This is a genomic window from Paraburkholderia sp. GAS42, from assembly GCF_050436565.1.
In the GTDB taxonomy this organism is placed as follows: domain Bacteria; phylum Pseudomonadota; class Gammaproteobacteria; order Burkholderiales; family Burkholderiaceae; genus Paraburkholderia.
Genome location: NZ_JBNDML010000008.1, coordinates 113,262 through 228,604 on the forward strand (window position 1 = coordinate 113,262; position 115,343 = coordinate 228,604).

A 115,343-nucleotide genomic window follows, 5' to 3' on the forward strand; every position below is an offset into this window, starting at 1 on the left:
TATCGCCGCACCGCGCCCCGCTGCGTTAGGACAATCGACCGCGTGCAGTTCGACATCGAGCGCGTCGGCCAGCATCTGACGCCAGCGCGCATCGACGGAACCGCCGCCCGCCAGCCTGAGCGACGTGACCTCGGCGCCGCTGCGACGGATCGCGTCGAGCCCGGCGCGCAGCGAAAACGCGACGCCTTCGAATGCAGCACGCATCATCGTGCCACGCGTGTGACCGAGCGCGAGGCCTAGCCAGCCGCCGCGCGCCGACGGATTGAGCCACGGCGAACGCTCGCCGGTGAGATACGGAAGGAAGGTGAGCCCGGGCGCAGCCTCATCGGCGAAGGCATCGCGATAGGCGTCCGGCCATTCGTACGACAGCCAGCCGCGCACGGCTTCGAGCGCGACGCCGACGTTCTGCATCGCCGCCATCCGGTACCAGTGATCGGTCGCCGCGCGATAGCAATGCAGACCGCGCGATGCGCTGGGCTCGTCCGTCGCGAGGACGACGATCTGGCCGCCACTGCCCGTGGTGAGCAGCGCGTCGCCATCGTTTGCAAGGCCGCTGCCGAACGCGGCGCACGGCGTATCGGCCGCGCCCGTCGCAAGCGTAATGCCCGCGCGCAAACCCAGCGCGCGCGCTGCCGCTTCGGATAGCACACCGCCCGCCGCATACGAAGGCGCAAGCGGCGCGAACCATTCGTGCGGCACGCCGAGCCGCTCGAGCAGCGCGTGATCCCACTCGCCGGCTGGATCGGCAAGCGCGGTCGCACATGCATCGGACGGATCGGTGACGACCGCGCCACCCAGCGCGACGCGCAGCCAGTCCTTCGGTTGCAATGCCCAGCGCGTGGATTCCGCCGTGCGCGGCTCGTTCAGCATGATCCAGCGCAGCAACGGCCCAGCCATGCCAGGCGCAACGGGATTGGGTTGCGGCTCCGGCCACGCGTCCAGCAGCGACAGCGCACGCGTATCGGGCCACAGCATCGCGGAGCGCACCGCGCGACCCTGCGCGTCGGTGAGCACGACGCCGTGCATCTGCCCGGAAAAGCCGATCGCCCGAACGTCGTCGCGCTCGTCGGCGGGCAGTTTGGCTGCGGCTTCGCAGAGCGCGCGCCACCACGTATCGACGGAGATTTCGGCCCAGCCCGGATGCGGCGTCGCGATTGCGTACGCGACGCTCGCTGTCGCACGCTCGTGCCCCTCCTCATCGACGGTCGAAAGTTTCAGTGAGCCTGTGCCGAGGTCGATGCCGAAAAAACGCATGGGCGAGGAATATGAAAAAGATGGAGAAATTGACGCGAAAGCGAGCTGCGTTCAACGCGCCGCAGTCGGGACATAAAAAGCGCAAATCGCGGGTTAACCCCGCCACGCGGACGAGCGCGTCGAAACGACACTATGCGCTGCGCCGAATACGTCTCATCGATTTTCACACATATCGCGTCGTATGCGCCTCGCCGGCCGCATTCGCGTTGCACACCGCCTCACGGGCCTCAGCGCCGGATTGGCTCGCCCGCGTATTTCGGACGGCTTTCAAACGCGCGTCCGGCATATGATCGCCGCGAAGCCCGGAATAGGCCACAGCGGTCTTGTTGCATCTTTTCATTCCCCCTACCTTGGAGTCATCCCGAAAACGAGATGTGGAGAGAGACAAAATGCAATCGAACACGGTTCACCCGTGCGACGAGCGGCTGCCCGCCGGCCAGTTGCTCACGTTAGGTATTCAGCATGTGCTCGTCATGTACGCCGGGGCGGTTGCCGTCCCGCTAATCGTCGGCAGCGCGCTCAAGCTTCCGAAAGAGCAGATCGCGTTTTTGATCAGCGCCGACCTCTTCTCATGTGGTATCGCGACACTGATCCAGACGCTCGGCCTGTGGATCTTCGGCATCCGTCTGCCAGTCATCATGGGTTGCACGTTCGCAGCCGTCGGCCCGATGGTCGCCATCGGCACCAATCCGTCGCTCGGTATTCTCGATATCTTCGGCTCGACGATCGCCGCGGGCATCGTCGGCATTTTCCTTGCGCCGGCGATCGGCAAGCTGTTGCGGTTCTTTCCACCAGTCGTGGTCGGCGTGGTCATTTCGGTGATCGGGCTGTCGCTGATGGAAGTCGGCATCAACTGGGCAGCGGGTGGCGTCGGCAATCCGGATTATGGCAATCCGGTCTACCTCGGTCTGTCGTTTGTCGTGCTGATGCTGATCCTGTTGATCAACAAGTTCGGCAAGGGCTTTATCGCGAACATTTCCGTGCTGCTCGGCATCGTCGCGGGCTTCGTGATTGCGGCGCTGCTCGGCCGCGTCAACATGGAAGGCGTGACGGCGGCGCCGTGGGTCGGCTTCGTGATGCCGTTCCACTTCGGCCTGCCGCACTTCGATCCGCTCTCGATCGCGACGATGGTCACCGTGATGTTCGTCACCTTCATCGAATCGACCGGCATGTTCCTCGCGGTCGGCGACATGGTCGATCGCCCGGTGGATCAGAAGACGCTCGTGCGCGGCCTGCGTGTCGACGGTCTCGGCACGCTGATCGGCGGCATCTTCAACTCGTTTCCGCATACGTCGTTCTCGCAGAACGTCGGCCTGATCGGCGTGACGGGTGTGAAGAGCCGCTTTGTCTGCGCGATGGGCGGCGTGATCCTCGTGCTGCTCGGCCTCTTTCCGAAGATGGCGCAAGTGGTGGCGTCGGTGCCGGCGTTCGTGCTCGGCGGCGCGGGCATCGTGATGTTCGGGATGGTCGCGGCGAACGGCATCAAGGTGCTGTCGAAGGTCGACTTCGTGAAGAATCACCACAACCTGTTCATCGTCGCGGTGAGCATCGGGCTCGGCCTGGTGCCGGTCGTCTCGCCGCACTTCTTCTCGAAGCTGCCGCCCGCGCTGTCGCCGTTGCTGCATAGCGGGATCCTGCTGGCGTCGGTTTCTGCGGTCGTGCTGAACCTGATCTTCAACGGCGTAAAAGGCGAGCGGGCGGCGAAGAACGCGATCCGGCGCGCAGGCCACGATTTCGACGGCCGCGCGAGCGCTGAACTGCTGTCGCGCGACGACACGCTGCATACCGCGCACGATTTCGATGCGCGTGCCGCAGACGCGCACTGAAGGGCGGGCGCCTCGCGATCCACGGCGGGCGCCAGAACGTTGGGATGTAGGGGAACGCGGGACCGAACGAACGCCGGTTCGCCGGTTCGCCGGTTCGCCGGTTCGCCGGTTCGCCGGTTCGCCGGTTCGCCGGTTCGCCGGTTCGCCGGTTCGCCGGTTCGCCGGTTCGCCACAACTGAAAACGCCACGGTTTCTGGCGAAACCGTGGCGCTTATTTTTGTTGCTCCCGATCCCAGCGATTACAGCTACAGCCCGCCGGATCAGTCAGACCCCAGGCATCAACCCGCCGAAGCAGGCGCCGAAGCCGCTGCCGGCGCACTAGCCGCGCCGTAGTCGACCGGCGCATCGGCCGGACGCGGCTGCTCGCCTGCCCGCTCGATCCAGCCGCCGCCGAGGAACTGATACAGATCGACCAGGTTCGTCAGACGCTGCAGACGCGCGGTAATCAATGTCTGCTGTGCCAGATAAAGATCGTTCTGTGCAGTCAGCACCGCCAGATAGCTGTCGACGCCGCTCCGGTAGCGCAGGTCCGACAGTTCGAAGCGGCGTTGCTGGGCGAACGTATTGCGCTCGCGCGCTGCAATTTCCTGATCGAACGTGCCACGCGCCGCCAGACCATCGGCGACTTCGCGGAAAGCCGTCTGGATCGCCTTTTCATACTGCGCGATCTGGATGTTCTTCTGTACGTTCGCGAGATCGAGATTCGCCATGTTCGCGCCACCCTCGAAGATCGGCAGCGTGATCTGCGGCGCGAACGACCACGCTGCGGAACCCGCCTTGAAGAGACCACCCAGCGTCGGACTCAACGTGCCGAAGCTGCCGGTCAGCGAAACCCGCGGGAAGAACGCAGCGCGCGCCGCCCCGATATTCGCGTTGGCCGCCAGCAGGTTCTGCTCGGCTTCCATGATGTCCGGACGACGTTGCAGCAGGTCTGACGGCAACCCAGCCGGAATGTCCGTCAGGACATTCTGGTCGGTCAGCGGCAGGCCCGGCGGCAGATCGGACGGAAGGGGTTCACCAATCAGCAGCACCAGCGCGTTTTCCGCCTGCGCCCGCAGCCGTGTCTGTACCTGCAGGCTCGCGAGCGCCTGCTCGACCACGGTCTGAGCCTGACGCAGATCGAGCTCGGAACCCGTGCCTGTGTCGAACTGCAGCTTCGTGATGTTGTACGAATCCTGCGCGGTCTTCAGCGTGCCTTCCGTGACCTTCAGCAGGTCGTCGGTAGAAAGCAGCGTCAGATACTGATCGGCAACCGACGACACCAGCGCGATTTCCGCCGCCTTGCGCGCCTGCGCCGTGGCCAGATATTGCGCCAGCGCCTGATCCTTCAGGCTCTGAATCCGCCCGAAGAAGTCGATTTCCCACGATGCATTCAGTCCGACCGAATAGGTGTTGGAGATCGTCTGGCGGCCAATCGACAGGTCCTTCGGCGTGCGCTGCTTGCTCTCCGAAGCGGCAGCATCCAGCGTCGGGAACAGCGCGGCGCGCGTGATCTGATACTGCGCGCGGGAAGCCGCGATATTCAGCACCGAAACGCGCAGATCGCGATTGTTCTTCAGCGAAATCTCGATCAGCCGCTGCAGACGCGGATCCGTGAAGAAATCGCGCCAGCCGATATCGGTTGCCGCCTGGCCGTTCGCACTACGGGTGCCGTGATCGGCCGCACCTGGCTGCGTCGAGTAGACGCCGCCCGTCGGGAAGCTGTCCGACACGGGCGCGGCCGGGCGCTCGTACTTCGGCGCCATCGTGCAGCCCGCGGCGAGGAACGCCACCGCGACTGCAATCAAAGAATGTTTTTGCATCTCAATGCCCTTCCTTGCCCGAGCCGTTGCCACCCGCGCCGCCTTCCGGATCATGCGGATGGTGCTGGTTGTAGTGTTCCATCGCAGCATCCGGGTCTTCCTTCTCGCCGCCGAACTTCGCGCGGATCACGACGAAGAACATGGGGATCATGAAGATGGCGAGGAACGTCGCCGTCAGCATCCCGCCGATCACGCCGGTACCGATTGCGTGCTGGCTTGCCGAACCCGCGCCGTTACTGATCGCGAGCGGCAACACGCCGAGAATGAACGCGAGCGACGTCATCAGGATTGGACGCAGCCGCAGACGCGAGGCTTCGAGCGCCGCTTCCACCGGACCCATGCCTTCCGACTGCTGCAGTTCGCGGGCGAATTCCACGATCAGAATCGCGTTCTTCGCCGACAGCCCCACCGTCGTCAACAGCCCGACCTGGAAGAACACGTCGTTTTCGAGTCCGCGCAGCGTGGCCGCCAGCAGCGCGCCGATCACGCCGAGCGGCACCACCATGATTACCGAGAACGGGATCGACCAGCTTTCGTACAGCGCCGCGAGACACAGGAACACGACGAGGATCGAGATCGCGTACAGGATCGGCGCCTGCGAACCGGACTGACGTTCCTGGAACGACAGACCCGTCCATTCGTAGCCGATACCCACCGGCAGTTTCGCCGCGATGGATTCGATGGCCGTCATTGCCTGACCGGTCGATTTGCCCGGCGCTGCCGCGCCCTGGATTTCCACCGCCGAGATACCGTTGTAACGCTCGAGCTTCGGCGAACCGTACGTCCACGTACCGCTGGCGAATGCCGAGAACGGCACCATCCCGCCCGCGGAATTCCGCACGTACCAGTCGCTCAGGTTTTCCGGCGTCATACGGAACTGCGCGTCACCCTGCAGGTACACCTTCTTGATCCGGCTGTCGGTATCGAGGAAGTTGTTGATGAACTGCGAAGCCCACGCGATCGAGAACGTCTGGTCGATCGCCGCCAGCGACACGCCGAGCGCCGCAGCCTTCTCGTGGTCGATGTTCACCTTGAACTGCGGCGTGTCGTTCAGGCCGTTCGGTCGCACCTGAGCGAGCGTCGGATCCTTCGCGGCCATGCCGAGCAGCTGGTTCCGCGCGGCCATCAGCGCCTCGTGGCCGACACCCGAGCGATCCTGCAACTCGAAGTCGAAACCGGCTGCTGTACCCAGTTCAGGAATCGACGGCGGATTCACCGGGTACACCAGCGCGTTCTTGTAGCCGCCGAAGTGCATGAACAACCGGCCCACCAGCGCCTGCACCTTCTGATCGGAATGCTGACGCACGGCGTAATCCTTCATCCGCACGAACACGAGACCCGCGTTCTGGCCGCGACCGGCGAAGCTGAACCCGTTCACCGTAAAGGTCGACTCGACGATGCTCTTTTCGTTGTTCAGCAGGTAGTCGGAGATGTCCTTTAGCGCGCGCGCCGTCGTTTCCTGCGTCGAGCCGGAAGGCGTCTGCACCAGCACGAACATCGTGCCCTGGTCTTCGTCAGGCAGGAACGACTTCGGCAGCTTCACGAACAGCAGCCCGACCGCGAGGATCACCACCATATAGATGATGAGCCAGCGACCCGAACGCTTGATCACGTGGTGAACACCGACGTGGTATTTGTCCCGGCTTTTATCGAACGTGCGGTTGAACCAGCCGAAGAAGCCCTTCTTCTCTTCGTGGTGACCCTGCGGGATCGGCTTCAGGATCGTCGCGCACAGCGCCGGCGTCAGAATCAACGCGACGAGCACGGACAGCACCATCGCCGCCACGATCGTCAGCGAGAACTGCCGGTAAATCGCACCGACCGAGCCGCCCGAGAACGCCACCGGCACGAACACCGCCGACAGCACGAGCGCCACGCCGACCAGCGCGCCGGTAATCTGGTCCATCGCCTTGCGGGTTGCGTCGCGAGGCGATAAACCCTCCTCCGCCATCACCCGCTCGACGTTTTCCACCACCACAATCGCATCGTCCACCAGCAGACCAATGGCCAGCACGAGCCCGAACATTGACAGCGTGTTGATCGAGAAGCCCACCAGCCCCATGATCGCGAACGTGCCCAGCAGCACCACCGGCACGGCGATCGTCGGGATCAACGTGGCGCGCAGGTTCTGCAGGAACAGGTACATGACGAGGAACACCAGCACGATACCTTCGAGCAGCGTCTTGACCACTTCCTCGATCGACAGGCGCACGAACGGCGTCGTGTCATACGGATACTTCACGACGAGACCGTGCGGGAAGTATTTCGACAGCTGGTCGACCTGGGCGCGGACAGCCTTCGCCGTTGCCAGCGCGTTGGCGCCGGTGGCGAGCTGGATACCGAAACCGGCAGTCGGCGCGCCGTTGTACTTCGTGTCGAAGTTGTAGTTTTCGCCGCCCAGATCGATACGCGCCACGTCCTTGATCCGGACCTGCGAACCGTCCTGGTTCACCTTCAGCAGCACGTTGCCGAACTGCTCCGGCGTCTGCAGCAGCGTCGCTTCGGTGATGGTGGCCTGCAGCAGCTGGCCCGGCACCGACGGCGTGCCGCCCAGCGAACCGCCGGCCACCTGAACGTTCTGCGCCAGCAACGCGGTCTGCACATCGACCGGCGTGAGACCGAAGTTGGTCAGCTTGCTCGCATCGAGCCAGATCCGCATCGCGTACTGCGAGCCGAACAGCGTCACCGTGCCCACGCCGTCAAGACGGCTGACCGGATCCTGAACGTGCGACGCGACGTAGTTCGCCAGGTCGTACTTGCTCATGCTGCCGTCTTCGGACACGAACGCCATCACCATCAGGAAGCTGCTGCTCGACTTCGTGACCTTCGTACCGAGTTGCTGAACGACCTGCGGCAACAGCGGCGTGGCGAGCTGCAGCTTGTTCTGCACCTGCACCTGCGCGATGTCGGGGTTGGTGCCGGCCGCGAAAGTCAGCGTAATCGTCGCCGTACCCGAATCGTCCGAAGTCGACGACAGGTACAGCAAGTGGTCGAGACCACTCATCTGCTGCTCGATCACCTGCGTGACGGTGTTTTCAACCGTCTTCGCCGATGCGCCCGGGTACGTTGCGCTGATCTGCACGGCCGGCGGCGCGATGGTCGGGTACTGCGCGATCGGAAGCGTAAAGATCGACGCGACACCCGCGAGCATCAGAATAATGGCGATCACCCAAGCAAAAATCGGGCGATCGATAAAGAACTTTGCCATGAAACGGGCTCCCTGTTATTGCGCGCCCGATGCAGCAGAGGCAGCCTGAGCCGTCTGCGCACCGCTGGCCGCTGGTGCGCCTTGAGCCGTAACGCCGGAGGCGGGGGTGGCCGGCAGTTGCGCGTCGACCGGCTTCACTGTCGCGCCCGGACGGACCTTTTCGGTGCCCTGCACGATCACGCGATCACCCGGGTTCAGGCCGCTCTCGACGACCCAGCTCGACTGATACGTAGTCGGTGCCACGAGCTGACGCAGCGCCACCTTGTTGTCCGGGCCGACGACGAGCGCCGTCGGCTGGCCCTTCTGGTCGTGCGTAATGCCGATCTGCGGCACCAGCAGCGCCTTTTCATTCACGCCTTCCTCGATGCGCGCACGCACGAACATGCCCGGCAGCAGCACGCGGTCCTTGTTCTGGAAAATGGCGCGAATCGTGACCGAACCGGTGGTCTGGTCGACCGTGACGTCGCTGAACTGCAGCTTGCCGGTTTCCGGATAGGCACGGCCGTCTTCCAGTATCAGCGTGACCTTGGCGGCGTTGATACCGCTCGTCTTCACACGGCCTTCCTGGATTTCGCGGCGCAGCTTCAAACCGTCGAGGCTCGATTGCGTCAGGTCGACGTAGACCGGATCGAGTTGCTGAACGGTCGACAGCAGCGTGGCCTGGCTCGCCTGCACATACGCGCCCGGCGTGACCGACGATTTGCCGATGCGGCCTGTGATCGGCGACGTGACATCCGTATAGCCGAGGTTGATCTGGGCGCTGTCGACGGCAGCCTTGCCGGCGGCGACATCAGCCGCGGCCTGACCTTGCGCGGCGACCGCGTTGTCGTAGTCCTGCTTGCTGACCGCGTTCGCTGCGACGAGCACCTTGTAGCGGCTGGCCTGAGCGGACGTAGACGCAAGATTCGCCTGTGCCTTCGCGAGCGACGCCTTTGCGTTATTCAGCGTCGCGATATACGGCGCCGGATCGATCTTGTAGAGACGTTGACCGGCCTTGACCTCAGTGCCTTCCGTGAATTCGCGGCGCAGCACGATCCCGTCGACCCGCGCGCGGACTTCCGCGACGAGAAACGCACTGGTGCGGCCCGGCAGGTCGGTGGTGACCGGTACAGCCTGCGGCTCGACGGTCACGACGCCGACTTCGGGCGTCTGTGGCGGAGGGGCCGATTGTTTTTGTCCGCATGCTGCAAGAAATATTGCAACCGTCGCGGCACTGATTAAGCGGAATGGAACCCGTTCGACGCGCATGGAGCGACCTCTGTCAAAGACTGAGAATGAAAAAGTGCGCGCATCCCTACCCCGGGGACGACGGCGCACACATGCGTCTTGAGACGCCTGATCGATAGCCCTGTAAATTCCAGGCCCGAGTCGTAGCCAGATCGTAGCCAACGCGTGGCCGGACCCTGGCCGAATCCAGGCAAAAGCGCGCCAAACCGGGAAATGCCGCACTGCGACGCCCTCTCAGGCGATTCGCAAGCGTTTTAAAAGACAACAGTGTCGGATATTAACCGGTCGACACGGCTTGGGCTATTCGATCGATGGGGTGCTATTATATATACATTCATGAATGCACGTAAAAGACCGTTTGTAACGTGCTGCGTGCCGTAGCGGCAAGATCAATCCGGAAACAGGCTGGCTATTGAACGGATTGTCATCGGCCGTACTTAATAACATCCGGGACAACCCGCAATCCCGCATACACCGCAGGGCAGACAGATATGGTTCGCCGAACCAAGGAAGAAGCGCTGGAGACGCGCAACGGCATCCTCGACGCCGCAGAGAAGGTCTTCTTCGAGAAGGGTGTATCGCGCACCTCGCTGGCGGACATCGCGCAGGTTGCCGGCGTGACGCGCGGCGCCATCTACTGGCATTTCGCCAACAAGGGTGATCTCTTCACCGAAATGTTCGACCGCGTGCTGCTGCCGCTCGACGAACTGAAGGCCGCGTCGCTCGATCCTGAGGAACCCGATCCGCTCGGACGCATGATCGATATCTGCATCGTGTGTCTGCGCGATACGGCCAACGACCCGCGTCGGCGGCGCGTGTTCGACATCCTGTTTCTGAAATGCGAGTTCGTCGAGGAAATGGGACCGGTGATGGCGCGCTATCAGAACAACATGCGAGACGGGTTGGAAGGCATCAAGGGCGGTGTGCGCAACGCAATCTCGAAAGGCCAGTTACCGGCCGATCTCCACGTAGCGCGCGCGGCGTCGATGATTCATGCGTTCATCAGCGGGTCGTTGCGCGACATGCTGTTTCTGCCAGGCGCCTTCGACTTCGGTGAGCACGCCGAACACATGGTCAAAGGCATGTTCGACGCGCTGCGCACGAGTCCAGCGTTCCTCAAGGGCGGCGCGGCCGGCTCCTGAATTTCTGCGGGTTGTGCGGACCTGAATGCGAAAGGCGGAAACCTTGCGGTCTCCGCCTTTTTTCATGCGCAGCGTCGCTTCAACGCGACGCTGGAGGCGCGAGGTTGACTTACGCCGTCGCCTGCGCCGCCCGTGCCTTCTGGTTCGACGCATAGATCGAGCCGCGCCCGAGCGGCTTGCCTGTGGTGAGTGCGTCGATCCATTGATCCGTGCTCGCCACCGCCGCAAAAAACGACTGCAGCACGATGCTGAACACGCGATGAATGTCCTCGGCGCTCGCGGAGCCCGCGCTGTTTTCGTACGGCACCGAACCGCTCGCGTCATGCAGGAATTCGACCGCGAGGCCAGAGTGCAGCGCGTGGTTGATCGTCGACGCGTCACAGTTGTGCGTCATGTAGCCGACCACCGTCAGCGTGTCGATGTCGTGCCGCGCGAGCCAGTCGGCGAGATCGGTGTCCGTGAAGGCGCTCGGCAGCGCTTTCGTGATCAGATGATCGTGCTCACGCGATGCGACCACCGTGTGCAGTGCGGCGCCATCGGAACCGCTCGCGAAGATCGGCGACGCGGCCGGCGCCAGACTCTGCACCACGATCACCGGCACCGCCGCGGCGCGCGCCGCATCGATCGCCCGACCGATATTCGCGAGCGACGTCTCGACTGGCGGAAATTCGATCGGCAGATCGCCGGTCACATATTCATTCTGTACGTCGATGACGATCAGGGCGCGGCGCGGCGTTGTCATGGCAAAACTCCTTTCGGGTGAGTGGTTCGCCGCGCGTCGACCGTTTGGGTCGTTCCAGTGCGGCGGCGATGACTGCATTCTTCACTGCTGACCGTTGTGATGATAGTGACCCGAATGACAACTTTCGATAAGATTGGGCCAATTGCGTTTTTTGCGGCGCGCGTCTTGCGACGCGACGTGTCGCTTCCTTCCTGCGCTCGCTTCCGGAACCCGTCATGACCCGTCCGGTTTCTTCTGCCGATTCCCGGCCTGCCCGTCCGTCGACTCCGCTCCGGGCGGAGGGCGCAAAGCCGGTGATTGCTGTGGTCGCGTTCGACCGCATCAGTCCGTTTCATCTTTCGGTGCCCTGCGTTGTCTTCGGCGAAGACCGTGGCGACGGTGGCGTGGCTGCGTTCGACTTCCGCGTCTGTGCGTCGGAGCCTGGCACGCTGTCTACCACCGCGGGTTTTTCGATCGCCGCGTCGCACGGTCTTGACGCGCTCGCCGACGCCGACACGATCATCGTGCCCAGCTGGCGCGATCCGGACGAACCGCCGCCGGCCGCGCTGCTCGACGCGTTGCGCGCGGCGCACGCACGCGGCGCACAGCTGGTCGGCCTGTGTCTGGGCGCATTCGTGCTGGCGGCGGCGGGCCTGCTCGACGGACGCCCGGCGACCACGCACTGGGCATGGGCCGACGATTTCGCGCGCCGCTATCCGAAGGTGAAGCTCGATGCGAACGTCCTCTACATCGACGACGGCAACGTGCTGACGTCGGCCGGCACTGCGGCCGGCCTCGACTGCTGCCTGCACGTGCTGCGCAAGCAGTGCGGCGCGCAGACCGCGAGCTACGTCGCGCGCCGGCTGGTCGTGCCGCCGCATCGCCAGGGCGGACAGGCGCAGTACATCCAGCAGCCGGTTCCCGACAACGCCCACGGCGACCGGCTGTCCGGCCTGCTCGACTGGGTCTGCCGCAACCTCGATGCACCGCACACGCTCGACAGCCTCGCCGGGCGCGCGTTGATGAGCCGCCGCACGTTCACGCGCCGCTTCCGCGAGGCGACGGGCACCACCGTCGGCGCGTGGCTGCTCGCGCAGCGTCTGACGCGCGCGCAGCAACTGCTCGAAACGACGGATCAACCGGTGGATGCCATCGCCGGCAGCGCAGGCTTCGGCTCGACGGCTTCGCTGCGCCAGCATTTCGCCGATGCGTTCAGGACATCGCCGTCGGCGTACCGCCGGGAATTTCGCGGCGAATGAGATGTGATTGAAGCAAGAGAAACGCGGCGGCGGGAGCACCGCCGCGTCGTGCGGTTCAGTTCTGGCTGAACCACCGCGCCAGATACAGCAGCACCGCGACGAAGAAGATCATCCCCGCCCACGCCCAGTTCGGCACGGCGTGCGGATCGTGCTCGTGGTGATGCGCACGCGCGCTCAGCATCGTGCTCGCCGCGCGTCCGGTGATCGCACCGCCGTGGTCATGCGGCCGGACGCGGCGCGCGAGGGCGCTCAGGTTGACCGGCCGCAGAAACACATGCTGACGCCGCGCCGGCGTGCCGTGCACCCGGTTCGGCTTCATGCCGTGTTTCGCCTGCACGACTTCGCAGAACTCGGTGAAGAACGTGTCAGCGAGGTCATGCAACGCATTTTCGATCTGACGGGAGGGGAGTTGCGTGAGCGGCCCGGTCAGCGTCGCCCAGACCGAGTAGTCGATCCGCGTGTGCGGATGTTTCGCGCCGCCGATCCAGTGGTCGTCCGCGCGCAGCCGCACCTCCATTTGCCCGCGCAACGCGCCGACGCCTTGCGCGCGCGCCTTGAAGTTGAGCATCCGGTGCATGGTTTCCGGCTCCACGCCGTCCGGGCTGACGATATGTGCGCGCACGTCGTAATGCGCGCGCAGCGGCCCGAGCGGCACCGTCATCGTCAGCGCGTATTCGCCACCGTGCAGTCGCGTGAACGACTCGCAGTTGTCGAGACTCGCGCGCAGCAGCGCGAGATCCTGCAGCGCTTCCCACACATCCGAAGGTGCAAGCGGAATCCGTAACGCATCGTTCAGTTCCATGACGGCCTCCCCGATAAGCCTCTTTCACCGCCAGATCACGACGTCTGATCGATGCGGTCCACCCGCGACGTGTAAAACGCCAGATAGTCCTTGATCTGCTTGACGCTGTCGATCGGCGTCTCGTACGTCCAGACGGCGTTTTCGACGACGCCTTCCTCAGTCAGCAGATGATAGTAGGACGCCTCGCCCTTGAACGGACATCGGGAGGTGTGTGCGGAACGCTCGAGCCGCGCCATGTTGACGTCGGCACGCGGGAAATAGAAGACGTCGGGAAGACCCGTCTCGGAGACGGTCAGTGCCGCCTGCGTATCGGCGACCGTGACGCCGAGATGGATCACCCGCACGCGATGCCGGTTGATGACGACGTCAACGCGATGGCCGCCGCCCTGGCTGCCATGCGCAGCGCCAGGCGGCTCGCCCGACTGTTTGCCGGTAGCATCGTCCGCGTTGGGACTTGCGTTGCCTGCCGGGGCGTCGTCCATCATGTCCAGCTCCGAGATGCGGTGGGAAACCGCGCGATATCCGGCTGCAAGCCGCTGCCGATCTGCATCACGCGTGCGCTTTCCGGCAGGCTGCGCGGCTTCACGAAAAAAAGCCACGGGCCTGCCCGTGGCTTCATTATCGGCGAAACTTCGGCGGCTTGCGCGCCCTTTGCGTACTCCGGCGTACCTTCGCACACCGTTTGTGCAGTGCAGCGATTACGGGCGTATTTACGGCGTGTTCCAGTAAAACGCCGCGCGCGCCGTGCCCTTACCTGTCACCGAAACTGCCTTGCTCTGGTCGCTATCCTTGTAGGTCGCATGAACCGTGTAGCGGCCGGGGCGCAGCCTGACCAGCATGTACGGGCCGCGCGACTTCGTGTCCAGCACCTCGGCGCCGTGCGCATCGACGACCTTCACCGCGACGTCGGCGAGAAACTCCGAGCCCGGGCCGGTGAAACGCAGCGACAGCGGCCACTGGCTTTGCGCGGCCTGCAACGCCGTCGATTCGTCGAGACCGACGCCGCCCGATGTGAACGATACGTCGCCCTGCTGCTGGACCTGCGGCAGGCCACCGCCGTTGGCGTTGCCCGCGCTGGTGTTATCCGTCGTAGTGCCGCCCGTGGTATCGCCCGCCTGCTGTGCGTACGCGCCGGCCACGGTGGCAAGCGTCAGGGTCGCCGCGACAGCCGCGGTCATGATCCTTCGCTGGGTATCTCGTGTTTTCATGTGCATCGCTCCTTGCTATGGTTCGTGCAGGAAACTAGCCTGCAAGCTCCGTGCCCGAGCGCCGGCCAACGGCTGCGATCGCACCATGGCAAAGGCCCGCGGGTCATGCGACACGCGGGCCTCACTCGCTGAAAACAGACCAGCGACGGTACTTCTTACATCAGCCGAGGTCGACCGGCACAAAGATCTGCGCGTCGTCGCGCTGGATCAGCAGCGCGATGCTGTCGCCGGCCTTCGCCACCATCTGCTTCAACTGGTCGACGCTCGTGACCGGATTGCCGTTGACCGCCAGGATCACGTCACCCGGCTGGACGCCGGCGCTCGCTGCGGGACCGTCCGCCTGCTGCACCAGCAGGCCGTGCGTCAGCGACGTGCCGCTCTTTTCCTGCGGCGTAAGCGGGCGCACAGCGACGCCGAGACGTCCCTGCTCCTGCGCAGGCGCGTCCGCCGAAGCCACCTTCGCGTCCGACAGCGCGCCGATCGTCACCTTCAGGTCCTTCGTCGCCTTGTTGCGCCATACCTGCACATTGGCGCTCGTGCCGGGCTTCAGACTCGCGACCTGCGACGGCAGATCCGCCGAATCCGACACCGGCGAGCCGTTCACCGAGAGGATCACGTCGCCTGGCTGCAGACCCGCCTTCGCAGCAGGGCCGCTGGCATCGACCGAGCTCACGAGCGCGCCCTGCGGCGTCTTCATGCCGAACGAATCCGCGAGCGTCTGGTTCATCGACTGCACCGCGACGCCGAGGCGCCCGCGGCTGACGTGACCGGTTGCGACGAGGTCGTCCTTGACCTTGATCGCCTCGTTGATCGGGATCGCGAACGAAAGACCCTGGAAGCCGCCTGTCTGCGAATAGATCATCGAATTGATGCCGATCACTTCGCCCTGCAGGTTAAACAGAGGACCACCCGAATTGCCCGGGTTCACCGGCACGTCGGTCTGGATGAACGGCGTGTAGTTCTCGTTCGGCAGCGAGCGCGACTTCGCGCTGATGATGCCCGAGGTCACCGTGTTGTCGAAGCCGTACGGCGACCCGATCGCGACTACCCACTGACCGACCTTGCTCTGACGCGGATCGCCGATCTTCACGGTCGGCAGGTTGCTCGCGTCGATCTTCAGCACCGCGACGTCCGACTGCTTGTCGGCGCCAACGACCTTCGCCTTGTATTCGCGCTTGTCGGTCAGCTTGACGGTGACGACGTTCGCGCCGTCCACAACGTGCGCGTTCGTCAGGATGTAGCCGTCGCTGCTGACGATGAAGCCGGAGCCAAGGCTCGCGCTCGGCGTATCGGGCTGATCGCCGCCGCCTGCGCCGGGACCGCCGGGCATGCCACCGAAGAAGCGCTTGTAGAACTGGTAGAACGGATCACTCGGGTCGATCGGCAACTGGCCGGCGTTACCACCGCCGCGTTGCGCGACATTCTTGACGACGTGCTTTGCGCTGATGTTGACGACCGCCGGACCGTACGTTTCCACGAGACCCGAGAAATCAGGCACGCCGGTTCTGGCGGCCGCTTCGGCAGGCATCATCGCGGCCTGTGCCGGCGCGATGACTTCGGGCGGCGCAACGTTGCGGTGACCGGCCACATAACCCGCCGACAGCGCAACAGCAACCGCCAGAGCCGTGGCGCTACGTTTGATGGTCTTCGCTTGCATCATGTACTCCTGACAGAGAGGGGTGCTCCAGAATGATTCGAAGCGTACGCGGCCTCACTTAAAGGAGTCTTAAGTGCGCTATATGCCGCAAAACCTTTTCTGTCAGGAGTTTCAGCGATCCCGACGGCCTTTTCAGAACCGCACGGCGACGAGCAGACCACCGGATGCCGATTCGCCGAGCGTCACCTCGGCGTGATGCTGAAGCGCGATGCGCTTCACGATCGCGAGCCCGAGACCGCTGCCCGCAACATCGCTACGCACGCGATTCACGCCCGCGCCCGCGCGATAAAAACGGTCGAACACGCGGTCGCGCTCTTCGACGGGAATGCCTGGGCCTGTATCGGCAATCCGCACGACCGGATGTCCCCCCTCGACCTTCAGACTCACATCGATACGCCCCCGTTCGGGCGTGTATTTCGTCGCGTTGTCGAGCAGGTTGTTGAGCATCACACGCAACGCTTCGGGGTCGCCGATCACCGTGGCAGACGTGGTCGCTTCAATGCCGAGATCGATGTTGCGCTGCTGCGCGAGCGGCGCGCGCGACGCGACGCATTCTTCGAGCATCGCCTGCAGATCGACGGCAGTCGTTGCCGCATGATCGTCGGGTTCCGCGCGGGCCAGCGCGAGCAGTTGCTCGGCAAGGCGCGTTGCGCGCGTGACCCCGGCCTGCAGATCGGTGAGCGCTTCCTGGCGCGTGTCGTCATCCCGCGCGCGGGCGACGAGTTGCGTCTGGATCTGCACGGCAGCGAGCGGCGTGCGCAGTTCGTGCGCGGCATCGGCGACGAACGCCTTCTGCGTATCGAGCGCGGCGGCGAGACGCGCGAGCAGCCCGTTCAGCGCGCGCACCAGCGGCTGCACTTCGAGCGGCAGACGCTGGTCCGGCAACGGATCGAGCGCTTCAGGATGACGCGTGTCGAGCGCCACGGCCACGCGACGCAACGGCTTGAGCCCGCGCCCGACGACCATCCATACGGCGACGCCCAGCAGCGGCAGCAGCACGATCAGCGGCCACAACGTTCGCAGCGCGACGTTCGCGGCCAGCCGGTTGCGCACCGAGAGCGGCTGCGCAAGCTGCACGACGTTGTCGCCGACGATCGCGCCGTACACGCGCCAGTCGCCGCGCTCGGTGCGTTGGGTCGAAAAGCCGAGTTCGGCGCGCGGCGCGAGTGGCGCACGCGGTGTCGAGTAATAGATCAGCATGCCGTTGCGATTCCAGATCTGCAACACGATGCCTTCTTCGCCGGTGTCGCGCGAACCGAGCACCTGCGAGAACGACTCGGACGGCAGGGCCCCGGCAATCTCCTGCAACTGGTAGTCGAACAGCTCGTTCGCTTCTGCGAGCGCCTGACGGTAGATGAGCCAGCCTGCGATGCACACGCCCGTAAGGACGATCGCGAGCAGCCAGAACAGCAATTGACGGCGAATCGAACGCATCAGGTCAGGCTTCCTTCGCGAGCATATAGCCGAGGCCGCGCACGTTGCGGATCAGATCCGCGCCGAGCTTCTTGCGCAGCGCGTGGATGTACACCTCGACCGTATTGCTGCCGATTTCCTCGCCCCAGCCGTACATTTTTTCTTCGAGCTGACTCTTCGACAGCACTGCGCCTGGACGCGCGATCAGCGCTTCGAGCAGCGCGAATTCGCGCGCCGACAGCGCGACCAGCGCGCCTTCGAGCGTCACCTGATGCGACGCCGGGTCGAGCGTGAGCGGACCGTGACGGATCGTCGAATCGCTGCGACCCGACTGGCGACGGATCAGCGCGCGCATGCGTGCGCCGAGTTCGTCGAGATCGAACGGTTTGACGAGGTAATCGTCCGCGCCCGCGTCGAGTCCTTTCACGCGATCGGCGACGGCATCACGCGCGGTGACGATCAGCACCGGCAGCGCGAGACCACGCGAGCGCATCGTGCGCAATACATCGAGGCCGTCGCGCTTCGGCAGTCCGAGGTCGAGCAGCACGAGATCGTACGGCTCGCCCGAGACGGCATTCAGCGCGGCCTCGCCGTCCTGCACCCAGTCGACCGCAAAGCCTTCGCCGCGCAGCGCCTTGCGCACGCCTTCCGCAATCATCCGGTCATCTTCGACAAGCAGTATCCGCATGGCTCTACCGTTCCATGATTCAGTGGTGTTCGTGATCACGCATTCTAGCGTCCACCGGGCGACGCACGACGTGAACGCGTTTGAAGGTCGCCCGATGCCTGCGTTTTCGCGCAGCGTCACGGGTTATCTCTACAATGAGCGCTTTTGCGTGACGCCGCGTGGCTTTCAGTCTGATTGCCCGGCCGCCCCGCGCAACGCGCAGCCCCACCAGGCCCTGATCTCCCGCCCTCTCGCATGACGACCGCTTTTCTTTCCGCCGCTGCGCGCAGTCTCACGCTGCGCCGTGTTTTATCCGATCGTGCCGCTACGTCGTGGCGCCGCGGCGAGGCGGATGGCGCGCTGCCTTCCGGTTTCCGTGCCGCGCCGCGTACGCATGCCCCACTCGCGGCCCGCGTGCCTTTTGCTGGCGTCGTTGCGCTTGCGCTCACGCTCGCCTTTATTGCGACTCCCGCACCCGCCTACGCACGCACGAAGGCGAAGAACCCCGCCGTCAACGTCACCACGGTGCTGCCGCCGTCCGTCATGGCAGGACTCGCGCGCGCGCACGTGCCGCTTTCGTCGGTGAGCGTGGTTGTCGAGAAGATCGGCGACCGTACGCCGATCCTCGCGCTCAACGCAGGCAAACCGATGATGCCCGCTTCGACGATGAAGCTCGTCACGACCTACGCCGGCCTGTCGATACTCGGCCCGGACTATCGCTGGCGCACGAGTGCCTTCGCCGACGGCACCGTCGACGGCAATGGCGTACTGCACGGCAATCTCTACATCCAGGGCACGGGCGACCCGAAGCTCGTGCCTGAAGAGCTGATCGACCTCGTGCAGAAGATTCACACGTCAGGCATCAAGGGCATCGACGGCGCACTTGTGCTCGACAAGCGTTTCTTCGACGCATCGACACGCGATCTCCCGCCATTCGATGACGACACCACCGCGCCGTACAACGTCGGCCCCGATCCGCTGCTGTACGCGTTCAAGTCGCTGTCGTTCTCGCTGACACCTTCGCCCGACGGCACCGTCGCCATCGACGTGTTGCCCGCGCTCGCGCAACTGCAGATCGACAACCAGCTTCGCGCGACGAACGGCCCGTGCCGCGGCAACCTGACCGCCGTCACGCCCACGGTGACGCCGATGCAGAACGGCACCGTGTCGGCCTCGTTCAGCGGCGACTATCCGGTGCGCTGCGGCGACCGTACGGTCAACGTCGCTGTGCTCGATCACACGGCATTCTTCGCGGGCGGCTTCCTCGCGCTATGGCAGCAAAGCGGCGGCACATTCACGGGCACGACCCGCGAAGGGCCGGTGCCCGCCACCGCCAGACCGGTCGCCGTTCACCAGGGGCCAGCGCTCTCGGACATCGTTCGCGACATCAACAAGTTCAGCAACAACACGATGGCGCGCAACCTGTTCCTGACGATCGGCGCCGTGATCAGCAAGCCGCCCGCGACGCCGGAAAAATCAGTCGACGCCATCGATACCTTCATGCATCGCAGCGGCCTGCCCACCGAATATCTGCAGCTCGAAAACGGCTCAGGTCTCTCACGGGATGAGCATATCCCGGCTGTCTCGCTAGCGGACCTCCTCCAGTCGGCTAACGCGAGTCCTGTTGCGCAGGTGTTCGTCGAATCGCTGCCGATCGCCGGCGTCGACGGCACGATGCGCAACCGGCTGACGTCGCAGCCCGTCAACGGCAACGCGCACATCAAGACCGGCACGTTGCGCGACGTGCGCGCGATCGCGGGCTACGTGGCGTCTGCGGATGGCGTGAGTTACGTCGTCGTGAGCTTCATCAACGATCCGCACGCCGAAGCCGCGCGTGCCGCGCATGACGCGCTTCTCGAATGGATCTATAAGGGGCCGTCGATGCCGATGTCGGATATTTCTGACGCACCACGTGCAAAGCCCAGGAAAAACCCGCATCCGCGCGGCGGGCATTGAAGGATTCTTCTACGGAAGCCATTCGTGACGCGTGCATGTAGCGTGTACGCTGTCGGACAACGTCCAGGATGCAGCTTCAAACAATCGCATGAGGACCCACATCGTGCGCCGCCCGGCGCCGCGCGATGCAATCAAACGACAACGACAGGTACAGGGGACGAGGAGGAAGACGACCATGCAATTCGATGCTGAATTGCTTCTGCTCGCCATGGCGCCCGTGTTTCTCGCATGCATCGGCTGGGAGGCGTGGCACCTCCATCGCACGCGTCCGGAAGCCGGCATCTACAGCTGGCGGGACACGCTGTGCAACGCCGCGCTCGCGCTGCTTCAGCAGGCCGCGGACAAGCTCGCATGGCCCGCGATCATTCCCGTCTACGCGTTTTTCTACGACCACTACCGCCTCTTCACGTGGCAGTCAGGCTGGGCGTCGTTTGTCGTGCTGTTCGTCGCTCAGGATTTTCTCTACTACGTCTTTCATCGATGCAGCCATCGCGTGCGCTGGCTGTGGGCCGCGCACGTCGTGCATCACTCGTCGGAGCGCATGAATTTTTCCACCGCCTTCCGGCAAAGCCTGATGTATCCGGTCGCGGGCATGTGGCTTTTCTGGACGCCGCTTGCGGTACTCGGTTTTCCGCCGACACAGATCGTCGCGATCGTGCTGATCAATCTCGGTTTTCAGTTTTTCGTCCACACGCAGCTGTTCGGTCAGCTCCGGTGGCTCGGATACGTGTTCAACACGCCGTCGATGCATCGCGTTCATCACGCGCGCAACGACCGTTATATCGATCGCAACTACGCGGGCGTGCTGTCGGTCTGGGATCGTCTGTTCGGCAGTTATGTCGACGAGGATCCGGTCGATCCGCCGGTGTACGGCATCGTCGAGCCGCTTCACACCTTCAACCCGCTGAAGGCGACGTTTCATGAGTGGGGTTCGATGTTCGCCGATGCAGCGCGCGTGTCGGGATGGCGCAACAGGCTGCGCGCGCTGTTCGCCCCGCCCGCGTGGGCCGCGGCCTTTCACGCGCAGATGTCGGGTATGAATGATGCGAGCGATGCTGGCAGTAGCCGGCGAGGAGACGCGATCGTGTTTCGCACAGCGCAAGATGAAAGAGAAAATCTGTAAGCACCCGTCACGCCGTCGAAACGGCGGACGCTGCCTGCATCACATGGCATAAGGCCAGACACACGAGGAGATGAAGTCAACATGAAGCACAACGGAATCGGACACCGGGGATTGGTGCGGGTCGCGCAGTGCGCGATCGCAGGCGCAGCGTTTGCGTTGCTCGCCGCCTGTGGCGGCGGTAGCGATAACAACAACAACGCGAGCAGCACGCCGCCGGGCGGAGTGAAGCTGCAGGTGGTGTCGTTTGGCGACAGCCTGTCGGATGTGGGTACGTATGCGCCGGTGATTACGGCGAGTTTTGGTGGCGGGCGATTTACGACCAATCCGGGTGAGATCTGGACCCAGAAGGTTGCCGAATACTATGGGGATACGTTGACGGCGGCGAATCAGGGTGGTTTCGGCCAGCCGCTGGTCGCGACGAGCGGGCTAGGCTATGCCCAGGGTGGATCACGCGTCGGGACCCAGCCGGGTATCGGCTTTGCGAGCCCGCCGCTGCCCCCTTACGCGCAACTGACCACAGTGCCGATCGTCGATCAGGTCAATCAATACATCACGCAACACGGCACGTTCAATTCGAACCAGCTGGTGCTGATCAACGGTGGTGCCAACGACATTTTCTACTGGGCAACGGTCATCCAGAAAACTGCCGCAGCCGTCCAGGCTGGCACGGCCCCGCCTTCGGCACTGGCGGCGGCACAGGCGCAAGCGACTACCGGTATGACCACGGCAGCAACGCAGTTCGTCGGGGCGGTTCAGCTGATCCTTTCAAAGGGCGCGGCGCATGTCGTCGTATCGGACGTGCCTGATATCAAGCTGACGCCCGAAGGTGTTCAGGGCGGCGCAACCGCTCAGGGGCTGTTCGATTCACTCGTCGTGCCCTACAACAACGCGCTGAAACAGTATTTGAGCAACGTCCCGCAGGTCATCTATGTGAGCGCGTATGCGTGGCTGGACCAGTCACTGGCCAACTATCAGTCGCTGGGCTTTACGGTATCCAACACCGATACGGGGTGCGCGCTGGCGAAGATGGTGCAGTCGGCAACCGCCTATGCCCAGCAGAACCCGAGCGTGCTGGCACCGGGCCAGACCGCAAGCGACTTCGGCACCTCGTTCGGCTCGTCGCTGTTCTGCTCACCGCAAACCTACACGGTGGCCGGCGCGGATCAGACGTACATGTTCGCGGATCAGGTCCATCCGTCCACGCACCTGCATGCGCTCTTCGCCCAGACCGTCGAGCAGGCGATCGCCCAGCACGGCATTGGGAAGTAAGCTGATGTGGCTGGATTAGCGATCGGCTCGTGTGCTGATCAGCAATGCCCGGTTCGGTTGAGCCGGGCATTTTTTATTACGTTGGCTGGATGGCGTTGCGCGATCCAGTGGATGGCGTGACCACGCCGGCTGCACACAGCTGTCGGGCTCTCCGCAAGCGGAGTCCTTCCTCGCGTACGCCTGCGTCTACGCCTGGCCCTGCGCCTCAAACGCCGCAGCCGCCCGTCCCAACCGGTCGTTGACCGCGATCCACTCGATCGTATCCGGTAGCTTCTCGATCAGGATGCGCGTCACGTTGGCACGATCGAGCGCGCGCAGCAGGCTGTACAACTCACGTGCGTAAACATGCGGATCTTCCGGCGCCGCGACGAAATACACGCCATCAGCGTCAGCCCATTCTCCCGCGCGCGAAACGCGCGCCACTAACGCAACACGCGCGTCCGACAGACGCGCTTCCAGCATCGGCTCCAGCGCCTCGAACGGCAGCAGCGCGAGCGGTGTACGCGGCGCGTAATGCGCCTTCAGTGTGCCCGACGCGCGCGGCGCCGTGGCGTCCGAGCCATCCGGCAGGCGCGGCATCTCGCCCAGCACGTCGGCGATATCCTGCGGCGTAACACGCCCCGGACGCAGCAACGCAGGAAATCCGCGCGACAGATCCACAATCGTCGATTCGATCCCGACCTCCGACGACCCGCCGTCGAGCACATGAATCGAATCGCCAAATTCCTCACGCACATGCTGCGCGGTCGTCGGGCTCACGTGACCAAACCGGTTCGCCGACGGCGCAGCGACGCCGCCATGCCCGCCACGCAGCGCGCTGAACGCAGTGAGCAACGCCTGCGCGACAGGATGCGAGGGACAACGCAACCCGACCGAATCCTGTCCGCCGCTCACGGCGGACGGAATATGCGCGGCACGCTTCAAAATCAGCGTAAGCGGACCGGGCCAGAACGCATCGATGAGCCGTTGCGCCTCGGAAGGCAGATGCTCGACCCAATAGCCCGGATCGCCGCCCGGCGCGAGGTGGACGATCACCGGATGATTCGCCGGCCGGCCCTTCGCGGCATAGATGCGCGCGACCGCATCCGCGCTTTCAGCATCGCCGCCAAGCCCGTAGACGGTCTCGGTCGGAAATGCGACCAGTTCGCCTGCGTCGAGCAGCGCCGCCGCCTTCGCGATGTCCGCCTCGCCGACTGGGAGCGCGCCTCGATCCCGCGATTTCGGTTGTTCCGGCATCGTGTCAGCCGTCTCAGCTCTTGAGGATGTGCAAGAGACGCGCACAGTCACGCGCCGCCGTGCGCGCTTCCTCGAGCGTCGCGGCGGTAAAGTTCACGTGGCCCATCTTGCGGCCCGGTCGCGCCTCTTCCTTGCCATATAAATGCAGCCGCGCCGAGTGCATCGCCGCCACTTCGTGCCATGGCGGGGTGACCGCCGCGCGCTTCGGGCCGTCCTTGAACCAGACGTCGCCGAGGATATTCAGCATCACCGCCGGCGAGTGCTGGCGCGTATCGCCAAGCGGCATACCCGTCATCGCGCGAACCTGCTGCTCGAACTGGCTGGTCGCGCACGCATCGACGGTGTAGTGACCGGAATTGTGCGGACGCGGCGCCATCTCGTTGGCGACCAGCGAGCCGTCTTCCAGAATGAAGAATTCGACGCACAACACGCCGACGTACTCCAGCTTCGCGGCGATCTGCATCGCCGCCTGCTGCGCCTGCTCCACGAGCGACGCGCTCGCATCCGGCGCCGGCACGATCGTGTGCGACAGCACGCCGTCGCGATGCGTGTTCTGCGCGAGCGGGTACACCGCCGACGTACCGTTCGCGCCACGCGCAATCAGCGCCGAGACCTCGAACTTCAACGGCAGACGCTTTTCCAGCACGCACGCCACACCGCCCAGCGACGCATGCGCCTCGCGGACCTCCACGGCGTTGCGCACGCGGATCTGGCCTTTGCCGTCGTAACCGAGTCGCGCCGTTTTGAGAATGCCGGGCAACACCGCTTCGAGCTTCGCGTCGTCGATCGCTTCAAGCGCTGCGGACGATTCGATCACCACATGAGGCGCAACCGCCACGCCCGACGCTGCAATAAAGCACTTTTCAGCGATACGGTCCTGCGCGATCGCCACGCATCGTCCAGCCGGACTGACGAACGTATAACGCGCGAGGAAATCGAGGCTCGCGGCGGGCACGTTCTCGAACTCCGTCGAAACGGCCGCGCACAACCGCGCGAGTTCGGTAAGCGACGCTTCGTCGTCGTAAGCCGCGCGCAGATGGCGGTCGGCGACGGCGCCCGCCGGACTGTTTTCGTCCGGATCGAGCACGGCGACGCGATAACCCATCGCCTGCGCGGCAAAGCAGAACATGCGGCCAAGCTGGCCGCCACCGACCATGCCCAGCCATGCGCCAGGCAGAATCGGTGAAACCGGAGTGTTGTCTGAATTCATCTCAGTGGTCGGCAGCGGCCGCAGCGCAGGCAGCCAGGAAGTCTGATGCGCAACGGCCGGGGTCAGGCAGGAAACATCGGTTCGCGCTTACAGCGCGGGCAATACCATAGCATGTGCAGCTTCGTTCTGACGTACACGGAACGCAGCAAGCCGGTTCGCGTACTCCGTAGACGTCACGCTCAAAATCGATACGGCAAACAGCGCCGCATTCGCGGCACCGGCTTCGCCAATCGCAAACGTCGCGACGGGCACGCCCTTCGGCATCTGGACAATCGAATGCAGTGAATCGACACCCTTCAGATACTTGCTCGCCACCGGCACGCCAAGCACCGGCACCGTCGTCTTGGCGGCCAGCATGCCCGGCAGATGCGCGGCACCGCCCGCACCCGCGATGATCGCGCACAGGCCGCGCTCACGCGCGCGCTCCGCGTACTCGAACATCTCGTCGGGCATGCGGTGTGCCGAGACGACTTTCGCTTCGTAGGGCACGCCAAACTCCTGCAGGAGTGCCACGGCGTGTTTCATGATGTCCCAGTCGGAACTGGAGCCCATCAGCACGCCAACGAGTGGTGCGGGATGCGTGTGGGCAATCTGTGCTTCGCTCATCTTACGAACTTCCTTATCGGGCGGGCTTCAGTGACCGAGGCGTCTTAAGCGAGCTTCTGCCCGGTCAGGCGTTCGAGCGCTTCCTGATACTTTTCGCCCGTCTTCGTGACGACGTCGTCGGGCAGCTTCGGTGCGGGCGGCTCTTTCTTCCACGGCTGGGTTTCGAGCCAGTCGCGCACGAACTGCTTGTCGAACGACGGCGGATTCGTGCCGACCTGGTATTGATCCGCCGGCCAGAAACGCGACGAATCGGCGGTCAGTGCTTCGTCCATCAGATACAGCCTGCCGTGATTGTCCAGGCCGAATTCGAACTTGGTGTCCGCGATGATGATGCCGCGCGTGGCTGCGAACTCAGCCGCTTCCTGGTACAGCCTGATCGAGATGTCGCGGATCGTGGCCGACAGTTCGGTGCCGATGCGGCGTTCCATCTCGTTGTACGTGATGTTCTCGTCGTGGTGACCCATTTCGGCCTTGGCTGCCGGCGTGAAAATGGGCTCGGGCAGCTTCTGCGCGTTCTGCAGACCCGGCGGCAGTTCCACGCCGCAGACGGAACCCGTTGCTTGATAGTCTTTCCAGCCGCTGCCGGCCAGATAACCGCGCACCACCGCTTCCACCAGAATCGGCTCCAGACGCTTCACGACCACGGCGCGGCCCTTCACCTGCTCCACTTCATCCGCCGCCACGACCGTTTCCGGCTCGACGCCCGTCAGGTGATTCGGGACGATGTGCTTCAGCTTGTCGAACCAGAAGTTGGCCATCTGGTTCAGCACGCGACCCTTGTTGGGAATCGGCTCGCCCATGATGACGTCGAACGCCGACAGACGGTCGGTCGTGACGATCAGCAACTGGTCGTTGCCCACCGCGTAGTTGTCGCGGACCTTGCCGCGGCCGAGCAGCGGCAGCGAGCGGAGCGTGGATTCGTAAAGGGTAGACATCGTCGTAGTTCGCTAGAAATGAGGCAAAAAGTAAGACCGGAACAAAAGGGAAACGCCGTTCCCCAGATCATGCGGGAACGGCGGTCTGACAACAACCTGGCCGGATGGCTAGCCGCTTCGCCAGCCCGGTGACCAGGTCAGTGCTGGGCAATGAGCCTAGCGGACAACCTGCTTGAGGTCGCCCGATTTGTACTTCTCCGCCATTTTATCGAGCGAGAGCGGCTTGATCTTCGAAGCCTGACCTTCGCAGCCGAACGCAATGTAGCGGTCCACGCACACCTTCTTCGCGGCTTCACGCGCCGGTTTCAGGTAGTCGCGCGGGTCGAACTTCGACGGATTTTCCGCCATCGCGCGACGGATAGCACCGGTGATCGCGAGACGCAAGTCTGTATCGATATTGATCTTGCGCACGCCATTACGGATGCCTTCCTGGATCTCTTCGACCGGCACGCCGTAGGTTTCCTTCATGTCGCCGCCGAATTCGCGGATTTCCGCGAGCAGTTCCTGCGGCACCGACGACGAACCGTGCATCACCAGGTGCGTATTCGGAATGCGCTGGTGAATTTCCTTGATGCGCTGAATCGACAGGATATCGCCCGTCGGCTTCTTCGTGAACTTGTACGCGCCGTGCGACGTACCGATCGCGATGGCCAGCGCATCGCACTGCGTGAGCTTCACGAAATCCGCCGCCTGTTCGACGTCGGTCAGCAACTGTTCGCGGGTCATCGTGCCTTCCGCGCCGTGGCCGTCTTCCTTGTCGCCCTTCATCGTTTCGAGCGAACCGAGCACGCCCAGTTCGGCTTCGACCGTCACGCCGATCGAGTGCGCCATTTCCACGACCTTGCGCGACACATCGACATTGTATTCATACGACGCCACCGACTTGCCGTCCGCCTCCAGCGAACCGTCCATCATCACGCTCGTAAAACCACTGCGCATGGCCGCCATACACACTGCTGGCGACTGCCCGTGATCCTGGTGCATCACAACCGGAATGTGCGGATACGACTCGATTGCCGCTTCGATCAGGTGACGCAGGAACGGCTCACCGGCGTACTTCCGGGCGCCGGCCGATGCCTGCATGATGACGGGCGCGCCGACCTTGTCCGCGGCCGCCATGATCGCCTGCACCTGTTCCAGGTTATTCACGTTGAATGCCGGGAGGCCATAACCGTTTTCGGCGGCATGGTCCAGCAACTGACGCATTGATACGAGAGGCATGGTGAAACTCCTTAGATTGAAACGAAACCTGTGCCGTCGGCATCTAATTTTTACGATTTTATCGCGAAGCAAGCCGCATTCCCGTGCGTGCCTTCCCTGAGCGTCTCTCAGGGGCGCGCCGCCTCTCCCGGGAACGCGGCCCGTTCGCCGCGCCGATCGGGTAAAAATCCAGTCTGATCAGTACGGTTCACCCACCCGCACGATCTTCAGCGTGTTCGTTCCGCCGGCCTGACCCATCGGCTCGCCGACCGTCAGCACCACCATATCGCCGTGCGACGCATAGCCCTTGCCGACCACCGCCTCAAGCGCCTGCGCGAGCGCCGTGTCGCGGTCGGTGTTGGTGTCGAGGTGCAGCGACGTCACGTTGCGGTACAGCGCCATCGCGCGCTCGCTGCCGGTACGCGGCGTGAGCGCGAAAATCGGCACGTGCGTCCAGTGACGCGACATCCACAGTGCGGTCGAACCCGATTCGGTCAACGCCACGATCGCCTTCGCGCCGAGATGATAGGCGGTGAAGAGCGCGCCCATCGCGATCGACTGGTCGATCCGCGTAAACGTGCGGTCGAGGAAGTCCTTGTCCAGTTCCGACTGTTCCGACTTTTCCGCCTCGAGGCAGATCGCGGCCATCGTTTCGATGGTCTGCACCGGATACTTGCCCGCCGCCGATTCCGCCGACAGCATTACCGCATCGGTGCCGTCGAGCACGGCGTTCGCGACGTCCGACACTTCGGCGCGCGTCGGTACCGGGGCGTGGATCATCGATTCCATCATCTGCGTGGCGGTGATGACGAACTTGTTCGAATCACGCGCCATACGGATCATGCGCTTTTGCAGCGCCGGGACTGCGGCATTCCCCACTTCCACAGCCAGATCGCCGCGCGCGACCATGATGCCGTCTGAAGCGTCGAGGATGCCCTGCAGCGCCGGAATGGCTTCGGCGCGCTCGATCTTCGCGATCATCTTCGGCTTGATGCCGTAAGGCGCGCCCGCGATGTTGGCCAGCTGGCGGGCCATTTCCATGTCGGTCGCGTTCTTCGGGAACGATACCGCGACGAAATCCGCGCCCAGGGACATCGCCGTCTTGATGTCTTCCATGTCCTTTTCGGTCAGCGCCGGCGCCGTGAGGCCGCCACCCTGGCGGTTGATGCCCTTGTTGTTGGACAGCTCGCCGCCGACCTTCACCGTGGTGTGAATCTCGGTGCCGAGCACGCGCGTGACGTTCAGGACGATCAGGCCGTCGTTCAGGAGCAGCACGTCGCCTGGTTTCAGGTCGCGCGGCAGATCCTTGTAGTCGAGGCCGACGCGATCGTCATTACCGAGTTCGCAGGCTGAATCGAGGATGAATGAATTGCCGGCGATCAGCGTCGTCTTGCCGTTTTCGAACTTGCCGACGCGGATCTTCGGGCCTTGCAGGTCAGCCATGATGGCGACTTCGCGGCCAGCCTGGCGCGCGGCTTCGCGGACGAACTCAGCGCGTTGGCGATGGTCGTCGGCAGTGCCGTGCGAGAAGTTGAGCCGCACCACATCGCAGCCGGCCTGAATCATTTGCAGCAGGATTTCCTGCGTACTGGAAGCCGGGCCGATGGTGGCGACAATCTTGGTGGCGCGATGCATGAGTCTCCTCGTCTGGATAGGTTCGCTGGATTGAGCGCTGCGAGTCGGATTCGGTGGCGTTGCCGGGTGAGCGGCTGCCTGGGGTTGCGCGCTGGCTTGGGCCTGCGTCGCTTTGTTTGATGTGTGCAGAGCAGCTTTGGCCGGTGCTGCAGTGTCTGGAGCCTGCGCGCCGGACTGGACCGGCGCTGCGTGATCGGGTGTGACGGGCGTTGCTGGCACGGGGGTTTGCTGCGCCAATGCTGCATCGTCCTGAGCCGCCGGGGTGGTTACGCCGGCTGGCACCGGCGCCGCCTTGCCGGGGCGCGCGCTGCGCTCCCCGGCGGCTGTCGCGCGCGACGTGGGCCGCGCCTTGGCTGATTTCGTCGGGGAGCGCGTCACCACGTTATGCCCGCGATTCCAGGATTTCGACGGCGGGCAGTTTCTTGCCTTCGAGGAATTCGAGGAAGGCGCCGCCGCCCGTCGAAATGTAGCTGACCTTGTCGTGGATGCCGTATTTGGCGATTGCCGCGAGCGTATCGCCGCCGCCTGCAATCGAGAACGCCGGCGACTTTGCGATCGCGTCAGCCAGTGTTTTCGTGCCGTTGCCGAACTGGTCGAATTCGAACACGCCGACCGGGCCGTTCCATACGATCGTGCCGGCTTTTTCCAGTTGCGCGGCCAGTGCCTTCGCGGTGTCCGGGCCGATATCGAGAATCAGGTCATCGTCCTCTACGTCAGCGACGGCCTTCACTTCGGCCTTTGCCGTCGGCGAGAATTCCTTCGCGGTGACGACGTCCGTCGGAATCGGCACCGATGCGCCGCGGGCCTTGGCGGCGTCGATGATCGCCTTCGCTTCCTTCACCAGATCGGCTTCGGCAAGCGACTTGCCGATCTTCAGGCCAGCGGCCAGCATGAACGTGTTAGCAATGCCGCCGCCGACGATCAGCTGGTCGACCTTGCCGGCCAGCGAATCGAGAATGGTGAGCTTCGTTGACACCTTCGAGCCGGCGACGATCGCCACCAGCGGACGCTTCGGCGCGCCGAGCGCCTTGCCGAGCGCGTCGAGTTCGGCGGCCAGCAGTGGACCCGCGCAGGCGACCGGCGCGTACTTCGCGATGCCGTAGGTGGTGGCTTCGGCGCGGTGCGCGGTGCCGAATGCGTCGTTAACATAGACGTCGCACAGCTTCGCCATTTTCTGCGCGAGTTCGTCGGAATTCTTCTTTTCGCCCTTGTTGACGCGGCAGTTCTCGAGCAGCACGACCTGGCCGGGCGCGACGTTCACGCCGTTTTCGACCCAGTTAGCGACGAGCAGCACATCACGGCCAAGCAGTTCGGCGAGGCGCTTTGCGACCGGCGCGAGCGAGTCTTCCGGCTTCAGTTCGCCTTCAGTCGGACGGCCGAGGTGCGAGGTGACCATGACGGCCGCGCCGGCGTCGAGCGCATCCTTGATGGCAGGCACCGAGGCGCGGATACGGGTGTCTTCGGTGATGTTGCCGTGATCGTCCTGCGGCACGTTCAGATCGGCGCGAATGAACACGCGTTTGCCGGCGAGCTTGCCTTCGGCGATCAGATCGGTGAGACGCTTCACTTGGGTCATGGTGTCAGGATGCAGTTGATTGGAAGGCGGTGACGGACAGCGCGCGCTACCTGCAAAACAGGCTGAACAGGCGCCGGCGGCATCGGCCGCGGCTTCGCGCAGTGATCCGGAAGAGAGCTATTTTAACCGATACCCATGACGTTCTTACCCGCGCGGCCGCGAATGTCCAGCATTTGAGCGCAGGCGAAAGCATGCTGCGACGCAGCATTGCCGGCAAGCCGATGCTAGACAACCAGTCGCAGGAAGGTGAACACCGCCATACCGATGAGAATCGTGCCGAGCATGCTGCGTCGCCATAGATACCACGCGAGACCGGCAAGCGTTGCGTAGAACTCGTGGTTCGACAGGCCGAACGACAGCCCGTTGGCCGTTTCGAGCACGTCGGGCAGGACAACCGCTGCCAGCGCGGCCGCCGGCGCGTAGCGCAGCATGCGCTGCACGCGCTCCGGCAAGACCGTGCGTTCGCCGCCGATCAGGAACATCGCGCGCGTGAAGGCGGTGACGAACGTCATGCCGAGAATGGCGAGCCAGACCTGCGTGGTGGTCATCGGGAATCTCCGGCGCTGTTGCGGATGCGGCGCAGGTCGGCGCGCTCGACGATCGAATCGGTGATGCTGCCGGCGACGATCGCCGTGATCACCGCCAGCGGCAGCGCGAGCCGGTACGGCAGGTCGAACGCGAGCAGCGAAACGACGCCCGCGATGGCAACCGCCACCGCCGTGGAGCGCGTAACGATCGCCGAGACCATGAGCGGCAGCAGCACAAGCGTGCCGGCCAGTTCGAGCCCCCAGTTGTCGGGGAACAGGCTCGCGAGCAGGATGCCGACCACCGAGGACACCTGCCACGACGTCCAGCTGGCAATCGCCATTCCCCAGAAATACGCTTCCTTGCCCGGCTGGAAACCGGTCGGGAAGCTTTTCTTCTGGAACAGCAGATAGATGATGTCGCCGTTGAAATAGCCGATCAGCATGCGCCGCCACAGCGGCAGATATGCGAAATGCGGCGCGAGGCCCGCGCTGAAGATCACAAAGCGTGTGTTGACCATCGCGGCGGTGAGCAGGATCGTCCATACCGGCAGCTTCGCAGCGAACAGCGGCAGCACGGCCAGTTGCGACGAGCCGGCATACACCGCGAGCGACATGCCGAGCGCCTGAGGCAGCGTCAGCACGGATTTGCTCATCGCGATGCCCGTGACGAGCCCCCAGGAAAAAATCGCCATCAGGGTTGGCGAATAGTCGCGCAGGCCCTGGCGAAAGGCGCGGCGATCAACATCAGAGAGGCGAGCGGGCATTTGGACGGAGCATGGCGCCGCGCGATGCGCCGCCGTAGCAGAAAGGACACACCGTGTCGGAAAACATCCGCTGGCGCATCCGGAACTGATTTATGTGTGCGCAGAATTATAGCGTCCGTAAGGTGGCTGAATGCCCGTTCCGTGTGCAAAAGACGCTAAAATAACGGACTTCGCCGCTTGACGAATCTGTGTTTTGGCTTTCTGCGCCGCGCCGCCTGGCCTGTTTTCGGGCCCGTGATGACGCCGCGCGTTTCGGCCAGATCGTCCCGACGGCATCACAGACACCTCATTACGCACCGCCTGGAGAATCGTATGTCAATGGCCGACCGCGACGGCAAGATCTGGATGGATGGCAAGCTTATCGACTGGCGCGATGCCAAAATCCACGTCCTCACCCACACGCTGCATTACGGCATGGGCGTCTTCGAAGGCGTGCGCGCGTACAAGACGGCCGACGGCGGTACGTCGATCTTCCGTCTGCAGGAACATACCAAACGCCTGTTGAACTCGGCGAAGATCTTCCAGATGGATGTCCCGTTCGACCACGAAACGCTCGCCGCCGCGCAGCGCGAAGTCGTTCGCGAGAACAAGCTGGAGTCCTGCTATCTGCGCCCGATCATCTGGGTCGGCTCGGAAAAGCTCGGCGTGTCGGCGAAGGGCAACACGATTCACGTGGCGATCGCCGCGTGGCCGTGGGGCGCTTACCTCGGCGAAGACGGATTGAAGAAGGGCATTCGCGTGAAGACGTCATCGTTCACGCGTCACCATGTGAACGTGTCGATGGTCCGCGCGAAGGCGTCGGGCTGGTACGTGAACTCGATTCTGGCGAACCAGGAAGCCACCGCCGACGGTTACGATGAAGCACTGCTGCTGGACGTGGACGGCTACGTCTCGGAAGGCTCGGGCGAGAACTTCTTCCTCGTGAACAACGGCAAGCTGTACACGCCCGATCTGGCATCGTGCCTCGACGGCATCACGCGCGACACCGTGATCACGCTGGCGAAAGACGCGGGCATCGAAGTGATCGAAAAGCGCATCACGCGCGACGAGGTCTACACCTGCGACGAAGCGTTCTTCACCGGCACGGCCGCCGAAGTCACGCCGATCCGCGAACTCGATAACCGCACGATCGGTTCGGGCGCGCGTGGTCCGATCACGGAAAAGCTGCAATCCGGCTTCTTCGATATCGTGAACGGCAAGAGCACGAAGTACGCGAACTGGCTGACGAAGGTTTAAGCCTTCGTTCGTTCCTTACGTCACGCTACGCGCCGCACGCTGCGTTTTCATCCGAATACAACGAGAAAGTCCTCATGAGCGAAATCAAGGAAATGCCGCTGGTTGAACTGTCGGCAAAAGATCTACCCGCGTATTGCCCGAATCCGTCGATGTCGCGCTGGAGCACGCATCCGCGCGTCTTCATCGACGTCACGCACGGCGAAGCACGCTGCCCGTACTGCGGCACGCGCTACAAGCTGCGCGCAGGCGAAGTGGTCAAAGGCCACTGAGCTCGCACGCGTCGCGGCGGGCAGCCGCGCCGGGCCGGATATCGTTCCGGCCTGGCGCACTTTGCCCAGTCGTCTACCCCTAACACCCTGAACGCCGCGCGCCTCCGTGCGCGGCGCTTCATTTCGACACCGGAAACACACCCTGATGCGTCGCGCGTTGGTAATCGCACCGAACTGGATCGGTGACGCATTGATGGCGCAGCCGCTTTTCTCGCGGCTCGTGAAACTGCATCCGCGCATCGCGATCGATGCGGTTGCGCCCAGCTGGGTCGCGCCCGTGCTCGAACGCATGCCCGAGATTCGCGACGTCTACGCCACCGATCTCGCACACGGCAAGCTGCAGATGCTGCGCCGCTGGCAACTGGCAAGCGATCTGCGGGACGTCGGCTATGACGCCGCCTATGTGCTCCCGAACTCGCTGAAGTCGTCGCTGATCCCATGGATGGCGGGTATTCCGCTGCGCATCGGCTATACCGGCGAGAGCCGCTATGGTCTCTTGAACGTGCGTCACGCGAATCCGCGCAAGGAAGAGCGTCCGCCGATGGTTGGCCAGTACGCCGCGCTCGCGTACACGCCCGGCGCGAAGGTGCCCGAGGATCTGCCGATGCCGCGCCTCGACGCCGATCTGAACGAAGCGTCGCGCGTATCGGCGCGCTTCAATCTGGATACGCGCGTGCCGCTGGTGGTGTTCTGTCCGGGCGCCGAATACGGTCCGGCCAAGCGTTGGCCGCCGGAGCATTTCGCGGCGCTCGCGAAGATGATCGGCCAGTCGTTTCCCTACACGAAGATCGTCGCGCTCGGCTCGCCGAAAGACGCGCCGATCGCAGAGGCGATTGCCGACCGCGCGTCGAATGTGCGCAACCTGTGTGGCCAGACTGCGCTCGGCGAAGCGTGCGCGCTCATCTCGCGGGCGAGTGCCGTCGTCACCAACGATTCCGGATTGATGCACGTCGCAGCGGCGCTGCGCCGGCCGCTGGTGGCCGTCTACGGCTCGACTGATCCGCGCCACACCCCGCCCCTGTCGGAGCTTGCAAAGGTACAATGGCTGCATCTCGAATGCAGTCCCTGTTTCCAGCGCGAGTGCCCGCTCGGCCATCTGAACTGCCTGCGGCAGCTCAGCGCGGAACAGGTTTTCGATGACCTGCGCGGCATGCTGGTCGCGCAACGCTAGAACCGTCTGATCGCCATACGCATGCTTCATCGCGTCATGCCTGCGCCTCACGGCGCGGGCATCCTCGCGGAAGTCCTGCATTGCCGGGGCCTTGCCGCTGACTGTCGAGACGTCCGGAGACGCACCCGGACACGCAACCGCGCGCGCCGCGCACATGAGACTGACGAGCCATGCCACGTTTTGCCCATATCTTCGAAGCCGCTGCCGACACCCTCAACGCCTGGTATCAGGCCATCGCCGAGGTCAATATCGACAGCTTGATGGGCCTGTGGATCGATGAAGAGTTCGTCAGCTGCATCTGGGCGGACGGCTCGCACCTGCATGGCCTCGATAGCATCCGCGCTGGCCTTTCCGTGCAGCTCGAAGTCAATCGGGTGTCCATCGAACCGCTCGATATCCGCGTCTACGACAGCCTTGGCACCGTGGTTTACGCGATCGCCGAAGCGCATCGCCCGGCCGATCCCACCGCCCAGCCCGCGATGGTTTTCACCACCTACGTGATGGTTCACGAGCGCGGCGAATGGCGCATTGCGCATATTCACGCGAGCCCGATGCCCGACACCGCGGCGAGCCAGTTCGCGGCCAAGATGCGGCACGGCCAGGGGCCGCTGCACTGACGGTTGCTGTTTTTCTGTTTCTTCGATTCGATTCGATCTGATCTGGCTGGTTGCTGGCATGAGTACGACGCACAACAACAATGGTTCTGCCCCGTCGCCCATCAAGGACGTCGCGGAACTGCTTGCCGATCTCCACTATCGCGCGCCGTTATGGCTACCGAACGGCCACGTTCAAACCATCATTCCCGCGCTGTTTGCACGCCTGCCTGAGGTCGCCTACCGGCGCGAACGCTGGGACACGCCCGACGGCGATTTCATCGAACTCGACTGGCTGGTTCGCGAGTCTTCGTCTGCCGCTGGCGAGCATGAGCGTGCGACAGATGCCCGCAACGAAGACAAGCCGCTGTTCGTGCTGTTTCACGGCCTCGAAGGCAGTTCCGCGTCGCACTATGCCCGCGCGTTGATGGCCGCCGCGCGCGATCGCGGCTGGGACGCCGTCGTGCCGCACTTCCGCAGTTGCAGCGGGCCGCTCAATCTGCTGCCGCGCTTTTATCACCTCGCCGATAGCAATGAAGTCGACTGGATGCTGCGACGTCTGCGCAGCATTCATCACGGGCCGATTGTCGCGGCAGGCGTGTCGCTTGGCGGCAATGTGCTGCTGCGCTGGCTCGGCGAACGCGGTCGGGATGCGTCGTTTGTCACAGCCGCCGCCGCGATTTCCGCACCGCTCGATGTTCACGCAGGCGGGCGCGCGCTCTCGCAGGGTTTCGGCAGGATCTACACGCGCAACTTCCTGAAGACGCTGAAGCTGAAAGCGGATCAGAAGCTCACGCAGTTTCCTGGCCTGTTCGATCGTCACACGATGCTCGCAAGTCGCACGATGTACGAATTTGACAACGTCGTGACCGCGCCGCTGCATGGCTTTCGCGATACCGACGACTACTGGACCCGCGCGACGACGCGTCCGCTGCTGCCTGACATCGCTGTGCCGACGCTCGTGCTGAACGCGCGCAACGATCCATTCCTGCCGGGCTCAGTGCTGCCGTCACGGCATGAGGTGTCGGCGTTGGTGGAACTCGACCAGCCGGATCACGGTGGTCACGTCGGCTTCATGACCGGGCCGTTCCCGGGCCGCATCGACTGGCTCGCACAGCGGGTTTTCGGCTACCTCGCACCCTTCGCCCACCATGGATGACATCGTCAAACAGGCGCTAGCCAAATGGCCAAACGTGCCGCATTGCACCGGCTGGCTGCTGCTCGACCGGCGCGGCAACTGGCGGATGCGGGACGAAGCCGCGCAGGCGCGTGGCGCGCCTGGCGAACCGATCCGTCATGAGGCGCTGCTCGGCTTTATCAATCGCAATTACGAATCCGACGCGCGCGGCCAGTGGTTCTTTCAGAACGGCCCGCAGCGCGTGTATGTAGAGCTGGTCTATACGCCGTGGATCGTGCGCCTCGCCGTGGATGCAGAAGGCGCGCTGGCGCTCACCGATCAGGCCGGCGGCACGTTCGTGCCCGCTGCGGTGTTTCTCGACGATGAAGGCGGCATCCTGTTCGCGGATGCGGCGAATCCGCTGCGCGTAGCCGCGTTGCACGACCACGATCTCGATCTGTTCTCGGAGCACGCCGTCGTTCTACCGGACGGCAGCGGCGGTGAATTCCACTGGCGCGCCGACGCGACGTTGCCGCTACAGCCGATCCCGCGAGCCGAAGTCGCTGCACGCTTTGGCTTTGTCGCGAGTCCTGCGGCCGAAGCGGCCCATTAAGGTCCATCGACCCAACCCCAGGCCCAACTGGGCCCAGCCCGCCTCACCCCCGATTCTTGTCGTCTTCGCGCTCTTCCTTGTAGCGCGTCTCGAAGTCATGCAGACGCGCGTCGATCGTCGACAGCTCGTAGTAGCCGGCGGTTTTGATGTCGCGCGCTTCCTTCAACTGGCGAATCGCCGACGGCCACGCCCCTTCCAGCGCAAATTTTTCCGCGAGCGCGCGATGCTGCGTAAGCGCGTCGCCGGTGCCGACGCTCGCCTGCGCAAGATAACGCCACCACAGCGGCTGCTGCGGGTCGCTACGCGTTTCCTTGAACGCGAGCGCCTGCGCATCGGCAAAGCGGCGGGCGCTGAGCAGCGTCTGCAGGCGCATTTCGATGGCGGCGTGCGAGTCCGGCCAGCGACGTTGCGCCACTTCGGCGAGGCGCACCGCTTCGTCGTTGCGACCGGCGCGGCGCGCAATATCGACGGCCAGCACGTCGAGACTCGGCGAGCTGCGCGCCGCAGCGCCTTCGCTGCGCTCTGTCGCGTCGAACGTTTTCAGCGACGTGGCAAGCGATGCCGAGGCGTCGTCGTAACGTTCGAGCAGCATCTGCGCGAACGCGATGCCATACCAGTTAGCCGCGACGTTCAACGCGGTTTTCTCCTCGATCTCGGTGCGCATCCGCGAAATCTCGTCGGCGTAGTCGCTACGCGAACGGTCCTGCAATACCCGGGCCCGGGCGCGTACAAATCCGTATTCTGGTGACTGACGCGGCTGGCGATACGGCGTGCGTCGCGCGCGATCTTCCATGTCGGCGATCCGGTCGCCCGTCAGCGGATGGGTACGCGCGTAGACCGGAACGCCGGCATCGCCCATCGACGCGCGGTCGAGCCGCCCAAAGAACGTCGACATGGCGTACGGGTCGTAGCCCGCCCCGGCCAGCATCTGGAAGCCGACGCGATCGGCTTCGTGCTCGGCCGCGCGGGAGAACCGCAACTGGTTGTCGAGCGCATAGGCCTGGCCGCCCATCACGATCGCGCTGCCCAGGTCGCCGCTGTGCGCGGCGACGCCAGCGAGAATGCCCAGCAGCAGCGCGGCAAGCGCCGCGTAGCCGCTGTGCTCACCGGCGGTGATCATCCGCGCGATGTGCCGCTGCAGCACGTGTCCCATTTCGTGGCCGATCACGGAAGCCAGTTCCGACTCAGTTTGCGTCGTGACGATGAGGCCTGTGTTCACGCCGATAAAGCCGCCCGGCAACGAAAAGGCGTTGATCTGCCGATCGCGTATCGCGAAGAGATCGAAGTCAGGCTGGTAGCCGCCGATGTACAGCGTGCTGGCCGCCGTCGACAGTTTGCGGGAGACCGAATTCAGATAGTCGCGCACGAGCCAGTCGTCGAGATAATCGGGATCGGCGCGGACTTCGCGCATCACGCGCTCGCCGAGCTTGCGCTCGGCTTGCGGCGTGAGCGTGCCGCCTGAGCCGTCGCCGAGATCGGGCAGTTGCAGCGTCGAAATCGGTGCGCGCAGACTGACGTTGGCGCCCGGCGTGCCGGCAAAGCGGCTCTGGGCGCCGCCGTACGTGCCGAACACGCCGGGCGCGATATTGTCGGGAATCAGCGGCGAGGCGTACGAACTGATCGGCCCGATTTCGAGCGACGGCGCGTCCGTCGACGCGACATGCGTCGTTTTTGGCGCCGAGGATTGCGCAAACGCGCCCGGCGGCGCCGCGAGCGCGATCGACAGACAGACTGCAAGAAGCTGTTTCAGACGCATTGCGTGATGAGCAAAGGCAAGGTCAGGAACCAGTCGGGGCGCCTCGGCGCGGCGGCGTCGGGCGCGCTTCAATTGTACTCAGTGGCGGGGCGGTATCGTGAGCGCTGTGGCGTGAGATGTTGCGCCTGAGGTCACACCAGCAGTCGCGCCGGTTTCGGGGGAAAGCTGCGCGTACGTCGCGAGGGGCGGAGAATCACCGTCAATCACCGTGGAATGGGCGCTGTTATGATAGGCGCCCTCTAAGGAGCCAACCATGCCGGAACTTACCCATTTCGACGCGGCCGGTCAGGCGCATATGGTCGACGTCGGCGGCAAGCAGGAGACAAAGCGCATCGCGATCGCGAGCGGCACGATCCGCATGCTGCCGGAGACGTTCGCGCTGATCCGCGACGGCAACGCGAAAAAAGGCGATGTGATCGGCATCGCGCGGATTGCGGCCATCCAGGGCGCGAAACGCACCGCCGACCTGATCCCGCTGTGTCATCCGCTTGCGCTCACCCGCGTCGCAGTCGATTTCACGCTGGATGCAACGTTGCCGGGCGTGCATTGCACCGTGCAGGTCGAAACGCTGGGGCGAACGGGAGTGGAGATGGAAGCGCTGACCGCTGTGCAGGTCGGACTGCTGACTGTGTATGACATGTGCAAGGCGGTGGATCGCGGGATGACGATCACCGATGTGAAGGTGCTGGAGAAGCACGGCGGGAAGTCGGGGGACTGGGTGGCAGGGAATTAATTCGCTCTCCTGGATGCGCTTTTCCCTCAATGCATTTCGCGATACCACCCCGGGTGGTCGTCGACGACCCCGATCGCTGCAGTGCGGAACGGAGAAACACGGCGGATCGGGTGGCGGACACGCCGCCACCGTTCACTGCGTTGTCATGCGCTACGACACACCACGCGGTTTCACGCCCGCGCTTCGAGTACGAGATTAAACGGCGTCTCCGTTGCACGACGAAACTGTGTGAAGCCGCCCTTCGTCACCACATCGCGCAGCCGCGCTTCGCCGGCCTGCGCGCCGAGCCCCATCTGGCCTTCCTGCGAAAACGACGCCGGCGTGCAGATCATCGTCGACGCTGAGTAGAAAATGCGTCCGACGGGATTCATGTTGTCAGCGGGGAGATCGTTGGCGAAAGGCTCGACGATCATCCATGTGCCGCCCGGTTTCAGCGACTGCCGCACATGCGCCGCCGCGCCGATCGGATCGCCCATGTCGTGCAGGCAGTCGAAGAACGCTACGAGGTCGTAGTCGTTGCCCGGGAATTCCTTCGCGGGCGCCACTTCGAATGTCACACGGTCGCGCACGCCGCCTTCGCCTGCCATTTGCCGCGCGCGTTGAATCGACGGCTCGTGATAGTCGAAGCCGACGAAGGTCGCATTCGGATAAGCCTGCGCCATCAGCACCGTCGACGCGCCGTGCCCGCACCCGACATCCGCGACTTTCGCGCCGCCGGATTTCAGCTTCGCTTCGACGCCGTCGAGCGCCGGAATCCACGCGCTGACAAGATTCGCCGCGTAGCCGGGACGGAAGAACCGTTCGGTGCCGCGAAAGAGCGAATGATCATGCTGATGCCATCCGAGGCCGAGCCCCGTGCGGAACGTGCCTTCGAGTTTGTGGATGTCGCGGAACATCGATTCGGCTACCTGAAAGAAGCCCGGTATGAAAACCGGACTCGTCTCATCGGCGAAACACATCGCCTGCTCGTCTTCGAGTTCGAAGGCGTCGGCGCCGGCATCGTAGCGAAGGAAGCCGGCCGCCGCCTGTGCAAGCAACCATTCGCGCACGTAGCGCTCGGTGACCTGCGCGGCCTCGGCCACCTGCGCTGCGGTCATCAGCCCCTGCCCCGCCATCGCCTTGTACAGTCCGAGCCGGTCTCCCAGCAGGATCAGCGGTGCCGACGCGACTGCGCCAAATTCGCCCACCATCCGACCCATGAAATTCTGCAGCTTGTCCTGATCGATCTGCATGACCTGTCTCCCGTTTGAGTTAGAAATGAAACGGGCATGCCGCAGGGAAATTGAACGATTTCAGTACGATTCGCTTTCGCGGCGCTCGCTCGGTACGCGAAAGTATAGGTTTGCAGCGGGAAGTTGAAAGGCGATTCAGGGGCGCGCACACATTGCACGTGAGCGCCCGGTCAATGTATTAGCGACATCACTCGTCGCCGGATTCGTCGTCGTCCTGATTGATGTCTTTCGGCGGCGTGCCGTACTTCTTCACAAGTTCGGCCTTGAAACCGGTGAGCGTTTTCTGCTCGTCGCAAAGGTCATACAGATAGCTGAGTTGCGACGGCCAGTCCTTCAGCAACTGCGCAAAAATCTTCAGACGGTCGACCGTGTCGAACGCAGCCTCGGTGTCGCCATTCAACGCCTGCAACACAGCATAGCGACGCAGCACCGTCTCGCCCGGCAACAGTGCGAGCGCCTGCTTGTGCATGGCCAGCTTGTGCGGCAGATCCTGCGCGTTCATCGGCAGCAGCGTCGCCATGCCGTATTCGCCCCATGCCTGGAACAGGAACGTAGGATCCGCCCGATACTGCTCCGCCGGACGCGTTCCGTAGTACAGCACTTCGGCACGCGCATAGTCGCGATAAACCGGATACAGCGAAGCGAGTCCGCCGAAAACAACAAGTGCATAAATGCCGAACGAGACGCCTTGCGGTAAAAGACGCAACGGCTTCGTTTCGAGCACCCCGAAAACAAACATCGCCGGCAGCAGGAAGAACATGTACTGCTGCGGATACTCGACGAGCGCGTGCATCACCAGCGCGCCAATCATCGCCAGCCCGAAAATGCGCGCTGCCGTGTGCGGTGCGCGAACGACGCGGACCAGCCAGCTCACCAGCCCGATAAGGACAATCGCGACGCCGAGCAGGCCCGTTTTCGCGAGCAGATCGATAAAAATATTGTGCGAGTTGTTCGCGATTTCCACGCCGCCGAGCGTCTTCGCGAGATCGAACTGAAAGCGCGGAAACTCACCCCAACCGACGCCCATCAGCGGATGCATCTTGAACATCGTCCAGCCGTATTTCCACAACGCAAGACGCGGCGCGATCTGGCCGGCGTCTTTCATGCGCTCGGCCGCCGACCGGGCGAGGTCGAGATGGTAATGCACGTTCGCCCAGCGGATCGCCGCGTTGACGACGACAAACAACGTCGCCAGCGCAATCGGGACCAGCCACGACCGGTCGCTGCGCTTTCCTGTCTGCCGGTTCGCAGGCTCGTTCCGTCGTTCCGCAAACGCCATCCAGAACCCGGCCAGGACGATCACGCCCACCTGCAGCCACGGCCCGCGCGACACAGTCAACGCGAGGCCCACACTGAAAATCGTCGAGACGATCGCCCATAGCGCGACATTCAGACGCCGTGTCTGGACGAGGTACAGTGCACCGGCCATCGCGAACGCGATGTACGACGCGAGGTGATTGGCCTGCGCCATGTTGCCGAACGGCCGACGATCAATCGTAATGTTGTAGGCCACCACAAGCGGTGTGACCTTGGCCTCCAGGTGAAACAGCTGCACGACCTGACAGAACACCGCGAACAGCCCGCCGACGATCAACGCAGCCGCCATCCAGCGCAACGCCGTCTCGCTCATGTTCGCGCGCGCGAAGCCGTAGCCCGCGTGTGTCGCCATGAACGCGGCCAGCAGGAAACCTGCGCCGAGCCAGTTCATCGACGGTTGCGCGACCGGCAGCACGAACGACTGCGCGACCAGCACGAGCCCAAATGCGAGCGGCACAAGCGCGACAACCGGCGAAGCAAACGAAATCCGCGGCCGCGCGCTCGTGACCAGCAGCGCGACGGCGGCACCCGTCAGCAGATATAGCGAAAGCGCGGTGAACTCGGCGTAGAACGTCGGTATCGGGTACGTGTGATTGACTACCGCGTAGGGCAGAATCAACGCCAGAGCCAGCAAAACGAGAGAAAGATAGCGCGCGAATGGGGTGGGCATGAGTAACCGGGGGCGTCAGCAACCGGCGCACTATACAAAAAAATCAATGACCTGTGCGCCGGCTGGCCTAAATATCGCCAGATTACGAATGCTGACGCACGTCCCCCTTGCGCTTCACATGCTCCCTCACATTGTCCATTACATCGCCGCTTACGCCTTCTGCCCGCTACCGGTCAATCGTCACGCACGGCATTCAGGTGGAGCGAGATTCGACGGCAACGTCGCCGCTTCAGCCGGCCCCGGCCCAGCGCCCGGTGCGGGCAACGATGACGCGCTCTTGCCGCTGGCGAAACACTCCCATGTCAGCGTGCCCGGCTGCAACGTCCCTTTGGCCAGCCCGACCCGCGCAGTGGGCGCGTCAGCGTTGTCAGGCACCGAAGGCACGAGCACGATCGTGTTCGATCCCGCTGCCGCGACGCGCGTCGTGAAGGCCACGGTGATCTGGCCGTTGTCGTCGTCGACGTGGATCGACTCAACGTTGCGCGTGGCCGGCGGCGACGCATAACCACCGCCAAACGCGCTGCCGCTGGCGGCGTTCTCGGCGACCGCGAGACGCGCCGATGCAGCCAGCGATAATCCCTCGCCCACCCGGCTGCGCGCCAGATAGTCCTGATACGCGGGAATCGCATACGCGGCAATCACACCGACGATCGCCAGCACGATCATCAGTTCGATCAGCGTGAAGCCGAAATGGCCCCACCGTGCGTATTGTCCGCATGCGCGAGCGAGCTGGACAGGCCAGCACCTGAAACGCATCGACGCACGCGCCTCAGGCTGGCGCAATGACGACAACGATAAAGAGGGCAATACAGAACAAGGTAAAGACACGATCATCAGCGGGCTCCTGAAACGAAAAGCGCCTGCTTCAGCATTGAGGCAGGCGCTTCGATCGTAGCCAGAGGCGATCGCGCTACACAGTCGGCCGGATGGCCAACGTTACGGCATCAATGCGCACCAGGCGGCGCCTGCGCGGCTTCGCGGCGTTCGTTGCGGCGCTTCACCGCATAGCCAACGATCACGACGAACAACGCGCCCGCGATGCTCATGCCGTACTCGGCGGCTGGCATGTCAAGCACGGGCCAGCGATCGCCGGCCGGATCGTTGATGATGAGCCCGCCTGCGATCCATCCAAGCAGCGCGGCGCCCAGCGTGATGACGATCGGGAACCGGTCGAGCAGTTTCAGCACCAGCTGGCTGCCCCACACGATCAGCGGAATGCTGACGATGAGGCCGAAGATCACCAGCGCAATGCGATGCTCCGGGTCGGCCGCTTCGGCGGCACCGGCAATCGCGATCACGTTGTCGAGGCTCATCACGGCGTCGGCGACGATGATGGTCTTGATCGCTGCGACCAGCTTGTCGGCCGGCTTGACGTTGGCGTGCGCGTCGTGCGCGGGCGCCAGCAGGCGCACGCCGATCCACAGCAGCAGCAATCCGCCCGCGAACTTCAGCAGCGGCACATCGAGCAGCACCACCGCGAATGCGATCAGCGCCACGCGCAGTATGATCGCGCCCGCCGTGCCCCACAGCACACCTCGCGTACGCTGTGCAGGAGGCAGATTGCGACAGGCAAGCGCGATCACGACCGCGTTGTCGCCACCCAGCAGGATGTCGATCACGATGATCTGGATGACGGCGCCCCAGTGGAGCGTGGCGAAGAACTCGAGCATGGCAAGGAGAATAGAAGGAAGCGAAACAGAAAGCCAAACGGAAAACAAAGCGCGAAGACAAATAAAAAAGCGAGGAAGCAGATGCTCCCTCGCTTTAAAACTTCGCTCTCACGAAAGGGATTCGTAAGAGTATCAAAATTCCGCGACGACCGGGGCCGCCAATGTAATTTCGATTACAGCATCGCCTTCAGAAGACGCGCCATTTCCGACGGGTTCTTCGTGACCTTGATGCCGCATGCGTCCATGATTTCCAGCTTCGCTTCGGCCGTATCCGCACCGCCCGAGATCAGCGCGCCGGCGTGGCCCATGCGCTTGCCCGGAGGCGCCGTGACGCCAGCGATAAAGCCAACCACCGGCTTCTTCATGTTGTCCTTGATCCAGTGCGCCGCGTTCGCTTCGTCCGGACCACCGATCTCGCCGATCATGATGACGGCGTCCGTTTCCGGATCGTCGTTGAACATCTTCATCACGTCGATGTGCTTCAGACCGTTGATCGGGTCGCCGCCGATACCGACTGCCGACGATTGACCGAGGCCGATCGCGGTCAACTGGCCGACTGCTTCATACGTCAGCGTGCCCGAACGCGACACGACGCCGATGCGGCCCTTGCGGTGGATGTGACCCGGCATGATGCCGATCTTCAGTTCGTCCGGCGTGATCGTGCCCGGGCAGTTCGGTCCGAGGAGCAGCGTCTTGCGATTTTCGCGACGCATACGGTCCTTGATCTCGATCATGTCGCGGACGGGGATGCCTTCCGTGATGCAGATCGCGAGATCGAGGTCGGCCTCGACGGCTTCCCAGATCGCGGCAGCAGCGCCTGCCGGCGGAACGTAGATGACCGACACGGTCGCGCCCGTTTCAGCCTTGGCTTCAGCGACGCTTGCGTAGATCGGAATGCCTTCGAAGTCTTCGCCGGCTTTCTTCGGGTTCACACCCGCGACGTACGCTTCGCGGCCGTTTGCGTATTCACGGCAGGCGCGCGTGTGGAACTGGCCAGTCTTGCCGGTAATGCCCTGCGTGATGACCTTGGTGTCTTTGTTGATCAGAATCGACATGTATTGACCTCTGTTCGTCTGGCGCCGCAAGCGCGTGGGCGAGATATTCTTCGCCCGCGTCGCGTGAGCGCCGCCATTCGTAATCCGTGGTGAGCGCCGGGCTGGCTTACGCCTTGCCTTGAGCGGCCGCGACGACCTTCTGCGCAGCTTCTTCCATGCTGTCCGCCGCGATGATCGGCAGGCCGGACTCGGCGAGCATCTTCTTGCCGAGGTCTTCGTTCGTGCCCTTCATGCGGACCACGAGCGGCACCTTCAGCGAGACAGCCTTCGAGGCCGCGATCACGCCTTCTGCGATCACGTCGCAGCGCATGATGCCGCCGAAGATGTTCACGAGAATCGCCGTCAGGTTCGGGTTCTTCAGCATGATCTTGAACGCTTCCGTGACCTTCTCGGTCGTGGCGCCACCGCCCACGTCCAGGAAGTTCGCCGGTTCGCCGCCGAACAGCTTGATGGTGTCCATCGTTGCCATTGCGAGGCCAGCGCCGTTCACGAGGCAGCCGATGTTGCCGTCGAGCGAGATGTACGCGAGGTCGAACTTCGACGCCTCGACCTCAGCCGGATCTTCTTCGTCCAGATCACGATACGCGACGATTTCCGGATGACGGAACAGTGCGTTTGAATCGAAGTTGAACTTGGCGTCGAGCGCGATGACCTTGCCGTCGCCGGTCAGGATCAGCGGGTTGATTTCGGCGAGCGATGCGTCCGTTTCCCAGAATGCCTTGTACAGACCTTGCAGGATCGCGCGCGCTTGCGGCAGCGAAGCGGCGGGCACGCCGATCTTCGTCGCGAGGTCGTCTGCTTCAGCGTCCTTCAGGCCCGTCGACGGATCGACTGCAACCTTGTGGATCAGCTCAGGCGTCTTTTCCGCGACTTCTTCGACGTCCATGCCGCCTTCGCTCGATGCCATCACAACGATCTTCTGCGAAACGCGATCGATCACGAGGCCGACATACAGTTCCTTCTTGATGTCAGCGCCTTCTTCGATCAGCAGACGATTCACCTTCTGGCCTTCCGGACCGGTCTGGTGCGTGACGAGCTGCATGCCGAGGATCTGGTTCGAGTACTCACGAACCTGTTCCAGCGACTTCGCGACCTTCACGCCGCCGCCCTTGCCACGGCCACCCGCATGGATCTGAGCCTTCACGACCCAAACCGGGCCGCCGAGCTCTTCTGCGGCCTTGACCGCGTCATCCACCGAGAAGACCGGCTTGCCGCGCGGTACCGCGACGCCGAATTTCCGCAGGATTTCCTTACCCTGGTACTCGTGAATCTTCATGCGTGATTCCCTTCAGTCTGAGAGTTGGATTGAACTTCGTTTCCGCTTTTATCGCTGGTGCGGGACGCGCCGCTCACGCGGGTTGTCCGGTCGGCTGTACCTTCCGCGCGCTCCGCTGCCCGGGGCGCACGGCCGTACCAGCGCGGATAAAACTGTTGCACCGCTTCACCGTCGAATCGCAGCGTGTGGCAGCGACCGAGCTGGAAAGGCGGTTTGTCGGTTGATTCCCCTGCCGGCTCGTCGGCCCGTTTGTCTGACTGTTCGTCAGACTTTTCATCGGCCGCAGCATGCTTATCGCCGGCGTCCGCGTTTCCGGAGTCTGCTTTCTCGCCTGGCGCGCCCTTGTCGATATTCCAGACATCGCCTGCGAACGCCTGAATGGCGGCCGTGGGCAGGACCGCACACAACTCGGTGAGGTGCGTGCAGCCAGCGGTGCCACCCAGCAAACGGTTGGCATCGCGACGGAAGTTGTTGAACAGGTTGAGCCCGATAAGGGCCCGATAGGCGGGACTGGCGGTTTGACAGATGCCTGGATAGGGCACCCAGTCGGACGACGCTTCGGCGTCGACGACGTTGAGCTTGCGATCGATCGTAATGCGGAGCCAAAGTTCATGGATCGGCAGACCGTTGGGCCGGACGCCCGACGCAAGCACCACATCGCGCGGCTTTTCGTCGGTGAGGCATGCCTCGATGTCCCACAGCCCATCCTCGCGCTCATAGGCTTCCGCTCGTATTGCGCGACGATGGCGCAACTGACGGGAGGCTGGCGGGGAAAGCGGCATGCGAGAGGTAAGGCCGGATTGGGAAACCAGTGGATTTTAGCATACTGGGTATTTGAAACTATCCGGATACGGCAGCCCCGCCCGGCAAGGCCTGGCGGGCGATTTACGGCTATTCGCCGCCTTCGGCCCAGTCTTCGGCGATGCCCTTCAGGATCTTGCCGATCGTCGCACCCGAAAAGCCGCGCGCGGCCAGAAAACGCGCCTGCCTTGCGCGTTCAGCTGGCGTTTCTGGAACCTGCCCGAATTTCTTGCGCCACACGGCCTGGGCGCGGACAAGTTCGGTTTCGCGTAACTGGGCACTGGCTTCTTCGACCAGCGTCTGGCCGACGGCGTGCTGCTTCAGTTCATTCACGATGCGGCTTGCGCCCATGCGCGATGCGCGCCGGTGAATCAGGCTTTCGGCGAAACGCGAGTCGGAGAGCCAGCCTTCGGTTTCCAGCACATCGAGTAGCTGCTCGAGGCTGTCGGATTCTTCGGCGAAAGGTGTCAGCTTGCGCGCGAGTTCGGCACGGCTGTATTCGCGACGCGACAGATAGCCAAGTGCACGGCCTTTCAGCGAGCGTGCGGGACGTTTTGAGTTGGCGTCGCGGTCTTTGCCTGCGGGCGGTGGATCGCCGGGCGCGCGACGCGAGCGGGTGTAGGTGGGCTCTGCAGGTGCTTCGGGTTCTTGATCGCCTGTGGCACTTGCAGTATTTGCAGCACTTGTGACGCCGGCGCCGCGAGAAGACGCCGATGCGGACGCCGATGCAAACGCAGTCGACGAACGACGCCCTGCAGCCCGATCATGCGCATCAAACGACTCGAACGGATCGAACGAGTCACCTTCATGCGGGCCGTCCGCATCATGTCCTGCACGATCCACAGACCGTGATTCAGGCTGTGGCTCAGGCGGTGATGCAGGCCGGCCCTTACGTATCACGCGACGATTACTCTTCTTCGCCCGCGATTTCGGCGCTGACCACGGCTACGTCTGCCATCGCGTTCACGCCAAGCGATTCGCGGATGCGGTTTTCGATTTCGCGCGCGATGTCCGGATTCTCACGCAGGAATTCGCGTGCGTTGTCCTTGCCCTGACCAATGCGCTCGCCGTTGTAGCTGTACCACGCGCCCGCCTTGTCGACGATCTTCGCCTGCACGCCAAGGTCGATGACTTCACCCTGACGCGAAATACCTTCGCCGTACAGAATGTCGAAGATCGCTTCGCGGAACGGAGGCGCTACCTTGTTCTTGACGACCTTCACGCGCGTTTCGTTGCCGATCACTTCGTCGTTCTTCTTGATCGAACCGATACGGCGAATGTCCAGACGCACCGACGCGTAGAACTTGAGTGCGTTACCGCCCGTCGTGGTTTCCGGGTTGCCGAACATCACGCCGATCTTCATCCGGATCTGGTTGATGAAGATCACGAGGCAGTTCGTACGCTTGATCGTGCCGGTGAGCTTGCGCAGCGCCTGTGACATCAGACGTGCCTGCAGACCCGGCAGCGAGTCGCCCATTTCGCCTTCGATTTCAGCCTTCGGCACGAGTGCCGCGACCGAGTCGATCACGATCATGTCGATCGAGCCCGAGCGCACCAGCGCATCGGCAATTTCGAGCGCCTGTTCGCCGGTATCCGGTTGCGAAACCAGCAGATCGGACACGTTCACGCCCAGCTTGCCCGCGTATTGAATATCGAGCGCGTGTTCTGCGTCGATAAACGCTGCCGTGCCGCCGAGCTTCTGCATTTCAGCGACGACCTGCAGCGTCAGCGTGGTTTTACCCGACGATTCCGGACCGTAGATTTCGACGACGCGACCACGCGGCAGACCACCGACGCCCAATGCGATGTCGAGGCCGAGCGATCCGGTGGAGACCACCTGGATATCTTCGACCGCCTCGCCCGCGCCGAGCCGCATGACCGACCCCTTGCCGAACTGCTTTTCGATCTGCGCGAGCGCGGCAGCCAGCGCCTTGCTCTTTTCAGCAGTCAGTCCAGCCGGGCCTTTCTTGCTTTCTTCCATGAATCGTCCTTTGCTATGATGAACGGCGTCTGACGCAGGGTTGCGGTCCGTTTTTGCGGACGGCGCTCTAAACGCAGACACTGTATAAAAAAACAGTGGTTTTGGCAAGCTCGTTTCGCATTCATTTCAACGCATGCGCGACGGGCGGTGCAAAGCCACCACGATTGTTTCGGAGACCGCCGCGCGCCGGGCGACACCACGACGCGGGCAATGCCAGAGCCTCAACGCCTCATGCGAATTCTCATTGCCGAAGACGACAGCATACTCGCGGACGGCCTTGTCCGATCACTCCGCCAATCGGCCTATGCCGTCGATCACGTGAAGAACGGCGTCGAAGCCGATACCGCGCTTTCGATGCAGACTTTCGACCTCCTGATCCTCGATCTCGGCCTGCCGCGCATGTCCGGTCTCGAGGTGCTGCGGCGTTTGCGGGCACGTAATTCGAACCTGCCGGTGCTGATCCTGACCGCTGCGGACAGCGTCGACGAACGCGTGAAGGGTCTCGACCTCGGCGCGGACGACTACATGGCCAAACCCTTCGCGCTCAACGAACTCGAGGCGCGCGTACGGGCGCTCACCCGTCGTGGCGCCGGCGGCGGTCCGACCGTCGTGAAGCACGGTTCGCTGTCGTTCGATCAGGTCGGGCGTATCGCGTACGTCAACGACCAGGTGATCGATCTGTCGGCGCGGGAACTGGGTCTGCTGGAAGTATTGCTGCAGCGGATCGGACGGCTGGTGTCGAAGGAGCAGCTCGTCGATCACCTGTGCGAATGGGGCGAGGAAGTCAGCAATAACGCGATCGAAGTCTACGTGCACCGGCTGCGCAAGAAGATCGAGCCGAGCGGCGTGCGCATCATCACCGTGCGTGGCCTCGGTTACTGCCTCGAAAAGGCCGCGCCAGCACCGGCAGCCGGAGCGACCACTACCGCCACGACTGCTTCAACCACCGCACCCGCTGCGCCCGCTCCCGGCGCGATGCCTGCGAGCCACCACTTCAAGTAGGACCGCGCATGCCCGCTCGCGCCGAGCACACCGCCGCGCCTGGCCTGGAGCAGGCCGCGCCGCCCATCGCGAGCCTCGACGACGAAGCCCGCGACGCCCGTTACGCCAACCCGTTCGCGCCGCCTGACGAAAGCGAAGCCGCCGCGGAGGCGCGTCCGCGCTCGCTGTTCGGCGAAATCCTCGACTGGATGCTCGCGCCGCTTCTGCTGTTGTGGCCGATGAGTCTCGCGGTGACGTACCTTGTCGCCAAATCGATCGCGAACGGCCCGTTCGACCGCGCGCTCGAAACCGACGCCTACGTGCTCGCGCGGCAGATTCACCCGGTGAACGGCGTCGCCGAGCTGTCGCTGCCTGATTCGACGCGCGATTTCCTGCGCGCGGACAACATCGATAGCGTGTTCTATCAGGTGCTCGGCACGCGTGGCGAACTGGTGGGCGGCGACCGCGACATGCCGTTGCCGCATGAGGAAGACCGGCCGCAGCCGGGCATCGTCGAGTTTCGCGATGACGTGCTGCGCGGCAACGACATCCGCGTCGCGTACACGACGGTCGAGTTTCCGCAGATGCCGGGCGCACAGCCGGTGCTGCTGCAGGTGGCCGAAACGCTCGACAAGCGCAGCCAGCTTGCCAACGACATCATCAAAGGCGTGATCCTGCCGCAGTTCGTGATCCTGCCTCTGGCCATCCTGCTGGTGTGGTTCGGGCTGTCGCGCGGGCTCGCGCCGCTTCACGCGCTGCAGTCGAACATCCGCGCGCGGCGCCCGGACGATCTGTCGCCGCTCGAAGCCCGGCGCGCGCCGCCGGAAATCGAGCCGCTCGTGACGTCGTTCAACGATCTGCTGACGCGCCTCGAACAGAACATGGAGCTGCAAAAGCGCTTTATCGCGGACGCCGCGCATCAGATGAAGACGCCGCTCGCCGGTCTGCGCACGCAGGCGGAACTGGCGCTGCGGCAGGATGCGTCGGCGGAAGTGCATCGCTCGCTCGAGCAGATCGCGACCAGTTCCGAACATGCGGCGAGGCTCGTCACGCAGCTGCTGGCGCTGGCGCGCGCCGAAAACCGGATGTCCGGGCAGATCTTCACGCCGGTCGAGATCACGGAAGTCGCGCGCAACGCGGTGCGTGACTGGATTCAGGCCGCCCTCGCCCGGCAGATGGATCTGGGCTACGAAGGCCCGGAAGGGCTCAACGAGCCGGACGGGCGCATCGAGGTGGACGGCAATCTGGTGATGCTGCGTGAAATGCTGTCGAATCTGATCGACAACGCGATCCGCTACACGCCCGAAGGCGGACGCATCACGGTGCGCGTGAAGCCGGAACCTGCCGCGCGACTCGTGCATCTCGAAGTCGAAGACACGGGACTCGGCATTCCCGCCGCCGAGCGCGATCGCGTGATCGAGCGTTTCTACCGGATTCTCGGCCGCGAGGGCGACGGCAGCGGACTGGGTCTTGCGATCGTCCGCGAGATCGCGACGATGCACGGCGGCACGCTGACGATCGGGGACAACGTCTATCAGGCGTCGCCGCGGCTTGCCGGAACGCTCGTCCGTGTCAGTTTGAGGATGCTGGAACGTGCCGGGACTTACCCTAACTGACGGCTTTCCAGCAAACTCGATGGCACGCAGGCGCACGTACTTACACACTTTTCAGCGAAATTTGACACCGCGTTAGAAGACGAAGCGCACATTTACGCAAACAACATGTCACCCTCAATATCAGGATAAGCGTCAGTACGCCGTAAGTTTTAGCTCCAATAATCGGCTCACGGGACCGCCTTGCCGGCGGGCCCGCATGCTTATATCAATATTGGAGACGACATATGGCAACCGTTGGCGGGCAAATCTCGCACGCGCCGATGACGAACGAGGAGAAGCGGGTGATCTTCGCCTCGTCGCTCGGCACCGTTTTCGAATGGTACGACTTCTATCTGGCCGGCTCGCTGGCGGCATTCATCAGCAAGAGCTTCTTCTCCGGCGTCAACCCAACCGCAGGCTTCATCTTCACGCTGCTTGGCTTCGCGGCGGGCTTCGCCGTGCGGCCGTTCGGCGCGATCGTGTTCGGCCGGCTGGGCGACATGGTCGGCCGCAAGTACACGTTCCTCATCACAATCGTGATCATGGGTCTGTCGACGTGCGTGGTCGGTTTCCTGCCGGGCTACGCGTCGATCGGCTTCATCTCGCCCGTGCTGTTCATCGCGATGCGCCTGCTGCAGGGCCTCGCGCTCGGCGGCGAGTACGGCGGTGCGGCGACTTACGTCGCGGAACACGCGCCGGCCAACCGTCGCGGCTTCTACACCGCGTGGATCCAGACGACGGCCACGCTCGGCCTGTTCCTCTCGCTGCTCGTGATTCTCGGCGTGCGCACGACGATGGGCGAAGACGCATTCGGCGACTGGGGCTGGCGCATTCCGTTCGTCGCTTCGATCGTGCTGCTCGGAGTCTCGGTGTGGATTCGCCTGCAACTGCATGAATCGCCGGCATTCGAGCGCATCAAGGCTGAAGGCAAAACGTCGAAGGCGCCGCTGACCGAAGCATTCGGTCAATGGAAGAACCTGAAGATCGTGATCCTCGCGCTGGTCGGCCTGACGGCCGGTCAGGCTGTCGTGTGGTACACGGGTCAGTTCTACACGCTCTTCTTCCTGACGCAGACGCTGAAGGTCGATGGCACGAGCGCGAACATCCTGATCGCGCTGGCACTCCTGATCGGCACGCCGTTCTTCGTGTTCTTCGGCTCGCTGTCAGACCGGATCGGCCGCAAGCCGATCATCATGGCCGGCTGCCTGATCGCGGCGATCACGTACTTCCCGCTGTTCCATGCGCTGACGCACTACGCGAACCCGGCGCTGGAAGCCGCGCAGCAGAAGTCGCCGATCGTCGTGGTCGCGAACCCGGATGAGTGCTCGTTCCAGTTCAACCCGGTCGGCACGGCGAAGTTCACGAGCTCGTGCGATATCGCGAAGAGCGCGCTGTCGAAGGCGGGCTTGAACTACGACAACGTCGCCGCTCCGGCAGGCACGCTGGCGGAAATCAAGGTCGGCGACACGATCATCAACACCTATGACGGCAAGGCCGCCGACGCGAAGGAACAGGGCAAGACGTTCGACAAGACGCTCGGTTCCGCGCTGAAGACGGCCGGTTACCCGCCGAAGGCCGATCCGTCGCAGATCAACTGGCCGATGACGGTCGTGATCCTGACGATCCTCGTGATCTACGTGACGATGGTGTACGGACCGATCGCGGCCATGCTGGTGGAAATGTTCCCGACGCGGATCCGCTATACGTCGATGTCGCTGCCGTATCACATCGGCAATGGCTGGTTCGGCGGCTTCCTGCCGGCGACCGCCTTCGCGATCGTCGCGGCGAAGGGCAATATTTATTCGGGGCTGTGGTATCCGATCGTGATCGCGATGGCGACGTTCGTGATCGGCATGCTGTTCGTGAAGGAGACCAAGGACTCGAACATCTACGCCAGAGATTGACGGCGTGGCTGTGGCGCCCTCTGCTGCATCCGGTTAAGGGCGTTCCTGGATAGAGAGTCAGCAAATGTGACGCGCGGGGGTTGACAGCCCCCGCCGTCATCCGCATAATCTCGCTTCTTTCGGCGAATTAGCTCAGTTGGTTAGAGCGACGGAATCATAATCCGCAGGTCCGGGGTTCGAGTCCCTGATTCGCCACCAGTTGCAAGAAAAAGCCGCTGTTCCGCAAGGAACAGCGGCTTTTTTGTATTCGCTCTCCAGCGGAGGGCGGCGGGGGGGTGGCGAGCCGGGCGCGAGACAGGGCTACTTCACCTTCGGCGTCGCAAGCGGCTGCGACAGCTCAAAGCATGCAAACTGCGCTTCTGACGTCCTCGTCTTCGGTTCGACCTGATGCTGCTCGACGCACTTGAACGCGCCCTGCTCCCGCTGCAGGTAAAACGTCTGCGTCGAGTTCGCCTCGCCGTGCCGCTCGTCGATCACCGACACAATCCTGTAGCCGTCCTGCACGAGTGTGAACAGCGTTACCTGACTGGCCTGCCACTGGCTGTCAGGCACAGGCTCGGCATAAGCAGCCAGCGAAGCCATCGCGAGGGGGAACATGAGTGTAAGCGCGGCAAAACGGGCTGACATGAACAATTTTCTCCTTTGCACGGTTGATTGAACGCATCGACATCTAACGGCAACGTCAGCGTCGCAACCCAGGCATCCGACCTTAGCACGCCGCGCGCACAGGCTTATCCTTCAATACGCCCACGCGTCACACCGAGCAAACCCGCCATCGCCTGCCGCGCCGCTTCGGCATCGCGATCGCGGATCGCCTCGAACACCGCCGTATGTTCCGCCAGCGACGCGTTGTACACGCCTGCCCGCTTCGCATTCAGCCGCAGTTGCGCCTCGAGCGTGCGTTCGATCAGCGTCCCAAGCGGGATCAGCAACTCATTGCTGCATGCCGTGAGCACGTTCAGATGGAATCGCAGATCCGCGCGCACCCATTCGTCGACATTGCGCGCCGCCACCATCGCCGCATGCGCGGCGTCCAGCGCGGCAAACGTATCGTCGCTCCACGACGACGCGGCAAGCGCGGCCGCATACGGCTCGATCATCTCGCGCATTTCCTGCAGCTTGAGAGCGAATGTCATCGGCGGCGCGACGCGCGAATACCAGTCGAGTACGTCCGCATCCAGCAGATTCCACGCGCTTTTCGGACGTACCCGCGTGCCTACCCGCGGCCGCGACTCGATCAGACCTTTCGACGTCAGCGTCCTGAGCGCCTCGCGCAGCACCGTGCGGCTAACGCCGAACGACTCCATCAGCTCCGCTTCGCGCGGCAGGATGGAGTCGGGCGCGTAGTCGCCGCGCAGGATGGCGGTCGCAAGCAGATGGGCGACGCGCCCGTGCAGATCATGCTGAATGACGGTTCTCCGCTACGCCTTCCGGCGTTATTTATTGTTGGAACGACCGCGATTATCCAGCATCGGCCTGACAGAACGTCCGGGCGGTATAGACCGGACGGCCAGAACAGCTGGACGATGCCCACGTCAATAGTACTATTAATACTACTTAACCGCGATTCTGTTGTAGGATGTGCTCCCCGGATCCACGATTCCACCGTTCCACGATTTGGCCCGCAGCGGCAGTCAGGAGACTCTCAGCATGAAAATCATCAAACTCGAAACCTTCATCGTCCCGCCGCGCTGGTGCTTCCTGAAGATCACGACGGACGAAGGCATCGTCGGCTGGGGCGAGCCGGTTGTCGAAGGTCGCGCGCATACGGTGGCAGCGGCGGTCGATGAACTGTCGGATTATCTGATCGGCAAGGATCCGCTGCTGATCGAAGACCACTGGCAGGTGATGTATCGCGCCGGCTTCTATCGCGGCGGCCCGATCACGATGAGCGCGATCGCCGGCGTCGACCAGGCGCTGTGGGACATCAAGGGCAAGCATCATGGCGTGCCGGTACACGCGCTGCTCGGCGGCCAGGTGCGCGACCGCATCAAGGTGTATTCGTGGATCGGCGGCGACCGTCCGAGCGACGTCGCGAACAACGCGCGCGCCGTCGTCGATCGCGGCTTCAAGGCCGTCAAGATGAACGGCTCGGAAGAACTGCAGATCATCGATACGTTCGACAAGGTTCAGGGCGTCATCAACAACGTCGCTGCCGTGCGTGAAGCGGTCGGTCCGGACATTGGCATCGGCGTCGACTTCCACGGCCGCGTGCACAAGCCGATGGCGAAGGTGCTGGCGAAGGAACTCGATCCGTACAAGCTGCTGTTCATCGAGGAGCCGGTGCTGTCGGAAAACGCCGAGGCGTTGCGCGACATCGTCAATCAGACGAACACGCCGATCGCACTGGGCGAGCGTCTGTACTCGCGCTGGGATTTCAAGCACATCCTGTCAGGCGGTTACGTCGACATCATCCAGCCGGACGCGTCGCACGCCGGCGGTATTACCGAGTGCCGCAAGATCGCGTCGATGGCCGAAGCCTATGACGTCGCGCTCGCATTGCACTGCCCGCTCGGCCCGATCGCGCTGGCCACCTGCCTGCAGATCGACGCGGTGAGCTACAACGCGTTCATCCAGGAACAGAGCCTTGGCATTCACTACAACCAGGGCAACGACCTGCTCGACTACATCAAGAATCCGGAGGTCTTCAAATATGAAGACGGCTTCGTGTCGATTCCGCAAGGCCCGGGCCTTGGCATTGAAGTGAACGAAGAGAAGGTCCGCGAGATGGCGAAGGTCGGTCACCGCTGGCGCAATCCGGTGTGGCGCCACGCAGACGGCAGCGTCGCGGAGTGGTAAGCGCATGACCGTCTGAATGCTTGAATGCATGAGCAGAAACGCCGCCTTCGGGCGGCGTTTTTTTCGCGTGAAGCTGGCAGCGTTTCACCTACGTAACGTTCCACCCCATATTCGCTGAAGAGGGACCGCGCGCGCCATCGCACAGGTTGCGCTCCGGTTCGCTTAAGCCTTGCTGCGCAACGCTTTACGCCCGATGCGCTGCGTTCCACCCGGCTTCTGGCTTGCTCCTTGCTGAACTGCATGGAAAGGACACCAACCAGAGGCAGACATGGGCGAATTTCTTCCCGACTATCTGATCCGCGAACAGGCTGCAGTGGGCGCGCTCGTCGTATTCGCGGTGTCGCGGATCATCTTTGCGGCCGTCGCGTGTGATCGCGGCTGGCGCATCTCGATCGTCGAAAGATGTTTCATTGCTGCAGCAGTGCTGTACTGCGTGCCGCAACTGTTCGATCTGCTCACGCATGCGTACGGCACGCGCGTCGCGGCGGCTGAACTCGAAGGCAAGGTTGCGGGCGCCGCGATCGCGCTGTTCTTCGCGCCGATTCTCGGCCACAAGCTGGGCTACGAGTAGCCGGTCACGCTCTATAAGCAATGCGGGTGCTCGCGCAGCACGCATTCGCCGCTTAACGGGCACCCTGCAGCAGCCCTGGTAACGGATAGCCCGCTCCTCGCCGGGCGACCCTGTGTTTGCGCCACACAGGTTCCTGTGCGGCGCCTCTTTGCGTGTCTTTCTGCCGGCGAGCCGGCAGCGGGGAATTCGATCAGCCGGATCAGTCCAGTGCAGCGAAGCCCGGAATGCTGTGCGACAGCACGGCAGCCGCGACGAACACGCCGAGCATCGCAAGCGCTTCCAGATAAATCACGTTGTTGAACGTGTGTGTATCCATGGTCGACGCGGTACGACGCAGACGCGGCAGCGCCGAAAAACGGTTGAGCCCGCCGAGGACGAGCGCAAGCGCGACCAGCGCAAGCTTGAGCGTCAACACGTGACCCCACGTGCTGAACTCGATGGCTTCGAGCGAACCGCCCGAACCGCGCGCCGCGTTGAACGCGCCCGTCAGCAGCACGAACACAACGGCCATGAGCGACACGCCCGACACCTGTCCGGCCGTGCGGATCAGCACACCACGCGCTGTCGACGTATCCAGCGCCGGCAGCACCGCGAGTCCCGCCGACAGCGTGAGGCCGCCCCACACGCTGGTGACGAGCACATGCAGCGTGTGCATGCCGATCGCGGCCGAAGCAATTCCGGCATCCGCCGCATGACCCAGCGCCGCCTTGCCTGCCGCGACCGCGATCACCGCAAGCCACAGCAGCGCATTGCGCAACGTGCCGTGATGACTCGCAAGCGACGTGAACATCAGCACGACCGCCCCGCCGAACGCGAGACTCCACGCGAAGCCGACATGCGTCTGCGTGAGGACGGAAGGGACGACGCCGAGCGCCTCAGGGAGTCCGACACCGCTCATCGTGGCGCTCTGATACACGAGCCAGCCGAGATCGGCGAGCACCAGGACGACAGCGCCCATCACCAGCGATCGTTGCGCACGCAACAGTGCCGGACGCGCCGGCGCGACGGTCTGCACGCCATCTTTGGCGAGCCACGCGGCCAGCAACGCCGACCCTACGGCAAACGCAAACGCGATATTCATGAGCGCGGCCATCGCGACCTGCCCGATCCACAGTCCATCGATGCTCATTGCGCGGCGCCCACGTTATCAGCGCGAACGACGGTATCCGGCGCGGCTTCGTGCGAAACGGATGATGTCACAGCATGCGGGGGCGGACAGGCAAGATCAGTTGGCTTCATGAATGGAATCAGGAAATAGAACGAAACAGATAGATGGCGAAAAGCAGGCCAGGCGGCGGGCGCATAGGCTGGCAAGACCCGCGAGTGTACGCTTCGATGCCCTCGACGCGCGACGGTTCCACATATCCTGCGGATCCCTGCGATGCGGGCCGACCGCGTTGTGCGGCAAACTGTCGCATCGATGGATACACCCGGAACTCACGTCAATGAGTCAAATAGTCACCATCAATCATCGATGATAGAATGCTGCGTCGCCGCAGCGCCGGCTGGCTTCCACACCGAGCCGCTCGAAGTTCGGTCAGGTCCCCGATTTTGATGGAGTTACGCGTGTCTTCAAGACGCATTTTCCGCCCATTGCTCGCCGTTCTGTTGATCGGCAGTGCAGGCGTCTTCAGCGCAGCGAATGCGCAGACCCAGCCCAAAGCCCCGGACACGATGGAGTCACGCGTGCAGGGCTGTACGGCGTGTCACGGCTCCCATGGTCAGGGCACCGATAACGACTACTTCCCGCGCCTCGCTGGCAAACCGGCTGACTATCTGTTCAACCAGTTGCAGAATTTCCGCGAAGGCCGTCGCAAGTACCCGCCGATGAACTACCTCGTCACGTATCTCTCGGACGACTACCTCCATCAGATCGCAACGTACTTCTCGCAGCAGCGTCCGCCGTACCCGACGCCCGCGAAGCCGACGGTGTCGGCCTCGACGCTCTCGCGCGGCCAGCAGATCGTGCTGAACGGCGATGCATCGAAGCAGATTCCGGCCTGCGCGGCCTGCCACGGCAAGGGCCTGACAGGCATGGAACCGGCAATCCCGGGTCTGGTCGGCCTGCATGCTGATTACATCAGCGCGCAGCTCGGCGCATGGCGCTCGGGTTCGCGTCACGCGGTCGAGCCTGACTGCATGCACACGATCGCCACGCGCCTCACCGACGATGATGTGAACGCCGTCGCGGCATGGCTTTCCACGCAACCGGCTCCGCATAACCCTGTGCCGGCCCCTGCCCGTTCGATGAAGACTCCGCTTGCCTGCGGCAGCGAACCGCAATAAGGCACCGGGAGAGATATACAAATGAAACGCAAGTCCCTGTTCGCACTTTCGGCTGTTGTCGTCGTCGCAGCCGCTGCGCTTGTTCCGGTCCTGTGGTCCGGCGGCGACAACCTGCATAACGGCTCGGCCGTCGCGGCAACGCCCGCCGACCAGGCCGCGCTGATCAAGAAGGGCGAGTACCTCGCCCGCGCCGGCGACTGTATCGCGTGCCACACGGTGCGCGGCGGCAAGGAATTCGCCGGCGGCCTGCCGATGGCGACGCCGTTCGGCACGATGTTCACGCCGAACATCACGCCGGATGATCAATACGGCATCGGCAAGTGGACGCAGGACGACTTCTACCGCGCGATGCATACGGGCCGTTCGAAGGACGGCAGTCTGCTGTATCCGGGCTTCCCGTTCACGAGCTACACGAAGGTCACGCGCGCCGACTCGGACGCGATCTACGCGTACCTGCGTTCGGTCACGCCGGTCAACGTGGCGAGCCGTCCGCACGAACTGAAGTTCCCGTTCAACAACCGCAACCTGCTGATCGGCTGGCGCACGCTGTTCTTCCGTGAAGGCGAGTACAAGGCGGACCCGACCAAGTCAGTCGAATGGAACCGGGGCGCGTACCTGATTGAAGGCCTTGGCCACTGCGGCATGTGCCACACGTCGATCAACGCGATGGGTGGCCCGGTGAATTCGGCGGCGTTCGCAGGCGGCCTGATTCCGCTGCAGAACTGGTATGCACCGTCGCTGACGTCGAACAAGGAAGCCGGCCTCGGCGACTGGGAAACGAAGGACATCGCCGATCTGCTGAAGACCGGTGTGTCGAACCGTGGCGCGGTGTTTGGTCCGATGGCTGAAGTGGTTCACAACAGCCTGCAGTACATGTCGGATGACGATATCCACGCGATGTCGACGTATCTGAAGACGATTCCGCAGAAGAGCGAAGCGCCGGAAGGCCTGCAGCTCGAAACGTCGGAAAAGTTCGGCGGCGAACTGTTGAAGCAAGGTCAGAAGATCTACGCTGACAACTGCGCGAAGTGTCACGAAGCGAATGGTCTCGGCCAGCCGTCTAACTTCCCGCCGCTCGCAAACAACCAGTCGATCCAGATGCCGTCGGCTGTGAACCCGATTCGCATGGTGCTGAACGGTGGTTATCCGCCGAGCACGGATGGCAATCCAAAGCCGTATGGCATGCCGCCGTTCGCACAGTCGCTGTCGAATCAGGAAGTGGCCGCAGTTGTGACGTACATCCGTATGTCGTGGGGCAACCACGGTACGCCGGTGTCGCCGCAACAGGTTAGCGATCTGCGTTCGGCGCCGCTCGATTAAGCGACGCCGGGTGCACCCGGGGCGCGGCCAGCGGATTTCGCGGGCTGCGCCCTTTGTTTTTTGCTGAATTCTGCTTTCGAGGATCAACTGCCGGTCACGCGTGTAGCACGAAGCGCCTGAAGGCAGGCAGGAGAGAGTACCGTGCATTTCGGTGAGCGATTCAACAGCATTACCCACCTCGTCGGCGCCGCGCTGTCGGTGGCGGGGCTCGCGACGCTCGTCACGATGGGCGCGCTTGACGGCGATGCGTACAAGGTCGTCAGTTTCGCCGTCTACGGTGCAATGCTGTTCGTGCTGTATGCTATCTCCACGCTTTATCACAGTGTTCGCCATCCGCGTCTGAAGGCGATCCTGCAGAAATGCGACCATTCGGCGATCTATCTGCTGATCGCCGGCAGTTACACGCCGTTCACGCTGGTTACGCTGCGTGGTCCGTGGGGCTGGTCGCTGTTCGGTGTGAGCTGGGGGCTCGCAGCCCTCGGTATTACGCAGGAACTCACGCTCGGGCGACGCACCCGCAGCGTTTCGATGGTGCTGTATGTCCTGATGGGATGGCTCGCGCTCGTTGCCATTCGTCCGCTGGTGGAAGCATTGCCGCCAGCAGGCACCGCATGGCTCGTGGCCGGCGGCGTCATCTACAGCGTCGGCATCTACTTCTTCATCAACGACGAGCGCATCCGGCATGGACATGGCATCTGGCACCTGTTCGTGCTGGCCGGCAGTCTGTGTCAATTCGTCAGTGTCGCGCGCTACGTCGCATGACATTCCACGGCGGCGAAATGCAACTTAACGCCAGTCGACGTGTCTTGATAGCGCGTTGATGCATTCGGTACGCCAGCGAGCGTGCCGCCGATTTCCCGGCGATCAGCTTCAGGCGCAGGCCTCAGCTTTGGCTTTCAATCGCGCCTTTCCGGCTGCGAACAAGCGGGTCGCCACATCTGCATTTGCAAAGAGTTTCTATGTCTTTTGATTCCCTCGGCTTGTCCGAACCGCTGGTCCGTGCTGTTCACGAACTGGGCTACACCTCCCCTACTCCAATCCAGACGCAGGCGATTCCTGCAGTCCTCAATGGCGGCGACCTGCTCGCCGGCGCACAGACCGGCACGGGTAAGACCGCCGGCTTTACGCTGCCGATCCTGCAGCGTCTGACGACGATGCTGCCGGTCAACAACGCGTCGGGCAAGCGCGCCGTGCGCGCGCTGATTCTTACACCGACGCGCGAACTCGCCGCACAGGTCGAAGAAAGCGTGCGTCAGTACGGCAAGTACCTGAAGCTGAAGTCGACCGTGATGTTCGGCGGCGTCGGCATCAATCCGCAGATCGACGCGCTGCGACGCGGCGTCGATATCGTTGTGGCGACGCCGGGCCGTCTTCTCGATCACATGCAGCAGAAGACGATCGATCTGTCGCAGCTCGATATCCTCGTGCTTGACGAAGCCGACCGCATGCTCGACATGGGCTTCATTCACGACATCAAGCGCGTGCTCGCGAAGCTGCCGCCGAAGCGCCAGAACCTGCTGTTCTCCGCCACGTTCTCCGACGAGATCAAGACGCTCGCCGACAACCTGCTCGACTCCCCCGCGCTGATCGAAGTCGCACGCCGCAATACGACGGCGGAGACAGTGGCGCAGAAGATTCACCCAGTCGATCGCGACAAGAAGCGCGAACTGCTGACGCATCTGATCCGCCAGCACAACTGGTTCCAGGTGCTGGTGTTCACGCGCACGAAGCACGGCGCGAACCGCCTCGCCGAACAGCTGACGAAGGACGGCATCAGCGCGCTCGCGATTCACGGCAACAAGAGCCAGTCGGCGCGTACGCGCGCGCTGGCCGAGTTCAAGGACGCGACGCTGCAGGTACTCGTCGCGACCGATATCGCCGCGCGGGGTATCGACATCGACCAGCTGCCGCACGTGGTCAACTTCGATCTGCCGAACGTGCCGGAAGACTACGTTCACCGCATCGGCCGTACGGGTCGTGCGGGCGCGACGGGTGAAGCCATCTCGCTGGTTTGCGTCGACGAACTGCAGTTGCTGAAGGACATCGAGAAGCTGATCAAGCGTCCGGTGCCGCAGGAAGTCATCGCTGGTTTCGAGCCGGATCCGACTGCAAAGCCTGAGCCGATCCTGCGACGTGGGCAAGGTGGCGGCGGTAATGGTGGTCGTCAGCCGCGTCAATCGCAAGGCGGCGCACCGAAGCGCGACGGCGGATCATCGTCAGGCAAGCCGGCGCAGCCGCGCTCGAACTCGCGTGGCGGTGCATCGCAACAGCCACAGCAGGCGAAGCCGCAAGGCGCGAAGCCGTTGAGCAACGGTCCGGCCCAGGTGCGCAAGGACAATCCGCGACACGAGACGACACGTCATCACGACAAGCCGCGTGCAGCCGCGCATGAAGGCGGCAACGGAAACACGCATGCACCGCGCAAGCCGCAGCAGGCTGGCGGCGGCAATCCGGGCGCACTGCTCGGCGGCGGCAAGCCGCGTGGCGCGCATCCGGCGCGCAATGGTGGCCAGCGCGGCCGCTAGGCTTGCTGGATTTATCGCGATCAGCGAACTAACGGCCGGGGCTTGCTCCGGCCGTTTTTTTCAGGTGCTCGATCTGCTGCTTCCATCGATCGATTACCGTCTCACGCTCTCCTTCCAGTTCGAACGCGATGCCCCCTGTGAGGCGCGCATAACGCACACGTTGCGCCTCTCCCGTATCGATTGACCCAGTGAAACAGGCGAGGCCGCCACCGGTGTCGGGCAATGGCTCGATGTCCAGTTGCACCTGATAGAACGCGTCGTCGAAGACGAAAGTCAATGCCGCGCGTCCGCCCTTGGCCATCGCACGTGCCGCGCGCGATTGCGGCCACAGCGCGAGACACAGCGTGCGCGAATCGGGTGCATACAGTTCACCGACGCCCAGCAGCGATGTCCGCAGATGACCGTTGTCATCGCGCGTGATGAGCGACGCGGTGAAGCCGACCTTTGTCTCCAGCGACGTGCCGTCGAATGCCGCGCGCAATGCGGGCGGCCATTCGTCGAATACGCTTTGTTCGAGTGCTCGCTCGCGATCCGTTGAGGCGTTCATCACGTCGCTCCATAAGGAATTCACAAACAGAATGGCCCGCGCAGGCGGGCCATCCGGTCACTGCCGCACGACGACACGCGCCGCACGTTGCAAACGACTATCGAAAGAACACGTGCTGTGTGATCTTCGCGAGCGGATAGTGGACGCCCGGCTGGATCTTCGCGGGAAGATCCAGCGGCTTGAGCAGCATTTTCACACACATATCGGCCGACAGATTGCGGCGCACCAGCGTGTTGACCCGCGCTGCGCGGTCGCGGTTATAGGCTGAATCATTCACCCGTTCGGGATAACGGATCGCGAATACATGACGCAGCGCAATCTCCGAATCCTCGTTCTTGATTTCCATCACACGACGCATCAACGCGCCCAGCACCGCGAGCCGGCCGTTGCCTTCGATCCTGTTGTACTTCTTGAAGTATTTGAAGAAGTGCTTGTAGTGGCGCACTTCGTCGGTACGGATGTTATCGGTGATTTCCTTCAGCACCGGTTCGTCCGAGCATTCGCCAATGGCGCGATACAGCGTAGCCGTGCCGGTTTCGACCACGCAACGCGCGACCATTTCGAGCGCGCGGGTCTTCTCGAAATCCTCGACCGAGCAGGTGAGTTTGTATTCTTCGAAGAAATTATGGAAGGCCGTATCCCAGTCGAATTCGGGCCACACGTGCGCGACGTATGTCTTCAGCGCGCGCCCATGCTGCATCTCTTCGGGTTCCCATTCGTTGTTGAGCCACGCGGACACCTCCGGGTCGCCGTTGAAGAACGTGCTGAGGTTGCTCGTGTAGAGATCGGTGCCGCTTTCAATAAACGACGCCGCACACAGCAGCAACAGCAGATCTTCGTTGACGACCGCCTTCTGCCGGTCGATCCGGCTGAGGTCGATGTCCTCGATACGCCAGGGCATCACGTGGATGGAGTCTGTTTGCATTGTTCGTGCTCCCAAAAGCTGTTGCGCGACGGGAGCGTGCCTGGCCGTATGCCCCTGGCCGGCCAGCTGCTCACCGCTGCCGTATACAGCGCTTTGAAATGTTTAACCCCTTCTTTACTGCATCTTAGCCAATGTTGCGCAAATGTGCAGATACCACAGCACAGACCGTGCCGGATCGTCACAGTTCCATTGAATACAGGGATAGCGCTCACAGAGATGATCGGAGTCATTAAACAACGAAGCAACAGGGCTCAAAGCCGGTTGCGATCGCCGCGACGCGAACGCAAAAAAAACAGGCAGCCCCCTGGAAGGCTGCCTGATTCTATTACGCAAAGGGTCGCCCAGGCTCGCTGCGGTTGACGCGTCCCGCGGCACGCGTCTTCAACCGTCCGGCCTTACAGGCGATCAGACGGCATGACGCACACGCCGCATCCGCAACGCGACGATCACGAGCGACACGCCCGACAACGCCGCCGCGAGTAGCACGTAGTAACTCGGTGCGAGCTTGTCGCCAGTCAGATGAATGAAAGTCTCGACGACGGTCGGCGCGAAGCCGCCGAAGATCGTCACGCCGATGCTGTAGCCGATCGAAAGACCTGTCGAGCGCACGCGCACCGGAAAGATCTCCGACATCAGCGCCGGCATCGGCCCCGAGTACGCGGCCTTGAAAATGCCCGCCATGGCTTGCAGCAGCAACAGCCAGCCGATCGTCGGATGACTTTGCAGCAGTGCGAACATCGGATAGATCAGCGTGCCCATCAGCACCGATGTCGTCAGCATGATGCGGATACGGCCGATACGGTCGGAGAGCGCGCCCATCACCGGCGACAGCAGAAACTGCAGGCCGCCGTTCAGCACGACAACGCCGAACGAAGCAGCCGCCGGCATATGCAACTGCTTCACCGCATAGAGCGGCATGTAGAGCTGGAGCACATACACGCCGACCGTCGATTGCGCGACGATGCCGATCGCGAGAATCAGGTTGACCCACTGGTTGCTGAATGACGCGCCCTGATCCTTGACCTGGCTTCTGCTTTCCGCCGCGCGCTCGCGCTGTGCGGCGACGAACTCGGGCGTCTCGTCCAGATGCGAACGGATGTAATAGCCGACCGGCCCGACCAGCAGACCGAAGACGAACGGAATGCGCCAGCCCCAGGTATTGAGCTGCTCAGGCGGCAACCAGGCCGTCAGCAGCGAGCCGAACGCCGCAGCCGTGATCGCGGCCAGACCCTGGCTCGCGAACTGCCAGCTCGCGTAATAGCCACGCCGCGTCGAGCTGTGCTCGACCATGAACGCCGTCGCACTGCCGAACTCGCCGCCTACCGCGAAGCCCTGCACCAGCCGCGCGAAAAGAACCATGAGAGGCGCGGCGATGCCGATCGCCGAAAACGGCGGCATCACGGCCATCGCGAGCGTGCCGACCATCATCAGTGCAATGGCGAGCGTCAGCGCCGCCTTGCGGCCTTTGCGGTCGCCGTAGATGCCAAGCACGATGGCACCGAGCGGTCGCATCAGAAACGAGATGCCGAATGTGCCGATGGCGAGGAGCGTCGACAGCCACTCGTCGTGCGTGGGGAAGAACTGCTTCGCGATGATGGTCGCAAAGTAACCGTAGACGAGAAAGTCGAACCATTCGAGCGCGTTGCCGACGGACGACGAAAACACGATGCGCCGTACTGTCGCTTTCGGAAGCGGCGCGAGCGCGAGTTGTGAGGAAGCGGTCGCGACGTGCGACGCGTGAGTGCTCATGATGTCTCCTGCCTTGCCTGTGGATGCTTTTATTGCTGTTGCGCTGACATTGCGCAATGCGAATCGCGGCGCGCAACGTCAGAACCTGTGTTCTAGAATCCGGCGGCGAGCCCGTCGCGACGGCTGTCGCTCGCCGCCACATAGCCGCGCTCCGGCTCATTGCGGTCGAGCTTCCAGATGTACTGGCCGGAGCCGAAGTCCATATACGGATCGTCGACGGACTTGATCGTGTGGCCGAGTTCCTGCAGCGCGCTTGCGGTCTGCTGGTCGAGCGTGGCTTCGATATCGACCGTGAAGTCGCGGTTGACCTTCCAGCGCGGCGCGTCGCACGCGGCCTGCGGCTGCTGGCCGTAGTCGAGCATGCGCACGATCGATTGCAGATGGCCTTGCGGCTGCATGTCGCCGCCCATCACGCCGAAGCTCATCACCGCTTCCTGCTGGCCCTCCACCTTCTGTGTGAGGAACGCCGGGATGATCGTGTGGAACGGCCGCTTGCCGCCTTCAACGACGTTCGGCGACTTCGGATCCATCGAGAAGCCACAGCCGCGGTTCTGCAGCGCGATGCCGCTGTCCGGCACGACGATGCCCGAGCCGAAGCCCATGTAGTTCGACTGGATGAAGCTCACCATCATGCCGCGCTCGTCCGCCACCGACATGTAGATCGTGCCGCCCGCCTTCGGCATGCCAAAGTCGAACTGCGTTGCGCGCTTCGGATCGATCAGCTTCGCGCGCGACGCGAGATACGCATCGTCGAGCATCTGCCCGGGCGTGACGTCCATCGAGCGCGGATCGGCGACGTAGCGGTAGACGTCGGCGAACGCGAGCTTCATTGCTTCGATCTGCAGATGCTGCGACTCGATGTTGTCGACTGCGAGCGACTTGACGTCGAAGTGCTCCAGGATGCCGAGCGCAATCAGCGCCGCGATGCCCTGGCCATTCGGCGGGATTTCGTGCACGGTGTAGCCGCGATAATCTTTGGCGATCGGCTCGACCCAGTCGGCGCGATAGTTGCGCAGGTCGTCAAGCGTCAGCGCCGCGCCGCTCGTGCGGGCAAACCCGGCGATCTGTTCGGCGATCTCGCCTTCGTAGTACGCACGCGGGCCGAGTTCAGCCAGCTTGCGAAGCGTCTTCGCGTGACCCGGGAATCGCACCAGTTCGCTCACTTCCGGCGCGCGACCGCGCGGCATGAACGTCCCCGCGAAACCTGGCTGATCCCTCAGCTCCGGCACCGCCGCAGCCCACTTGTACGCAACGATGCTCGCCACCGCATGACCACGCTCGGCGATCTCGATCGCGGGTTCCATCAGGTCGGCGAACGGCAGCGAGCCGAATTTCTGGTGAAGCGCTTCCCAGCCGGCGATCACGCCCGGCACCGTCACGGCATCCCAGCCGCGCTTCGGCTGCTTCGCGAGGCCGTTTTCCTCACCGTACTTCTGTTTGAAATAGTCGACGTTCCAAGCTGCCGGCGACACCCCCGACGCGTTCAGCCCGTGCAGCTTCCTGCCGTCCCAGACAAGCGCGAACGCATCGCCGCCGAGCCCGCACGACACCGGCTCGACCACCGTGATGGCGGCTGCCGCCGCGATCGCCGCATCGACCGCATTGCCGCCCTTCCACAGCATGCGCAGGCCAGCCTGCGCCGCGAGCGGGTGCGACGTCGAGACGATGTTGCGGGCGAAGACCGGCAGACGCGGCGTCGGGTAAGGGTTTTGCCAGTTGAAGCGGGTCATGTCAGACACTCTTTGAAGGACGCGATCCGACACGCGATGCGATGTCGAACCGCTAGAAACGGGAACCCGAAATTGCAGCGTGTTCGGGCACAAAAAACAAATTCATTTATTGACTGAATAAATGCGCCAGGCGTCTGAATGCGCACCGGTGCCTGCACACGTCCGGCAACCTTGCTGGCAAGGTGCCCGAAGGTCTTACAATACGTCGACTCCAATACCTGCCCGCCAGAGGCGCGACATGCGGCCCGCGGCTCACCGGCAATCGACCTTGACGCCATGACCCGAGACCCCCGCCTGACCCTGAATGCACGCCAGCAGGAACTGCTCGAATGGGTCCAGCGCGACGGTTTCGTGACGGTGGACGACCTCGCCGCCCACTTCGACGTGACGCCTCAGACCATCCGGCGCGACGTGAACTGGCTCGCGGACATCAACCTCCTGCGGCGCTATCACGGCGGCGCCAGCCTGCCGACCAGCTCCGAGAACGTCTCATACACCGCGCGGCAGCGCATGTTTCATGACGAAAAGCGCCGCATCGCCACGTTGGTGGCCACTCACATCCCTGACCAGGCGTCGCTTTTCATCAACCTCGGCACGACCACTGAAGAGGTCGCGCGCGCGCTCAACCGCCATCGCGGGCTGCGCGTGATCACCAACAATCTGAATGTCGCGAGCATGATGAGCGGCTACCCGGACTGCGAGGTGCTGGTGACGGGCGGGATTGTGCGGCCGTGGGACAAAGGTATCGTCGGCGAACTCGCCATCGATTTCATCCGTCAGTTCAAGGTCGACTTCGCGATCATCGGCACGTCCAGCATTGAGACCGACGGCACCCTGCGCGACTTCGACACCCGTGAAGTGCGCGTCGCGGAAGCGATCATCGAACACGCCCGTACCGTCTTCCTTGCCGCCGACCACTCGAAATTCGGCCGTCCGGCGCTGGTGCGCCAAGGGCATCTCGACCAGATCGACGCGCTTTTCACCGACGCCGCTCCGCCGCCGGATATGGCCGAGACGCTCGCCACCGCCGGCACGCAGGTCTACATCGCCGACTGACGGCGATCCGATCTGGGTTTCCTGGGAACAGGCGTTGCGTTTGCTGCACCGCACGCAAAACTTCGAGTGAAATCAAGAATCTGGCGGCGAATGTAGACCGCCTCTCGAACATCATTCTGTCAACGGGAAAATTTTCCGGGGACGGTTTGGTGTTCTGCGTGCGGTTGACTACACTCCAGTTCCCCAACGCCCATACCGTGCGTTGGCGGACTGCCCATGCCACTGGCGTTCAGCAAGCTGTCCACGCTGATCCGCTGCCTGGCGCGCAGTCCGGAACATTGACATGGAGAGAACAATGCTGAGTCCGCATGAATTCGCCACGTTGTTGCTCGTAAAAGACTCCCCCAATCAGACCGACATGGAACGCGACGAACTCGACGCGCTCCTCGAACGTCAGCTCGTCCAGCTCGAAAAGCTTGCGTCCGGCCTCCAGCAGTGGCGTCTCACCGAAGTCGGCGATTCTGCACTCAGGGCAATCAAGCGCTTCTCCTGATCGTAGCCCGACCGCCACCGTTAGTAAGTACCGTCGTTCCCAGCGCTCATGGCGTGCGGATATCGCACGCCCTCACACCGCAAGCTCGCCATGGCAACCGCCGGGCTGCTGCTTCCTAGCCGCCGCGCAAGGTCGGATCGACCGCAGCGCGCCAGCTGAGCGCCTTCGCGCGCTGTGTAGTGAGATACGCGACCCACTGGTTGCGCGCCTGCGGGTCGCTGCTCGCGCCGTGCGCCGCGTACTGCTGCGCGAGCCCTGTCTGCAACGCGCAGTAATCTTCCTTCGATCGCTTCCCGCGCCGGCTGCCGACGTAAGCGTCGAATAACGTCGAATACACCGCTTGCGCGTCGCTGCCGTAGTCGACCGGCTGCCCGCCGCACATTTCCTGCAGCGACGCGAACGATGGCGCGCCCATCGTGCCACTCAGGCTCGGCGTGGCGACGCACCCCGCCAGTAGCGCCGCCGCGCCGGCTATCCAGATTCCACGCATGTTTCACCTCTTGATGGCTCGTCTCGTGAGTATCGTCTGCGAGCGTATCCCGTGTCACCCTGGCCGGATGGCCATTGGAGGATCGAACTTTACTTTTTCGAATATGTTCCTTAAAGTTCGAAAACGAACATTAAGGTTTCGTCATAATTTCCTTCAGGATTCAGGGGACACAGCCGGTGACGCAAGGCGCGAGGTACGATCTGCTCGTCGTGGGCGGCGGAATCAATGGTGCGGGCATCGCGCGCGATGCCGCCGGGCGTGGTCTTTCGGTGTTGCTGTGCGAGCAGGACGATCTCGCGTCGCACACGTCGTCGGCGAGTACGAAGCTCATTCATGGCGGTCTGCGCTATCTCGAGTACCGGGAGTTCGGGCTCGTGCGCAAGGCGCTGCAGGAGCGTGAAACGCTGTTGCACGCCGCGCCGCACATCATGTGGCCGCTCCGTTTCGTGATGCCCCACATGCCGGACCTGCGTCCGGCGTGGCTGATCCGCGCCGGCCTCTTTCTCTACGATCACCTCGCGCGGCGCGAACTGTTGCCCGGCTCGCGCGGCATCGACATGCGGCGTCATCCGGCCGGCGCGCCGCTCGTCGACTCGATTCGCCGCGGCTTCGTCTACTCGGACGGCTGGGTCGACGATGCGCGGCTCGTCGTGCTGAACGCACTCGATGCTGCCGAACGCGGCGCCACCATCCTCACCCGCACGAAACTCACGAACGCAGTGCGCGCTGGCGGCGAATGGCACGCGCGGCTCGAAAGCGCGGACGGCCGCGTCATCGACATGCGCGCCGGCGCAATCGCCAACGCCGCCGGGCCATGGGTTGGCGAGCTGCTGCAAGGTGCGCTCGGGCGCGGCGCGACGCACAGCGTGCGTCTCGTGAAAGGCAGTCACATCGTGACGCGGCGTCTCTTCACGCACGATCACGCCTACATCTTCCAGAATCCGGACAAGCGGATCATCTTCGCCATTCCGTACGAGCACGACTACACGCTGATCGGTACAACCGACATCGAGTATCGCGACGACCCGGCCAAGGTCGCGATCAACGCCGAAGAAACGCAGTATCTGTGCGACTCGATCAACCGCTACTTCAAGCAGAAGATCAGGCCGAAGGACGTCTGCTGGACGTATTCCGGCGTGCGCCCGCTGCTCGAAGAGGAAGGCGCGGACAATCCGTCGGCCGTCACGCGCGACTATCGGCTCGAACTGGACGCGCCGTCTGGCCAGGCGCCATTGCTGTCGGTGTTCGGCGGCAAGATCACGACGTTTCGCAAGCTCGCGGAAGAAGCCGTCGACGAACTCTCGCGTGCGCTCGAATCGCCGGCGCCGGCATGGACGGCCGGTGCGACGCTGCCGGGCGGCGATATCGCAAAGGCTGACTTCGAGCGTTTCGCCGCGCAGTTCCAGCAGCAGCACGCATGGCTGCCCGCCAGCCTCGCGCGCCGCTACGCGCGCGCTTACGGTACGCGCGCGGCCAGCGTTGTCGGCCAGGCACGCTCGCTCGCCGGTCTCGGCCGCGCGTTCGCCCCAGGCATCTACGAATCGGAACTGCGTTATCTTCGCGATACCGAGTGGGCGCGCACTGCACACGACGTGCTGTGGCGACGTTCGAAGCTCGGCCTGCATCTCGTCGAGCCGGGCACGCTAGACGAAGTCAGCCGCGAGATCGACGCGTGGTTCGCGCTCGAGGACGTCACGCCGCCCGCGTGATACACGCCTGATACACGCGGGCGCGCCGCGTCACAAAAAATCATGGAGAAGACACCATGCAGGACCAGTACATCCTCGCGCTCGATCAGGGCACGACCAGCTCGCGCGCGATGCTGTTCGACCATGACGGCAATGTCGTATCGATCGCGCAGAAGGAGTTCCAGCAGTGCTATCCGCGGCCGGGTTGGGTCGAACACGATCCGCAGGAAATCTGGTCGACGCAGGCTGGCGTCGCCGCCGAGGCCGTCACGCGCGCCGGCCTGAACGGTGCATCGATTGCCGCGATCGGCATCACGAACCAGCGCGAAACGACAATCGTCTGGGATCGCGAGACAGGGCACCCGATCTACAACGCGATCGTCTGGCAGGACCGCCGCACCGCCGATTTCTGCGACCAGCTGAAGGCGCAGGGCCTCGAAGAAAAAGTGCGCGCGAAAACCGGCCTGCCGATCGATTCGTATTTCTCGGGCACGAAGATCCGCTGGATTCTCGACAACGTCGAAGGCGCGCGCGAAAAGGCGCGTCAGGGCAAGCTCGCATTCGGCACGGTCGACAGCTGGCTCGCGTGGAATTTCACGCAGCACGGCCTGCATATCACCGACGTGACCAACGCATCGCGCACGATGCTCTTCAACATCCACACACTGCAATGGGACGACGAACTGCTCGACGCGCTCGACATTCCACGCAGCATGTTGCCGGAAGTGCGGCCGTCGTCTGAAGTCTACGGGCCGACGAAGACCACGGTTTTCGCGTCGAAGATTCCGCTCGCGGGTATCGCGGGCGACCAGCACGCGGCCCTCTTCGGCCAGATGTGCACGCGCTCGGGCATGGTGAAGAACACGTACGGCACGGGCTGCTTCCTCGTGATGAACACCGGCGACAAGCCGATCGAGTCGAAGAACAATCTCGTCACGACGATCGCGTGGCAGATCGGCGACCAGATCAACTACGCGCTCGAAGGCAGCATCTTCATCGCGGGGGCGGTCGTGCAGTGGCTGCGCGACGGGCTCGGCATCATCAGGAGCGCGGCGGAAATCGAGGCGCTCGCGCGCAGCGTGCCGCATTGCGACGGCGTCTATCTCGTGCCCGCGTTCGCGGGACTCGGCGCGCCGCACTGGAACGCACGCGCACGCGGCACGCTGTTCGGTGTCACGCGCGGCACGACGTCCGCGCATATCGCGCGCGCGGCGCTCGATTCGATCGCGTATCAATCCGTCGATGTGTTACGGGCGATGGAAGCGGATTCGGGCATTCGCGTCGGCGAACTGCGCGTCGACGGCGGCGCGTGCGCGAACAACCTGCTGATGCAGTTCCAGGCCGATATTCTCGGCGTCGATGCAGTGCGTCCGAAAGTCAGCGAAACGACGGCGCTCGGCGCGGCCTATCTTGCGGGACTGGCAGTCGGGTACTGGAAGGATGTCGGTGAACTGCAAAGCCAGTGGAAACTCGACCACCGCTTTTCGCCCACGATGCAGCCGGACAGCGTGAAGAACTGCATGGACGGCTGGCATCGCGCCGTGCGTGCCGCAACGGCGTGGGCCGATTCACCGGAGCATTGAACGGGCCGCGGATGACGGCGCAGATCCGGACGTCGCGAAACGGACGGGAGATCGCCCCGGCTCGACGCGCTCGCAAGCGTACGCGCGGGACAACCACGTATGATGGCGTTTTAAGCCGTGCCGGCCGACGCGTACCCAGGCCGGCCAGTCCGCCGACTCCTCCCTCCGCTCCCGTTTTTCGCATGCTCGACCACCTCATCTGTGATTGCGACGGCGTCCTCGTCGATAGCGAAGTCATCGCCGATCACGTCATGCTCGACACGCTGTCGACCACCTTTCCCGGCATCGACTTCGCACCTGTCGTGAAGACGGCGTTCGGCCAGCAGACTTCGCGCTTCCTGGAAAACCTCGAAACCAGCCTGAACATCAGGTTACCGGCGGATTTTCTGCAGACCGTCGAGCAGAATGTCGAGCATGCGCTGGCTTCGTCGCTGAGTGCGATCAGCGGCGTGCGCGACGCATTGCAACGTGTGTCGCTACCGGCGGCGGTCGTGTCGAACAGCAGGATGTCGCGCGTGCTCGCCTCGGTGAAGCGTGCCGGGCTCACGGAAATTTTCGCGGGACGCATCTTCAGCGCCGAGCAGGTCGCCCGGCCAAAGCCCTACCCGGACGTCTATCTGCTGGCTGCGAAGCAACTCAACGTGGAACCGGCGCGCTGTGTCGTCGTCGAGGACAGCATCGCGGGGCTGAACGCCGCGCGCGCAGCCGGAATGAAGACGATTGCGTTCGTCGGCGCGAGTCACATCCCCGATGGCTACGCGGATGTACTGCGCAACATGGGCATGACGCGGATCATGCAACACATGGACGAACTGCCCGCGCTGGTCGAAGCCGGTGTACGCGGCGAATTCGGCGACGTGCAGTCGTAGGGTGGGGTTGCAGGGCGCAGTAAAGGCGATCACGCGCGGGCTGGCAACAACTGCCACGGCCCACGCATTCGCTTCTCAAAAGCAGGTTCGTGCGAGGAACCTGCCTCTTCTCAACTCAGGCAGCGTCCGTGCAGCACTCACGCACGGTCGCCAGCGCTTCACGAAACGCCACCAGTTCCGCGATCGTCAGCATCGGCAGATTGTGTTGCGCGGCGAAGCGCTCGACGTCCGCGCCGCGCGTCATCGTGCCGTCGGCGTTCATCAGTTCGCACAGCACGCCAGCCGGCTTGAGACCCGCGAGAATCACGAGATCGACGGTGCCTTCAGTGTGCCCGCGCCGGGCAAGCACGCCGCCTGGCATCGCGCGCAGCGGGAACACGTGACCGGGGCGCACGATGTCGGCGGGCTTCGCGTGATCGGCGATCGCGGCGCGAATCGTCGTCACGCGGTCCGCGGCGGAAACACCCGTCGACACGCCCACGCGCGCCTCGATCGAAACCGTGAACGCGGTGCCGTTACGGCTCTCGTTGTTGATGGACATCGGCGGCAGTTCGAGCGCGCGGATTTTCTCGTCGGGCAGACACAGACACACGATGCCGCTGCATTCGCGGATCAGCAGTGCCATCGTTTCGTTCGTGAGACGCTCGGCGGAAACGATCAGATCGGCTTCGTTCTCGCGGTCGTGATCGTCCTGAAGGACGACGGCGCGTCCATCGCGCAGCGCCTCTAGTGCAGCGGCGATACGGGGCGGAACAGCCTCGGTGGAAAGCAGGGGGAGATCGGCGAAAGCACTCTCAACGTGCGTAGCCGGTGCAGGAAATGTAGCAAAAGACATGTGAAACGCTCCTCGCGGAAGTTGGGCGAAAAACGTTTCAGGGCATTGCAAACAGACAGAACCACGTGCCCGCATCAAATCGTTAAGCGAAACACGCCCGTGCGCCGCCGCCCGCGATAACGGGCGAAACGCATGGGATGGACCATGACTATCTGCACATCTTCTCTCATCCGGACTATGACCGTCGGCCCTGGCATTTCACCAGATCTGCTGACCCCGCTACACCATGAAGCGCGGGCGCTCGCGGGCTCGCGGGCCGAACTGCCATGGCCTGCATACCGCCGGTGGGGAATTACACCCCGCCCTGAAGACGCACTGATTGCCGGAAAAACCGGCCGGCAAAGAATACAACAGTCGCGCCATTCGTGCTGCGCGACGACTTCGGATCAGACGATCGCCTCAAATCAGGCGGCCACGCAACGCTCAAGGCGCAACCGGCCGCCCTGCTGCATCATGCGGCACGTCCCAGCGCGGCGGCGTCTCTGCATTGAGCGTCACGCGGTACGCGCGCGCTTCGGTGTCGCCGGGATTGCGAAAGCTGTGCGGCTGGTCGGCATCGAAGACGATCGCATCGCCCGTGGCCAGCAGCTGACGCTGGTCGTGCACACTGACTTCCAGCGTGCCGTCGCTCACGACCAGATTCACGGTCGTGCCCGGCGCGCGGCGCGTACCGGCTTCGGTATGCAGCGGCGCGATGCGTAGTTCGTGAAACTCGGCCGCGACACGCTCGGCGTCGGGGTACAGCGCACGCGCGGAATACCGTCCGTTAGCGCTGACGACGCGCACCGCCCGCCCTGCCGGCAAATGCTCGAAGCCATTCACCGCGTGACGCCGCAAAAACGCCGCCACCGACACCTTCAGCGCCGCTGCGACCTTGCATAGCACCTTGATCGACGGCACGCTGCGCGCCGATTCGATCTGCGCCAGCATCGCGCGCGATACGCCGGAAGCACGCGCTAACGCGTCGAGCGAAAGCTGGCGCTCGGAACGCAGCCGGGCCAGATTGACGCCGACGAGCTGTTCGAGCGCATCGAAAGGTTCGGGGGTGCGCGAACCCTCGGGCAGATCAGCCGCGGGGTCGCGAACCAGCGCAAGCGGGGAATGCATGGTGGCCTCCAGGAGCGCCGCCGACGGGCGGACGCGCATCAGTAGAGGGCCAGACTATCAGCAGATTCCCTCACGCCCAACGAAGTTATCTTCACACTGATATCAGCATTGCGGAGGGCGCTTCATGGAATGCTTGTGCGCTTCTTTCATATCCGCTGCGGCACGACCGACGACGGCGCGTCCATGCGCGCCGCGATGAACGTCAGCAGAAGCGCAAGCACCGTGACGCCAGCCGCAACCCACGGCAGCACGTCGAGCGCATAGCCGTGGCCGATCGCCAGACCGCCGAGCCACGCGCCGCCCGCATTGCCGACGTTGAACGCGCCGATGTTCAGCGTCGATGCAAGATTCGGCGCCGCCGTCGCCTTTTCGACAACGCGCATCTGCAGCGGGGGCACCGTCGCGAACGCAGCGATACCCCAGACGAACACCGTGACGGCAGCCGCGATCTGCGAGTGGCTCGTCTTCGCGAAGATCGCCATCACCACAGCCAGCGCGACGAGAATGCCAGTCAGCGAAGGCATCAGCGCACGGTCCGCGAGCTTGCCGCCGATCGTGTTGCCGATGGTGAGCCCGACGCCGAAGATCACGAGGATCAGCGTCACGCCGTGCGGTGTGAAGCCACTCACCTGCTCCAGGATCGGCGCGATGTAAGTGAACACGACGAACACGCCGCCGAAACCGAGCACCGTCATCATCAACGCGATCCAGACTTGCGGGTCCTTCAGCACGCGCACTTCGTGGCCGAGGCCGGTCGGGCCGGAATCATGACGGTTCGGCACCAGCGCCGCGACGCCCGCGAGCGACAGCACGCCGAACGCAGCGACGATCCAGAACGCCACGCGCCACCCGAATTCCTGGCCGACGAACGTGCCGAACGGCACGCCGAGCACGTTCGCGAGCGTGAGACCGGTGAACATCAACGCGATCGCGCTCGCCCGCTTCTCCTGCGGCACGAGCGAAGCCGCCACCACCGCGCCGATACCGAAAAACGAGCCGTGCGCAAACGACGTCACCACACGCGCGATCATCAGCATCGTGTAGTTGCCCGCGACCGCGCACAGCACGTTGCCGACGATGAACACGCCCATCAGCAGTTGCAGCGCGAGCTTGCGCGGCATCCTGCTCGTGACGACAGCGAGCAGCGGCGCGCCGACCGCCACGCCGAGCGCATAACCGCTGACGAGCAAACCCGCCGACGGCAACGACACCGCCAGATCCTGCGCGACCTGGGGCAGCAGGCCCATGATCACGAACTCGGTCGTACCGATGGCAAACGCGCTGATCGCCAGCGCCAGAAGTGGAATGGGCATCTGAATCTCCAGGTATCAGGGTTGCGCTTCACGTGCAGCCAGGTGGATCAGGTGGCTCACGTTGCGTTCGGCAACGCCGTCACGAATTCAACGACGACGCCCGCGCCCAGCGCGACAAACAGTTGCGTTTCGCCCGCGAGGGCAACCTCGGCGAGTTGATAAGGAACCTCGGCGGCCCGAAGTCTTTCGCCAAGTGCGTGCCATTCGGCATGGGTGTCGATGCGAAAGGCGAAGTGATCGATGCGCGGCACGGCGCGGCCGGCGTGGCCCGGCAATGTCGCGTCGATCAGATGAAGCGCCGGCCGGTCGTTCGCATACAGCCAGTAGCCGCCGATCCCGAACGGCGGCCGCCAGCCCGCCGTCAGGCCGACGACATCGACGAAAAACCGTCGGACGTCTTCCAGATCGGGCGTGACGATCGTCGCGTGATCGAGATGCATGGAACGATGGCCTCCGGCCAGAAAACAGTTCACAGGTGCGCATTGTCCCTAGTACGTAATATTTTGATAATTGGCGTAGCATTTGAATCATTATCAAATTATTTTGAAAGATCGATGGATAACCTCGGAGATATCCGCCTGTTCGTCGAGGCGGCGCAGCTGGGCAGCCTGTCTGCCGCGGGCCGCAAGCTCGGCCTCACGCCCGCCGCCGCCAGCGCGCGTCTGACGAAGCTGGAAACCGGCCTGCGCGCCCGACTTTTCGAGCGCACCACGCGCCAGCTCAGGCTCACTGACGAAGGCCGTCTGTACCTGAACTGCTGCCGCCAGGCGCTGCAATCGCTCGACGACGCCGAAGCCGCGCTGCAGGCCGGCCAGAACGTCGTGCGCGGCAAGGTGCGGATTTCCGCGACGTCCGACTTCGGCCGCAACCTGCTGATGCACTGGCTCGACGAATTCAACGCGCGATATCCGGAAGTCACGTTCGCGCTGACGCTCTCCGATTCGCTGTCGAATCTGCTGCAGGACGACATCGACCTCGCGATCCGCTTCGGCGTGCCGCCCGACAGCTCGCTCGTCGCGAAGCCGCTCGCGCCGAACCGGCGTGTCCTGTGCGCGTCGCCGGAATACATCGCGAAACACGGCGAGCCCAAAGACCCGAACGATCTGGCGCGCTTTCATTGCATCGTGCTCGGCACGGCGTCCGGGCCGATCAACGAATGGCGCTTCACGCGCGGCGACGAAGTGCAGCACTACACCGTGCCGCTCGACACGGCCCACGAAACCAACGACGGCGCCATCGCCCGCGAATGGGCGCTGCGTGGCTATGGGATCGTGGTGAAGTCGATGTGGGACGTCGAAGCCGATCTGCGCTCCGACGGGTTGCGCATCCTGCTGCCGGACTGGCGCTATCCGGACGCGCCGCTGCACGCGCTCTATCACCGCAACCGCTTCATGGCGCCGCGCGTGCGGGTGCTGCTCGATTTCCTGAGCGAGCGTTTCGCGCAGGTTTCCGGCGAACTGGAAGCGTTGCTGGGCTTCCCTCCGCCCGCGCCGGCGCGCAAAGCCATCCGCCAGCAAGGGATATAATGTCGGGCTACGCTATACGGGTGAGCGGCACATAAAAAGCCGCCGTAAAACCCGTGCAGTTCCTTCGTTCCCCATTACTACCGCGCCCCCAGGTTAACCACTGCGACCGGCGAAATTCGATGACCAAGAAAGTTTATGTAAAGACCTTTGGCTGCCAGATGAACGAGTACGACTCCGACAAGATGGTCGACGTACTCGGCGCGGCTGAAGGCCTCGTGAAGACCGATACCCCGGAAGACGCGGACGTCATTCTCTTCAACACCTGCTCCGTGCGCGAAAAAGCGCAGGAAAAGGTCTTCTCCGACCTCGGCCGCGTGCGCGAGCTGAAGGAAGCGAACCCGAACCTGATCATCGGCGTCGGCGGCTGCGTGGCGAGCCAGGAAGGCGCGTCGATCGTCGCCCGTGCGCCGTATGTCGACCTGGTGTTTGGCCCGCAGACGCTGCACCGTCTGCCGCAGATGATCGACAAACGCCGCGAAAGCGGCCGTCCGCAGGTCGACATCTCGTTCCCGGAAATCGAAAAGTTCGACCATCTGCCGCCGGCGCGCGTCGACGGCCCGAGCGCGTTCGTGTCGATCATGGAAGGCTGCAGCAAGTACTGCAGCTACTGCGTCGTGCCGTACACGCGCGGTGAAGAAGTGTCGCGTCCGCTCGACGACGTGCTGACCGAAATCGCCGGTCTCGCCGACCAGGGCGTGCGCGAAGTCACATTGCTCGGCCAGAACGTGAATGCGTATCGCGGCGCGCTTACGCTGGGCGAAACGGAAATCGCCGACTTCGCGACGCTGATCGAATACGTCGCCGATATTCCGGGCATCGAACGTATTCGCTATACGACGTCGCATCCGAAGGAATTCACGCAGCGCCTGATCGATACCTACGCAAAGGTGCCGAAGCTCGTGAGCCACCTGCATCTGCCGGTGCAGCACGGCTCCGACCGCATCCTGATGGCGATGAAGCGCGGCTATACGGTGCTCGAATACAAGTCGGTGATTCGCAGGCTACGCGCCATTCGTCCGGACCTGTCGCTGTCGACGGACATGATCGTCGGCTTCCCCGGCGAGACCGAAGAAGACTTCGACAAGATGATGACGCTGATTCACGAGATGCAATACGACACGAGCTTCTCGTTTATCTACAGCCCGCGTCCCGGCACGCCGGCCGCGAACCTGCACGACGACACGCCGCGCGAAGTGAAGCTCAGGCGCCTGCAGCATCTGCAGGCGACCATCGAGGAGAACGTCGCGCGCATCAGTGCGGCGATGGTCGGCAAGGTCGAGCGGATTCTGGTCGAGCGCCCGGCGCGCAAGGACCCGAACGAACTCGCGGGCCGCACCGAGAACAACCGTGTAGTGAATTTCCCGGCGCCGGTTGAATCGCACGCGAGGTTGATCGGCCAGATGGTCGACGTGAAGATCGTCCACGCGTATCCGCACTCACTGCGCGGCGAACTCGTGCTGCTGCACGACGACGTCCCGACGACCACGCATTAAGCAACTTCCCGAAGCGCAACGAAACCGACAGGATCGACCCACCGCCTTGAAGACCACTCAGCAGCATCTGGAATTCACCGCGCCGCGCGAAGACAACACGCGGCTTGCCAACCTCTGCGGCCCGCTCGACGAAAACCTGCGGCAGATCGAGCAGGCGCTCGACGTCACGCTACAACGCCGCGGCCATCGCATCGCGATTCGCGGACGCGGCGCGAAGATCGCGCTCACGGCGCTCGAAAACTTCTACAACAACGCGCGCGACCCGCTGTCGGTCGACGATATCCAGCTTGCGCTGGTCGAAGCGCGTCATCCGGCACGCGGCCGCGCGAACGGCGTGGACCACGCGGACGCGCGTTTTCCCGGCAATCCGGATCACCCGTTCGATCAGCCTGCCGATGACAGCGACGAAGACCTCGAAGAACTCGGTCCGAAGCTGTACACGCGCCGCGCGGATCTGCGCGGCCGTACACCGGCCCAGCGCGAGTATCTGAAGCAGATCGTCTCGCACGACGTGACGTTCGGCGTCGGGCCGGCCGGTACGGGCAAGACGTATCTCGCCGTAGCATGCGCGGTCGATGCGCTGGAGCGCGATCAGGTGAAGCGGATCGTGCTGACGCGTCCGGCCGTCGAAGCCGGTGAACGGCTCGGCTTCCTGCCGGGCGATCTCGCGCAGAAGGTCGATCCGTATCTGCGTCCGCTGTACGACGCGCTGTACGACCTGCTCGGCTTCGACAAGACCGCAAAGATGTTCGAGCGCCAGATGATCGAAATTGCGCCGCTCGCGTACATGCGCGGCCGCACGCTGAATCACGCGTTCATCATCCTCGACGAGGCGCAGAACACCACGCCCGAGCAGATGAAGATGTTCCTCACGCGGATCGGCTTCGGCTCGAAGGCCGTGGTGACCGGCGACACGACCCAGGTCGACCTGCCGCGCGGCGCGAAAAGCGGGCTGATCGAGGCGCAGCAGGTGCTGTCTGAAGTGCGCGGCATCGCGCTCACGCGCTTTACCAGCGTGGACGTGGTGCGGCATCCGCTGGTCGCGCGCATCGTCGAGGCGTACGACGCGCATTCTGCGAAAGCCCTCGAAAAGCCGTCCGACTCCCGCTGACCGAAAACCAGTGCCAGCCGACCGACGACACGAAAAAGCATCCGCATGAGCCGCGCCCCGAAACTGACGCTGAACCTGCAATTTCCGGCTTCGAAAGCCTTTCCTGAGCACAAGGCGATCCTGCCGCGCGCGACTGTCGCCGGCTGGATCAAGGCCGCGCTCTTCGCGGATGCCGAACTGACGGTGCGCCTCGTCGACGCCGAAGAAGGCCGCACGCTGAACCGCACGTATCGCGGCAAGGACTACGCGACCAACGTGCTCACCTTCGCGTATGCCGAATCGGAAAACGATCCGGTAACCGGCGATCTGATCCTGTGCTGTCCGGTGGTCGAGAAGGAAGCCGCTGAACAGGGCAAGTCACTGGAAGAGCACTATGCGCACCTTTTAGTCCACGGTACGCTGCATGCGCAGGGCTACGATCACGAGGTCGAAGAGGAAGCGCAGGAAATGGAAGGCATCGAGACGGACATCCTCCTTAAACTCGGCTTCTCCGATCCTTACTGACACCGCCGGAATCACCGTGAGCGCCCGTTACCCCACTCCCGCCGAAACCAGCCATTCACCGTGCCCGGACTATCCGCCGGCGCTCGGCGAATCGCGGCTGCTGACGGACGAGGAGCGGACCGAATCGCTGGAATGCGCGCTGCGCTCATGGGACCGGAAGAGCGACCTTTGGCTCTTCGGTTACGGCTCGCTAATCTGGAATCCCGGTCTGCCGACGGTCGAGGCCATGCGCTCGAAAGTGCACGGGTATCACCGGGGGCTGTATCTGTGGTCGCGCGTGAATCGCGGCACGCCGGAACAGCCGGGGCTTGTCCTCGCGCTCGATCGCGGTGGTTCGTGCACCGGCATCGCTTTCCGGCTCGCTGCTGATGGCGCGATGCCGCATCTCGAAGCGCTCTGGCGACGCGAAATGGCGATGGGCTCATACCGGCCGACGTGGCTGCCGTGCGTACTCGCAGACGGCCGCCGCGTCGACGCGCTCGCCTTCGTGATGCGGCGCGACGTACCAAGCTACACCGGCAAGCTGCGCGACGATACGATCAGGACCGTCTTCGGCTGCGCCAGCGGCCGCTATGGCACGACGCTCGATTACGTCAGCCGCACGGTCGCGGCGCTGCGCGAAAGCGGGATGCCCGATCGCGCGCTCGAAGCACTGCTCACCCGCTGCCGGTGACTTTTCGGCCCGAACCCAGCTGGATTCTTGTTGGGTCAACCCAAAACCACGTCCATTTTTGACGAGACGTCCCGCCACCGGGTTTCTGCGTTAGGATTAAACCTCACCTCGCACTTTTCGCGATGCTGTCCCCAGGCACCCGGAACCGCGGGATTCGCTATCCGGCCAGGTGCGGCCGGACACGGAGCCGCCATGTGCGTGGTGTATCCTTAACGCTCTGCCACAACGCGCCCAGTCTTGCCGGGCGCACCACCATGAACGACACGTATCCCAGTCGACGCCATACCGACAAACCGCCAGAAAAGCGCTCACTGCTTGAGCGACTGACCGACTTCATCTCGCCCGAGCCCGACTCCCGCGGCGAACTCCTCGAAATCCTGCAGGACGCGCACGAACGCAATCTGATCGACGCCGATTCGCTGTCGATGATCGAAGGCGTGTTCCAGGTGTCCGAACTCTGCGCGCGCGACATCATGATCCCGCGTGCACAGATGGACGCGGTCAACATCGCGGAAACACCTGAAGAATTCATGCCGTACGTGCTGGAAAAGGCGCACTCGCGCTACCCGGTGTACGACGGCAATCGCGACAACGTCATCGGCGTGCTGCTCGCGAAAGACCTGCTGCGCTACTACGCCGAAGAAGAATTCGACGTGCGCGGCATGCTGCGCCCGGCCGTGTTCATCCCGGAATCGAAGCGCCTGAACGTGCTGCTGCATGACTTCCGCGTGAATCGCAATCACATCGCGATCGTCGTCGACGAATACGGCGGTGTGGCGGGCCTGATTACGATCGAAGACGTGCTGGAACAGATCGTCGGCGATATTGAAGACGAATACGATTTCGACGAGGAAAGCGGCAACATCATCGCCTCGCCGGATGGACGTTTCCGCGTGCGTGCGCTGACCGAGATCGCGCAGTTCAACGAAGCGTTCAATACGCACTATTCCGACGAGGAAGTCGACACGATCGGCGGGCTGGTGACGCATCACTTCGGGCGCGTGCCGCATCGCGGCGAAAAAGTCCGCATCGACGACCTGATCTTCGAGATCCTGCGTGGCGACGCGCGGCAGATTCACATGCTGCTCGTGCGCCGTGACCCGATGGCCGGCCAGCGCGAGCGCGACGCCCAGCACGTCCAGACCTGATCTTCCCAGGCGCGTCCCTGATCTTTCTCTCACCTTTCCCGCCGACCGCGTAACGATGGCCGACCCGATCTCTTCCCGTCTGCGCCGTGGCGTGACGTCCACCGCCGCAGAAGCGGGCCGGCGCGCGCTGCCGCGCTGGCACTACCTCATCGCGCTGGTTGCTGGCGCGGCGAACACCCTCTCCTTCGCCCCGACGCCGCATGGCGGCTGGCTCGAACTCGCGCTCTTCGCGTTCTTCTACGCGTGGCTCACGCGCACGACCGGCTGGAAAAGCGCGGCGCTGACTGCCGGCGCGTTCGGCTTCGGCAATTTCGTCACCGGCGTGTGGTGGCTGTACGTCAGCATGCACTTCTACGGCGGCATGCCGGCGCCGCTGGCGGCCACGGCGCTCGTGCTGTTTTCGCTGTATCTCGCGCTATATCCGGCTCTTGCCGCCGGCGTCTGGTCGTTCTGCGCCGGCCACGCGCGTAACGGCAGGCTCGGCGACAAACCTTTCTCGCCCACCTGGCACGGCGCGTTCGCGTTCGCCAGCGCATGGGCGATCGGCGAATGGCTGCGCGGGACGGTTTTCACCGGCTTTCCATGGCTTGCGAGCGGCTATGCGCAGGTCGACGGACCGCTTGCCGGGTTTGCGCCGGTCGCGGGCGTGTACGGCGTCGGCTGGATGCTGGCGCTCTTCGCCGCGCTGATCGTGCAGGCGGCGACGCGCGCTCGCGAACCGGTTGCGTCAGTTGACACCAATCGCCCGCGCAACAGGCGCATCGGGCGCGTGCTCACGCCTGCTATCGTCGCTATCGCGCTGCTCGCGGCCGGCATGCTGCTGCCGCTGGTGCAATGGACGGTGCCGTCCGGCGCGGCGCTTTCCGTGCGTCTGCTGCAAGGCAACGTCAAGCAGGAAATGAAGTTCGAGGAATCGGGCGTGATGGCCGCGATCAACGAATTCCAGCAGATGATCACCGCGAAGCCCGCGGATCTGATCGTCACGCCGGAAACCGCGATTCCAGTGCTCGCACAGCAGGTTCCGCAACCGTTCGCGAGCGCCGTGCGCCAGTTCGCCGACACGACGAATTCGTCGATCGTATTCGGCGCGGTCGGCGGCACGGTGACGCCGGAAGGTCAGGTCGTCGACTATACGAACAGTCTCTTCGGCATCACGCCGGGTTCGCACGACGTGTATCGCTACGACAAGCATCATCTCGTGCCGTTTGGCGAATTCGTGCCGTGGGGTTTTCGCTGGTTCGTGAACCTGATGAGCATTCCGCTCGGCGATTTCGCGCGTGGCGATCCGGTGCAGAAGCCGTTCCTGGTTCACAACCAGGCGATCGCGCTCGACATCTGCTACGAAGACATCTTTGGCGAAGAGATCGCACGGACGGTGCGAGAAAGCGACACGCCCGCCGGCGTGCTCGTCAACTCGACGAATCTCGCGTGGTTCGGCGACACGATCGCACTGGACCAGCATCTGCAGATCGCCCGCATGCGCTCGCTGGAAACCGGCCGCCCGATGCTGCGCGCGACGAATACCGGCACCACGGCTGCAATCGACGCACGGGGCAAGGTGATCGCGCGGTTGCCTGTCTATACGGCCGGTTCGCTCGAAGCGACCGTGCAGGGCACGGCGGGTGAAACGCCGTACGTGACGAGCGGGAACAACACGGTGCTGGCGGTTTCGCTGTTGTTGCTCGCGTTTGGGTTTGCGTTTGGGCCGGGGCGGGAGAACGGCAAAAGCCGCATACGCCGCGACCAGAACGGCGATCAAAACGACGAACACAACGCCTGACCACTGCCGAAAGTCTCAACGCACCGTCAATCCGGTAAAATTCAACGTTTTAGCACTTGGGCCGCGCGAGCGGCCGGCTGCTGTGCGAGGCAAGTCCTCGCGTCCAGCAATCGGGCCGCGGGCCGCGTCCTGCCTGAAAGGCACTTCATGCTCACGTTTCAGCAAATCATCCTGACGCTGCAGTCCTACTGGGACAAGCAGGGTTGCGCGCTGCTCCAGCCGATCGACATGGAAGTCGGCGCGGGCACGTCCCACGTTCACACGTTCCTGCGCGCGATCGGCCCTGAGCCGTGGCGCGCGGCATACGTCCAGCCGTCGCGTCGTCCGAAAGATGGCCGTTATGGCGAGAACCCGAACCGTCTGCAGCACTACTACCAGTACCAGGTCGTGCTGAAGCCGGCACCGGAAAACATCCTCGACCTGTACCTCGGCTCGCTCGAAGCACTCGGCTTCGACCTGAAGCAGAACGATGTGCGCTTCGTCGAGGACGACTGGGAAAATCCGACGCTCGGCGCGTGGGGTCTCGGCTGGGAAGTCTGGCTGAACGGCATGGAAGTTACGCAGTTCACGTACTTCCAGCAGGTCGGCGGTCTCGACTGCAAGCCGGTGCTCGGCGAAATCACCTACGGGCTCGAACGTCTCGCGATGTATCTGCAGAAGGTCGAGAACGTGTACGACCTCGTCTGGACCGAGTGGGAAGAGCAAGGCCCGAACGGTGCGGAAATGCGTCGCCTCACGTATGGCGACGTGTATCACCAGAACGAAGTCGAACAGTCGACGTACAACTTCGAGCACGCCAACGTCGATCTGCTGTTCACGTTCTTCAACAGCTACGAGGCGGAAGCGAAGCGCATGATCGACGCGCAGATCGCCCTGCCCGCGTACGAACTCGTGCTGAAGGCCGGCCATACGTTCAACCTGCTCGACGCGCGTGGCGCGATTTCCGTGACGGAACGTGCGGCGTATATCGGCCGCATCCGCGCGCTGTCGCGTCTCGTTGCGCAGGCTTACTACGATTCGCGCGAAAAGCTCGGTTTCCCGATGCTCGGCAATCCGGTGCACCGCGTGCCCGGCCTGACCACCGACGCACAGGACGCCGCGATGCCCGCCTGGGCGCCGCCGCTCAAAGTCGAACGCAAGATCGACGCCGACTGACGAGACCAAGAACACATGACTCATCCCCAACACACCCTGCTCGTCGAACTGCTGACCGAGGAATTGCCGCCGAAAGCGCTCGCGCGTCTCGGCGATGCATTCGCTGAAGGCATTGCGCAACGCCTCGCGGCGCGCGACCTGGTCGACGGTGAACCTTCGTTCGAACGTTACGCGACGCCGCGCCGTCTCGCGATCGTCATCCAGAACGTGCGCGACGTCGCGCCCGAAAAGCATGTGCGTGAAAAAGTGCTGCCGGTGTCGGTCGCGCTCGATAAGGACGGCCAGCCCACCGCACCGCTCGCCAAGAAACTCGCCGCGCTCGGCTTCCCCGATTTCTCGGTGAACGATCTCGAACGCGCACCGGACGGCAAGGCCGAAGCATTCTTCCTGCGCTATGCAGCGCCTGGCGCCACGCTCACCGAAGGTCTGCAGGCCGCGCTCGACGAAACGCTCGCCAGGCTGCCGATCCCAAAGGTCATGACGTATCAGCGTCCCGACGGCACCAACGTGGAGTTCGTGCGTCCGGCGCATCGTCTGACCGCCCTGCATGGCGACAAGGTCGTGCCGGTCAGCGCACTCGGCGTCGACGCCGACGAGACGACGCTCGGCCATCGTTTCCTGTCGGAAGGTTTCGTGCAGATCCAGCACGCCGACACGTACGCTGAAACGCTGATGCACAAGGGCCGCGTGATTCCGAATTTCGCGGACCGCAAGGAAACGATCCGCACGCATCTGCTCGCGCAGGCGAACGGCGATCAGGTCGTGATGCCGGAAGCGCTGCTGGATGAAGTGACGTCGCTGGTCGAATGGCCGGTGGTGTACGCGTGCAATTTCGAGGACGAATTCCTGCAGGTACCGCAGGAATGTCTGATCCTCACGATGCAGACGAACCAGAAATACTTCGCACTCACCGATGCCGCGGGCAAGTTGCGTTCGCGCTTCCTGATCGTGTCGAACATCGAGACGAAGACACCCGGCGACATCATCGAAGGCAATGAGCGCGTCGTGCGTCCGCGTCTTGCCGATGCGAAGTTCTTCTTCACGCAGGACAAGAAGAAGCCGCTCGCCGACCGTGTACCGCTGCTCGCGAACGTCGTATATCACAACAAGCTGGGCTCGGCGCTGCAACGCGTCGAACGTGTCGAAGCGCTGGCTGGCGCAATCGCCGTGCTGCTGAACGCTGACGTCGCGCTCGCCAGGCGCGCCGCGCGTCTTGCGAAGGCGGATCTGATCACCGACATGGTCGGCGAATTCCCCGAGCTGCAGGGCACGATGGGCACGTACTACGCGCGCCACGATGGCGAGCCGGAAGAAGTCGCGCTCGCGTGCTCGGAACACTATCAACCGCGTTTCTCGGGCGACGCATTGCCCTCGACGACAACCGGCACGATCGTCGCGCTCGCGGACAAGCTCGAAACGCTCGTCGGCATCTGGGGCATCGGCCTGCAGCCGACCGGCGAGAAAGATCCGTTCGCGCTGCGCCGTCACGCGCTGGGCGCGCTGCGGATTCTGGTCGAGAAGCAGTTGCCGGTCGACCTCGTCGAACTGCTGCGCGCGGCTTATGCGCAGTTCGCGTCGGTACCTGATGTCGCCGATTCGACCGATGCGATCTACGAATTCAGCATGGACCGGCTGAAGGGTCTGCTGCGCGAACGCAGCTACGCGCCGGGCGAAATCGACGCGGTGCTCGCGCTGAACCCGACGCGTCTCGATGACATCATTGCGCGCCTCGATGCAGTCCGCGAATTCGCGACGCTCTCTGAAGCGGCGTCGCTCGCGGCGGCGAACAAGCGGATCTCGAACATCCTGAAGAAGTCCGAAGGCGCGACAACGCGTGGCGTGCAGGCTGCGCTCTTCGTCGAACCGGCGGAAAAGGCGTTGTTTGCGCAACTCGAACAGGTCGCACCGCGCGTGCAGACGCAACTGGCCGAACGCAACTACACGGGCGCATTGACCGCGCTCGCGGCGCTGCGTGAACCTGTCGATGCCTTCTTCGACGACGTGATGGTCAACGCCGAAGATCCGGCGTTGCGCGCGAACCGTCTGGCCTTGCTCGGCGCACTGCATCAGCAGATGAACTGCGTCGCCGACATTTCGCGGCTCGCCGCCTGAGCGCCGCACCATGCCGACCAGCGCGAAAAAAATCGTGGTGCTCGACCGTGATGGCGTGATCAACGTCGATTCGGATGCGTTCATCAAATCGCCAGACGAATGGGTCGCGCTGCCAGGCGCGCTCGAAGCGATCGCGCGCCTGAACCAGGCGGGCTATCGCGTGGCGATTGCGACGAACCAGTCCGGCATCGGACGCGGTCTCTTCGACATGAACGCGCTGAACGCGATGCATCTGAAGATGCACAAGATGGCTGCGAACGTCGGCGCTCGCATCGATGCTGTATTTTTCTGCCCGCACACGGCGGAAGATCAATGCGAATGCCGCAAGCCGAAGCCGGGCATGCTGAAGATGATCATCGAGCGCTTCGAGGTCGATCCGGAAGAAACACCGGTGGTCGGCGATTCGCTGCGCGATCTGCAGGCGGGTGCCACGCTCGGTTTTATCCCGCATCTGGTGCTGACCGGCAAAGGCCAGAAAACGCTCGCCGCCGGCGGCCTGCCCGAAGGCACGGTTGTGCATGCGGACCTGCGCGCGTTCGCGCTCGACTTCCTCTCCGAAGAACACGAGTGATGCGACCCGCGCGCATCATTCTCACTGATTGACACGCCGATGCGCTTTATTCGTTCACTGCTGCTGCTGGTCTATTTCGTCGTTTTTACGGTGCCGTACGCCACGGCATGCTTTATCGCGTTTCCGTTCATGCACGCCGACACCCGTTACTGGATGGCGGCCGGCTGGTGTCGCGCGACGCTGCATGCCGTGCGATGGCTGAACGGCATCCGCTACCGCATCGAAGGCTTCGAGAATCTGCCTGACGGTCCCGCGGTGCTGCTGCCGAAACATCAATCGGCGTGGGAGACGCTCGCGTTTCCAGCGCTGATGCCGCGCCCGCTCTGCTACGTGTTCAAGCGTGAACTGCTCTACGTGCCGTTCTTCGGCTGGGCGCTCGGCTTGCTGAAGATGGTCCACATCGATCGCAAGGAAGGCAAGTACGCGTTCGACTCCGTGATCAAACAAGGCAAGGCGCGCATGGCCGAAGGCGCATGGGTGATCATGTTCCCCGAAGGCACGCGCACGCCGACGGGCAAGAAAGGCAAGTACAAGACGGGTGGCGCGCGCTTCGCGATTGCGTCCGGCGCGCCGGTCGTGCCGATCGCACACAACGCAGGACGTGTGTGGCCGCGCAACTCGTTCATCAAATATCCGGGTATAGTCACGGTGTCGATCGGCAAGCCGATTGAGACGACGGGGCTCACGCCCGACGAAGTGAACACGCGCGTCGAAACGTGGATCGAAGCGGAAATGCGTCGCATCGATCCTGCTGCGTATAGCGCTGCGGAAAGCACGCCCACCGCTGCCCGAATCTGACGCGCCCCACGCCACCACGTGGCGTATAGCGCGAAGCCGAAGCCGATGCAGAAGTCTCCCACGCCGCAGCCCGCTGCGGCGCTCGATAGCCGGCAACTCGATCTGCCGCTCTTCGCCGAGCCGGCTGTCCCGATGCCGTCCTCTCCCGCGTCACCCCCAACCTCGCCTCCATCACAGAAGCCGGGCGCCCTGTACGCGCCCGATGGCACGAAGTTGCGCAGCCTGACGCTCGGCGCGCAGACGTTGCACTATCTGTTGAAGCGGTCAGCGCGTCGTTCGATCGGTTTCGCGATCGACAGCACGGGGCTCACGATCACCGCGCCGCGCTGGGTGACGCTCGCCGATATCGAAACGGCCATCACGGAAAAGCAGCGCTGGATATTCACGAAGCTCAATGAATGGCAGAACCGCGTCGAGCAGCGCGCGCTGCCGCGCGTCGACTGGAAAGATGGCGCGCAGGTGCCCTATCTCGGCAAGCCCGTCAGCGTGACGCTGGCGGCGTCGCGTGGCACGCTCGCGTTCGATGCACGACACGCTGCACTGCTCCTGCCATTGCCACAGCACGCCGATCCGCAGCAGATCAAGGATCGCGTGCAGGGCTGGCTGCAGAACGAGGCGAAGCGCATCTTCGGCGAGCGGCTCGCGATCTATGCGGAGAAGCTGGGTGTGAGTTATCGCGCGTACGCATTGTCGTCGGCGGCGACGCGCTGGGGCAGTTGCTCCAGCGACGGACGCATCCGTCTCAACTGGCGGCTCATTCACTTCCCGCTGTCGATCATCGATTACGTCGTCGCGCATGAACTCGCGCATCTGCGTGAGATGAATCACAGTCCGCGATTCTGGGAAACGGTCGAATCGATTTTCCCGGAGTTTCGTGAAGCGCGGCAGACGCTCAAGCATCATCCGCCCGAATTGTTGCCCACGCTTTGATGCGCCGGGCAACGCGCTTACGAATCTATCGATAAGCAAAAAAGCAGAAGGCCCGCTCACCGAGCGGGCCTTCTGCTTTGTCTTGCATGCGCAGACGCGCGTTACGATTTCTTCTGGATGAATTCGATCTTGTAGCCATCCGGGTCCGTGACGAACGCGATCACCGTCGTACCGTGTTTCATCGGACCGGCTTCGCGAACGACCGTGCCGCCCTGTGCCTTGATCTTTTCGCAGGCGGCGTAAGCGTCGTCGACTTCGACAGCCAGATGGCCGAACGCCGTGCCGAGGTCATACGATTCCGTATCCCAGTTGTGCGTGAGTTCGAGCACGGTGCCGTCGCGCTCGTCTTCGTAGCCGACGAACGCAAGCGTGAATTTTCCTTCCGGATAGTCATTGCGGCGCAGCACTTTCATGCCGAGCAGTTCGGTATAAAAAGCGATCGAACGGTCGAGGTTGCCGACCCGGAGCATGGTGTGTAGCAGGCGCATCGTGGACTCCCAGTTGCATTGATGTCGAGGACGTAAATGTACCAAGGAACCCGCGACGCCGCTGAACGCCGGCTCGTTTCCCCGCTCAGCCGGCGCCGTCGCGCAGCACCCGCCGCAGGATCTTGCCGACCGCACTCTTCGGCAGTTCCGTGCGGAATTCGATCAGCTTCGGTCGCTTGTAACCAGTGAGCTGCGTCGCGCAGAACGCGAAGATATCCGCCTGTGAGAGCGCCGGGTCTTTCTTCACGATGAAAAGCTTTACGACTTCACCGGAATGCGCGTCCGGCACACCAAGCGCGACCACTTCGAAAACGCCCGGATGTTTCGCCACCACATCTTCGATCTCGTTCGGATACACGTTGAAACCCGACACAATGATCATGTCCTTCTTGCGATCGACGAGCTTCACGAAGCCGCGCTCGTTCATCACGCCGATGTCGCCCGAACGGAAGAAACCGTCGGGCGTCATCACGCTCGCCGTTTCCTCCGGACGGTTCCAGTAGCCGGCCATCACCTGCGGACCGCGGATGCAGATTTCGCCGGGCTGACCTTGCTGCACTTCGTTACCTTCGTCGTCGCGGATCGAGATTTCCGTCGACGGTAACGGCACGCCAATCGAGCCGCTGAATTGCGTCGCACCGGGCGGATTGCTGCTCACGGACGGCGACGTCTCCGACAAACCGTAGCCTTCGACGATCGGCACACCGGTCACCGCTTGCCAGCGTGCGGCGACGGCGTGCTGAACGGCCATGCCACCACCCGTCGCCTGAACGAGCTTCGAGAAGTCGAGTGATGCGAAATCCGAATCGTTGACGAGTGCGTTGAAGAGCGTATTCACTGCGGGAAACGCGTTGATCGTGTAATCGCGCAGCGTGCGGACCATCGCGGGAATATCGCGCGGATTCGGGATCAGGATGCCGAGGCCACCGGTGCGCATCGACAGCAACCCGCAGACGGTCAGCCCGAAGACGTGATACAGCGGCAGCGCGACGACCGTGACGTATTGCGCGATATCGTCGCGGCCACGGCAGGCAGCTTCACGCCACGCTTCCGATTGCAGCACGTTCGCGATCAGATTGCGATGCAGCAGCGTCGCGCCTTTCGACACGCCGGTTGTTCCGCCCGTGTATTGCAACACGGCGACATCGTCCGGTGAAATCGCGACGCGCGTGAAGGGGGCGTCCGCGCCTTGCTGAAGCGCCCGCTCGAATGACACATGCGAAGGTGGAAGCGTACCGGCGTTACCGGCAACCGAGGCGACAACCACATAACGCACCTGCGTATTGCGCTCGACTGCATGCAGCGTCGGCAGGAAAGCGTCGAGCAGCACGAGCGCTTCCGCGCCGCTGTCGTTCAACTGATGTTCCAGTTCACGCGACGTGTACAACGGATTCACATTCACGACGACATAGCCCGCACGCAGGATCGCGGCCAGCGTCACCGGATAGTGCAGCAGGTTCGGCAGCATCACCGCGATGCGCGCGCCACGTTCGAGCCCTTGCGACTGGAACCACGCGGCGAGCGCGCGCGACCGGTTGTCCAGGTCCGCGTAAGTCAATTCCCGGCCCATGCACACGAACGCGCGCCGTGTCGCGAAGGTGAGAAAGCTCGCTTCGAGCAGATCAGCAAGCGAACCGTGCGGCGTGGTATCGATCTCCGCGGGCACGCCGGGCGGGTACGACTTCAGCCAGATTTTTTCCATGTCTCCTCCATTTTTGGGGCGCGTCGCGCGCGGCCTGGCGCGTGGCGAGCGCCGGCATACGTCGTGACAACCAAAACCGGAATTTCTATTCCGTTTTCTACTTAAAAAAAATCAGCCAGCTGCCGGCAGATCCAGGCAACGGCGAAACTGCTTTTGAAGGTAAGGCGCAAGCCGGCGGCTGGTCAGCGACAGCGGCCCCGGATCGTTCAGCACGCTGTTCACCAGCATGCCGAGCATCAGCTGCAAGGCGGCGAGCACTTCGAATTCGAGCGCGGCGCGGTCAACTTTCTGTGCCTTCTGCTCATTCGCGAGTACGAGCGCATCGACCAGCTTCGGCACGATCAGCGCCTGAACTTCCTGATTGCCGTGCCTGATCGCATCCCACGTCGACTTGCGCTGCGAAGCGCGCAGCAACGACGCGTGATACAGCCCGCGATTGCGGCGAAACGCGCGCACGTACACCAGAACCATGGCATCGGCGATGGCGCCGGCATCGTTCGACTCCCATGCCGCTTCGGACACCATGACCTCGCGCACCTTGCCGAGCCCTCCGGCGATCACGCCGTCCTGCACGACGTCGAAGAACGTGTCCTTGTTGTCGAAGCGCCGGTAAAACGCACCAATCGACGTGCCCGCACGCTCGACGATATCGGTGATCGACAGGTCGTCCAGACTGCCGCACTCCTCGATCAGTTCGCGGCCGGCCTGCAGCATCTTCGCGAAGCCGAGCTGACTGCGGGTCTGAAGCGGAGCGCTGGTTGTCTGGAGCGGTTCGCGGGGGCGTCGTTGAGCGGTGGACATGCGTGTAAAGGTGGACTTACGGTGTTTCGTGGGGTCCGCGGCACAATGCCGACGAACATCAAAACCGGAATCCGGATTCCGGATCCGTCCGCGATCGGATGGACTTTGTCAACGGCGCGCGGGGCAAGCTCAGGGAAAGTATGGGGTCTGGGGATCGGCTTGCAGGCTCAACGCCGGCTGGCTCAGGTGGACGCGCTCTGCGGCACGCGCGAAGCTACCTTCCTCGGCCAGCGCAACGAGATGCGTGAGGCGGCGGGAACTGATCCCATGCATATTCTGCAACGTCCTTATAAAGAGATTGCACTTGATTTATTTCGTTATACCACCTCAAATGGGCGAAAACACGGCGACCCTGACCCGGATACCGGCCAGCGGCGCTACACAGGAGACAGGTTTTGCCCACTTCATATTCCGCATTGTGCATGGCTGAGCCAACGCGCATAACCCCTCGCCAACCGCACGACGACGCCCTCTGCCACTCACCGCGACTCTCAGCGCACAATGCACGCCGTGTCCTGTTGCATCCGGCATCGCAGCGCAAATCGCAAGGAGTTGCCCATGAGTGAAGCGCAAGGTTCGGGGTTTGGCGTCGCGGACGCGGCGCCCGTCACGACGACGGGAAACCGTCGCTGGGTGATCGTCGCGTCGCTGTTTCTCTTCATGCTGATCAACTTCGCCGACAAGGCCGTGCTCGGTCTCGTCGCGGTGCCGATGATGCGTGACATGCAGTTGACGCACGCGCAGGTCGGACTGGTGGGCAGCGCGTTTTTCCTGCTGTTTTCGCTGTCGGGAATCGGCGTTGGCCTGATCGCCGATCGCATCGACGTCAAATGGCTGCTCGCCGGGCTCGCGCTGACGTGGGCCGTCGCGCAGTTGCCGCTCGCGTGGCCAGCAAGCTTCGCGACGCTGATCGCGTGTCGCGTGCTGCTCGGCGCCGGTGAAGGTCCCGCTGCGGCGCTCGCGCTGCACGTCGCCTACACATGGTTCGACGATCACGAGCGCAGCCTGCCGACGACGTTCGTCCAGCAAGGCGCAACTGCGGGCGTCGTCATTGCCGGTCCGCTGCTCACCTGGGTCACCGTGCGCTGTGACTGGCACGCGGCGTTTCTCGCGCTCGGCGTCGTCGGCGTGCTGTGGACGCTGCTCTGGCTGTGTGTCGGCAAGACGGGCAATGCCGGCAAAGGTAACGGCAATGCGAGCGGCATGCCGCACAACCGCGTGCCTGCATTGCGGATCGCAACCGGTTCGCAGACGCGCGTCAGCTACCGACGGCTGCTCGCCGATCGCACCGTGATCGGCGTGCTGCTGCAATGCTTCGTCGGATATGCAGTGATCGCAATCGGGCTCACCTGGGTGCCGGCGTATTTCCGCGTCGGGCTCGGCTTCAGCGCCACGCAGACGGGCAACCTGTTCGGTTTGCAGGTCGCGACGCAGATTCCCGTCGGGATCGCGCTCGCCGTGTTTTCACATCGTCTTCTGAAGCGCGGCGTGCCGTCGCGCCGCGCGCGGGGCACGCTGATCAGCGTGGCGTGTGTCGTCAGCGGCATCGCTTACTGCATGCTGCACTCGGACGCGCCTGCTCTCGTGAAAGTCGGTCTGCTGGCGGTCGCGTTCGCACTGGCGAGTCAGGTCTTCACGTTTGGACCGCTGCTCATCGCGGAAATCGCGCCGGGCGCGCAACGCGGCGCGCTGCTGGCGATCACGAATGCGATCGTGACGACGGCAGGCCTGATCGGGCCAGTTGCGATGGGCAAGCTGCTTGGCGTTGCCAGCGATCATCATGGCTATGAAACCGGCTTCGCGATCACCGGTGCACTGCTGGTTTTGACCGGTGTCGCGGGTTTCGCGCTGCTCGACCCGCAGCGCTCGCGCGGGAAACTGCAGGCGACCCAATAGCCTCAGAACAAATGCCGCAAGCCAGCCATGATGCCAAGCTGCGTACTCTTCTGCGCGAGCCCGATCCCATTCACGCCCTGCAACTGCGCGCCGATCAGATCGCCGTGATACTGCGCGTAGTCGCCCTCCAGGTAGACGTCGGTGCGTTTGGACAGCGCGTAGTCGGCGACCAGCTGGTATTGCCACGCCGAACCATCCTGCGCCGCCGTCTTGCCGTCCTGTAGCGTGCGCCAGACGTTGGCGGCCAGGTGCCACGTGGCGCCAAGCTGCTGCGTGATCCCGCCCATGATCATGCGACGCCTCGAAAAATCCGTGTACTTGAGCGCGGCGAGCACGGGCGCCGTGAACGGCCCGTTCGCGAAGTTCGAAAATCCGGCGTCATTCTGGTTGACGATATAACCTGCGGCGAAACGCGTCTTGTCCCACGTGTACGAACCGCCGACGGTCCACGCCAGCGAACCCGACCCGTTGACCGAATCTTTCGACTCCTCATAGGCGCCGCCGATGTTGACCGGACCGCCCTTCGGCGCCCACGCCATCGCTGCGCCGTACTGGCTGCCATACGACGTGTGACCCGCGACGCCGCCGAACGCGTAAGCCGCCGAGAACATGACATCGTGAAAATGCGCCTGGTACTGGACCTGATTGCTGGTCCAGATCCCACCGGAAAGCGTCACTTCCGGCTGGAAACTGAAGTCGTACGGAATCCACGGATTACTGCCGTAACCGCCAATCGTGATGCCTTCGATCATCACGTTGAACTGCCGCCCAATGACGACCTGTCCATATGACGTCGACCGGATGCCGACATTCGCCTCATTGAAGAACGGCAACGTCGGATCGTTCTGGCCGCTGTTCAGGTAGAAGCGGTTTTCGAGCTTGAAGAACGTGGACCAGCCGCCGCCCAGATCTTCTACGCCCTTCAGCCCCCAGCGGCTTTCGCTCATGCCACCGTTGCCCATCACGACTTTCGAATCGCCGGCCTTGTCGACGTTCGTCAAATAGCGGATGCTGCCGTCGACGATTCCATACAGTGTGACGCTGGATTGCGCGTGCGCCATCTGGCACGCGAGCGCCGCTGGAATCAATGCAAAACGCCACTTGCTCAACTTCGTCATACGGTCTCCCTGACAGCGCAGGATTGCGAACCTTGCATGACGGTCACTCCCGCAAGCGGGAGGTCCGTGGAACGTCGGACGAATGTACCCCAGAGCGCAAACTGCGGCCAGAACGCACTTTCAGGGCGTGGCGAAATGGAAGCACATGTGTGCAGTGGGGTCATCGCATCGGTGACACACGGCTTTTGATATGGTATGGCCTGCTTTCACCTGAAAAAGACAATGATCCTGCGTTTTTGCACGACAGCACGCACGACGGCGCGCATGACGGCGGTGAGCCGATGAGCACCGGTGCCGTTGCGGTCCGGCGTTCACCCGATACCTTCGCCATCCTGCTGATGGTCGCGCTGTGCGCGATCTGGGGCATGCAGCAGGTCGCCATCAAGAGCGCGAATGTTGCACTTGCACCGGTCTTTCAGGCGGGACTGCGCTCGGCGATTGCCGCGGTGCTCGTGTGCGGCTGGGCGCGCATGCGCGGCACGCCGCTCTTTCGCGACGACGGCACGCTCAGCGCTGGACTGCTGGCAGGCATGCTGTTCGCCGGTGAGTTCGTCTGCATCTTCCTCGGCTTGACGCTGACGAGCGCGTCGCGCATGGCTGTGTTTCTGTACACGGCACCGTGCTTTACGGCGCTCGGACTGCACTGGTTCGCCGACGGCGAACGCATGCGGCGCATCCAGTGGATCGGCATCATCACCGCATTTGCCGGCATGGCGCTCGCGTTTGCGGACGGTTTCGCGCGCGGCGGACCGGCGAATCATGCGTCGATGCTGGCGGGCGTGGCGGGCGATGCGTTAGGCGTGACTGGCGGCATCGTGTGGGCCGCAACGACGGTCGTTGTACGCGCAACAAAACTCGCGCATACGAGCGCGAGCAAAACGCTGTTCTATCAGCTGGCGGTATCGGCGGTGGTGTTGCTCGCGCTGTCCGTGCCGCTCGGGCAGGTGCATGTGGAAACGGTCACGCCGCTCGTGGTCGCGAGTCTCGCCTATCAGGCCGTGGTGGTCGCGTTCGTCAGCTATCTGATCTGGTTCTGGCTGCTGACGCGCTATATGGCGTCGCAACTTTCCGTATTTTCGTTTCTGACGCCGCTCTTCGGCGTGACGTTCGGCGTGCTTCTGCTCGGCGAATCGTTCAGCCTGCGGTTTCTGATGGCGGCCGCGCTGGTGCTCGTCGGCATCGCGCTGGTGAATGCGCCAGCACGCCGGCGCGTCGCGTAATACCCGACACGGACGATCAAACAGATTCCACGCCGCCCGACTGGCGTGACGGCGACGCCGACACCGTCTGCGCAACGCGCACGTACTCTTCGACCGGCACATCTTCCGCGCGGCGCTGCAGATCGAAGCCGAGCGCGTCGAAATCGATTACATCGCGATACGCGGAGAGCGTATTTCGCAGCATCTTGCGGCGCTGCGAAAACGCGGCGGTGACCACTTCGCCAAGCGTGCGCACGTCGACATCCGGCAGTTCGTGCGGCGCGCAGGGAATCATCCGCACGATCGCCGAATTCACCTTCGGCGGCGGCTGGAACGACTCGGGCGGTACATCGAGCAGCTTGTCGATCACGTAGCGATACTGCAGCATCACGGAGAGCCGTCCGAACGCCTTGCTGCCCGGCTCCGCGACCATCCGCTCGACTACCTCATCCTGCAGCATGAAATGCTGGTCGATCACAATCGGTGCGAACGTCGTCAGGTGAAACAGCAGCGGACTCGAAATGTTGTACGGCAGATTGCCGACGATCCGCAGCGACGGTGTGTCGCCCGGCGCGGCCAGCGAACCGAAGTCGAACGCGAGCGCATCGCCCGCGTGCAGTTCGAGCAGATCGCCGAACTGCTTCGTGAGACGCGCGATCAGATCGCGATCCAGTTCGACCGCGTGCAACGGCGCCTCGGGCGTCGAAAGGCGCTCGATCAGCGGACCGGTGAGCGCGCCGAGGCCAGGCCCGATCTCGACCATGCGTTCGCCGCGTTTCGGCGCGATCACGTCGACGATCGAGTCGATCACAGCCATGTCGACCAGAAAATTCTGTCCGAACCGCTTGCGGGCGAAATGGCCCTGATGCTGTCTGCTGCCTGGGCTGTTGGACATCGGAAAAACAGTAGAAAAGAGGTCAGGCCGCGCGACGATGGCGCGCCATCGAAACGGCGGTATCGATAGCGGCGATCAGGCTGCCCGCGTCCGCGCGGCCGGTGCCGGCGAGATCGAGCGCGGTGCCATGATCGACAGAAGTACGGATGATCGGCAGGCCGAGCGTGATGTTGATGCCTTCGCCGAAGGTCGCATATTTCAGGACCGGCAGGCCCTGATCGTGGAACATCGCGAGGACGCAATCGGCATCTTTCAGATAGCGCGGCTGGAACAGCGTGTCGGCCGGATAGGGGCCGCGTGCATCGATGCCCTTGCTGTTCGCGAGCGTCAAGGCAGGCGCGATCACATCGATTTCCTCGCGGCCCAGATAACCGTTTTCACCGGCATGCGGGTTGAGGCCGGTGACGAGAATACGCGGTGCAGGAATGCCGAAGTGATGACGCAGATCGTGATCGATGATGCGAAGCGTATCGACGATACCGTCGACTGTCAGCGCCGCCGACACGTCCTTCAGCGGCAGATGCGTGGTGGCCAGCGCGACGCGCAGCGGCCGCGGGCCGGTGCCCGCAAGCATCATGACGACGCGTGGCGTCTGCGTGCGCTCAGCCAGATATTCGGTATGGCCGGTGAAGGGAACGCCGGCGTCGTTGATCGTGCTCTTTTGCAGCGGCGCGGTGACGATCGCGTCGAAGGTGTGCGCAACCGCGCCGTCGATCGCGAGGTCGAGCAGTGTCAGCACGTAACGCCCATTCGCGGCGTCGAGCTTTCCGGCCTTCGACGGCACGCCAAGCGGCACGTGCTGCATGCGGACGCGTCCGCCCGCCCGCTCACCAGAAAGCGCAGCCCAGTCGACGCCCACTACTTTCGCCCGCTGCGCCAGCAGGTCCGCATCGCCCAGGACGGTGAACTGCGCGTCGGGCCAGTGCGCTGCCGCAGCCGCGAGCGCCTGCGCTGTCAGTTCCGGACCGACGCCGGCGGGTTCGCCGGTCGTGATGGCAATCTGCAGCGGGACGCCTTTCGGCTGGGCGGAGGGGCTCATGGCGATTATTGAAGGCTCGGCTGATCGATCTTGTAATCGATGTACGCGGTGTCGCGCAGTTCACGCAGCCAGTCGGCATAGGCCTGCTCGGCCTTGCGCTGGCCGATTGCCTGACGCGCCAGATCCATCTGCTGCGAAACTGACCCTTCTGCTTCGCGACGGCCCAGCACCTGGATCAGGTGATAGCCGTATTCGCTGCGCACCGGATCGCTGATCTGACCGTCCTGCAGCGAGTTCATCGCGCGTTCGAATTCCGGCACCGTTTCGCCCGGGCTGATCCAGCCGAGATCGCCGCCCTGCGACGACGAGCCGTCCTGCGAATACGTGCGCGCGAACTTGTCGAAATCGCCCTGGCCCGACTGGATTTCACGCTTGATCTCAAGCAGTTTCTGGCGCGCGGCCGGCTCCGACATGCCGTCGCCGATACGCAGCAGGATGTGGCGCACATGTGTCTGCGTGAGCTTCGACGCATCGGCGGAAGCCGCGCCCTGGCCGCTGCGACGCTCGACGAGACGCACGATTTCGAAGCCGTCGGCCGTGTGGATCACCGACGGGTTCACCTCGCCCGGACGCAGCGTCGACGCTGCCGTGACGAACTCAGGCGGCAACTTCGATTGCGACAGGAAGCCCATGTCGCCACCCTTTGCCGCATCGGGTGCCTGCGAATTCGCCTTCGCGAGCTTTCCGAAATTCGCGCCGCCCGTTGCTTCCTGCAGGAGTGCCTGTGCGCGTTGTTGCGCGGCCTCGATTTCGGTCTGCGGCGCGTTTTGCGCGGCCTTCAACAGAATGTGTTCGAAGTGCAGATCGCTCGTCTGGCCGGGGTTCGGTCCGCGCTGGCTGGCGATGTAATTCGCGACTTCGCCGTCGGACACGATGACCTTGCTGTCCACTTCCTTCTCACGCAGCTTCGACAGCGTCAGTTCGGTACGCGCGTCGTTCGTGAATACCGGCCAGGGCACGCCCTGTGCCTCGATCCGCGCATGGTAGACGTCGAGCGTCATGCCGTTCGACTGCGCGAGACGCTCCAGTGTGCGCTGCACAGTGGCGTCGTCGACGACGATGCCATCTTCCTTCGCGCGTTGCAGCTGGATGCGTTCGAGCACCATCTGGTTCAGCACCTGCGCCCGCAGCTGGTCGGCCGGCGGTATCGGCGCGTTCTGCTGTGTAAGACGCCGTGAGATCAGGCCGACGCGCTGATCGAGTTCGCGTTTTGTGATGACCCCGTTGTTCACCACGGCAGCGATCGTGTCGACCGTCTGGCCGTTGCTGTTGCCGAGAGCCTGTGCCTGTACGGACGAAACCGGCAGAAAGGACGCCGCGGCGGCGATTCCCGCTGCGAGCGTTGCGAGGCGAAGCTTTTTCATGATTGCCACAGATACTCCAGTGATGTCGGGCGCGCCCCGCCCGCTTTTTCGCATTTTATAAATGATCGGGCGACGGTCATTCGTAGTTCGTGAAACGCGCCTGAGGCGGCGTACTCGTCGGCAGCGGCGTGTAACCCGGCACGCTGTTGCGGAACGCCGAGACCAGCCCGTTGTCGACGTTCGACAGCCCCTTCAATGTCAGCTGCGCGAGGAACTTCGTACTCGTCGTGTGTTGCCCCGCTGTATTCAGACCGTTCGCATAGCGCTGGATACCCATGCCGAGCGTCCAGCAGTCGGCATCGTATTGCAGGCCGAGCAGGCCGTCGACCAGTCGATGCCCAACCACGTCGTAGTTCACCCGCGCGACGCTGTAAACACGATGCGTCAGCGGCCATTGCCCCGAGACCAGCACCTGGTTGATCGGCTGGTTGTCGAGCGTGGTGTTCGCGCGCGTGTAGCGGTACGCGACGTTGATCACCTTGCCCGATTCCGGACTGAAACCGAAACCGACGCTGGTTTTGGTCAGCTGATTGTTGTCGGCATTATATTGGAAGGCAGTTTCCGACGCGAAACCGGCCCCGAGCTTCAGCGACGCGCCCGCGATCAGGTCCGAATGCGTTGCCTGCGCGGTCGACTGTCCAGGTTGCAGCGTGACACGCTGGTCCTGGAAGTAATACTGCTGCGCGATCACGAAACGCGCGCGTTCGTCGCCGGTGGCCGGATTGATGAAGCGCGTCGTGAGTGCTGCCGTGATCCGGTTCGCATCGGCGATCCGGTCGCCACCGACGAACGTGTTCGGCGTGAAGATTTCCGCGAGACCGAAGTCGGAATCGGCGGTATCGAAGAGCGGCGCGAAGTTCTGGTTCTTATACGGCGTGTAGACGTAGTACAGCCGCGGTTCCAGCGTCTGGATGTAATCCTGGCCAAAGAGCCGCACCGAACGGTCGAAGATCAGCCCGGTATCGAAACTGAAGGTCGGGATCGATTCGGTGAAATTCTTCGGCTGCCCTGCTGGCGCTGTGCTCGCAATATTGTTGAGATCGTACGACGCGAAGTGCAACTGCACCTTCGGCGTGACGAAGTAGCCGGGCCCGACCACCGAATACGACAGGTACGGGTTGAACATCACCCGTTGACCTTCGGTCGTATTGTCCTGCGCGATCTTGAAGCGCGTGTAGTCCGCTTCCGCGCCGAAGTCGAAGCCGTCGACGTTGTACTTCGTGTACTTCACGTTCAACTGCGGCTCGCGTGAGTACGGCGGCGTCGAAGGCTCGAGCGTCTGCCAGTGCTGCTCGCGTGCGAGCACGGACCACGGGCCGTTGTTGTACGTCAACCCGGCTTCCTGCTGGTACAGCAGCTGCGTGCCGTTCAGGAACTGGCTGGTCGACGACGAAAGGTCTTCGGGATAGGTATTATCCGAAACCTTGTTGTAGTAGATGTAACCGCCGAACCCGTTGCCGAAGTTCTGGTTGTGCTGCAGGTAGATCGCGTAGCGGTCGGTCTTCGTGATCGCGTCGTGCGGCAGGAATTCGCCGGTGATCGTGCCGGAATAGGTCGGCGACAGGTAGCGGAACGTCGCCTGGGTCTGCACGCCGCGCTTCGAGATAATCCGCGGCGTCAGCGTCAGGTCGCGATCCGGCGCGATGTTGAAGTAATACGGAACCGACAGCTCGTAACCGTTGTTCGAACTGAGGGATGCGACCGGCGGCAGAAAACCGCTGCGCCGCTCGCCCGACAGCGGGAACGACAGCCACGGGCTCGCGAAGATCGGCACGCCCTGGAAAAACAGCACGCCGTTATGCGCGACGCCTTCATCCGCGCCGGTGTCGAAATTGAATTCGGTGCCCTTGATGTACCACGCAGGGTCCGTCTCGCACTGGCACGCCGTGTAGGTGCCGTGCGTGAACACGGAGCGCTCGTTGTCGAGCATGTCGACGCGTTCGGCGCTGCCCGAGCCGCCCGTGATGTTGAAGCGGTACTTCGGCACGGGCATGTAGCCTTCGCTCGCCTCGACGCGCATGTGCGCCTCGGGGCCGGCGAACGAAATGCCATTGTTGATGACGTGCACCGAGCCGTAAGCGTCGGCTATATCGGTGTCTTCGTCGTAGTGCAGTGCGTCGGCCTTGATGACCGACGTGTAGCGACGCACTTCGGCCGAGCCTTTCGCGGCCATGTCCTGGCCGCCCGTGCCTGTGGTGGTGTCGCCGAGCACGAACGTGGCGGGACGCTGGCCGCTCGCGACCGGGTGCTCTTCGAGTTGCGGGGCCAGCCGCAGGCCCCAGGGCGCGTCGACAGGCTGCGCCTGCGCAGCGTCGCCGACCAGCTGGGCGTGCGTCAGCGCGGGCATCAGGCCCGGCACGGCGATCAACGCCGCGACGAGCCGCCTTTTGCGCGGTACGCCGTCACAAGAAGGTGTCGTTTGGAAAAGCTGTCTGGGCGGCATGTATCGTTTGGCGAATCGACCCGCCGCCAGCCTACGCAGTCACCGTCCGCCGCCAGCGCAATCGGGCCATGTCAGCCAGAGTGCAGACAAATAAGCACAATCTGTCGATCGATAACGCGGGCGGTCAAACGGGATGGGCGAAAGCTGGCGCGAGTCGCGTCAAAAAAGTCGTGGGGTATTATATGGCAAGACGTTGCCCCTCAGAATTTGCCTCCGGTTTTCATGACCCTCTCCACGCCTTCAGCCGCTTCCGCCGCCCCCCGAACCCCTGACGATCGTCTGGATCTGCTCACCGCCTGGCTTCGCCCCCACGCCGACCGTTACGGCCTCGAACTGGCCACGCTGGCGCCGGCTTCGTCGGATGCGAGCTTCCGGCGCTATTTCCGGCTGGCCGCCAGCGGCGGGCACGGCGCGTCGCTGATTGCGGTCGATGCGCCGCCGCCCGAAAAGTGCCGCGAGTTCGCGCAGGTCGCGCAGTTGCTGGAGAAAGCGGGCGTCCACGTGCCGCGCGTGCTGGAGGTCGATTTCGACGCGGGCTTCATGCTCGTCACCGATCTGGGCACGGCGACGTATCTGCGGGCGCTGACTGACGCCCGGAGCGAAGAGAAAGCCGAAGGCGCCGCCGGTCACACGCCGCGCACCCTGATGCGCGACGCGCTCGACGCGCTGATCCGCTGGCAGCTCGCCTCGCAGGAAGACGTGCTGCCGCCGTTCGACGAAGCGTTCCTGCGCCGCGAAATGGAGTTGATGCCCGAATGGTTCATCGAGCGCCATCTCAATCAGACCGTCGGTGAAAAAACCCGCGGCGTGCTCGACCGCACCTTTGCGCTGCTGGTGGCGAGCGCGCGGGCTCAACCGCAGGTGTTCATGCTGCGCGATTTCATGCCGCGCAACCTGATGATCGCGAATCCGAACCCCGGCGTGCTCGATTTCCAGGATGCCGTGTACGGGCCGATCACGTACGACGTCGCGTCCTTGCTGCGCGACGCCTTTCTCAGCTGGGACGAGGAGTTCGAACTCGACTGCTTCGTGTACTACTGGGAACGTGCGAAAAAGGCGGGCCTGCCGGTCGATCCTGATTTTGGCGAATTCTTCCGGCAGCTGGAATGGATGGGACTGCAACGGCACATCAAGGTGCTCGGCCTCTTCTGTCGCATCCACTATCGTGACGGCAAGCCGCATTACATGGCCGACCTGCCGCGCTTCATCGGCTATGCGCGCAAGGTGTCGGAACGCTACCGCCCGCTCGCGCCGTTCGCAAAGCTGCTCGACGAACTCGAAGGCCGCGCCGTCGATACCGGCTACACGTTCTGAATGCATCCACCGAAGACCAATCTGTGACTTCCCTGACGAAAGCGATGATTTTTGCCGCGGGACGCGGCGAGCGGATGCGTCCGTTAACCGATTCGCGGCCGAAGCCGCTGCTCGAAACCGGCGGCAAGGCATTGATCGTATGGCAGATCGAACGGCTCGCGCAGGCGGGTTTTGAAACCATCGTCATCAATCACGCATGGCTCGGCCAGCAGATCGAAGACGCGCTCGGCGACGGCTCACGATGGAACGTCGCGCTGCGCTATTCGCCCGAAGGTGACCCGCTGGAGACGGCGGGCGGCATCGCGCAGGCGCTGCCTTTACTCGAAGACGCAGCGAAGCCGGAGCTTTTCGTCGCCGTGAGTGGCGACGTGTATGCGGATTTCGACTACGGCACGTTGAACGCGCACGCAACGCGTCTTGCCGGGTTGCCCGAACCCGGCATGCATCTGGTGATGGTGCCGAATCCGCCGTTTCATCCGTCGGGGGATTTCGGGCTTGTCGATGGCGTGCTGTCGCTCGACGCGCTGCCGCGCTTCACGTTCGGCAACATCGGCCTGTACGACACGCGCATGTTCAGCGATCTGGCGCCCGGTACGCGGCGCGCGCTGACGCCCTACTATCGCGAAGCGATCGCGCGTGGCCGTGCGAGCGGCGAACTGTACGAAGGGTTGTGGGAGAACGTCGGCACGCCGGCGCAGTTGCGGGCGCTCGATCAGCGGATTGCTGCGAGCCGCTAGTTGCTAACGCCCCGCGCAACAGGGCCGCGGCAAGCCGGAACCCGCCATTGCCACGTCGCCGGACCGATGTCAGTCAATCCACAGCAATCGCGAGCCCGGGCCGATCGCTGCGCCCTTCATTTGCCGATGTGACCCGCTTCGACCACCGGCTCGACCGCTTCCTCAGCGTGCTCCGCACGCTGCTGCTGCAACGCCCACATCTGCGCGAAGAGACCCTCCGCGCGCACCAGGTCCTCATGCGTGCCGCGTTCGACGATCCGTCCGCGATCCATCACGATGATCTGCTGCGCGTGCACCACCGTCGACAACCGGTGCGCGATGATGAGCGTCGTCCGCTCGCGGGCGATCTGGTCGAGTTCGTGCTGGATCGCGCGTTCGGAACGCGAATCGAGCGCTGACGTCGCCTCGTCGAAGATCAGGATCGGCGGATTTTTCAGGATCGTGCGCGCAATCGCGACGCGCTGCTTCTCGCCGCCCGACAACTTCAGTCCGCGCTCACCCACCGGGGTCTCGTAACCCTTCGGCAGTCCTTCGATGAAGTCGTGAATATGCGCCGCACGCGCCGCCGCAATGACTTCGTCGCGGGTCGCCGTCGGGCGGCCGTAGGCGATGTTGTAGTAGATCGTGTCGTTGAAGAGCACGGTGTCCTGCGGCACGATCCCAATCGACGCGCGCAGCGAATCCTGCGTCACGTCGCGGATATCCTGACCATCGATCGTGATCGCGCCGCCTGTCGCGCGGTCGAGATCGTAGAAGCGGAACAGCAGGCGCGCGAGCGTCGATTTACCCGAACCGCTGTGTCCGACAACGGCCGTCGTCGTGCCCGCCGGAATCGTGAAACTCACGTCATGCAGGATCTGCCGCGCGGGTTCGTACGAAAAATTCACGTGATCGAGCCGCACTTCGGCACCGCGTACGGCGAGCGCCGACGCATTCTCTACGTCAGGCACTTCCTGCGCCGCACCAAGCAGCGTGAACATGCGGTCCATATCGGTGAGGCTCTGCTTCAGCTCGCGATACACCACGCCGAGAAAATTCAGCGGAATGTACAGCTGCAGCATGAACGTGTTGATCAGCACGAGATCGCCGAGCGTCAGCTTTCCGGCCATGACGCCCTGCGTCGCGCGCCACAGGATGAACACGAGCCCCGTGCCGATAATCGCCTGCTGCCCGAAATTCAGCGCCGACAGCGAGTTTTGCGACTTGATCGCCGCCGTGCGATAGCGCTTCAGGTTTTCGTCGTAACGCTTCGCTTCCCACTCTTCGTTGCCGAAATACTTGACGGTCTCGTAGTTGAGCAGCGAATCGATCGCCCGCGAATTGGCGCGTGAATCGAGATCGTTCATCGTGCGGCGAAAGTGCGTGCGCCACTCGGTTACCTTCACCGTGAACGTGATGTACGCAGCGAGCGCGATAAACGTGACGATCGCGTAATACGCCTCGTACTTCACGACAAAAAAACCGAGCACGAGGCCGACTTCGACGAGCGTCGGCAGGATGCTGTAGAGCGAATAGGAAATCAGTTGCGTGATGCCGCGCGTGCCGCGTTCGATATCGCGCGACATGCCGCCCGTCTGCCGGTCCAGATGAAAGCGCAGCGATAGCGCGTGCAGATGCCGGAACACCTTCAGCGCGAGTTGCCGCACCGCGCTTTCGGTCACCTTCGAAAACAGGATCTCGCGCAGTTCGGTGAACAGCGACGTCGAGAGTCGAACGACGGCATACGCGACCACCAGCAGCCCGACGCCGCCGAGCAGCACGATGCCCGGCGCGTTATCCGCACGACCGAGCGCCGTCAGTTGCTGCACTGAAGCCAGACTGTCGACGATCCGCTTCATCACAACCGGCACACCGAGGTTCGCGACCTTCGCGCCGATCAGGCAGCTGAGCGCGAAAATCACGCGCCATTTGTAGGTCGCGAGATACGGCAGCAGCGAAAGGATCGTCTGCCAGTCGTTGCGAGGCTGGGTCGAGATCGGTGAAGGCTCGGACGAGGCGGAATAACGGCGCATGAAGGTCGGCTGTGGGAATGGGGAGTGTCGGATGTATCGGAGCGCGCCTGCCTGCAAGCTTCGGGTTTGCGCGCTTTCCCGTACAATTCCTGATCTTTCCTATTGTCGCAGAAGCCGGCTGGCGCCGCTTTCGCCGCTCTCGTCGTGCTGGCCCGACCGCGGTCATGTCGATGGCGTAGAAACCGCGTCCGTACGCGAAGCCAACCCGACGCGAAGCCAACCCGTTTCCATGGATGTCACGATGACCGAAAACCTCCCGCTCCCGCAAAAAGCACCGGCACTGCGCGTGATGCCGCAGCCTTCGGATGCGAACATCCACGGCGACGTATTCGGGGGCTGGATCATGGCGCAGGTCGACATCGCCGGTTCGATTCCCGCAAGCCGCCGCGCGAACGGCCGTGTCGCGACGATCGCCGTGAATTCGTTCCTTTTCAAGCAGCCGGTGTTCGTCGGCGATCTGTTGAGCTTTTACGCGGATATCGTGAAGACCGGCAATACGTCGGTGACGGTGTCGGTCGAGGTGTACGCGCAGCGCATGAGCCTCACCGAAAAGGTCGTGAAGGTCACCGAAGCGACGCTCACCTACGTCGCAACCGACAGCGACCGCCGTCCGCGCGCGCTGCCTGCGCTGGATTGAACGTTTTCAGCTGGTCAGACGTACGGGCACATCAGCCCGCATCATGGAGAGGAAGGCCGCTGCAACGCGGCCTTTACGCCCTTTTCACTTTTCACGCCTCGACCGGCAAGACCGCCGCGCCGTGCCTCAACAACGCCGGAATCGCCTCGTGCGGCATCGGCTTCGCGAAATAGAACCCCTGCATTTCGTCGCACGCGCGCTCCCGCAGGAAGTCGAGCTGCGCCGAGGTCTCCACGCCTTCCGCCAGCACCTGCAAATCCAGCGAATGCGCGAGCGCGATGATCGCTGACGTGATCGTTTCATCGTCGCTCGATGCGCCGATATCTGACACGAACGAGCGATCGATCTTCAGACGATCGACCGGGAAGCGCTTCAGATAGCTCAGGCTCGAATAGCCCGTGCCGAAGTCGTCGATGGCGAGACCAATACCGAGCGCGTGCAGTTCGTTGAGCATCGTCACGGCTTGTTCGGCATTGCGCATGATCGTGCTTTCGGTGAGTTCGAGTTCCAGATACTGCGGCTCGAGGCCCGTCTGCGCCAGCACCTGTTTGACGAGCACGGCGATGTCGCGCTGCTCGAACTGCCGCGCCGACAGGTTCACCGATACGCGCGCCGGCGGCAATCCCTCGTCCTGCCACGCCTTGTTCTGCCGGCACGCTTCGTACAGCACCCATTCCGACAGCGGACCGATGAGCCCGCTTTCTTCGGCCACCGGAATGAACGACGTCGGCGACACCAGCCCGACTTCCGGATCGCGCCAGCGTACGAGCGCTTCCATGCCGACGATCCGTCCGCTGACGATATCCACCTGCGGCTGGTAGTGCAGCAGGAACTCCCTGTCGCGCAGTGCGCGGCGCAGGCGCCGTTCGAGATTCATCCGCGCGCTCGCGCTCGCGTTCATCTCCGGCTGGAAAAACTGGAACGTGTTGCGGCCCATGTCCTTCGCGCGATACATCGCGAGGTCGGCCTTTTTCATCAGCGTTTCGGCGTCGTGTCCGTCCTGCGGGAAGAGGCTCGCGCCCATGCTGCAGCCTACGTACAGTTCGGTACCGTCGAGCCAGACCGGCTCGGAGATCGACGCGCGCACGCGCTCCATCCACGCGATCAGCGACTGTTCGTCGACGGTATCGGTCATCACGATCACGAACTCGTCGCCGCCGTGACGCGCGACCGTATCGCTCGCCCGCGCGCAGCGCGCGAGCCGTTCCGCGACCACGCCAAGCAGCCGGTCGCCGACACTGTGTCCAAGGCTGTCGTTGACGTTCTTGAAGCCGTCGAGGTCGATGAACACCACGGCCACGCCCTGCTCGCGACGCTGCGCGGCAATCAGCGCGTGCTGCAGACGGTCGCGCAGCAGGTTACGGTTCGGCAGGCGCGTGAGGCTATCGTAATTCGCCTGATATTCGAGCTGTTCCTGATAGCGGATCAAATCGGTCACGTCGTTGATGATGCCGATGTGATGGGTCGTCTGCCCGTCGGCGTTCGGCACCGGCGCGATGAAGAGCTGGTTCCAGAACAGCGCGCCGTCCTTCCGGTAGTTGCGCAGCACCGCGCTGACCTCGCGATTCTCCAGGAGCCCCTGACGGATCGCAGCGATGCCTTCCTGATCGCGGTCGTCGCGTTGCAGCAGACGGCAATCCTGACCCAGCACCTCCGACGGATCGTAGCCGGTAATACGCTTGAACGCGGGATTCACATACTCGATCAGATTGCCGGTTTCCGCCGGACCGGTGATCAGGATCGCGTTGACGCTCGCGTCGAGCGCGCGGCTTTGCAGACGCAACGCGAGGTCGGAACGTTTGCGCTCCGTGATATCCGTGTAGGAACCGAGCACGCCGATCACGCTGCCGTCGCTGTCGGTGAATGGCAACTTGCTCGTGACCGTCGTGCGGTGCACGCCGTCGAGCAGCAGGTCGAACTCGAAGTTCATCTTCGGCACGCCCGATTCGATCGCCTCCTGGTCGTCCTTGCGCATGCGCGGAGCGAATTCGCGCCACGGCATATCAAAGTCCGTCTTGCCGACCACCTGCTCGGGATACGCGAGCCCGGCGTCGCGCGCGAAGGCCATATTGCAACCGAGGTAGCGCGATTCGCGGTCCTTCCAGAAGATGCGCTGCGGAATGTTGTCGATGACGGTTTCCAGCATCTGGTTCGAACGCTGCGCCTCGGCCTCGGCGTTGATCTGTTCGGTGACGTCGTCGGCGAGCACGAAGAGTGCCGGATGGCCGGAGAAATTGAGCGCGTGATACGAAATGTCCGCGCTGATCAACGAACCGTCCTTGCGACGGTGATGCCAGACGCCCGCCATCGTCCGGCCGCCACGCGGCACGACATCGCTGCGCTGCAGATGCGATTCCAGTCGCGCGACTTCCGTGACCGGACGGATCGCGCGGATCGTCATCGCCAGAAACTCGGCTTCGGAATAGCCATACTGCTGCACGGCCGCGCCGTTGACGGCAAGAAAACGCAACGTCTCGCGATCGAAGATGTACATCGGCACGGGGTGCGCGTCGAACAGCCCACGAAAGCGTTCGTCATTGCTGCGCAGCGCGCGCACGACGCGGATCTTTTCGCGCGCAGCCGATTCGCGCGCGCCGAACGTGTAGATCAGGAGACCGCCGCCTGCGAGCGTCGTGACCAGCAGGAACAGCATCGCCACCTGGTTGGCCTTCATCGATTCGTTGAGCGCGGCTTCGAGGGCCCGGTCCTCCTCCTGACGCATGCCTGTCAGGCCCGATTCGAAGACATCGAGCTGGACGTCGAGACGCGTGTACTCCGACGCGGCCCACGCCCGCGACGTATCCAGCCCCCGTTGCGCGGAGCGCGCGAGCGCCGTGTCCACACCGCGCTGCAACGCACGCGCCGTCGGAATCAGCCGGTCGAGGCCGGCCGTCATGAGCGGCTCACCGCTGAACTGGGCGCGTAACGACGTCTCCAGCCTGCTGAGTTCGGTGGCCCGCCGCGTGGCTGCATCGAGCGGCTCGATGACGCCGGACGCCTCGAAGCGGCCGAGCGCACCCATCCCGCCTTCAAGCGTTTCCCGCCAGGCGTCGAGGTCCTGCTTGACGCTCATCGAGCGTAACGTCCGCGCGTCCGCGGCACGCTGACCGCAGATCTGCGTATACGCGACGAAAGCGTTCGCGCCGACGGCCGCGGCGGCGACTGCCAGATTAATCAGCAGCCGCTTCGAAAAAAAAGAGGTCATGGGTTCCGAACGTCGGGTCGTTCTGCGGGCGGGACGCCCGGGCTAGCCGGCTTTTCGTCGTTCAGTGCGGCAACACGAATGCGGGTCTTTTACGCGCTAACCTCTGGATAACGGCCGATTTCGGAGGAGATTGAGGGCGGAGAGAAAAATTTCTGTGCGGGCGGGTGATGAGCGGAGGCGAAGCGATGCTGCAGGGTAGAGACGGGCGTGCACCGTGTTCACGCTGGGCGAAGCAGCCATGACAGCCGGGCCGTCACAGCGGGGAAAAACGACCGCAGCGAAAATTTAGCTGAAATCGTGCCCGGAGGCCGCAATGCCGAATTCGGTCATTGCCGGCACGAAATCGTGGTTGCCTTCCGGCTTGCGCGACAGCTTGGCGAGCACGTAGCGCTGGAACGGGTCAAGCTTCGCCCACTGCTCGCGGGTCGGCGCGCGCAGCCGGGCGACGAGGGACTGATGCACCACGCCATCCGGCACGGCTTCGGTGTTGCGCCAGGCGGGCGCTTCGTCGGGCGTGAACCATTCCGGCTCGACATTTGCATGCGTACGCAGCATTTCGAAGAGCGCGTGATCGAAATTCGGTTCGATGGCAGCGTCTTCTTCGACCGGAAAGCGCGCCAGCAGCGCGCGGTCTTCGTGCGGCAGCATCTGCCACTGGGCGAGCGAGATGCGCAGGCCGAAGCGGTCGAGATTGAAGCGCACAGCCATCGGCATGAACGTGAGATTCTCCGATGAAGCGACTTCGAAGTTAAAGAGGAGCGGCGCTTCGTTGAGTCCCATGACAGTGTCCTCGTTGGTGGCGGGCAACGCGCGATGCCAGCTTGAGGTATTTTAGAACCTTATTCGCGGGTCGCGAGGCGTATCGGCAGCGCGCTGACGGCGCCATGCCCGCGCGGCAATTGAAGGAGTGGACGCTTGAACGAACTGGAAACCGCCGGCCAGCCCGGCGCCGTCGAGCAGACGGTGCGCCGGCATCGCGGCGAATCGGTCGAAACGCTCGCCGATCATGTCGGCCAGGAATGGCCGGTCGCGCTCGTCTTCAATGGCATTTCGCATGCGGTCATGATGTGCACGCCACGCGATCTGGAGGCATTTGCCGTCGGCTTCGCGATTTCCGAGGGCATTGTCGAGCGCAGCAGCGATATTCAGGACATCGAGGTGGCGTTCTTCGACGGCGAGATGCCGCACGCCGAAGTGCAGTTGACGGTCGTGCAGCAGGCGTTTGTCGCGCTGAAGGAGAAGCGCCGCGCGCTGGCGGGCCGCACAGGCTGCGGCGTCTGCGGGATCGAAAGTATCGATCTGCTCGATCTGCAGCCGGAATTGGTGCCGGATACCGGCTTTCTCTTGCGGCTCGCGCCTGACGCGATTGCCCACGCCGCACGCGAATTGCCCGCGCATCAGGCGCTGACGCGTCTGACGGGCGGGCTGCACGCCGCCGCATGGTGCGATGCGCAAGGCGCGATCCGCTATGCGTTCGAAGACGTCGGCCGTCACAACGCGCTCGACAAGCTGATCGGCCGGCTGGTGCTCGACCGGGTCGATACGAAAGAGGGCTTCGTGTTCCTGTCGAGCCGTGCGAGCTATGAACTGGTGCGCAAGGCGGCACGCGTCGGCATTCCGATGCTCGCGACGATTTCCGCGCCCTCTTCGCTGGCCATTGCGATTGCGAAAAAAGCGCAGCTTCGGCTGGTGAGCTTTTGCCGCGAATCGGGTTACGTCGATTACGGCACGCGATGACTGTGCGATGACAGGCGCTTCTGCAATCTTTGAATCTTGCAGCGCAGAACCCCCCTGTCTCCGCCGTTCACGCGGATCGGCGGCAATTGACGCCGATCCGCGCTGATCAGTCGAACTGCCGGAAATCCGGCTTGCGCTTTTCGAAGAACGCCTTGAACGCCTCGCGTGCTTCCGGCGCAAGCAGCATCTTGCCGAAGTGCACGGCTTCTTCGACGATCTGCGTCTGGATCTCGTGCTGTGCGGCGCGCTTCATCAGCGCTTTTGTCACCCGCAGCGACGAAGCCGGCAGCACAGCCAGTTTCTTCGCCTGAGCCCACGCAAACGCATCGACTTCCGCAGCCGGCAGCAGACGGTTCACGAAGCCCATGCGGTGTGCTTCTTTCGCGTCGAACGCTTCGCCGAGCAGCAGTTTTTCCGCCGCGCCCTGATAGCCCGCCACGCGTTGCAGCAGCAGTGACGAAGCCGCTTCCGGACACAGCCCAAGCTGCGTGAACGGCAGCGAGAACGAGGCGGAATCAGCTGCGTACACCAGATCGCAGTGCAGCAGCAGCGTCGTGCCGATCCCGACCGCCGGCCCCGCGACCGATGCCACCACAGGCTTTTCCGCCGAACTGATCGCGCGCAGGAACTGGAACACCGGCGAGTTTTCACCGCCTGATGGCGACTTCATAAAGTCTTCCAGATCGTTGCCCGCGCTGAAAATGCCCACGCTGCCGCGGATCAGGATTGCGCGCACTGAAGCGTCGCCATGCGCTTCGACGAGCGCATCGGCCATCGTCTGGTACATCGCGGCCGTAATCGCGTTTTTCCTGTCCGGCCGGTTGAAGGCAATCGTCAGCACGCCGTCTGCGCGCTCGACCAGAATATCCATCGCCA

The 115,343-nt window shown here is 63.5% G+C and carries 99 protein-coding genes, 1 tRNA gene, 1 pseudogene and 1 riboswitch (2 of these 102 cut by a window edge); of the genes and pseudogenes, 46 read left to right on the plus strand and 55 right to left on the minus strand.

What is annotated here, in order from left to right:
* Nucleotides 1-1,254, minus strand: the 5' portion of a protein-coding gene (locus P3T16_RS14305) for a xylulokinase (protein WP_429342774.1). 186 nt of this gene lie to the left of the window's left edge; 1,254 of the gene's 1,440 nt are visible here — the first part of the coding sequence; it begins with the start codon at nt 1,252-1,254; the stop codon falls past the left edge of the window.
* A gap of 389 nt (nt 1,255-1,643) precedes the next feature.
* On the opposite strand from P3T16_RS14305, the gene P3T16_RS14310 reads away from it, so the two are divergent.
* A complete protein-coding gene (locus tag P3T16_RS14310; RefSeq protein ID WP_429342775.1) occupies nt 1,644-3,080 on the plus strand; it encodes a nucleobase:cation symporter-2 family protein in 1,437 nt (478 codons plus the stop codon).
* Nucleotides 3,081-3,358: 278 nt separating this feature from the next.
* On the opposite strand, the gene P3T16_RS14315 is transcribed toward P3T16_RS14310, so the two are convergent.
* From P3T16_RS14315 to P3T16_RS14325, 3 genes are read right to left on the minus strand one after another with little or no spacing between them, the layout of a single operon-like run.
* Nucleotides 3,359-4,882 (minus strand): efflux transporter outer membrane subunit, encoded by a 1,524-nt coding sequence (locus P3T16_RS14315; protein WP_429254675.1) that lies wholly within the window; start codon nt 4,880-4,882, stop codon nt 3,359-3,361.
* 1 nt (nt 4,883) lies between these two features.
* Complete coding sequence (locus P3T16_RS14320; protein ID WP_429342776.1) at nt 4,884-8,090, minus strand: efflux RND transporter permease subunit; 3,207 nt, start codon at nt 8,088-8,090, stop codon at nt 4,884-4,886.
* A gap of 15 nt (nt 8,091-8,105) precedes the next feature.
* Nucleotides 8,106-9,338 carry an efflux RND transporter periplasmic adaptor subunit gene (locus tag P3T16_RS14325; RefSeq protein WP_429342777.1) on the minus strand — a complete coding sequence of 411 codons (1,233 nt, stop codon included), beginning with the start codon at nt 9,336-9,338 and terminating at the stop codon, nt 8,106-8,108.
* A gap of 470 nt (nt 9,339-9,808) precedes the next feature.
* Here P3T16_RS14325 and P3T16_RS14330 point away from each other — a divergent pair, with 470 nt between their 5' ends.
* A complete protein-coding gene (locus P3T16_RS14330; RefSeq protein ID WP_429342778.1) occupies nt 9,809-10,459 on the plus strand; it encodes a TetR family transcriptional regulator in 651 nt (216 codons plus the stop codon).
* A 109-nt stretch (nt 10,460-10,568) separates the two neighbouring features.
* On the opposite strand, the gene P3T16_RS14335 is transcribed toward P3T16_RS14330, so the two are convergent.
* Nucleotides 10,569-11,201, minus strand: a complete 633-nt coding sequence (locus P3T16_RS14335) for a cysteine hydrolase family protein (RefSeq protein ID WP_429342779.1) — start codon at nt 11,199-11,201, stop codon at nt 10,569-10,571.
* A gap of 215 nt (nt 11,202-11,416) precedes the next feature.
* Between P3T16_RS14335 and P3T16_RS14340 the strand changes: the two genes are divergently transcribed.
* Nucleotides 11,417-12,439 carry a helix-turn-helix domain-containing protein gene (locus P3T16_RS14340; protein ID WP_429342780.1) on the plus strand — a complete coding sequence of 341 codons (1,023 nt, stop codon included), beginning with the start codon at nt 11,417-11,419 and terminating at the stop codon, nt 12,437-12,439.
* Between the two features lie 55 nt (nt 12,440-12,494).
* Here the strand turns inward: P3T16_RS14340 and P3T16_RS14345 are convergent, their stop codons facing one another.
* From P3T16_RS14345 to P3T16_RS14370, 6 genes are all read right to left on the minus strand, one after another.
* Entirely contained in the window at nt 12,495-13,241 is a 747-nt protein-coding gene (locus P3T16_RS14345; protein ID WP_429254681.1) for a CoxG family protein, read from the minus strand.
* Between the two features lie 35 nt (nt 13,242-13,276).
* On the minus strand, nt 13,277-13,723 hold the full coding sequence (locus P3T16_RS14350) for a DUF427 domain-containing protein (RefSeq protein WP_429342857.1): 447 nt from the start codon (nt 13,721-13,723) through the stop codon (nt 13,277-13,279).
* 228 nt (nt 13,724-13,951) lie between these two features.
* Nucleotides 13,952-14,449, minus strand: a complete 498-nt coding sequence (locus P3T16_RS14355; protein ID WP_429254682.1) for a carboxypeptidase regulatory-like domain-containing protein — start codon at nt 14,447-14,449, stop codon at nt 13,952-13,954.
* 160 nt (nt 14,450-14,609) lie between these two features.
* Complete coding sequence (locus P3T16_RS14360; protein ID WP_429254683.1) at nt 14,610-16,106, minus strand: DegQ family serine endoprotease; 1,497 nt, start codon at nt 16,104-16,106, stop codon at nt 14,610-14,612.
* Between the two features lie 132 nt (nt 16,107-16,238).
* Nucleotides 16,239-17,540: an ATP-binding protein gene (locus P3T16_RS14365; protein ID WP_429342781.1), complete on the minus strand. Its 1,302-nt coding sequence runs from the start codon at nt 17,538-17,540 to the stop codon at nt 16,239-16,241.
* A gap of 4 nt (nt 17,541-17,544) precedes the next feature.
* Nucleotides 17,545-18,207, minus strand: coding sequence for a response regulator (locus tag P3T16_RS14370; RefSeq protein ID WP_429342782.1), 663 nt, complete (start codon nt 18,205-18,207; stop codon nt 17,545-17,547).
* 234 nt (nt 18,208-18,441) lie between these two features.
* On the opposite strand from P3T16_RS14370, the gene dacB reads away from it, so the two are divergent.
* The 3 genes from dacB to P3T16_RS14385 all read left to right on the plus strand — a co-directional run bounded on the left by dacB (nt 18,442) and on the right by P3T16_RS14385 (nt 22,534).
* Nucleotides 18,442-20,142 carry a D-alanyl-D-alanine carboxypeptidase/D-alanyl-D-alanine endopeptidase gene (gene dacB / locus P3T16_RS14375; protein ID WP_429342783.1) on the plus strand — a complete coding sequence of 567 codons (1,701 nt, stop codon included), beginning with the start codon at nt 18,442-18,444 and terminating at the stop codon, nt 20,140-20,142.
* Nucleotides 20,143-20,317: 175 nt separating this feature from the next.
* On the plus strand, nt 20,318-21,265 hold the full coding sequence (locus tag P3T16_RS14380; RefSeq protein ID WP_429342784.1) for a sterol desaturase family protein: 948 nt from the start codon (nt 20,318-20,320) through the stop codon (nt 21,263-21,265).
* Between the two features lie 81 nt (nt 21,266-21,346).
* The gene (locus P3T16_RS14385; protein ID WP_429342785.1) at nt 21,347-22,534 is read left to right on the plus strand and encodes an SGNH/GDSL hydrolase family protein; all 1,188 of its coding nucleotides are present in this window, start codon (nt 21,347-21,349) and stop codon (nt 22,532-22,534) included.
* Between the two features lie 186 nt (nt 22,535-22,720).
* Here the strand turns inward: P3T16_RS14385 and P3T16_RS14390 are convergent, their stop codons facing one another.
* From P3T16_RS14390 to P3T16_RS14430, 9 genes are all read right to left on the minus strand, one after another.
* Nucleotides 22,721-23,770, minus strand: coding sequence for an L-threonylcarbamoyladenylate synthase (locus P3T16_RS14390; protein ID WP_429342786.1), 1,050 nt, complete (start codon nt 23,768-23,770; stop codon nt 22,721-22,723).
* A gap of 13 nt (nt 23,771-23,783) precedes the next feature.
* On the minus strand, nt 23,784-24,980 hold the full coding sequence (locus tag P3T16_RS14395; protein ID WP_429254690.1) for a 5-(carboxyamino)imidazole ribonucleotide synthase: 1,197 nt from the start codon (nt 24,978-24,980) through the stop codon (nt 23,784-23,786).
* Between the two features lie 87 nt (nt 24,981-25,067).
* Nucleotides 25,068-25,586: a 5-(carboxyamino)imidazole ribonucleotide mutase gene (purE, locus tag P3T16_RS14400; RefSeq protein WP_429342787.1), complete on the minus strand. Its 519-nt coding sequence runs from the start codon at nt 25,584-25,586 to the stop codon at nt 25,068-25,070.
* 44 nt (nt 25,587-25,630) lie between these two features.
* Complete coding sequence (locus tag P3T16_RS14405; RefSeq protein ID WP_429254692.1) at nt 25,631-26,521, minus strand: phosphoribosylaminoimidazolesuccinocarboxamide synthase; 891 nt, start codon at nt 26,519-26,521, stop codon at nt 25,631-25,633.
* Between the two features lie 156 nt (nt 26,522-26,677).
* Nucleotides 26,678-27,742 (minus strand): class II fructose-bisphosphate aldolase, encoded by a 1,065-nt coding sequence (gene fba / locus P3T16_RS14410; protein ID WP_429342788.1) that lies wholly within the window; start codon nt 27,740-27,742, stop codon nt 26,678-26,680.
* Between the two features lie 177 nt (nt 27,743-27,919).
* Nucleotides 27,920-29,356: a pyruvate kinase gene (gene pyk, locus P3T16_RS14415; RefSeq protein ID WP_429254694.1), complete on the minus strand. Its 1,437-nt coding sequence runs from the start codon at nt 29,354-29,356 to the stop codon at nt 27,920-27,922.
* Nucleotides 29,357-29,738: 382 nt separating this feature from the next.
* Nucleotides 29,739-30,932, minus strand: a complete 1,194-nt coding sequence (locus P3T16_RS14420; RefSeq protein WP_429342789.1) for a phosphoglycerate kinase — start codon at nt 30,930-30,932, stop codon at nt 29,739-29,741.
* Between the two features lie 224 nt (nt 30,933-31,156).
* Nucleotides 31,157-31,480: an AzlD domain-containing protein gene (locus tag P3T16_RS14425; protein WP_429342790.1), complete on the minus strand. Its 324-nt coding sequence runs from the start codon at nt 31,478-31,480 to the stop codon at nt 31,157-31,159.
* Nucleotides 31,477-32,223 (minus strand): AzlC family ABC transporter permease, encoded by a 747-nt coding sequence (locus P3T16_RS14430; protein ID WP_429255159.1) that lies wholly within the window; start codon nt 32,221-32,223, stop codon nt 31,477-31,479. Before P3T16_RS14430 ends, P3T16_RS14425 begins: the two co-directional genes overlap by 4 nt.
* 312 nt (nt 32,224-32,535) lie before the next feature.
* Between P3T16_RS14430 and P3T16_RS14435 the strand changes: the two genes are divergently transcribed.
* The 6 genes from P3T16_RS14435 to P3T16_RS14460 all read left to right on the plus strand — a co-directional run bounded on the left by P3T16_RS14435 (nt 32,536) and on the right by P3T16_RS14460 (nt 37,222).
* Nucleotides 32,536-33,459, plus strand: coding sequence for a branched-chain amino acid transaminase (locus P3T16_RS14435; protein ID WP_429254697.1), 924 nt, complete (start codon nt 32,536-32,538; stop codon nt 33,457-33,459).
* Between the two features lie 74 nt (nt 33,460-33,533).
* Nucleotides 33,534-33,728: a zinc-finger domain-containing protein gene (locus tag P3T16_RS14440; RefSeq protein WP_429342791.1), complete on the plus strand. Its 195-nt coding sequence runs from the start codon at nt 33,534-33,536 to the stop codon at nt 33,726-33,728.
* A 145-nt stretch (nt 33,729-33,873) separates the two neighbouring features.
* The gene (gene waaF / locus P3T16_RS14445) at nt 33,874-34,899 is read left to right on the plus strand and encodes a lipopolysaccharide heptosyltransferase II (RefSeq protein ID WP_429342792.1); all 1,026 of its coding nucleotides are present in this window, start codon (nt 33,874-33,876) and stop codon (nt 34,897-34,899) included.
* 170 nt (nt 34,900-35,069) lie between these two features.
* Nucleotides 35,070-35,516: a nuclear transport factor 2 family protein gene (locus tag P3T16_RS14450; RefSeq protein WP_429254699.1), complete on the plus strand. Its 447-nt coding sequence runs from the start codon at nt 35,070-35,072 to the stop codon at nt 35,514-35,516.
* 58 nt (nt 35,517-35,574) lie between these two features.
* Complete coding sequence (locus P3T16_RS14455) at nt 35,575-36,651, plus strand: hydrolase (protein ID WP_429342793.1); 1,077 nt, start codon at nt 35,575-35,577, stop codon at nt 36,649-36,651.
* On the plus strand, nt 36,644-37,222 hold the full coding sequence (locus tag P3T16_RS14460) for a DUF2946 family protein (RefSeq protein WP_429342794.1): 579 nt from the start codon (nt 36,644-36,646) through the stop codon (nt 37,220-37,222). Before P3T16_RS14455 ends, P3T16_RS14460 begins: the two co-directional genes overlap by 8 nt.
* 43 nt (nt 37,223-37,265) lie before the next feature.
* Here P3T16_RS14460 and P3T16_RS14465 read toward each other — a convergent pair whose 3' ends face one another.
* Nucleotides 37,266-38,978, minus strand: a complete 1,713-nt coding sequence (locus tag P3T16_RS14465) for a M48 family metalloprotease (RefSeq protein WP_429342795.1) — start codon at nt 38,976-38,978, stop codon at nt 37,266-37,268.
* Between the two features lie 253 nt (nt 38,979-39,231).
* Here P3T16_RS14465 and moaC point away from each other — a divergent pair, with 253 nt between their 5' ends.
* Nucleotides 39,232-39,711 carry a cyclic pyranopterin monophosphate synthase MoaC gene (gene moaC / locus P3T16_RS14470; protein WP_429342796.1) on the plus strand — a complete coding sequence of 160 codons (480 nt, stop codon included), beginning with the start codon at nt 39,232-39,234 and terminating at the stop codon, nt 39,709-39,711.
* A gap of 170 nt (nt 39,712-39,881) precedes the next feature.
* On the opposite strand, the gene P3T16_RS14475 is transcribed toward moaC, so the two are convergent.
* From P3T16_RS14475 to recA, 9 genes are all read right to left on the minus strand, one after another.
* Nucleotides 39,882-40,943 (minus strand): class I SAM-dependent methyltransferase, encoded by a 1,062-nt coding sequence (locus P3T16_RS14475; protein ID WP_429254704.1) that lies wholly within the window; start codon nt 40,941-40,943, stop codon nt 39,882-39,884.
* Between the two features lie 187 nt (nt 40,944-41,130).
* Nucleotides 41,131-42,930 (minus strand): PglL family O-oligosaccharyltransferase, encoded by a 1,800-nt coding sequence (locus P3T16_RS14480; protein ID WP_429342797.1) that lies wholly within the window; start codon nt 42,928-42,930, stop codon nt 41,131-41,133.
* A gap of 180 nt (nt 42,931-43,110) precedes the next feature.
* A complete protein-coding gene (locus tag P3T16_RS14485; protein WP_429342798.1) occupies nt 43,111-43,686 on the minus strand; it encodes a pilin in 576 nt (191 codons plus the stop codon).
* 188 nt (nt 43,687-43,874) lie between these two features.
* Nucleotides 43,875-44,600 (minus strand): TerC family protein, encoded by a 726-nt coding sequence (locus tag P3T16_RS14490; RefSeq protein WP_429254708.1) that lies wholly within the window; start codon nt 44,598-44,600, stop codon nt 43,875-43,877.
* 173 nt (nt 44,601-44,773) lie between these two features.
* Complete coding sequence (gene sucD / locus P3T16_RS14495; RefSeq protein ID WP_429254709.1) at nt 44,774-45,655, minus strand: succinate--CoA ligase subunit alpha; 882 nt, start codon at nt 45,653-45,655, stop codon at nt 44,774-44,776.
* Between the two features lie 106 nt (nt 45,656-45,761).
* Nucleotides 45,762-46,931: an ADP-forming succinate--CoA ligase subunit beta gene (gene sucC, locus P3T16_RS14500; protein WP_429254710.1), complete on the minus strand. Its 1,170-nt coding sequence runs from the start codon at nt 46,929-46,931 to the stop codon at nt 45,762-45,764.
* The gene (locus tag P3T16_RS14505) at nt 46,928-47,713 is read right to left on the minus strand and encodes a DUF2889 domain-containing protein (RefSeq protein ID WP_429342799.1); all 786 of its coding nucleotides are present in this window, start codon (nt 47,711-47,713) and stop codon (nt 46,928-46,930) included. The genes sucC and P3T16_RS14505 overlap by 4 nt, the downstream gene beginning before the upstream one ends.
* Before the next feature lie 109 nt (nt 47,714-47,822).
* The gene (gene recX / locus P3T16_RS14510) at nt 47,823-48,632 is read right to left on the minus strand and encodes a recombination regulator RecX (protein WP_429342800.1); all 810 of its coding nucleotides are present in this window, start codon (nt 48,630-48,632) and stop codon (nt 47,823-47,825) included.
* A 7-nt stretch (nt 48,633-48,639) separates the two neighbouring features.
* Nucleotides 48,640-49,713, minus strand: a complete 1,074-nt coding sequence (recA, locus tag P3T16_RS14515) for a recombinase RecA (protein ID WP_429254713.1) — start codon at nt 49,711-49,713, stop codon at nt 48,640-48,642.
* Nucleotides 49,714-49,944: 231 nt separating this feature from the next.
* Here recA and P3T16_RS14520 point away from each other — a divergent pair, with 231 nt between their 5' ends.
* The 4 genes from P3T16_RS14520 (at nt 49,945) to P3T16_RS14535 (ending at nt 54,391) form a co-directional block, all read left to right on the plus strand.
* Nucleotides 49,945-50,715, plus strand: a complete 771-nt coding sequence (locus tag P3T16_RS14520; RefSeq protein ID WP_429254714.1) for a response regulator — start codon at nt 49,945-49,947, stop codon at nt 50,713-50,715.
* A gap of 8 nt (nt 50,716-50,723) precedes the next feature.
* Nucleotides 50,724-52,310, plus strand: a complete 1,587-nt coding sequence (locus P3T16_RS14525; RefSeq protein ID WP_429342801.1) for a sensor histidine kinase N-terminal domain-containing protein — start codon at nt 50,724-50,726, stop codon at nt 52,308-52,310.
* 224 nt (nt 52,311-52,534) lie between these two features.
* Complete coding sequence (locus P3T16_RS14530; protein ID WP_429342802.1) at nt 52,535-54,193, plus strand: MFS transporter; 1,659 nt, start codon at nt 52,535-52,537, stop codon at nt 54,191-54,193.
* A 121-nt stretch (nt 54,194-54,314) separates the two neighbouring features.
* Nucleotides 54,315-54,391: transfer RNA gene (locus P3T16_RS14535), tRNA-Met, on the plus strand.
* 102 nt (nt 54,392-54,493) lie between these two features.
* On the opposite strand, the gene P3T16_RS14540 is transcribed toward P3T16_RS14535, so the two are convergent.
* Together P3T16_RS14540 and P3T16_RS14545 are read right to left on the minus strand one after the other, a co-directional pair.
* On the minus strand, nt 54,494-54,820 hold the full coding sequence (locus P3T16_RS14540) for a hypothetical protein (RefSeq protein ID WP_429342803.1): 327 nt from the start codon (nt 54,818-54,820) through the stop codon (nt 54,494-54,496).
* Nucleotides 54,821-54,924: 104 nt separating this feature from the next.
* The gene (locus P3T16_RS14545; RefSeq protein WP_429342858.1) at nt 54,925-55,602 is read right to left on the minus strand and encodes a FadR/GntR family transcriptional regulator; all 678 of its coding nucleotides are present in this window, start codon (nt 55,600-55,602) and stop codon (nt 54,925-54,927) included.
* Nucleotides 55,603-55,843: 241 nt separating this feature from the next.
* Between P3T16_RS14545 and dgoD the strand changes: the two genes are divergently transcribed.
* Together dgoD and P3T16_RS14555 are read left to right on the plus strand one after the other, a co-directional pair.
* On the plus strand, nt 55,844-56,992 hold the full coding sequence (gene dgoD / locus P3T16_RS14550) for a galactonate dehydratase (RefSeq protein WP_429342804.1): 1,149 nt from the start codon (nt 55,844-55,846) through the stop codon (nt 56,990-56,992).
* A gap of 268 nt (nt 56,993-57,260) precedes the next feature.
* Nucleotides 57,261-57,563 (plus strand): hypothetical protein, encoded by a 303-nt coding sequence (locus tag P3T16_RS14555; protein ID WP_429254719.1) that lies wholly within the window; start codon nt 57,261-57,263, stop codon nt 57,561-57,563.
* A gap of 199 nt (nt 57,564-57,762) precedes the next feature.
* Here the strand turns inward: P3T16_RS14555 and P3T16_RS14560 are convergent, their stop codons facing one another.
* Nucleotides 57,763-58,692: a CopD family protein gene (locus P3T16_RS14560; protein WP_429342805.1), complete on the minus strand. Its 930-nt coding sequence runs from the start codon at nt 58,690-58,692 to the stop codon at nt 57,763-57,765.
* Between the two features lie 425 nt (nt 58,693-59,117).
* Here P3T16_RS14560 and P3T16_RS14565 point away from each other — a divergent pair, with 425 nt between their 5' ends.
* The 4 genes from P3T16_RS14565 (at nt 59,118) to P3T16_RS14580 (ending at nt 63,694) form a co-directional block, all read left to right on the plus strand.
* Entirely contained in the window at nt 59,118-59,849 is a 732-nt protein-coding gene (locus tag P3T16_RS14565; protein ID WP_429254721.1) for a c-type cytochrome, read from the plus strand.
* A gap of 21 nt (nt 59,850-59,870) precedes the next feature.
* Nucleotides 59,871-61,169, plus strand: coding sequence for a c-type cytochrome (locus P3T16_RS14570; RefSeq protein WP_429254722.1), 1,299 nt, complete (start codon nt 59,871-59,873; stop codon nt 61,167-61,169).
* Nucleotides 61,170-61,310: 141 nt separating this feature from the next.
* Nucleotides 61,311-61,931, plus strand: coding sequence for a PAQR family membrane homeostasis protein TrhA (gene trhA / locus P3T16_RS14575; RefSeq protein ID WP_429254723.1), 621 nt, complete (start codon nt 61,311-61,313; stop codon nt 61,929-61,931).
* A 197-nt stretch (nt 61,932-62,128) separates the two neighbouring features.
* Nucleotides 62,129-63,694, plus strand: coding sequence for a DEAD/DEAH box helicase (locus tag P3T16_RS14580; RefSeq protein WP_429342806.1), 1,566 nt, complete (start codon nt 62,129-62,131; stop codon nt 63,692-63,694).
* Between the two features lie 28 nt (nt 63,695-63,722).
* Here P3T16_RS14580 and P3T16_RS14585 read toward each other — a convergent pair whose 3' ends face one another.
* The 4 genes from P3T16_RS14585 to P3T16_RS14600 form a co-directional block, all read right to left on the minus strand.
* Nucleotides 63,723-64,241, minus strand: coding sequence for a hypothetical protein (locus tag P3T16_RS14585; RefSeq protein WP_429254725.1), 519 nt, complete (start codon nt 64,239-64,241; stop codon nt 63,723-63,725).
* Nucleotides 64,242-64,338: 97 nt separating this feature from the next.
* The gene (locus P3T16_RS14590; protein ID WP_429254726.1) at nt 64,339-65,166 is read right to left on the minus strand and encodes a ferritin-like domain-containing protein; all 828 of its coding nucleotides are present in this window, start codon (nt 65,164-65,166) and stop codon (nt 64,339-64,341) included.
* A 405-nt stretch (nt 65,167-65,571) separates the two neighbouring features.
* Nucleotides 65,572-66,915, minus strand: coding sequence for an MFS transporter (locus P3T16_RS14595; protein ID WP_429342807.1), 1,344 nt, complete (start codon nt 66,913-66,915; stop codon nt 65,572-65,574).
* Between the two features lie 92 nt (nt 66,916-67,007).
* The gene (locus tag P3T16_RS14600) at nt 67,008-68,645 is read right to left on the minus strand and encodes a gamma-glutamyltransferase family protein (protein WP_429342808.1); all 1,638 of its coding nucleotides are present in this window, start codon (nt 68,643-68,645) and stop codon (nt 67,008-67,010) included.
* A gap of 276 nt (nt 68,646-68,921) precedes the next feature.
* Between P3T16_RS14600 and P3T16_RS14605 the strand changes: the two genes are divergently transcribed.
* Together P3T16_RS14605 and P3T16_RS14610 are read left to right on the plus strand one after the other, a co-directional pair.
* Entirely contained in the window at nt 68,922-69,701 is a 780-nt protein-coding gene (locus P3T16_RS14605; RefSeq protein WP_429255161.1) for a DeoR/GlpR family DNA-binding transcription regulator, read from the plus strand.
* A 295-nt stretch (nt 69,702-69,996) separates the two neighbouring features.
* Nucleotides 69,997-70,194: a hypothetical protein gene (locus tag P3T16_RS14610; RefSeq protein ID WP_176954051.1), complete on the plus strand. Its 198-nt coding sequence runs from the start codon at nt 69,997-69,999 to the stop codon at nt 70,192-70,194.
* Nucleotides 70,195-70,309: 115 nt separating this feature from the next.
* On the opposite strand, the gene P3T16_RS14615 is transcribed toward P3T16_RS14610, so the two are convergent.
* Nucleotides 70,310-70,684: a hypothetical protein gene (locus P3T16_RS14615; RefSeq protein WP_429342809.1), complete on the minus strand. Its 375-nt coding sequence runs from the start codon at nt 70,682-70,684 to the stop codon at nt 70,310-70,312.
* Nucleotides 70,685-70,860: 176 nt separating this feature from the next.
* Here P3T16_RS14615 and glpD point away from each other — a divergent pair, with 176 nt between their 5' ends.
* The 3 genes from glpD to P3T16_RS14630 all read left to right on the plus strand — a co-directional run bounded on the left by glpD (nt 70,861) and on the right by P3T16_RS14630 (nt 74,824).
* The gene (glpD, locus tag P3T16_RS14620; RefSeq protein ID WP_429342810.1) at nt 70,861-72,393 is read left to right on the plus strand and encodes a glycerol-3-phosphate dehydrogenase; all 1,533 of its coding nucleotides are present in this window, start codon (nt 70,861-70,863) and stop codon (nt 72,391-72,393) included.
* A 56-nt stretch (nt 72,394-72,449) separates the two neighbouring features.
* Entirely contained in the window at nt 72,450-73,955 is a 1,506-nt protein-coding gene (gene glpK / locus P3T16_RS14625; protein ID WP_429342811.1) for a glycerol kinase GlpK, read from the plus strand.
* 182 nt (nt 73,956-74,137) lie between these two features.
* A complete protein-coding gene (locus tag P3T16_RS14630) occupies nt 74,138-74,824 on the plus strand; it encodes an HAD family hydrolase (RefSeq protein WP_429342812.1) in 687 nt (228 codons plus the stop codon).
* A gap of 115 nt (nt 74,825-74,939) precedes the next feature.
* Here P3T16_RS14630 and ribB read toward each other — a convergent pair whose 3' ends face one another.
* The 4 genes from ribB to P3T16_RS14650 form a co-directional block, all read right to left on the minus strand.
* Complete coding sequence (gene ribB / locus P3T16_RS14635) at nt 74,940-75,659, minus strand: 3,4-dihydroxy-2-butanone-4-phosphate synthase (RefSeq protein ID WP_429342813.1); 720 nt, start codon at nt 75,657-75,659, stop codon at nt 74,940-74,942.
* 154 nt (nt 75,660-75,813) lie between these two features.
* Nucleotides 75,814-75,975: riboswitch (FMN riboswitch) on the minus strand.
* 107 nt (nt 75,976-76,082) lie between these two features.
* Entirely contained in the window at nt 76,083-76,766 is a 684-nt protein-coding gene (locus P3T16_RS14640) for a helix-turn-helix domain-containing protein (protein ID WP_429342814.1), read from the minus strand.
* A 146-nt stretch (nt 76,767-76,912) separates the two neighbouring features.
* Nucleotides 76,913-78,079, minus strand: a complete 1,167-nt coding sequence (locus tag P3T16_RS14645) for an MFS transporter (protein ID WP_429342815.1) — start codon at nt 78,077-78,079, stop codon at nt 76,913-76,915.
* 56 nt (nt 78,080-78,135) lie between these two features.
* Nucleotides 78,136-78,519 carry a VOC family protein gene (locus P3T16_RS14650; protein WP_429254735.1) on the minus strand — a complete coding sequence of 128 codons (384 nt, stop codon included), beginning with the start codon at nt 78,517-78,519 and terminating at the stop codon, nt 78,136-78,138.
* Between the two features lie 114 nt (nt 78,520-78,633).
* On the opposite strand from P3T16_RS14650, the gene P3T16_RS14655 reads away from it, so the two are divergent.
* The 12 genes from P3T16_RS14655 (at nt 78,634) to P3T16_RS14710 (ending at nt 91,880) form a co-directional block, all read left to right on the plus strand.
* Nucleotides 78,634-79,605 carry a LysR family transcriptional regulator gene (locus P3T16_RS14655; protein WP_429342816.1) on the plus strand — a complete coding sequence of 324 codons (972 nt, stop codon included), beginning with the start codon at nt 78,634-78,636 and terminating at the stop codon, nt 79,603-79,605.
* Between the two features lie 119 nt (nt 79,606-79,724).
* On the plus strand, nt 79,725-81,098 hold the full coding sequence (miaB, locus tag P3T16_RS14660; RefSeq protein WP_429254737.1) for a tRNA (N6-isopentenyl adenosine(37)-C2)-methylthiotransferase MiaB: 1,374 nt from the start codon (nt 79,725-79,727) through the stop codon (nt 81,096-81,098).
* A 46-nt stretch (nt 81,099-81,144) separates the two neighbouring features.
* Complete coding sequence (locus tag P3T16_RS14665; RefSeq protein WP_429342817.1) at nt 81,145-82,209, plus strand: PhoH family protein; 1,065 nt, start codon at nt 81,145-81,147, stop codon at nt 82,207-82,209.
* A gap of 45 nt (nt 82,210-82,254) precedes the next feature.
* Nucleotides 82,255-82,713: an rRNA maturation RNase YbeY gene (gene ybeY, locus P3T16_RS14670; protein WP_429342818.1), complete on the plus strand. Its 459-nt coding sequence runs from the start codon at nt 82,255-82,257 to the stop codon at nt 82,711-82,713.
* Between the two features lie 16 nt (nt 82,714-82,729).
* Complete coding sequence (locus P3T16_RS14675; RefSeq protein WP_429342819.1) at nt 82,730-83,386, plus strand: gamma-glutamylcyclotransferase; 657 nt, start codon at nt 82,730-82,732, stop codon at nt 83,384-83,386.
* Between the two features lie 254 nt (nt 83,387-83,640).
* Nucleotides 83,641-84,534, plus strand: coding sequence for an HlyC/CorC family transporter (locus P3T16_RS14680; RefSeq protein WP_429254741.1), 894 nt, complete (start codon nt 83,641-83,643; stop codon nt 84,532-84,534).
* A 55-nt stretch (nt 84,535-84,589) separates the two neighbouring features.
* Nucleotides 84,590-86,314, plus strand: a complete 1,725-nt coding sequence (gene lnt, locus P3T16_RS14685) for an apolipoprotein N-acyltransferase (protein ID WP_429342820.1) — start codon at nt 84,590-84,592, stop codon at nt 86,312-86,314.
* Between the two features lie 147 nt (nt 86,315-86,461).
* Nucleotides 86,462-87,469 carry a glycine--tRNA ligase subunit alpha gene (gene glyQ, locus P3T16_RS14690; protein WP_429342821.1) on the plus strand — a complete coding sequence of 336 codons (1,008 nt, stop codon included), beginning with the start codon at nt 86,462-86,464 and terminating at the stop codon, nt 87,467-87,469.
* Nucleotides 87,470-87,484: 15 nt separating this feature from the next.
* Nucleotides 87,485-89,581, plus strand: coding sequence for a glycine--tRNA ligase subunit beta (gene glyS / locus P3T16_RS14695; protein WP_429342822.1), 2,097 nt, complete (start codon nt 87,485-87,487; stop codon nt 89,579-89,581).
* Nucleotides 89,582-89,591: 10 nt separating this feature from the next.
* Nucleotides 89,592-90,152: a D-glycero-beta-D-manno-heptose 1,7-bisphosphate 7-phosphatase gene (gene gmhB, locus P3T16_RS14700; RefSeq protein ID WP_429342823.1), complete on the plus strand. Its 561-nt coding sequence runs from the start codon at nt 89,592-89,594 to the stop codon at nt 90,150-90,152.
* 39 nt (nt 90,153-90,191) lie between these two features.
* Nucleotides 90,192-90,950: a lysophospholipid acyltransferase family protein gene (locus P3T16_RS14705; protein ID WP_429254746.1), complete on the plus strand. Its 759-nt coding sequence runs from the start codon at nt 90,192-90,194 to the stop codon at nt 90,948-90,950.
* 45 nt (nt 90,951-90,995) lie between these two features.
* A complete protein-coding gene (locus P3T16_RS14710; protein ID WP_429254747.1) occupies nt 90,996-91,880 on the plus strand; it encodes a M48 family metallopeptidase in 885 nt (294 codons plus the stop codon).
* 101 nt (nt 91,881-91,981) lie between these two features.
* On the opposite strand, the gene gloA is transcribed toward P3T16_RS14710, so the two are convergent.
* The 4 genes and pseudogenes from gloA to P3T16_RS14730 form a co-directional block, all read right to left on the minus strand.
* Nucleotides 91,982-92,368, minus strand: a complete 387-nt coding sequence (gene gloA / locus P3T16_RS14715) for a lactoylglutathione lyase (RefSeq protein ID WP_429342824.1) — start codon at nt 92,366-92,368, stop codon at nt 91,982-91,984.
* An 85-nt stretch (nt 92,369-92,453) separates the two neighbouring features.
* Nucleotides 92,454-94,070 (minus strand): AMP-binding protein, encoded by a 1,617-nt coding sequence (locus tag P3T16_RS14720; protein WP_429342825.1) that lies wholly within the window; start codon nt 94,068-94,070, stop codon nt 92,454-92,456.
* A gap of 111 nt (nt 94,071-94,181) precedes the next feature.
* Complete coding sequence (locus P3T16_RS14725; protein ID WP_429342826.1) at nt 94,182-94,871, minus strand: TetR/AcrR family transcriptional regulator; 690 nt, start codon at nt 94,869-94,871, stop codon at nt 94,182-94,184.
* Nucleotides 94,872-95,030: 159 nt separating this feature from the next.
* A pseudogene (locus P3T16_RS14730) lies at nt 95,031-95,144 on the minus strand (helix-turn-helix domain-containing protein); the annotation flags it as partial.
* Between the two features lie 285 nt (nt 95,145-95,429).
* Here P3T16_RS14730 and P3T16_RS14735 point away from each other — a divergent pair.
* A complete protein-coding gene (locus tag P3T16_RS14735) occupies nt 95,430-96,767 on the plus strand; it encodes an MFS transporter (protein ID WP_429342827.1) in 1,338 nt (445 codons plus the stop codon).
* A gap of 2 nt (nt 96,768-96,769) precedes the next feature.
* Here the strand turns inward: P3T16_RS14735 and P3T16_RS14740 are convergent, their stop codons facing one another.
* Nucleotides 96,770-97,885 (minus strand): porin, encoded by a 1,116-nt coding sequence (locus P3T16_RS14740; RefSeq protein ID WP_429342828.1) that lies wholly within the window; start codon nt 97,883-97,885, stop codon nt 96,770-96,772.
* Nucleotides 97,886-98,166: 281 nt separating this feature from the next.
* Here P3T16_RS14740 and P3T16_RS14745 point away from each other — a divergent pair, with 281 nt between their 5' ends.
* Complete coding sequence (locus P3T16_RS14745) at nt 98,167-99,105, plus strand: DMT family transporter (protein WP_429342829.1); 939 nt, start codon at nt 98,167-98,169, stop codon at nt 99,103-99,105.
* Nucleotides 99,106-99,121: 16 nt separating this feature from the next.
* Here P3T16_RS14745 and rsmA read toward each other — a convergent pair whose 3' ends face one another.
* The 4 genes from rsmA to P3T16_RS14765 form a co-directional block, all read right to left on the minus strand.
* The gene (gene rsmA / locus P3T16_RS14750; protein ID WP_429342830.1) at nt 99,122-99,979 is read right to left on the minus strand and encodes a 16S rRNA (adenine(1518)-N(6)/adenine(1519)-N(6))-dimethyltransferase RsmA; all 858 of its coding nucleotides are present in this window, start codon (nt 99,977-99,979) and stop codon (nt 99,122-99,124) included.
* 22 nt (nt 99,980-100,001) lie between these two features.
* Nucleotides 100,002-101,018 (minus strand): 4-hydroxythreonine-4-phosphate dehydrogenase PdxA, encoded by a 1,017-nt coding sequence (gene pdxA, locus P3T16_RS14755; protein WP_429342831.1) that lies wholly within the window; start codon nt 101,016-101,018, stop codon nt 100,002-100,004.
* A 5-nt stretch (nt 101,019-101,023) separates the two neighbouring features.
* Nucleotides 101,024-102,391, minus strand: coding sequence for a peptidylprolyl isomerase (locus tag P3T16_RS14760; protein WP_429342832.1), 1,368 nt, complete (start codon nt 102,389-102,391; stop codon nt 101,024-101,026).
* Between the two features lie 67 nt (nt 102,392-102,458).
* Nucleotides 102,459-104,825: an LPS-assembly protein LptD gene (locus P3T16_RS14765; RefSeq protein WP_429254758.1), complete on the minus strand. Its 2,367-nt coding sequence runs from the start codon at nt 104,823-104,825 to the stop codon at nt 102,459-102,461.
* A gap of 222 nt (nt 104,826-105,047) precedes the next feature.
* On the opposite strand from P3T16_RS14765, the gene P3T16_RS14770 reads away from it, so the two are divergent.
* Complete coding sequence (locus P3T16_RS14770) at nt 105,048-106,139, plus strand: aminoglycoside phosphotransferase family protein (protein WP_429342833.1); 1,092 nt, start codon at nt 105,048-105,050, stop codon at nt 106,137-106,139.
* 44 nt (nt 106,140-106,183) lie between these two features.
* Entirely contained in the window at nt 106,184-106,876 is a 693-nt protein-coding gene (gene murU, locus P3T16_RS14775; RefSeq protein WP_429342859.1) for an N-acetylmuramate alpha-1-phosphate uridylyltransferase MurU, read from the plus strand.
* A gap of 116 nt (nt 106,877-106,992) precedes the next feature.
* On the opposite strand, the gene P3T16_RS14780 is transcribed toward murU, so the two are convergent.
* Entirely contained in the window at nt 106,993-108,888 is a 1,896-nt protein-coding gene (locus P3T16_RS14780) for an ABCB family ABC transporter ATP-binding protein/permease (protein WP_429254760.1), read from the minus strand.
* Between the two features lie 241 nt (nt 108,889-109,129).
* On the opposite strand from P3T16_RS14780, the gene P3T16_RS14785 reads away from it, so the two are divergent.
* The gene (locus P3T16_RS14785) at nt 109,130-109,525 is read left to right on the plus strand and encodes an acyl-CoA thioesterase (RefSeq protein WP_429254761.1); all 396 of its coding nucleotides are present in this window, start codon (nt 109,130-109,132) and stop codon (nt 109,523-109,525) included.
* A 91-nt stretch (nt 109,526-109,616) separates the two neighbouring features.
* Here P3T16_RS14785 and P3T16_RS14790 read toward each other — a convergent pair whose 3' ends face one another.
* The gene (locus P3T16_RS14790; protein ID WP_429342834.1) at nt 109,617-112,730 is read right to left on the minus strand and encodes a sensor domain-containing protein; all 3,114 of its coding nucleotides are present in this window, start codon (nt 112,728-112,730) and stop codon (nt 109,617-109,619) included.
* A gap of 285 nt (nt 112,731-113,015) precedes the next feature.
* Nucleotides 113,016-113,510 carry a nitrate reductase associated protein gene (locus P3T16_RS14795; protein ID WP_429342835.1) on the minus strand — a complete coding sequence of 165 codons (495 nt, stop codon included), beginning with the start codon at nt 113,508-113,510 and terminating at the stop codon, nt 113,016-113,018.
* A 135-nt stretch (nt 113,511-113,645) separates the two neighbouring features.
* On the opposite strand from P3T16_RS14795, the gene fdhD reads away from it, so the two are divergent.
* On the plus strand, nt 113,646-114,467 hold the full coding sequence (gene fdhD / locus P3T16_RS14800; RefSeq protein ID WP_429342836.1) for a formate dehydrogenase accessory sulfurtransferase FdhD: 822 nt from the start codon (nt 113,646-113,648) through the stop codon (nt 114,465-114,467).
* Between the two features lie 106 nt (nt 114,468-114,573).
* Here the strand turns inward: fdhD and P3T16_RS14805 are convergent, their stop codons facing one another.
* A protein-coding gene (locus P3T16_RS14805) for an enoyl-CoA hydratase (protein ID WP_429254765.1) crosses the window boundary here: on the minus strand, nt 114,574-115,343 show its 3' portion. The gene runs 1 nt beyond the window's last position; only the last 770 of its 771 coding nucleotides appear in the window; only part of the start codon is in view: it crosses the right edge, with 2 bases visible at nt 115,342-115,343; it ends in the stop codon at nt 114,574-114,576.

Coding starts and splice junctions, on each gene's coding strand:
- P3T16_RS14310 (WP_429342775.1), top strand. CDS start 1,644: ATGCAATCGAACACGGTTCACCCGTGCGACGAGCGGCTGCCCGCCGGC.
- P3T16_RS14315 (WP_429254675.1), bottom strand. CDS start 4,882: ATGCAAAAACATTCTTTGATTGCAGTCGCGGTGGCGTTCCTCGCCGCG.
- P3T16_RS14320 (WP_429342776.1), bottom strand. CDS start 8,090: ATGGCAAAGTTCTTTATCGATCGCCCGATTTTTGCTTGGGTGATCGCC.
- P3T16_RS14325 (WP_429342777.1), bottom strand. CDS start 9,338: ATGCGCGTCGAACGGGTTCCATTCCGCTTAATCAGTGCCGCGACGGTT.
- P3T16_RS14330 (WP_429342778.1), top strand. CDS start 9,809: ATGGTTCGCCGAACCAAGGAAGAAGCGCTGGAGACGCGCAACGGCATC.
- P3T16_RS14335 (WP_429342779.1), bottom strand. CDS start 11,201: ATGACAACGCCGCGCCGCGCCCTGATCGTCATCGACGTACAGAATGAA.
- P3T16_RS14340 (WP_429342780.1), top strand. CDS start 11,417: ATGACCCGTCCGGTTTCTTCTGCCGATTCCCGGCCTGCCCGTCCGTCG.
- P3T16_RS14345 (WP_429254681.1), bottom strand. CDS start 13,241: ATGGAACTGAACGATGCGTTACGGATTCCGCTTGCACCTTCGGATGTG.
- P3T16_RS14350 (WP_429342857.1), bottom strand. CDS start 13,723: ATGGACGACGCCCCGGCAGGCAACGCAAGTCCCAACGCGGACGATGCT.
- P3T16_RS14355 (WP_429254682.1), bottom strand. CDS start 14,449: ATGAAAACACGAGATACCCAGCGAAGGATCATGACCGCGGCTGTCGCG.
- P3T16_RS14360 (WP_429254683.1), bottom strand. CDS start 16,106: ATGCAAGCGAAGACCATCAAACGTAGCGCCACGGCTCTGGCGGTTGCT.
- P3T16_RS14365 (WP_429342781.1), bottom strand. CDS start 17,540: ATGCGTTCGATTCGCCGTCAATTGCTGTTCTGGCTGCTCGCGATCGTC.
- P3T16_RS14370 (WP_429342782.1), bottom strand. CDS start 18,207: ATGCGGATACTGCTTGTCGAAGATGACCGGATGATTGCGGAAGGCGTG.
- dacB (WP_429342783.1), top strand. CDS start 18,442: ATGACGACCGCTTTTCTTTCCGCCGCTGCGCGCAGTCTCACGCTGCGC.
- P3T16_RS14380 (WP_429342784.1), top strand. CDS start 20,318: ATGCAATTCGATGCTGAATTGCTTCTGCTCGCCATGGCGCCCGTGTTT.
- P3T16_RS14385 (WP_429342785.1), top strand. CDS start 21,347: ATGAAGCACAACGGAATCGGACACCGGGGATTGGTGCGGGTCGCGCAG.
- P3T16_RS14390 (WP_429342786.1), bottom strand. CDS start 23,770: ATGCCGGAACAACCGAAATCGCGGGATCGAGGCGCGCTCCCAGTCGGC.
- P3T16_RS14395 (WP_429254690.1), bottom strand. CDS start 24,980: ATGAATTCAGACAACACTCCGGTTTCACCGATTCTGCCTGGCGCATGG.
- purE (WP_429342787.1), bottom strand. CDS start 25,586: ATGAGCGAAGCACAGATTGCCCACACGCATCCCGCACCACTCGTTGGC.
- P3T16_RS14405 (WP_429254692.1), bottom strand. CDS start 26,521: ATGTCTACCCTTTACGAATCCACGCTCCGCTCGCTGCCGCTGCTCGGC.
- fba (WP_429342788.1), bottom strand. CDS start 27,742: ATGCCTCTCGTATCAATGCGTCAGTTGCTGGACCATGCCGCCGAAAAC.
- pyk (WP_429254694.1), bottom strand. CDS start 29,356: ATGCATCGCGCCACCAAGATTGTCGCCACCATCGGCCCGGCTTCCAGT.
- P3T16_RS14420 (WP_429342789.1), bottom strand. CDS start 30,932: ATGACCCAAGTGAAGCGTCTCACCGATCTGATCGCCGAAGGCAAGCTC.
- P3T16_RS14425 (WP_429342790.1), bottom strand. CDS start 31,480: ATGACCACCACGCAGGTCTGGCTCGCCATTCTCGGCATGACGTTCGTC.
- P3T16_RS14430 (WP_429255159.1), bottom strand. CDS start 32,223: ATGCCCGCTCGCCTCTCTGATGTTGATCGCCGCGCCTTTCGCCAGGGC.
- P3T16_RS14435 (WP_429254697.1), top strand. CDS start 32,536: ATGTCAATGGCCGACCGCGACGGCAAGATCTGGATGGATGGCAAGCTT.
- P3T16_RS14440 (WP_429342791.1), top strand. CDS start 33,534: ATGAGCGAAATCAAGGAAATGCCGCTGGTTGAACTGTCGGCAAAAGAT.
- waaF (WP_429342792.1), top strand. CDS start 33,874: ATGCGTCGCGCGTTGGTAATCGCACCGAACTGGATCGGTGACGCATTG.
- P3T16_RS14450 (WP_429254699.1), top strand. CDS start 35,070: ATGCCACGTTTTGCCCATATCTTCGAAGCCGCTGCCGACACCCTCAAC.
- P3T16_RS14455 (WP_429342793.1), top strand. CDS start 35,575: ATGAGTACGACGCACAACAACAATGGTTCTGCCCCGTCGCCCATCAAG.
- P3T16_RS14460 (WP_429342794.1), top strand. CDS start 36,644: ATGGATGACATCGTCAAACAGGCGCTAGCCAAATGGCCAAACGTGCCG.
- P3T16_RS14465 (WP_429342795.1), bottom strand. CDS start 38,978: ATGCGTCTGAAACAGCTTCTTGCAGTCTGTCTGTCGATCGCGCTCGCG.
- moaC (WP_429342796.1), top strand. CDS start 39,232: ATGCCGGAACTTACCCATTTCGACGCGGCCGGTCAGGCGCATATGGTC.
- P3T16_RS14475 (WP_429254704.1), bottom strand. CDS start 40,943: ATGCAGATCGATCAGGACAAGCTGCAGAATTTCATGGGTCGGATGGTG.
- P3T16_RS14480 (WP_429342797.1), bottom strand. CDS start 42,930: ATGCCCACCCCATTCGCGCGCTATCTTTCTCTCGTTTTGCTGGCTCTG.
- P3T16_RS14485 (WP_429342798.1), bottom strand. CDS start 43,686: ATGCGTTTCAGGTGCTGGCCTGTCCAGCTCGCTCGCGCATGCGGACAA.
- P3T16_RS14490 (WP_429254708.1), bottom strand. CDS start 44,600: ATGCTCGAGTTCTTCGCCACGCTCCACTGGGGCGCCGTCATCCAGATC.
- sucD (WP_429254709.1), bottom strand. CDS start 45,655: ATGTCGATTCTGATCAACAAAGACACCAAGGTCATCACGCAGGGCATT.
- sucC (WP_429254710.1), bottom strand. CDS start 46,931: ATGAAGATTCACGAGTACCAGGGTAAGGAAATCCTGCGGAAATTCGGC.
- P3T16_RS14505 (WP_429342799.1), bottom strand. CDS start 47,713: ATGCCGCTTTCCCCGCCAGCCTCCCGTCAGTTGCGCCATCGTCGCGCA.
- recA (WP_429254713.1), bottom strand. CDS start 49,713: ATGGAAGAAAGCAAGAAAGGCCCGGCTGGACTGACTGCTGAAAAGAGC.
- P3T16_RS14520 (WP_429254714.1), top strand. CDS start 49,945: ATGCGAATTCTCATTGCCGAAGACGACAGCATACTCGCGGACGGCCTT.
- P3T16_RS14525 (WP_429342801.1), top strand. CDS start 50,724: ATGCCCGCTCGCGCCGAGCACACCGCCGCGCCTGGCCTGGAGCAGGCC.
- P3T16_RS14530 (WP_429342802.1), top strand. CDS start 52,535: ATGGCAACCGTTGGCGGGCAAATCTCGCACGCGCCGATGACGAACGAG.
- P3T16_RS14540 (WP_429342803.1), bottom strand. CDS start 54,820: ATGTCAGCCCGTTTTGCCGCGCTTACACTCATGTTCCCCCTCGCGATG.
- dgoD (WP_429342804.1), top strand. CDS start 55,844: ATGAAAATCATCAAACTCGAAACCTTCATCGTCCCGCCGCGCTGGTGC.
- P3T16_RS14555 (WP_429254719.1), top strand. CDS start 57,261: ATGGGCGAATTTCTTCCCGACTATCTGATCCGCGAACAGGCTGCAGTG.
- P3T16_RS14560 (WP_429342805.1), bottom strand. CDS start 58,692: ATGAGCATCGATGGACTGTGGATCGGGCAGGTCGCGATGGCCGCGCTC.
- P3T16_RS14565 (WP_429254721.1), top strand. CDS start 59,118: ATGGAGTTACGCGTGTCTTCAAGACGCATTTTCCGCCCATTGCTCGCC.
- P3T16_RS14570 (WP_429254722.1), top strand. CDS start 59,871: ATGAAACGCAAGTCCCTGTTCGCACTTTCGGCTGTTGTCGTCGTCGCA.
- P3T16_RS14580 (WP_429342806.1), top strand. CDS start 62,129: ATGTCTTTTGATTCCCTCGGCTTGTCCGAACCGCTGGTCCGTGCTGTT.
- P3T16_RS14585 (WP_429254725.1), bottom strand. CDS start 64,241: ATGAACGCCTCAACGGATCGCGAGCGAGCACTCGAACAAAGCGTATTC.
- P3T16_RS14590 (WP_429254726.1), bottom strand. CDS start 65,166: ATGCAAACAGACTCCATCCACGTGATGCCCTGGCGTATCGAGGACATC.
- P3T16_RS14595 (WP_429342807.1), bottom strand. CDS start 66,915: ATGAGCACTCACGCGTCGCACGTCGCGACCGCTTCCTCACAACTCGCG.
- P3T16_RS14600 (WP_429342808.1), bottom strand. CDS start 68,645: ATGACCCGCTTCAACTGGCAAAACCCTTACCCGACGCCGCGTCTGCCG.
- P3T16_RS14605 (WP_429255161.1), top strand. CDS start 68,922: ATGACCCGAGACCCCCGCCTGACCCTGAATGCACGCCAGCAGGAACTG.
- P3T16_RS14610 (WP_176954051.1), top strand. CDS start 69,997: ATGCTGAGTCCGCATGAATTCGCCACGTTGTTGCTCGTAAAAGACTCC.
- P3T16_RS14615 (WP_429342809.1), bottom strand. CDS start 70,684: ATGCGTGGAATCTGGATAGCCGGCGCGGCGGCGCTACTGGCGGGGTGC.
- glpK (WP_429342811.1), top strand. CDS start 72,450: ATGCAGGACCAGTACATCCTCGCGCTCGATCAGGGCACGACCAGCTCG.
- P3T16_RS14630 (WP_429342812.1), top strand. CDS start 74,138: ATGCTCGACCACCTCATCTGTGATTGCGACGGCGTCCTCGTCGATAGC.
- ribB (WP_429342813.1), bottom strand. CDS start 75,659: ATGTCTTTTGCTACATTTCCTGCACCGGCTACGCACGTTGAGAGTGCT.
- P3T16_RS14640 (WP_429342814.1), bottom strand. CDS start 76,766: ATGCATTCCCCGCTTGCGCTGGTTCGCGACCCCGCGGCTGATCTGCCC.
- P3T16_RS14645 (WP_429342815.1), bottom strand. CDS start 78,079: ATGCCCATTCCACTTCTGGCGCTGGCGATCAGCGCGTTTGCCATCGGT.
- P3T16_RS14650 (WP_429254735.1), bottom strand. CDS start 78,519: ATGCATCTCGATCACGCGACGATCGTCACGCCCGATCTGGAAGACGTC.
- P3T16_RS14655 (WP_429342816.1), top strand. CDS start 78,634: ATGGATAACCTCGGAGATATCCGCCTGTTCGTCGAGGCGGCGCAGCTG.
- miaB (WP_429254737.1), top strand. CDS start 79,725: ATGACCAAGAAAGTTTATGTAAAGACCTTTGGCTGCCAGATGAACGAG.
- ybeY (WP_429342818.1), top strand. CDS start 82,255: ATGAGCCGCGCCCCGAAACTGACGCTGAACCTGCAATTTCCGGCTTCG.
- P3T16_RS14680 (WP_429254741.1), top strand. CDS start 83,641: ATGAACGACACGTATCCCAGTCGACGCCATACCGACAAACCGCCAGAA.
- lnt (WP_429342820.1), top strand. CDS start 84,590: ATGGCCGACCCGATCTCTTCCCGTCTGCGCCGTGGCGTGACGTCCACC.
- glyQ (WP_429342821.1), top strand. CDS start 86,462: ATGCTCACGTTTCAGCAAATCATCCTGACGCTGCAGTCCTACTGGGAC.
- glyS (WP_429342822.1), top strand. CDS start 87,485: ATGACTCATCCCCAACACACCCTGCTCGTCGAACTGCTGACCGAGGAA.
- gmhB (WP_429342823.1), top strand. CDS start 89,592: ATGCCGACCAGCGCGAAAAAAATCGTGGTGCTCGACCGTGATGGCGTG.
- P3T16_RS14705 (WP_429254746.1), top strand. CDS start 90,192: ATGCGCTTTATTCGTTCACTGCTGCTGCTGGTCTATTTCGTCGTTTTT.
- P3T16_RS14710 (WP_429254747.1), top strand. CDS start 90,996: ATGCAGAAGTCTCCCACGCCGCAGCCCGCTGCGGCGCTCGATAGCCGG.
- gloA (WP_429342824.1), bottom strand. CDS start 92,368: ATGCGCCTGCTACACACCATGCTCCGGGTCGGCAACCTCGACCGTTCG.
- P3T16_RS14720 (WP_429342825.1), bottom strand. CDS start 94,070: ATGGAAAAAATCTGGCTGAAGTCGTACCCGCCCGGCGTGCCCGCGGAG.
- P3T16_RS14725 (WP_429342826.1), bottom strand. CDS start 94,871: ATGTCCACCGCTCAACGACGCCCCCGCGAACCGCTCCAGACAACCAGC.
- P3T16_RS14735 (WP_429342827.1), top strand. CDS start 95,430: ATGAGTGAAGCGCAAGGTTCGGGGTTTGGCGTCGCGGACGCGGCGCCC.
- P3T16_RS14740 (WP_429342828.1), bottom strand. CDS start 97,885: ATGACGAAGTTGAGCAAGTGGCGTTTTGCATTGATTCCAGCGGCGCTC.
- P3T16_RS14745 (WP_429342829.1), top strand. CDS start 98,167: ATGAGCACCGGTGCCGTTGCGGTCCGGCGTTCACCCGATACCTTCGCC.
- rsmA (WP_429342830.1), bottom strand. CDS start 99,979: ATGTCCAACAGCCCAGGCAGCAGACAGCATCAGGGCCATTTCGCCCGC.
- pdxA (WP_429342831.1), bottom strand. CDS start 101,018: ATGAGCCCCTCCGCCCAGCCGAAAGGCGTCCCGCTGCAGATTGCCATC.
- P3T16_RS14765 (WP_429254758.1), bottom strand. CDS start 104,825: ATGCCGCCCAGACAGCTTTTCCAAACGACACCTTCTTGTGACGGCGTA.
- P3T16_RS14770 (WP_429342833.1), top strand. CDS start 105,048: ATGACCCTCTCCACGCCTTCAGCCGCTTCCGCCGCCCCCCGAACCCCT.
- murU (WP_429342859.1), top strand. CDS start 106,184: ATGATTTTTGCCGCGGGACGCGGCGAGCGGATGCGTCCGTTAACCGAT.
- P3T16_RS14780 (WP_429254760.1), bottom strand. CDS start 108,888: ATGCGCCGTTATTCCGCCTCGTCCGAGCCTTCACCGATCTCGACCCAG.
- P3T16_RS14785 (WP_429254761.1), top strand. CDS start 109,130: ATGACCGAAAACCTCCCGCTCCCGCAAAAAGCACCGGCACTGCGCGTG.
- P3T16_RS14790 (WP_429342834.1), bottom strand. CDS start 112,730: ATGACCTCTTTTTTTTCGAAGCGGCTGCTGATTAATCTGGCAGTCGCC.
- P3T16_RS14795 (WP_429342835.1), bottom strand. CDS start 113,510: ATGGGACTCAACGAAGCGCCGCTCCTCTTTAACTTCGAAGTCGCTTCA.